This is a genomic window from Labilithrix sp., from assembly GCA_019637155.1.
In the GTDB taxonomy this organism is placed as follows: domain Bacteria; phylum Myxococcota_A; class Polyangia; order Polyangiales; family Polyangiaceae; genus Labilithrix.
Map to the genome: position 1 here is coordinate 1 of JAHBWE010000002.1, position 115,343 is coordinate 115,343.

General features: G+C 70.9%; 74 protein-coding genes and 1 CRISPR repeat array (1 of these 75 running past the window's edge). Of the genes, 38 read left to right on the forward strand and 36 right to left on the reverse strand.

Translation table 11 applies throughout. The features are described 5' to 3' along the window. Positions 1-358 (forward strand): MYXO-CTERM sorting domain-containing protein (locus KF837_03900; protein ID MBX3226425.1); only part of this gene is annotated, 358 nt, incomplete at its 5' end. Positions 359-429: 71 nt separating this feature from the next. Here the strand turns inward: KF837_03900 and KF837_03905 are convergent. The 5 genes from KF837_03905 to KF837_03925 form a co-directional block, all read right to left on the reverse strand. Continuing rightward, positions 430-2,232 (reverse strand): adenylate/guanylate cyclase domain-containing protein, encoded by a 1,803-nt coding sequence (locus KF837_03905; GenBank protein MBX3226426.1) that lies wholly within the window; start codon positions 2,230-2,232, stop codon positions 430-432. Then, positions 2,210-3,565 carry a protein kinase gene (locus KF837_03910; GenBank protein ID MBX3226427.1) on the reverse strand — a complete coding sequence of 452 codons (1,356 nt, stop codon included), beginning with the start codon at positions 3,563-3,565 and terminating at the stop codon, positions 2,210-2,212. The genes KF837_03905 and KF837_03910 overlap by 23 nt, the downstream gene beginning before the upstream one ends. 54 nt (positions 3,566-3,619) lie before the next feature. Further along, positions 3,620-4,690 carry a hypothetical protein gene (locus KF837_03915; protein MBX3226428.1) on the reverse strand — a complete coding sequence of 357 codons (1,071 nt, stop codon included), beginning with the start codon at positions 4,688-4,690 and terminating at the stop codon, positions 3,620-3,622. Continuing rightward, positions 4,690-5,505 (reverse strand): tetratricopeptide repeat protein, encoded by an 816-nt coding sequence (locus KF837_03920; protein ID MBX3226429.1) that lies wholly within the window; start codon positions 5,503-5,505, stop codon positions 4,690-4,692. The genes KF837_03915 and KF837_03920 overlap by 1 nt, the downstream gene beginning before the upstream one ends. 155 nt (positions 5,506-5,660) lie before the next feature. Continuing rightward, a complete protein-coding gene (locus KF837_03925) occupies positions 5,661-7,877 on the reverse strand; it encodes a M3 family metallopeptidase (GenBank protein ID MBX3226430.1) in 2,217 nt (738 codons plus the stop codon). 54 nt (positions 7,878-7,931) lie between these two features. On the opposite strand from KF837_03925, the gene KF837_03930 reads away from it, so the two are divergent. Genes KF837_03930 through KF837_03940 form a run of 3 tightly spaced genes read left to right on the forward strand, consistent with a single transcriptional unit; the run spans position 7,932 to position 13,431 of the window. Continuing rightward, complete coding sequence (locus tag KF837_03930) at positions 7,932-8,906, forward strand: hypothetical protein (protein MBX3226431.1); 975 nt, start codon at positions 7,932-7,934, stop codon at positions 8,904-8,906. A gap of 37 nt (positions 8,907-8,943) precedes the next feature. Then, complete coding sequence (locus tag KF837_03935; protein MBX3226432.1) at positions 8,944-12,249, forward strand: serine/threonine protein kinase; 3,306 nt, start codon at positions 8,944-8,946, stop codon at positions 12,247-12,249. 30 nt (positions 12,250-12,279) lie between these two features. Then, positions 12,280-13,431, forward strand: a complete 1,152-nt coding sequence (locus KF837_03940; protein ID MBX3226433.1) for an MFS transporter — start codon at positions 12,280-12,282, stop codon at positions 13,429-13,431. Position 13,432: 1 nt separating this feature from the next. On the opposite strand, the gene KF837_03945 is transcribed toward KF837_03940, so the two are convergent. Beyond that, positions 13,433-14,152, reverse strand: coding sequence for a hypothetical protein (locus KF837_03945; GenBank protein MBX3226434.1), 720 nt, complete (start codon positions 14,150-14,152; stop codon positions 13,433-13,435). 17 nt (positions 14,153-14,169) lie between these two features. Further along, entirely contained in the window at positions 14,170-14,667 is a 498-nt protein-coding gene (locus tag KF837_03950; GenBank protein ID MBX3226435.1) for a hypothetical protein, read from the reverse strand. 160 nt (positions 14,668-14,827) lie between these two features. Between KF837_03950 and KF837_03955 the strand changes: the two genes are divergently transcribed. Next, the gene (locus KF837_03955; protein ID MBX3226436.1) at positions 14,828-16,249 is read left to right on the forward strand and encodes an RNB domain-containing ribonuclease; all 1,422 of its coding nucleotides are present in this window, start codon (positions 14,828-14,830) and stop codon (positions 16,247-16,249) included. On the opposite strand, the gene KF837_03960 is transcribed toward KF837_03955, so the two are convergent. Together KF837_03960 and KF837_03965 are read right to left on the reverse strand one after the other, a co-directional pair. Further along, complete coding sequence (locus KF837_03960; protein MBX3226437.1) at positions 16,246-16,815, reverse strand: hypothetical protein; 570 nt, start codon at positions 16,813-16,815, stop codon at positions 16,246-16,248. The two genes, KF837_03955 and KF837_03960, sit on opposite strands and share 4 nt — an antisense overlap. A gap of 142 nt (positions 16,816-16,957) precedes the next feature. Further along, positions 16,958-17,290, reverse strand: a complete 333-nt coding sequence (locus KF837_03965; protein MBX3226438.1) for a hypothetical protein — start codon at positions 17,288-17,290, stop codon at positions 16,958-16,960. Positions 17,291-17,402: 112 nt separating this feature from the next. On the opposite strand from KF837_03965, the gene KF837_03970 reads away from it, so the two are divergent. The 3 genes from KF837_03970 (at position 17,403) to KF837_03980 (ending at position 19,844) form a co-directional block, all read left to right on the forward strand. Next, positions 17,403-18,299 (forward strand): LysR family transcriptional regulator, encoded by an 897-nt coding sequence (locus tag KF837_03970; GenBank protein MBX3226439.1) that lies wholly within the window; start codon positions 17,403-17,405, stop codon positions 18,297-18,299. A gap of 42 nt (positions 18,300-18,341) precedes the next feature. Continuing rightward, positions 18,342-19,373, forward strand: coding sequence for a 23S rRNA (adenine(2503)-C(2))-methyltransferase RlmN (locus tag KF837_03975; GenBank protein ID MBX3226440.1), 1,032 nt, complete (start codon positions 18,342-18,344; stop codon positions 19,371-19,373). Between the two features lie 129 nt (positions 19,374-19,502). Beyond that, entirely contained in the window at positions 19,503-19,844 is a 342-nt protein-coding gene (locus KF837_03980) for a hypothetical protein (protein MBX3226441.1), read from the forward strand. Here the strand turns inward: KF837_03980 and KF837_03985 are convergent. Then, complete coding sequence (locus KF837_03985) at positions 19,841-20,794, reverse strand: TerB family tellurite resistance protein (protein ID MBX3226442.1); 954 nt, start codon at positions 20,792-20,794, stop codon at positions 19,841-19,843. The two genes, KF837_03980 and KF837_03985, sit on opposite strands and share 4 nt — an antisense overlap. A gap of 244 nt (positions 20,795-21,038) precedes the next feature. Here KF837_03985 and KF837_03990 point away from each other — a divergent pair, with 244 nt between their 5' ends. Further along, positions 21,039-23,033: a DUF4394 domain-containing protein gene (locus tag KF837_03990; protein ID MBX3226443.1), complete on the forward strand. Its 1,995-nt coding sequence runs from the start codon at positions 21,039-21,041 to the stop codon at positions 23,031-23,033. Between the two features lie 474 nt (positions 23,034-23,507). Here the strand turns inward: KF837_03990 and KF837_03995 are convergent, their stop codons facing one another. Beyond that, positions 23,508-24,482 carry a hypothetical protein gene (locus KF837_03995; GenBank protein ID MBX3226444.1) on the reverse strand — a complete coding sequence of 325 codons (975 nt, stop codon included), beginning with the start codon at positions 24,480-24,482 and terminating at the stop codon, positions 23,508-23,510. A 190-nt stretch (positions 24,483-24,672) separates the two neighbouring features. Between KF837_03995 and KF837_04000 the strand changes: the two genes are divergently transcribed. The 3 genes from KF837_04000 (at position 24,673) to KF837_04010 (ending at position 30,034) form a co-directional block, all read left to right on the forward strand. Continuing rightward, positions 24,673-27,168: an AAA family ATPase gene (locus KF837_04000; GenBank protein ID MBX3226445.1), complete on the forward strand. Its 2,496-nt coding sequence runs from the start codon at positions 24,673-24,675 to the stop codon at positions 27,166-27,168. A gap of 4 nt (positions 27,169-27,172) precedes the next feature. Continuing rightward, on the forward strand, positions 27,173-29,611 hold the full coding sequence (locus KF837_04005) for a VWA domain-containing protein (GenBank protein ID MBX3226446.1): 2,439 nt from the start codon (positions 27,173-27,175) through the stop codon (positions 29,609-29,611). 105 nt (positions 29,612-29,716) lie between these two features. Further along, complete coding sequence (locus KF837_04010) at positions 29,717-30,034, forward strand: hypothetical protein (GenBank protein MBX3226447.1); 318 nt, start codon at positions 29,717-29,719, stop codon at positions 30,032-30,034. Between the two features lie 3 nt (positions 30,035-30,037). On the opposite strand, the gene KF837_04015 is transcribed toward KF837_04010, so the two are convergent. Then, positions 30,038-31,105, reverse strand: coding sequence for a putative zinc-binding peptidase (locus KF837_04015; GenBank protein ID MBX3226448.1), 1,068 nt, complete (start codon positions 31,103-31,105; stop codon positions 30,038-30,040). A gap of 34 nt (positions 31,106-31,139) precedes the next feature. Here KF837_04015 and KF837_04020 point away from each other — a divergent pair, with 34 nt between their 5' ends. Genes KF837_04020 through KF837_04030 form a run of 3 tightly spaced genes read left to right on the forward strand, consistent with a single transcriptional unit; the run spans position 31,140 to position 38,366 of the window. Further along, positions 31,140-34,478, forward strand: a complete 3,339-nt coding sequence (locus KF837_04020) for a transglutaminase family protein (GenBank protein ID MBX3226449.1) — start codon at positions 31,140-31,142, stop codon at positions 34,476-34,478. 22 nt (positions 34,479-34,500) lie between these two features. Continuing rightward, complete coding sequence (locus tag KF837_04025) at positions 34,501-37,026, forward strand: circularly permuted type 2 ATP-grasp protein (protein MBX3226450.1); 2,526 nt, start codon at positions 34,501-34,503, stop codon at positions 37,024-37,026. Then, positions 37,023-38,366 carry a transglutaminase family protein gene (locus KF837_04030; protein MBX3226451.1) on the forward strand — a complete coding sequence of 448 codons (1,344 nt, stop codon included), beginning with the start codon at positions 37,023-37,025 and terminating at the stop codon, positions 38,364-38,366. Before KF837_04025 ends, KF837_04030 begins: the two co-directional genes overlap by 4 nt. Positions 38,367-38,386: 20 nt before the next feature. Here KF837_04030 and KF837_04035 read toward each other — a convergent pair whose 3' ends face one another. From KF837_04035 to KF837_04060, 6 genes are all read right to left on the reverse strand, one after another. Continuing rightward, complete coding sequence (locus KF837_04035) at positions 38,387-39,082, reverse strand: hypothetical protein (GenBank protein ID MBX3226452.1); 696 nt, start codon at positions 39,080-39,082, stop codon at positions 38,387-38,389. 196 nt (positions 39,083-39,278) lie between these two features. After that, positions 39,279-40,127 carry a thioredoxin family protein gene (locus KF837_04040; protein MBX3226453.1) on the reverse strand — a complete coding sequence of 283 codons (849 nt, stop codon included), beginning with the start codon at positions 40,125-40,127 and terminating at the stop codon, positions 39,279-39,281. Then, positions 40,124-40,915: a thioredoxin family protein gene (locus KF837_04045; GenBank protein ID MBX3226454.1), complete on the reverse strand. Its 792-nt coding sequence runs from the start codon at positions 40,913-40,915 to the stop codon at positions 40,124-40,126. The genes KF837_04040 and KF837_04045 overlap by 4 nt, the downstream gene beginning before the upstream one ends. Positions 40,916-40,951: 36 nt before the next feature. Beyond that, positions 40,952-41,359 carry a GFA family protein gene (locus tag KF837_04050; protein MBX3226455.1) on the reverse strand — a complete coding sequence of 136 codons (408 nt, stop codon included), beginning with the start codon at positions 41,357-41,359 and terminating at the stop codon, positions 40,952-40,954. Then, entirely contained in the window at positions 41,356-41,883 is a 528-nt protein-coding gene (locus KF837_04055; GenBank protein MBX3226456.1) for a hypothetical protein, read from the reverse strand. The genes KF837_04050 and KF837_04055 overlap by 4 nt, the downstream gene beginning before the upstream one ends. 34 nt (positions 41,884-41,917) lie before the next feature. Then, on the reverse strand, positions 41,918-42,448 hold the full coding sequence (locus KF837_04060) for a hypothetical protein (protein ID MBX3226457.1): 531 nt from the start codon (positions 42,446-42,448) through the stop codon (positions 41,918-41,920). 385 nt (positions 42,449-42,833) lie between these two features. On the opposite strand from KF837_04060, the gene KF837_04065 reads away from it, so the two are divergent. Together KF837_04065 and KF837_04070 are read left to right on the forward strand one after the other, a co-directional pair. After that, positions 42,834-44,639 carry an ABC transporter ATP-binding protein gene (locus KF837_04065; protein ID MBX3226458.1) on the forward strand — a complete coding sequence of 602 codons (1,806 nt, stop codon included), beginning with the start codon at positions 42,834-42,836 and terminating at the stop codon, positions 44,637-44,639. Positions 44,640-44,657: 18 nt separating this feature from the next. After that, positions 44,658-46,388: a TIGR02996 domain-containing protein gene (locus KF837_04070; protein MBX3226459.1), complete on the forward strand. Its 1,731-nt coding sequence runs from the start codon at positions 44,658-44,660 to the stop codon at positions 46,386-46,388. Here the strand turns inward: KF837_04070 and KF837_04075 are convergent. The 3 genes from KF837_04075 to KF837_04085 are packed head-to-tail and all read right to left on the reverse strand — an operon-like array spanning position 46,383 to position 49,235. Further along, positions 46,383-47,324: a hypothetical protein gene (locus KF837_04075; protein MBX3226460.1), complete on the reverse strand. Its 942-nt coding sequence runs from the start codon at positions 47,322-47,324 to the stop codon at positions 46,383-46,385. The genes KF837_04070 and KF837_04075 overlap by 6 nt on opposite strands. Positions 47,325-47,327: 3 nt before the next feature. Further along, positions 47,328-48,407 carry a hypothetical protein gene (locus tag KF837_04080; GenBank protein MBX3226461.1) on the reverse strand — a complete coding sequence of 360 codons (1,080 nt, stop codon included), beginning with the start codon at positions 48,405-48,407 and terminating at the stop codon, positions 47,328-47,330. A 9-nt stretch (positions 48,408-48,416) separates the two neighbouring features. Further along, complete coding sequence (locus KF837_04085; GenBank protein ID MBX3226462.1) at positions 48,417-49,235, reverse strand: NAD-dependent protein deacetylase; 819 nt, start codon at positions 49,233-49,235, stop codon at positions 48,417-48,419. 37 nt (positions 49,236-49,272) lie between these two features. Here KF837_04085 and KF837_04090 point away from each other — a divergent pair, with 37 nt between their 5' ends. Beyond that, the gene (locus KF837_04090; GenBank protein ID MBX3226463.1) at positions 49,273-52,539 is read left to right on the forward strand and encodes a hypothetical protein; all 3,267 of its coding nucleotides are present in this window, start codon (positions 49,273-49,275) and stop codon (positions 52,537-52,539) included. Between the two features lie 36 nt (positions 52,540-52,575). Beyond that, positions 52,576-54,357 carry a hypothetical protein gene (locus KF837_04095; protein MBX3226464.1) on the forward strand — a complete coding sequence of 594 codons (1,782 nt, stop codon included), beginning with the start codon at positions 52,576-52,578 and terminating at the stop codon, positions 54,355-54,357. Between the two features lie 26 nt (positions 54,358-54,383). Here KF837_04095 and KF837_04100 read toward each other — a convergent pair whose 3' ends face one another. Next, positions 54,384-54,812, reverse strand: coding sequence for a hypothetical protein (locus KF837_04100; protein ID MBX3226465.1), 429 nt, complete (start codon positions 54,810-54,812; stop codon positions 54,384-54,386). A 62-nt stretch (positions 54,813-54,874) separates the two neighbouring features. Here KF837_04100 and KF837_04105 point away from each other — a divergent pair, with 62 nt between their 5' ends. After that, the gene (locus KF837_04105) at positions 54,875-57,337 is read left to right on the forward strand and encodes a GcvT family protein (GenBank protein ID MBX3226466.1); all 2,463 of its coding nucleotides are present in this window, start codon (positions 54,875-54,877) and stop codon (positions 57,335-57,337) included. A 211-nt stretch (positions 57,338-57,548) separates the two neighbouring features. Here the strand turns inward: KF837_04105 and KF837_04110 are convergent, their stop codons facing one another. The 3 genes from KF837_04110 to KF837_04120 are packed head-to-tail and all read right to left on the reverse strand — an operon-like array spanning position 57,549 to position 61,537. Further along, positions 57,549-58,490 (reverse strand): hypothetical protein, encoded by a 942-nt coding sequence (locus KF837_04110; GenBank protein MBX3226467.1) that lies wholly within the window; start codon positions 58,488-58,490, stop codon positions 57,549-57,551. Continuing rightward, positions 58,477-60,267, reverse strand: coding sequence for a protein kinase (locus tag KF837_04115; protein ID MBX3226468.1), 1,791 nt, complete (start codon positions 60,265-60,267; stop codon positions 58,477-58,479). The genes KF837_04110 and KF837_04115 overlap by 14 nt, the downstream gene beginning before the upstream one ends. A gap of 46 nt (positions 60,268-60,313) precedes the next feature. Then, positions 60,314-61,537, reverse strand: a complete 1,224-nt coding sequence (locus tag KF837_04120) for a DTW domain-containing protein (GenBank protein ID MBX3226469.1) — start codon at positions 61,535-61,537, stop codon at positions 60,314-60,316. Positions 61,538-61,563: 26 nt separating this feature from the next. Here KF837_04120 and KF837_04125 point away from each other — a divergent pair, with 26 nt between their 5' ends. Then, the gene (locus KF837_04125) at positions 61,564-62,352 is read left to right on the forward strand and encodes a hypothetical protein (GenBank protein MBX3226470.1); all 789 of its coding nucleotides are present in this window, start codon (positions 61,564-61,566) and stop codon (positions 62,350-62,352) included. Here KF837_04125 and KF837_04130 read toward each other — a convergent pair. Beyond that, a complete protein-coding gene (locus KF837_04130; protein ID MBX3226471.1) occupies positions 62,342-63,760 on the reverse strand; it encodes a response regulator in 1,419 nt (472 codons plus the stop codon). The two genes, KF837_04125 and KF837_04130, sit on opposite strands and share 11 nt — an antisense overlap. Before the next feature lie 387 nt (positions 63,761-64,147). Here KF837_04130 and KF837_04135 point away from each other — a divergent pair, with 387 nt between their 5' ends. From KF837_04135 to KF837_04145, 3 genes are all read left to right on the forward strand, one after another. After that, positions 64,148-64,933, forward strand: coding sequence for a hypothetical protein (locus tag KF837_04135; GenBank protein MBX3226472.1), 786 nt, complete (start codon positions 64,148-64,150; stop codon positions 64,931-64,933). 112 nt (positions 64,934-65,045) lie between these two features. Beyond that, the gene (locus KF837_04140) at positions 65,046-65,828 is read left to right on the forward strand and encodes a hypothetical protein (protein MBX3226473.1); all 783 of its coding nucleotides are present in this window, start codon (positions 65,046-65,048) and stop codon (positions 65,826-65,828) included. A gap of 4 nt (positions 65,829-65,832) precedes the next feature. Further along, the gene (locus KF837_04145; protein ID MBX3226474.1) at positions 65,833-66,945 is read left to right on the forward strand and encodes a hypothetical protein; all 1,113 of its coding nucleotides are present in this window, start codon (positions 65,833-65,835) and stop codon (positions 66,943-66,945) included. Between the two features lie 9 nt (positions 66,946-66,954). Here KF837_04145 and KF837_04150 read toward each other — a convergent pair whose 3' ends face one another. Beyond that, on the reverse strand, positions 66,955-67,974 hold the full coding sequence (locus KF837_04150; GenBank protein MBX3226475.1) for a pirin family protein: 1,020 nt from the start codon (positions 67,972-67,974) through the stop codon (positions 66,955-66,957). A 61-nt stretch (positions 67,975-68,035) separates the two neighbouring features. Here KF837_04150 and KF837_04155 point away from each other — a divergent pair, with 61 nt between their 5' ends. Beyond that, a complete protein-coding gene (locus KF837_04155) occupies positions 68,036-68,659 on the forward strand; it encodes a hypothetical protein (protein ID MBX3226476.1) in 624 nt (207 codons plus the stop codon). Here KF837_04155 and KF837_04160 read toward each other — a convergent pair. Genes KF837_04160 through KF837_04170 form a run of 3 tightly spaced genes read right to left on the reverse strand, consistent with a single transcriptional unit; the run spans position 68,638 to position 71,186 of the window. Continuing rightward, positions 68,638-69,249 carry a hypothetical protein gene (locus KF837_04160; GenBank protein ID MBX3226477.1) on the reverse strand — a complete coding sequence of 204 codons (612 nt, stop codon included), beginning with the start codon at positions 69,247-69,249 and terminating at the stop codon, positions 68,638-68,640. The two genes, KF837_04155 and KF837_04160, sit on opposite strands and share 22 nt — an antisense overlap. After that, on the reverse strand, positions 69,246-69,953 hold the full coding sequence (locus KF837_04165; protein ID MBX3226478.1) for a hypothetical protein: 708 nt from the start codon (positions 69,951-69,953) through the stop codon (positions 69,246-69,248). The genes KF837_04160 and KF837_04165 overlap by 4 nt, the downstream gene beginning before the upstream one ends. Positions 69,954-69,971: 18 nt before the next feature. Beyond that, positions 69,972-71,186 carry an FHA domain-containing protein gene (locus tag KF837_04170; protein ID MBX3226479.1) on the reverse strand — a complete coding sequence of 405 codons (1,215 nt, stop codon included), beginning with the start codon at positions 71,184-71,186 and terminating at the stop codon, positions 69,972-69,974. Between the two features lie 166 nt (positions 71,187-71,352). On the opposite strand from KF837_04170, the gene KF837_04175 reads away from it, so the two are divergent. The 3 genes from KF837_04175 (at position 71,353) to KF837_04185 (ending at position 76,173) form a co-directional block, all read left to right on the forward strand. Beyond that, complete coding sequence (locus tag KF837_04175) at positions 71,353-74,148, forward strand: HEAT repeat domain-containing protein (protein ID MBX3226480.1); 2,796 nt, start codon at positions 71,353-71,355, stop codon at positions 74,146-74,148. A gap of 122 nt (positions 74,149-74,270) precedes the next feature. Then, positions 74,271-74,525, forward strand: coding sequence for a hypothetical protein (locus tag KF837_04180; protein ID MBX3226481.1), 255 nt, complete (start codon positions 74,271-74,273; stop codon positions 74,523-74,525). Between the two features lie 169 nt (positions 74,526-74,694). After that, positions 74,695-76,173: an ATP-binding protein gene (locus KF837_04185; protein MBX3226482.1), complete on the forward strand. Its 1,479-nt coding sequence runs from the start codon at positions 74,695-74,697 to the stop codon at positions 76,171-76,173. Between the two features lie 7 nt (positions 76,174-76,180). Here the strand turns inward: KF837_04185 and KF837_04190 are convergent, their stop codons facing one another. The 3 genes from KF837_04190 to KF837_04200 form a co-directional block, all read right to left on the reverse strand. Further along, entirely contained in the window at positions 76,181-76,483 is a 303-nt protein-coding gene (locus KF837_04190) for a DUF2325 domain-containing protein (GenBank protein MBX3226483.1), read from the reverse strand. Positions 76,484-76,633: 150 nt separating this feature from the next. Continuing rightward, complete coding sequence (locus KF837_04195; GenBank protein ID MBX3226484.1) at positions 76,634-77,860, reverse strand: hypothetical protein; 1,227 nt, start codon at positions 77,858-77,860, stop codon at positions 76,634-76,636. A gap of 150 nt (positions 77,861-78,010) precedes the next feature. Continuing rightward, the gene (locus tag KF837_04200) at positions 78,011-78,337 is read right to left on the reverse strand and encodes a DUF962 domain-containing protein (GenBank protein MBX3226485.1); all 327 of its coding nucleotides are present in this window, start codon (positions 78,335-78,337) and stop codon (positions 78,011-78,013) included. A gap of 84 nt (positions 78,338-78,421) precedes the next feature. Between KF837_04200 and KF837_04205 the strand changes: the two genes are divergently transcribed. From KF837_04205 to KF837_04220, 4 genes are all read left to right on the forward strand, one after another. Then, positions 78,422-79,966: a Re/Si-specific NAD(P)(+) transhydrogenase subunit alpha gene (locus KF837_04205; GenBank protein MBX3226486.1), complete on the forward strand. Its 1,545-nt coding sequence runs from the start codon at positions 78,422-78,424 to the stop codon at positions 79,964-79,966. A gap of 4 nt (positions 79,967-79,970) precedes the next feature. After that, on the forward strand, positions 79,971-81,431 hold the full coding sequence (locus KF837_04210) for an NAD(P)(+) transhydrogenase (Re/Si-specific) subunit beta (GenBank protein ID MBX3226487.1): 1,461 nt from the start codon (positions 79,971-79,973) through the stop codon (positions 81,429-81,431). A 170-nt stretch (positions 81,432-81,601) separates the two neighbouring features. Next, a complete protein-coding gene (locus tag KF837_04215) occupies positions 81,602-82,786 on the forward strand; it encodes a hypothetical protein (GenBank protein ID MBX3226488.1) in 1,185 nt (394 codons plus the stop codon). Positions 82,787-82,981: 195 nt separating this feature from the next. Further along, positions 82,982-83,524 (forward strand): hypothetical protein, encoded by a 543-nt coding sequence (locus tag KF837_04220; protein ID MBX3226489.1) that lies wholly within the window; start codon positions 82,982-82,984, stop codon positions 83,522-83,524. Between the two features lie 94 nt (positions 83,525-83,618). After that, positions 83,619-100,501: a CRISPR direct-repeat array (repeat unit 36 nt; unit sequence GCTTCAATGGAGCCGCCGATTGGTATCGGCGGAGAG). Between the two features lie 296 nt (positions 100,502-100,797). Here the strand turns inward: KF837_04220 and KF837_04225 are convergent. Together KF837_04225 and KF837_04230 are read right to left on the reverse strand one after the other, a co-directional pair. Continuing rightward, complete coding sequence (locus KF837_04225) at positions 100,798-101,964, reverse strand: DUF790 family protein (GenBank protein MBX3226490.1); 1,167 nt, start codon at positions 101,962-101,964, stop codon at positions 100,798-100,800. Continuing rightward, positions 101,936-103,300: a DEAD/DEAH box helicase family protein gene (locus KF837_04230; protein ID MBX3226491.1), complete on the reverse strand. Its 1,365-nt coding sequence runs from the start codon at positions 103,298-103,300 to the stop codon at positions 101,936-101,938. The genes KF837_04225 and KF837_04230 overlap by 29 nt, the downstream gene beginning before the upstream one ends. 181 nt (positions 103,301-103,481) lie before the next feature. On the opposite strand from KF837_04230, the gene KF837_04235 reads away from it, so the two are divergent. From KF837_04235 to cas2, 4 genes are all read left to right on the forward strand, one after another. After that, positions 103,482-106,232 (forward strand): PD-(D/E)XK nuclease family protein, encoded by a 2,751-nt coding sequence (locus KF837_04235; GenBank protein MBX3226492.1) that lies wholly within the window; start codon positions 103,482-103,484, stop codon positions 106,230-106,232. Then, a complete protein-coding gene (locus KF837_04240; protein MBX3226493.1) occupies positions 106,229-109,531 on the forward strand; it encodes a UvrD-helicase domain-containing protein in 3,303 nt (1,100 codons plus the stop codon). The genes KF837_04235 and KF837_04240 overlap by 4 nt, the downstream gene beginning before the upstream one ends. A gap of 80 nt (positions 109,532-109,611) precedes the next feature. Next, on the forward strand, positions 109,612-111,465 hold the full coding sequence (gene cas1 / locus KF837_04245; GenBank protein ID MBX3226494.1) for a CRISPR-associated endonuclease Cas1: 1,854 nt from the start codon (positions 109,612-109,614) through the stop codon (positions 111,463-111,465). Positions 111,466-111,471: 6 nt separating this feature from the next. Beyond that, positions 111,472-111,762, forward strand: a complete 291-nt coding sequence (gene cas2 / locus KF837_04250; GenBank protein MBX3226495.1) for a CRISPR-associated endonuclease Cas2 — start codon at positions 111,472-111,474, stop codon at positions 111,760-111,762. Between the two features lie 6 nt (positions 111,763-111,768). On the opposite strand, the gene KF837_04255 is transcribed toward cas2, so the two are convergent. Next, on the reverse strand, positions 111,769-113,442 hold the full coding sequence (locus tag KF837_04255; GenBank protein ID MBX3226496.1) for an NERD domain-containing protein: 1,674 nt from the start codon (positions 113,440-113,442) through the stop codon (positions 111,769-111,771). 823 nt (positions 113,443-114,265) lie between these two features. Between KF837_04255 and KF837_04260 the strand changes: the two genes are divergently transcribed. Both KF837_04260 and KF837_04265 read left to right on the forward strand, forming a co-directional pair. After that, positions 114,266-114,586, forward strand: a complete 321-nt coding sequence (locus KF837_04260; GenBank protein ID MBX3226497.1) for a DUF559 domain-containing protein — start codon at positions 114,266-114,268, stop codon at positions 114,584-114,586. 71 nt (positions 114,587-114,657) lie between these two features. Further along, positions 114,658-115,343 carry the 5' portion of a hypothetical protein gene (locus KF837_04265; GenBank protein MBX3226498.1) on the forward strand. 175 nt of this gene lie beyond the right edge of the window, so only the first 686 of its 861 coding nucleotides appear in the window; the start codon lies at positions 114,658-114,660; its stop codon lies beyond the right edge, outside the window.

Sequence of the window (115,343 nt, forward strand, 5' to 3'; positions counted from 1 at the left end):
TCCGCCTCCGCCGCCGCCGGAGGACGCCGGCTCGCCGCCTCCGCCGCCGCCTCCTCCGGCGGATGCGGGGTCGGGCGCTGACGCGGGCTCCGGACCGAACAGCGGTGGTGAAGGCCCCGGCACCGAGGAGCCGCCGCCGGAGGAGCCTTCGGGCAAGAAGCCGAAGAAGCCGACGACCAAGCCGTCGGGCACCTCGAGCGGATCGGTCACGATCACGCCGAAGCCGCAGCCGACGCAGGAGACCGAGGAAGGCTGCGCGATGACGCCGGGCTCGCACGGCTCCTCGACGCCGACCTCCGCCGCCCTCGGCCTCGTGGTCGCCGCGACCCTCCTCGCGCGCCGCCGCCGCCGGGACTGAAAAGAGGGCTCGTGGTGGCGGCGCCGCGCCTCGCGTGTCGCCGCCGCCGAGCGTGAGGAGGAGCGCCCTCGCTACGGCACGACGATGCGGCTCGCGTCGACGGCGCCGAGGCCCTTCAGGTCGAAGGAGGCGTCGGCTGCGTCGTCGGCGCCGGCGGCCCAGGCGGTGCGGCGGGCGCAGATGACCTGGCCTGGGTCGGCCTGCGCCTGGAGGCGGGCGGCGAGGTTCGTCGTCGCGCCGATCGCCGCGAACTCCGTCTTGAAGAGGGAGCCGAGCGAGCCGAGGACGACCGTGCCGGACGCGACGCCGGCGCGGAGCTCGAGCGGCAGGCCCGAGTCGAGCGCGTGCCGCACACGCGTGATGCGGTTGCAGCGCGCGACCAGCTCGCGCGCGAAGGCGAGGCCGCGCTTCTCGTGCTCGTCGCCCTGCGCGATCGCGAGGAGGCCGTCGCCCATGTACGTGAGCGGCTGCACCTTGTGCTTCGCGAGGAGCGGGACGCCGAGCTCGAAGAGCCCTCGCACCGTGTCCATCACCTCCTCGGGCGTCAGCAGCAACGAGCGCGGCGTGAAGCCGACGAGATCGGCGAAGATGATCGTCGCGTCCGCGCGCGTCGTGCGCGCGAGCTCGGCGAGGCGGCGGCCCGAGTAGCGCAGCGCGAGCCGCTCGGAGCGGAGCGCGGGCTCGAGCTCCGCCGCCGCCTCGTCGACGAGGCGCATCCACACCGCGTTGTTCGACTCCATCGCCCGCGCGTACGCGCGCTCGAGCCGCTCGCGCCGATCGTCCGGGTCCTTCGCCGCCCGCGCGTGGAGGATGCGCGACTCGATCTCCGCCTCGCTCACGAAGTCCACCTGCGCCCAGAGCTTCTGCTGCTCCGCGAGCCAGTCGGGCTGATCGAGGACGCTCGGATCGATCTTCGCCTCGTGGAATCGGAGGAGCGAGACGTGGACCGGGAGCGTGAACTGGCGCGTGGAGTCGGAGTCGAGCCAGGCGCGCGCGCGCTCGCGATCGCCGAGCGCCGCGAACGCGCGCGCGAGGGTGAGGCCCGCGTAGCCGCGGAGGTAGTGCGTGTCCTCCGTCACGCCGCGCGCGAGCTCCTCGAGCTTCGCCGCCGCGGGCGCGAGGCGCGGATCGACCGGCACGATCTCCACGAGCGCGGTCGCGAGGAGCGTCTGCATCCGGAGGCGCGTCAGGAGCGGGACGTCGGCCGCGCGATCGAGGACCGCGAGCACCTCCTCCGCGAGCGCGGCGCCCTCCGCCGCCGCGCCGAGCTGCACGTCGAGGCGCACGAGGTGCCCCGCCGAGATCGCGACCCCGATCGGATCGTTCATCGCGCGGCGGCGCGCGACGAGGGCGGTGAGCGTGCGCTTCGCCTCGACCCACGCCCCTTGCCCGATGAGCACCTGGCCGAGCGTGTCCGCGCTGCGGACGAGCGCGACCTCGCCGTCGATCGTGACGAGCGCCTCGCCGATCGCCTCCTCCGCCGGCTCGAGCCGGCCGAGCCGGATGTACGCGGTCGCGAGGAGCTGCTGCGCGCGGGCGTACGTCGCGCGCTCCTCCGCCGGCAACGCCGCGAGCAGCGCGCGCACGCCGCGCACCGCGTCCTCGAGGCCCTCCGGCTTCGCCTCGCGCACGGCGACGCGGAGGCGGAGCAGCTCCGCGACGCGCGCGAACGGGCCGGCCGGCACCTCGCTCGCGAACGCGTCGAGCGCCGCGCGCGCGCCCTTCGGATCGAACGCGAGCTCGCGCGCGTGGGCGGCCGCGAGCGCGCTCTGCCAGTCCGTCGCCGCGGGCGGAGCGGAGGCGGCCTCCTGCTCGCGGAAGAAGCGAGCCTCGGGTCGCTCCACCGCCGCGTCAGGGGCCGCGGCGGATGCCACTCGTGCGGACCATCTGCTCGAGGTCGGCGAAGCGCTGCGCGAGCGCGCGGACGAGCGCGCCCGTCCAGCCGGAGAGGCCGAGGCCCTCGCTCATCGTCGCCTGATCGAGGACGAGCACGGTGACGTCGTCGACCGCCGCCACCGTCGCCGCGCGCGGCTCGTAGAGGATGAGCGCCATCTCGCCGAACGCGTCGCCCGGCTCCATGATCGCGAGCGTCTCCTCCGTCCCGTCCACCGTTCGGTACGCGCGGCAGCGGCCCGCGACGATCATGTACGCGGCGTCGCCCTTGTCGCCTTCGTGGAAGATGATCTCTCCCGCGCGGAACGCCCGGCGCGGGAGGTGGAGGCCGCCGTGGAGGAAGGCGCGCATCGCCTCCTGGAACTCCGCGACCGTCTGGTAGCGCTTCGCGGGCTCGGCCTGCGTCGCCTTCTCCGCGACCATGCGGATGCGGCGCGAGATGCCGATGTTCGAGCAAGCCTCGTCGATCGAGACGATCTCGCCGTTCGCGGCGCGCTTGATGAGCGTGTTCGGGTGCGCGTTCGCGCCGTAGGGGCCGTGCCCGCAGAGGATCTCGAACAGCATCGCGCCGAGGCCGAAGACGTCGGAGCGCTCGTCGACGTCCTTCGGGTTGCCGCGCGCCTGCTCCGGCGCCATGTACTCCGGCGTGCCGACCGGGCCCGGCGCGTTCATGAGCGCGTTGCGACCGGACGCGGGCTCGTTCTTGATCAGCTTCGCGAGGCCCCAGTCCATCAGGTAGACCTGCCCGAAGTCGCCGACCATGATGTTCGCGGGCTTGAGGTCGCGATGCGCGACGCCGCGGTGGTGCGCGTACGCGACCGCGTCGCAGACCTTGAGCAGGATCTCGATCGCGCCCTCGATGCGCTGCACCTCCCCGGGGCGGTACTGCGCGAGCCACTTGTCGAACGAGCGGCCCTGCACGAGCTTCATCGTGAAGTAGGGGATGCCGTTCGGATCGATCGAGAGCTCGTGGACCGGCACGATGTTGGGGTGCTCGAGCTGCCCCGTCATCTGCGCCTCCGCGATGAACGCGTCGCGGTAGAACGCCTTCGTCGCGTAGTCCTTGTCGATGCGCTTCAGCGCGACCTGGCGGAGGAGGTTCCGATCGGTCGCGGGGTGCACGTGGCCCATCGCGCCGCGCGCGAGGGCGCGGTTCAGGACCAGATGAGGAGGGGAGGGGATCTTCTCGGCCGCGATCGCCTGCGGGGAGAGATCGGTCGAGCCCGCGACCGGGATCTGCTCGATGACGCGCACGTAGCTTTCGGCGGCGGTGAAGGCGCCGCTCGGTCGATTCGGCAAGAACGGATTCGTCACGGCAGGGGCTCCTTCCGAGGGATGGCGCATCCTAGCCGGGATCCCCGGCGGGCGTCACTGCGAGCAGACGTTGCCGGCCGGGCGCTTCAAGGTCGCGAAGAGATGGTCGCGGTCGCAGCGCTCGACCTCCCTTCCGCTCGGGCAGCTGCTGACCGTCTTGCACTCGCACTCGATCCCGAACGACGTCTCGGTGAGACAGCACTTATCGTCCGGGGTGAGGTCGAAGACCTCGAGCTCCTCCCAGTTGCACCTCTCGGCGTTGGGTCCGCCTTCGGCGTCGTTGTCGAACGTGCACTTGCACGTGGGGTTGGGGAAGGTCCGCTTGTACGTGCAGGCGAAGTGACCGCAGAGGCAGCCGCCGTCGGCGGTCTCGAAGCAGGAGCCGCCGTCGGTGCTCACCGGCGAGCACTCGCCGCCCCCGCTGGCCGCCGACGCGGAGCAGGTGCAATACCTGCCGCCCTTCGTCAGCGCGCACGTGCGATGCTCGGCGCGATCGCCGAGGCACGCCTCTTCGCACGCATCGTCGATGCACCGCCGGAGCGCGCCGGCGCTGCCGTTCGGCGACCCCGTGCGGACGCGGTTCGCGCAGGCCCTCTCGTCGCCGGCCATGCATTCGGCCACGTCGCGCGCGGCGTTGACGTAGCCGTCCTGGCATCCGCTCGCCTCCGCGCAGCACGCGGTGAGCCGGTCTCCGCAGCTGCCGTAGATGCACTTCGCGCAGTCCGTCGTCTGCGTGCGCGGCGCGTCGCACGAGAACTGCGCCGCGAGCACGCCCGGCGCGCACTCCGTCCGGCACTTCGACTCGATGCACGTCCGGACCTCGTCGCCCTCGGTCGTCTTCCGCGCGCCGCCGAGGAGGGACGAGCAGCGCGTCGAGCCGTTCCCGCACTCGTCGACCGCGCCCATCGTCGTGCCGGTGGTGCTGTAGAACGTCCCGTAGCCCGCCTCGCGGCACGTCTCGACCCCGCAGCACGCGTCGATCTTCGGCTGACACTCCGCGCGCATGCACTTCGCGCACTCGGTCTCGCCGGCGAAGGTGCAGTGCGCGCCGGGCTCGTAGTCGGGCACGAGCAAGACGCAGCCGGCGAGCGGGCCGAGGAAGAGGAGCGACGCGAGCGCGCGCATCAGAAGCGGACCCCGACGCCGCGGTCTCCGACCACGACGCTCTTCTTGCTCGGCACGACGAGCGCGACGATGAGGCCCACCGTCCCGACCCCGAAGGAGATCGTGCTCACCCAGCCGAAGGTGCGCGCGTTCGAGAGCGAGTCGCGGGCCTCGAAGCCGTGACAGTAGCTCCGCTCCTCGATGCAGCCGTCGCCGGCGTCGAGCGCGTTCGTGAGGGTGAGGGCGCCCGTGACGGCGGAGAGCACGAGGCCGCCGAGGCCGACGCCGAGCGCGGCCCAGAAGACGGGGTTCGGCCTCGTCGCGGCGCGCGGGTCGGCGGCGGCGCGCGGCGCGTCGGGCGCGGCGCCGGGCGACTTCTCCCGCGCGAGCGAGGGCGAGAGCGCGGGGACCTCGATGACCTTGCGCTCGCCGGTGCGCACGTCGGCGTGGACGGTGGCCGTCGCGTGGTCCGGCGCGCTCGCGGTGACGACGTGCGCGCCGGGATCGACCGCGGTCGCGACGCCCCACGCCGCGGAGGGGAGCGTGGTCGTGTCGAGCTTCACCTCGATGCCGGTGACGGGATGCGGGACGAGGACGGTGACGCGCGGGACGTCCTTCTCGAGCGCGCCGATGTTCGTCCGCGCGATCTGCTCGCGGTCCTTGCGGTTGTCGCGGAGCGCCATCGCGAGCGCCTCGCGGTACTCGTCGAGCGCGCTCGCGATCTTGCCCTCGCTCGCGTGGCACGACGCGAGGTTCAGGAGCGTGCCGCCGCCGGGATCGAGCCGCTGGCTCTCCTTCAGCTTCGGACACGCCTCCGCGAACCGCTTCTGCTCCATGAGCGCCCGCCCCTCGTCGAAGAGCGCCTGCGCGAGCCGAGCGTCTTGGTCGGAGAAGGCAGGACCCGCGGCGAGCGTGAGCGCGACGCCAAGTGCGGACGCCAGGAAGCGCGCTGGACCCGGGGTGCAGGGGCGAAGCCCCTGCGTTGAAACCTTCACTTCTTCGTGGGAGCCGGCTTCTTGGTCGGGAAGCCGCGCTTCTTCATGAGGGCGTTGGTGTCGACGTCGCGGCCGCGGAAGGCGCGGAAGCCGTCGGCGGGGTCGATCGTGTCGCCGACGCTGAAGACGTTCTTGCGGAGGCGCTCGGCGACGGACTTGTCGTAGGCGCCCTTGCCCTCGGTGAACGCGCCCCACGCGTCGGCGGTGAGCGTGTCGGACCAGAGGTAGCTGTAGTAGCCCGCCGAGTAGCCGTCGCTCGAGAAGACGTGCCCGAACTGCGGCGTGCGGTGGCGCATCACGATCTCGGGCGGCATGTTCATCGCCTTCAGCGTGTCGCGCTCGAACGCCTTCGGGTCGATCGTCTGCTCGCCGGCGAGGTGGAGCTTCATGTCGATGAGCGCGGCGGAGAGGTACTCGACCGTGCCGAAGCCCTGGTTGAAGGTCGACGCCTTCTCGATCTTCGCCGCGAGCTCCTTCGGCATTGGTTTGCCGGTCTTCACGTGGAGCGCGTACGTATTGAGCACTTCGGGGGTGGAGACCCAGTGCTCGAGGAGCTGGGACGGGAACTCGACGTAGTCGCGCGCGACGTGGGTGCCGGCGAGGGTCGGGTAATTCACGTTGGAGGAGAGGCCGTGGAGGGCGTGCCCGAACTCGTGGAAGAGGGTGCGCGCGTCGCTCCAGGAGATGAGGACCGGCTCGCCCTCTTTGCCTTTTACGAAGTTCGAATTGTTGCTGACGATGGTGGTGACCTCGCCCTTGAATTTCTCCTGCGGGCGATAGGCGTTCATCCACGCCCCGGAGCGCTTCCCGGCGCGGGCGTAGGGGTCGAAATACCAGAGTCCGATTTGTTTGTTCGAGGTCTTGTCCGCGACCTCGAAGACGCGGACGTCCGGGTGATGGACCGGCACGTCGGTGACCTGCGTGAACTTGAAATTGAACAGCTCGCCCGCGACCCAGAACATCCCCTCGCGGAGCTTCTCGAGCTGGAGGTAGCTCTTCACCTCGTTCTCGTCGAGGTCGTATTGGGCTTTACGGACCTTCTCCGCGTAAAAGCGATAATCCCACGGCTGGATCTTCGCCTTCGGCTTCTTCGCCGCGGCCATGTCCTTGTCCTTGATCGCCTGCATGTCGGCGACCTCTTTCTTCACCCGGTCCACCGCCGCCGGCCACACGTCCTCCATCAGCTGCATCGCGCGCTCCGGCGTCTTCGCCATCGCGTTCTCGAGGCGCCAGTGCGCGTGGGTCGGGTAGCCGAGGAGCTTCGCGCGCTCGACGCGGAGCTTCAGGACCTGGGTGATGATCTTGTTGTTGTCGTGCGCGTCGCCGTTGTCGCCGCGGTTGACGTAGCTCGTCCACACCTTCTCGCGGAGGTCCTCGCGCGTCGAGTAGGTGAGGAACGGCTCCATCGCCGAGCGCGTGTTGGTGATCGCCCACTTGCCCTTCTGGCCCTTCGCCTCCGCGGCGGCGGCGGCGCCCGCCTTCACCGAGTCCGGCAGCCCCGCGAGGTCCTCCGGCTTCTCGAGGATCAGCGCGTAGCCCTCCTCGTCGGCGAGGACGTTCTGGCTGAAGCTCGTGAAGAGCGACGCGAGCTCCTGGTTGATCGCGGTGAGCCGCGCCTTCGCGGTCTTGTCGAGCTTCGCGCCCGCGCGCACGAGCGAGGTGTAGCGGCGCCAGACGAGGCGCTGCTCCTCCGCCGTGAGCTTGCCCTTCTCCGGCGACTCGTAGACCGCCTCCACGCGCTTGAAGAGCTTCTCGTTCTGCGGGAGCTCGTCGCGGAAGGCGGCGAGCTTCGGCGCCATCTCCTTCTCGATCGCCTTGAACTCGGGGCCGTTCATCGTCGACGCCCAGACGTCGTAGACCGTCTCGACGCGGTCCATCGCGCGGCCGGAGTCCTCGAGCGCGGCGATCGTGTTCGCGAAGGTCGGCGCGCTCGCGTCGTTCGCGATCGCCTCGATCTCCTTCCGCGCCTCGTCCATCGCCGTCTCGAGCGCGGGCTTGAATTCGTCGACCTTCACCTTGTCGAACGCCGGGACGCCGCCGTGCGGACCGCCCCACTTCGCGAGGAGGATGCTGTTGGACTTCGGCATGGCGGTCGGGGGCGGAGGGGTGACGGCGGTGCTCGGGGGAGGAGGCGGCGGCGCGGGGGCCTTGGGCTCCGGGTTGCCGCAGGCGGCGACGAGGACGAGGGCGCCGAGGACGAGGGCGTTACGCATGGCGACGCAGTAGCCCAACTCCGGGCCGGGCCCAAGCTGGTAGGCTGCGGGAAAATGCGTCGCGCCGTCCTTCTCTTCGCCCTCGGATCCGGGGGTTGCGCGGCCGGGCAGGCCGAGGAGCCGCTCCGGATCGTCGTGCCGCCCCAGCCGCCGCCTCCGCCGCCCGCGCCCGTCGCCCTCGCCCCGGTGCCGTCCGCGGTCGTGCCGGTCCCGGTGCAGCCGCTGACGTGCGAGCAAGGGACCGCGTTCCAGGCGAACGACCTCGCGTACTGCGCGTACGCGCAGGCCGACACGTGGGAGGACGCCGAGGAGCGCTGCGTGAAGACGGGCGGCCACCTCGCGTCGATCCCGACGCGCGAGGTGAACGACGCGCTCCATCTCGTGCTCGGCTCGCCGGTGCGCGCCGGACGCGCCGCCTGGATCGGGCTCGAGTCGCCGACGAAATCGAAGGCGGGCTGGAGGTGGAACACCGGCGAGGCGGTGACGGCCGCGAGCTGGAACGCGTCGGAGCCGAACAACTGGGACGGCAACGAGGCGTGCGCGGAGTGGCTCTTCGCGAACGGTCGCTGGAACGACACGCGCTGCAACCTGCAGCAGCCGTTCATCTGCGAGTCGAGCGGTGACAAACCGCTCGCCTGCACCGGCCATCCGGTGACGGGGCTCGGCAGGAGCTACTGCTACGTCGGCCGCGAGGTGACGCACGCCGAGGCGAAGGCGCAGTGCAAGCAGATGGGCGGCCGCCTCGCGACGCCGAAGATCGCGGCCGAGAACGAGGCGCTCAAGAAGGGGATGGCGCAGCGCTTCGAGGTGACGCGCATGTGGATCGGGCTGAACGATCGCGAGACGCGGGGCTCCTGGGAGTGGTCGACCAAGACGCGCGCGCGCTTCACCGCCTGGGAGCCGGGGGAGCCGAACGCGTTCGGCCGCGAGGCGTGCGTCGAGCTCTTCGCCGATCGCTGGACCTGGAACGACCTCGACTGCGAGGTGAAGCTGCCGAGCGTCTGCGAGGGCCCCGCGAAGCAGCCGTGACCCCCACCGCAGGATTGCGGTAACCTCGATCGCTCCGATGCCGCTCGACGACGTTCAACGCGCGCTCTCGACGCTCCTCGATCCGTTCGCGGATCCGGAGGTCGCGAAGGCCGTCCGCGCGCGCTGGCGCGAGGGCGGCAAGCGCGCGGAGGCCACCCAGCTCTCGCCCGAGATCCGCGAGGCGGCCGACGCGCTCGCGGCCGCGCTGCCGGGGCTCACCCACACGGGCGAGGTCGCGGAGCTCGGCGAGATGTTCTCGGAGCCCTCCGCCGAGGTGCTCTTCGCGTGGGTGACCGAGAGCACGTGGCGGCGCGACGCGCTCCTCGCGCAGCTCCTCGACGAGGCCGCCGTGCGCGCCGCGTTCCGCGATCGCGTCCCCGACGTCGCGCGCCGTCGCGTGGTCGAAGGTCCGCTCGCCGACGCGCTCCGCGCCGCGCCGCTCCTCGGCGACGGCGCCATCCTCGCGCTCCCCGAGAACGCGGAGGCCCGCGCGCGCCTCGAGATCCTCTTCTGGGAGGCCGGCGCGAGCGCGTTCGAGGTGCCCGAGCTCGCGAAGTGGCTCTGGGGCTCGCACGAGACGTTCGAGATCATGATCCGCGGCCCCGCGCGCGGCGCGCTCCGCGGTCGCGTCCTCGCCGCGCGCACCCTCGAGGTCAGCGTGCGCGGCCTCTCGCCCGCCACCGATCAGGAGCTGATCGGCAAGACGCTCCAGGTCTTGCAGCCGCTCTTGCTCCATCCCGAGCCGCTCGTGTGGGTCCACGCCGCGCGCGCGCTCGGCCGGATGATCGGGCCGCTCGAGCAGCTCCAGGGCACGATCCTCGACTGGGTCCTCGGCCCGTCGCAGCTGCTCCGCCAGCGCGCGATGACCGCGCTGGCGGCCCTCCCGCGAGAGCGCTTCAACCTCCTCGCCGGCCAGCTCATCACGATCATGGACTCGCCGCAGGAGGACGCGTGGGTCCTCGCCGCGATCGCGGCCGCGACGCCGTACCTCTTCTTCGAGCGCCGCGACCTCTGGGATCGCCTCGCGGTGCGGATCCTCCGCGGCGACGGCGGCGCGATCGGCGCGCGCGCGCTCGCGCGCGGCCTCGCGACGATCTGGCGCCGCGGCACCCATCGCCGCGAGATCGAGGAGCCGCTCCTCGCGCTCCGCGAGCAGGCCCGCTCCGTGCGCGCGGCCGACGTCGACGAGGCGCGCCGCTGGATCGAGGTCATCGCCGTCACCGACGTCGTCGACGGCGCGGAGCGCGATCCGCTCGACCTCGAGCTCGGGCTCGAGAACCTCGTCCGCCTCGCGGCGCAGTACGACGACGAAGAGGCCGACGCGCGCGCCTCGCGCTTCGCGGTCTCGCTCGCGCCGACCTTCGGCGAAGCGCGCCGCATCGCGCTCGGCACCGGCTCGCTCCGCCATCGCTCCGCGGCGGTGAACGCGGTCGAAGGCTGCGCGCGCGCGTTCGCGCTCCGGCTCTGGGGTCCGCTCCTCGCGACGAGCCCGGGCGGCGGCGATCCGATCGAGGCGCCCGATCTCGAGGAGACATGGAAGACGATCGCGCGCGCGCCGGCGGAGATCCTCGATCTGATCAAGGAGCGGCGCGCGGGCGGCGACGGCGACACCGTCCCGCTCGAGGTCCTCGCGATCCGGCTCGGCGGTTACGCGCTCGACGCCTGCGGCGAGGACACCGACTTGGGGCCCGGCCGCGGCCCGACCGCGCACGACACGTGTCAGTGGCTCCGCAAGATCGACGGCCTCGCCGACGGCACGCGCGAGCTCCCGAAGCCGCTCCGGAGCGCGCTCTCTTCTTTGTTCTGGCGCCTCGTCGACACGACGCGCGGCACCGCGCTCGGCGAGGTCGACGACGTGCACTGGCTCGGTCCGTTCGCGGCGTGGTGGGCGCTCGTCATCGATCGCCCCGCGATGCTGCTCCAGCTCGCGACCGCCCTCCCGATGATGGACGTCGGCGCGCTCCAGCGCTGCTGCGACCACGCCGACGCGCTCCGCACCGCGGTCTCCTCCGGCGAGGAGTTCGGGCAGTGGGGCCACAAGGCCGCGCCCAGCCTCGAGGAGCTCCACGCCGTCGACACCGAGCTCACGCACGCGCTCGCGGGCCTCTCGCGCGCGCTCGCGGCGTTCGCGCCCGCGTCGGGCAAGAACGAGAACCTCGAGGCGATGTGCCTCGACCTCGTCCTCGCCGCCGATCGCCTGCAGTCCGCGCTCGCGGATCCGGTGCGCGCGCTCCACCCCGCGACCGCGGACGGCGGCGACGACACGCTCCGCCGCGGGCAGACCGAGAACGCGCCGCGCGTCGCGGGCCTCGTCGCCCGCGCGATCCGCGCGCGCGAGCTTTCGATGCTCGACGTGTGGTTCGCGTCGCTCGGCCCCGTCACCTCCGCGCTCCTCGAGCAGGCCGTGCGCGGCGCGATCGGCCGCACGCCGCCGCCGCCGCCCGCGCCGAAGAAGGCGGAGGCGCAGATCATCGCGGGCTACGAGCTCGTGAAGAACCTCGGCGAAGGCGGCATCGGGACGGTGTGGCTCGTGCGCAAGCCGGGCGCCGATCGCTTCTTCGTCCTCAAGATCCCGAAGGCGGAGGCGCTCCAGAACGCGACCGAGACCGAGCGCGCCGGCATCCTCGCGTCGTTCCAGGAGGAGGCGAAGGCGCTCGCCGGCCTCTACCACCCGAACGTCGCGAACATCATCGATCGCGGCGTCATCGAGAACGTGCCGTACCTCGTCCTCGAGTACCTCATCGGCGCGGACCTGAAGCAGTACTCGGGCGCGCGGCTGATGACGCTCTTCGAGCTCCGCCAGGTCGTGCTCGAGACGTGCGCCGGCCTCGCCGCGCTCCACGCCGCCGGCCTCGTCCATCGCGACATCAAGCCGGCGAACCTCTGGCTCCGCCTCCCGCTCCAGGGCGGCGAGCGCTTCGAGGCCGACAAGCACCGCGACCCCGCGCACGCGACGCCGCTCGCCACCGTCGTCATCGACTTCGGCATGGTGCGCGCGATCCGCGTGCCGGCCGAGGTCGGCGGCCGCTTCGTCGCCGGCACCGCGGGCTACATCGCGCCGGAGCAGGTGCTCGATCCGGTGGAGCTCGATCCGCGCTCGGACGTCTACGCCCTCGCCGGCACGATCTACAACGTGACGACGGGCAAGGCGTTCTTCGACGACGTCGAGAACCCGCGCGACCGCATCATCGCCCACATGCGCCGCGATCCCTTCGAGGAGAGCGAGCGGCTCAAGTCGTACCCGGCCGCGGTCGCCAAGCTCCTCCGCGCCGCGGTCGCGAAGGAGCCGAAGGACCGCCCGCACCCGCTCGAGTTCGGCCGCGAGTTCGTCGCCGCGCTCTGAGCCGCCGCGCGCGGGATCGCGACCACGCCCATGTCGTCCGCTGCGCCGCCGCGATCGGTCGTGACGATGCTCGCGGTCGGCGCCGGGCTCGCCGCGGCGTCGCTCTACTACAACCAGCCGATGCTCGCCGCGCTCGCGCGCGACCTCGGCGCGACGCCTTCGCTCATCGGCCTCGTGCCGACGCTCACGCAGCTCGGCTACGCGACGGGGATCCTCGCCTTCGCGCCGCTCGGCGATCGGCTCGATCGCCGGCGCGTCATCCTCGTGAAGTGCGTCGCGCTCGCGGCCGTCCTCGCCGTCGCCGCGCTCGCGCCGAACGCGCCGGTGATGATCGCGGCGAGCTTCGCGCTCGGCCTCGCCGCGACGACCGCGCAGGACCTCGTCCCGGCCGCGGCCGCGATCGCGCCGGCGGAGTCGCGCGGCCGCGTCGTCGGCATGGTGATGACGGGGCTCTTGCTCGGCATCCTCCTCTCGCGCGTCGTGAGCGGCGCGGTGAGCCAATACGCGTCGTGGCGCGCCGTCTTCGGCGGCGCGGCGGGGGCGGTGGTGCTCCTCTTCGCGCTGCTCGCGTGGCGCCTGCCGTCGTTCCCCCCCGCGACCGATCGCTCGTACGTCGCGCTCCTCGCCTCGATCGGCGCGCTCGTTCGTGACCTGGCGCCGCTCCGCCGCGCCGCGCTCGCGCAGGCGCTCCTCAGCTTCGCGTTCAGCGGCTTCTGGTCGACCCTCGCGCTCGGCCTCGACGCGGCGCCGTTCCACCTCTCGAGCACGGTCGCGGGCGCGTTCGGGATCGCGGGCGCGGCGGGCGCGCTCGCCGCTCCGCTCGCGGGCGCCGCGAGCGACAAGCGCGGTCCGGAGTCGGTCGCGCGCGCCGGCGCGCTCGTGTGCCTCGCGTCGTTCGGCGCGATGGCCGCGCTCGCCGAGTCGCTCGTGGCGCTCGCGGTCGGCACGGTGGCGTTCGACGCGGGCGCGCAGTCGAGCCTCATCGCGCATCAGACGATCATCTACGCGCAAGATCCCGCCGCGCGGAGCCGCCTCAACGCGGTGCTCGTGAGCGGCATGTTCGTGGGGATGGCGAGCGGCGCCTTCACCGCGTCGCGCGTCTTCGCGGCGTGGGGGCTCCGCGGCGTGCTCGTGCTGTGCGCGGGCGCGTCGGGCGTCGCGCTGCTGGTGCGGAGGCGTTGAGTCAGGGCGCGCCCGCGTCGTCGCAGTGGCACTTCGGTCCGGGCCCGGCGTCGGCGCTCCGCACGAAGCTCACGCCGCAGTGGGGATCGCACAGCTTGCGGACGAGGCGGAACGTGTAGACGTACTGGAGCGAGCACTTCGATGGAACCTTGCGGTTGCACGTCGAGCCGTCGCCGTAGTCGCGAAGGTAGGAGATCCTCACCCGGTCGCTCGTGCGCTCGATCACGTGGTGCTGCGTCCTCGTCTCGTAGGTCGGGCACTGCGAGCCGAGGCCCTGGATCGAGAACGCCGACGACTTCGGCTCGGGCGGCGGGGCGAGCACGATGTCGGAGCGCGCGCCGCCGAAGCCGCCCTTCTTCGGGAGCGGGAGCGGGAAGTTGCCGGTGACGCGCTCGGCGCCGGACTTGTCGCGCCAGATCTTCATCGGCACGAACATCGTCACCGTCGCCGGCGCGAGGGGAGCCCCGCCGTCGGGCGCGGTGCACGTGTCGCGGAGCACCTCGGTCGTGACCTCGTAGTCGCCCGAAGGCAGCGGCGGCGCGGCGACCTCGGCGATCTCCGCCGCGGCGTCGGGGCCGGCCTCGGCGACGTCGGCGGGCGGCGCCGCGTCGATGACGACGACGACGGGCGCGACGGCGGGCTTCGGGTCGTGACCGCCGCACGCGACGAACCCGGCGGCCGGGCCGAGCGCGACGGCGGCGGCGAGGACGGCGCGGGCCATCCGTGCAGCGTACATGCTCAGCGGAGCGGGAACGGCGTGAGCACGAAGTCCTTGCCGCCGGCGTGGCAGCCCGCGCAGAGCGGCTTGCCCTGGCCCTCGATCGAGTGGCGGCCGGGCGTCACGTCGAAGGTCTCGTACCAGTACCAGCCGCCGCCGCCTTCGCTCGCCGGCTTCGTCTTCACGTAGGCCGCCCAGCCCGTCACCTCGCCGTCGCGGAGGAACTCCTTCACCGCCGCCGATCCCTCCGGGTGCTCCGCCGCGCCCGCCTCGAGCGACGCCTCGAGCGTGGGGTTCACGAACGTGAGCACCGACGACGCGTGCGGCCCGGTCGAGGGATGGGCGGCGGACTCCTTCGGCCACGAGGCGTAGGCCTTCGTGTGGAGCCACGCGTTCATGCCGGCCGCGTCGCCGGGGACCTCGGTCGTCGTGCTCGTCTCGGGCGGCGGCGTCGCGGCATCGTCGTCACCGGTGCACGCGGCGAGGAGGACGGCGGCGAAGGCGGAACGGAGGTGCATGGATCGATCTACGCCGTATACCGGTCGCGGTTTCGCCGGTCACCGCCGTTTGACAGGTCGTTCGGCCGGTGTCAGTTAAATCGGGCGCGCTTCGAGGGCTCCCCGAGCCCGAGCCGATGCGCGGGTTGACGGCGCGCCGTCGGGGGCGCGATCGTGGCGCATGCAATTCGATCTCGTCGCGATCGCGCGCGACGTCGCCGAGCGCGAAGGGTTCGTCGTGAAGTTCCCGCCGGGCGCGGAGGCGCTCCGCGAGCCGTACGACGGCGGCGACGCGTCGATCGTCGACGAGCGAGCGCTGCTCTGGTCGTCGATCGACAACCGTGAGTCCACCGACCTCGATCAGATCGAGGTCGCGGAGCGGCTCGAGGGCGGCGTCATCCGCGTGAAGCTCGGCATCGCGGACGTCGACGCCTTCGTGCCGCGCGGCGCGGCGCTCGACCTCCACGCCGGGCAGAACACGACCTCGCTCTACGCCGGCATCGCGACGTTCCCGATGTTGCCCGACGACCTGTCGAGCGGCGCGTCCTCGCTCCTCGAAGATCAGGAGCGGCTCGCGGTCGTCACGCAGATCGACGTCGCCGCCGACGGGCAGGTCGTCGGGGCGAAGATCTACCGCGCGAGGGTCAAGAACCACGCGAAGCTCGTCTACGACGACGTCGGCGCGTGGCTCGAGGAGCGCGGGCCCGGCCCGAAGGACGAGCGCATCGCGGCGCAGGTGAAGCTCCACGACGAGGCGGCGCAGCGGCTCCGGAGGCGGCGCATCGATCACGGCGCGCTCCAGCTCGAGACGACGGAGGCGCGCGCGGTCGCGAAGGACGGCGAGGTCGTCGACCTCAAGCTGACGCTGAAGAGCCGCGCGCGCGAGCTGGTCGAGGACCTGATGATCGCGGCGAACGGCGCGACCGCGCGCTGGCTCGAGGAGCACAAGTTCGCCTCGATCCGGCGCATCGTCCGGAAGCCGCGGCGCTGGGACCGCATCGTCAGCCTCGCCGCCGGCTTCGACGTGAAGCTGCCGGAGGAGGCGAACGCGCTCGCGCTCGCGGAGTTCCTCGCCGATCGCCGCGCGAAGGACCCGAAGCGCTTCGCCGACGTGTCGCTCTCGGTCGTGAAGCTGATGGGCCCCGGCGAATACGCGGTCGCCGATCCCGACTCGCCCGAGAGCCACTTCGGCCTCGCGGTCGACGACTACGCGCACTCGACCGCGCCGAACCGCCGCTACGGCGACCTCGTCACGCAGCGGCTCTTGAAGGTGTGCGCGCGCGGAGACGCGCCCCCCTACTCCGCGAAGGAGCTCCTCCCGATCGCGGAGCGATGCAGCGAGCGCGAGGACCACGCCCGGAAGTTCGAGCGCACGATGCGGAAGGTCGGCGCCGCGCTGTTCCTGTCGCGCCGCATCGGCGGGACGTTCGACGCCGTCGTCACCGGCGTGAACAAGAACGGCACCTTCGTGCGCCTCCTCGATCCGCCGGCGGAGGGACGCGTCGTCGCGGGCGAGGCCGGGCTCGACGTCGGCGATCGGACGCGGGTGAAGCTCGTCGCGACCGAGCCGAAGCGCGGCTTCATCGACTTCGTGCGCGTCTAACGGAGCTTCGTCGGCGTGACGGTGAGCTCGTAGCGGCGCTTGTCGTCGTCGACGCTCACGACGAGGGTGGCCTTGCCGAGCGGCGCGAGCGCGGTGCCGTGCGTCGTCAGCTTGCGGATCGCGCTCCCCTCCATCGTGCTCATCTCGAGCTCGACGTCGACGAGCACGTCCTCGGTGCCGGCGAGCCCCTGCGGGTGCGCCTTCACCTTGAGGCCGACGTCCTGCCGCGGCGGCGTCGCGGGGGCGGGGCCCGACGGCGGGACGAGCGGCACGTTCCGGCCCACCGTCACCTCGCCGGTGTGGTTCGATGTAATGTTCACGGAAAAACTGGTAGGCCCGACAATGGCGTCTTTCGGATCTTTCGGTGTAAGGACGAAGTCGTAGCGGTGGACGTGGAGCGTCTCGTCGCCGTGCCAGCGCGGGCCGGCGGGCGAGGGCGGCGGCACCGGCGCGCTCGTGAGCGTGGGCGGCGTGCTCGCGACGGCGCGGGGCGGGGGAGGCGATGCCTGCTGGCATCCGAGGGAGAGCGAGGTGACGAAGAGGGACGTGATCAGACCGAGCTTCATGGCGCCGCGCCCATGCAACGACGGGGCCGCGGCGAAGTGGACGAAGAGCCGCGTGCTGTCGGCTCGTCTCGCCGCGTGTCTCTCGGCGCGGCGTGCCAATCTGACGGAGCGCGCCTTCGCGCGTGCAATTTCGTCAGGTGGCTCAGGACGTCGGCGGATCTCGTCGGTCCGCTTCGCCTTGGATGCATGCAAGACCCTCGGCTTCGTGCCGGCTGAGCACGAGGTTCTCCAGGTCGATGAACGTCCAGTCGAGGGCGTTCAACTTGGCGTTGAGCGCCTGAATCTCCGCGTCGCGCGCGCGGAGCTCCTCGTCCTGGGCCTCCACCTTGGCCCTGAGCGTGGAGACGATCTCCACCATCGCTTCGAGGGTGGAGAGGACGCGTTCACTCCGGCGAAACAGCTCGCGTTCGGCCTCCGCCTTCGCGCTGAGGACGGCGATGGCATCCAACACATCCTGAATCGTCGGCTCGCTCATGGCTCTAAGAGTATGCCGCAACGCGGCGCCGAGATCCAAGAAGCGGCCGCGAGCGAAGGAGCGGGCCTTCGCGCGTGCAATTTCGGCAGGCGACTCGGTAGAGTCGCGGGCGATGGAGACCCAGCGCTTGCGTCAGCTCTGTCTCGTCGTCGAGACGGGCGGGCTGCGCGAGGCGGCGCGGCTCCTCGGCATCTCGCACAGCGGGCTCTCGAAGAGCATCAAGGCGCTCGAGGACGAGCTCGGCGTCGCGCTCTTCGCGCCGAGCGGGCGCGGCGTGGTGGTGACCGACACGGGGCGCCGCGTCTACGAGGCGGCGCGGCGCGTGCTCGCGCAGACGGACGACCTCGCGAGCGTGGCGCGCGGCGAGGCGCCGGCCGCGCGCCCGCTCCGCATCGCGACGTTCGAGGTGTTCTCGACCTACTTCGCGGGCGAGCTCGTCGCGCGCGCGTTCGGGGATCGTCCGATCGCGCTGCGCGAGCGGGTGCCGGGCGCGATCGAGGAGGCGCTCGCGGACGACGCCGCCGACGTCGGCATCACGTACGTGCCGATGCCGCGCGTCGAGATCGACTACCTGAAGGTGACGTCGATGGAGATGGGCATCTTCGGCCGCCCCGACTTCGCGTCCGTGCCGATCGCGAAGCTCCCGTTCTGCGCGCCGGCGATCCCGCTCACCGGCGTCGCGACCGCGATGCGCGGGCTCGACGGCTGGCCCGACGAGCGCGTGCCGCGCACGGTCCGCTACGCGCTCGACATGCTCGAGTCGGCGCTCGACCTGGCGCGGCGCGGCCTCGGCGTCCTCTACGCGCCGGCGTTCGTCGTCGCGCTCCACAACCGGACCGTGAACGCGCGCCACGCGCTCCACGCGCTGCCGCTGCCGAAGGGGATCGACGCGAGCGTGCGCCGCCGCGACGTCTTCGTCGTGAAGCGGCGGTCGACGGAGGAGAGCGCGGACATCAAGAAGATCGCGCGCGCGCTGCGCGAGGTCTGCTCGCTCGCGCCTTCTCCTTGAGCACGGTTGCCTTCGCGCCGCCGCGCCGCCAGACTTCGGGCGATGCCGTCGGCCTGGGACCAGACTCCGGAGGACCTGCGCGCGCTCGGCTACGAGCGGGACGCGGCGCACCTCTTCGGCCGGCTGCAGCGCATCGCGACGTGGGACGCGGCGGGCCCGGCGCTGGGGCGGCGCGGGCGCGACCTCGTCGAGCGCGCGGGGCTCGACCTCACGCTCCCGCGCATCGTGGAGGAGCGGCCCTCGGCGGACGGCGCGACCCGCATCGTCCTCGAGCTCGCGGACGGCGCGCGGATCGAGGCGGTGCACATGCCGCGCGCGGTGCGGCGGCCGCGCGTCACGATCTGCGTCTCGAGCCAGGTCGGCTGCGCGATGGGCTGCACCTTCTGCGCGACCGCGCGGATGGGCCTCGTGCGCAGCCTCACCCCCGCGGAGGTGGTGGCGCAGCTCCACGCGGTGATGCGTCGCTTCGGCCCGCGCTCGGTGGAGCAGCTCAACGTCGTCTTCATGGGGATGGGCGAGCCGCTCCACGACGTCGAGGTCCTCGTCCGCGCGCTCGAGGTCCTCTGCGATCCGGCCGGCCTCGGCCTCGCGCCCGGCCGCGTCACGGTGTCGACGGTGGGTCACGTCGCGAACCTCGATCGGCTCGCAGAGAGTCGCTGGCTCCCGCAGCTCGCGATCAGCGTGAACGCCGCGAGTGACGAGGTCCGCCGGAGCCTCATGCCGATCAACCGCAAGTGGCCGCTCGCCGAGCTCCGCGCGGCGCTCGATCGCTGGCCGCGCGATCGGAAGGTGACGCTCGAGTACGTCCTCCTCGCCGGCGTGAACGACGACGACGCGAGCGCGGATCGCCTCGCGCGCTGGGTCGGCGACCTCCGCCACGTCGTGAACGTGATCCCGTTCAACGCGTGGGAGGGCGCGCCTTACCGCGAGCCGAGCGAGGAGCGCATCGCCGCGTTCTGCGCGCGCCTCCACGCGGGAGGCTGCCTCGCGAAGGTCCGTCGCTCGCGCGGCCGCGACGCGCGCGCCGCGTGTGGGATGCTCGTCACAGGACGTGCTGCCACGCCGGCAGCGTGAGCATCGAGAGACCGCGCCCACGATCGCGCCGCAACGTCCCACCCGAGCGCGCCTGCGTCAACCATGGCCGCGGCCGCGCTCTCATGACGGCCTCGCGCTTGCATCTCGAGGGAGGGTGGAGACTCCGTGATGAAGCAGAAGCTGGCGGCCGTGCTCGCGGCGCTCGCGTGGTGCGGGCTGGTCGCGGCGTGCGACGACGACACGGGCACGGAGACCGGCACCGGCAACACGCGTTCGGTCGGGACGAACTGCCCGGTCGCAGGCGGCGGGACGAGCGGCACGGTGGTCGGCGGCGGCACCTCGACGAGCGGCGGCACGACGACCGGCGAGGGCACCGCGACGAACGAGGCCGTCGACGACGGCGACTGCACGACCGCCGGCAGCGGCACGAGCAGCGGCACCGGCACCACCACGAGCACGAGCGGCGGGCCCGAGGACCCGCCGCCCGGCGTCCCGTTCCCGACGCGTTAGCTCGCGGACGCTTGTCCGAGCAGCTCGTTGACCTTGCGCTCGTACTCCTCGGAGGTGATCTCCTTCGCGGCGAGGCGCTCCGCGAGGGCGGTGAGCTCGGCGCCGTGGGCGGCCTTCGCTTGCTCGACCTTCGCTTCGTTCGCGCCGTACTCCTTCCGGAGCTTCCCCTTCTCTTCGCTGAAGACCTTGCGCAGCTCGGCGGGCGTGGCCTTGCCGTCGGTCTCGTAGAAGTGGTTCACCGCGCGCCCGACCGCGCCGACGGCGACGTAGGAGACGACCGCGCCGCTGACCGCGCCCGCGAGCGTGCCCCAGCCCGGGATCATCTTCACGAGCGAGTGCGCCGCGCTCTGCGCCATCGCGATCGAGAGGATCGACGCGAAGCGCGTCCACTTCTCCTTGCCGGTGAGGGGCTGGCCCCACAAGATCGAGATCTCGTCGACGACCGCGCCGAGCTGCAAGAGCACGCCGACGTCGCCGACGAACGGTATCGGGAGCGCGCCGAGGATGGCGGCGTTCATCGTGCGCCGCGCGAGGACCGCCTTCACGCGCGCCTGGCGCTCGACCGGATCGAGCGCGGGCGAGACCGGCAGGTCGTAGGCGCGGCGCCGGAGGAAGTCGTCGAGCTGTCCGTCGCCGCTCTCGACCGAGAACGCGTTGCGGATCTTCTTCAGCACGTCGTTCTCGGACTGCACGGCGCCGTCGCTCGTCGCCATCGCGTACGCGACCTCGAAGACGGCGCGCCGCACGACGGGTGAGGTCACGGCGGCGAGATCGGCCTCGAGGTCCGACGGCTCGGTGAGGAGGTCTTCGAGCGACTTCCCCTCGACCACCGGCACGAGCTCCGCCACGGCCGATCGAAACAACTTGCGCTCCTCGTCGCTGATCTTCCCGTCCGCCCGCGCGACCGCCCCGATCACGCGCAGCGCCGCCGTTACCTCCGCTTGGCTCATGGTTCTCTCTCCCTTCGCCGCCCCCCATAGCACGACCGCGGCAGCGACCCGGATCCCGACCCTGCGTAAGAGCCCGCGCCGTCGGGGAACGCGATCGCGGCAGCGTGCATGCGCGTCGCAGCGCGTGCGACTCCCGCGCAGCAAATTCGCGGATCCTGCTCCGGCGCTTCGTCTCGTGCGTAGGCTGCGCGATTCTGCAGACTTGCGGCCCTCTCGGGCCGTTCTTGCCGAAGGAGCCTTTCCCATGATGAAGCGTTCAATCGCCCTTGGACTCGGTGTGCTTGCAGGAATGCTCGGAGCGCCGGTCGCGGCCCACGCCGAGCCGCTGGTCGCCTTGAAGGTGTCGACGTCCACGAGCGCCCTCGTCACGTTCGACAGCGCGACGCCGGGCACGGTCGATCCCGACAAGCCGATCGCGGGGCTCGACACGGGCGACGTCCTCGTCTCGATCGATCATCGCCCCGACACCGGGGTGCTCTACGGCATCGCGCAGTCCGGCAAGCTCTACACGCTCGCCATCGCCGGCAACGCGGTCACCGCGACGCGCGTCGGGACGAACGCGGTGACGCTGACGGGCCCGTCGTTCGGCATCGACTTCAACCCGTCCGTCGACCGCATCCGCGTCGTCAGCACCGCGCGCGAGAACCTGCGCCTCAACCCGGCCGACGCGACGCAGCTCCCGGCGGGCGCCTCGCCGGAGCTGAAGCTCCAGTACCCGGTCGCCGGCGTGTGCCCGACGCTCGACGCGCCGATCGAGCCCATCGACGGGCCGCTCGTGATCGGCGTCGCGTACCGGAACAACGTGGGCGGCGCGGCGGGCTTCACCGACGCGGACGGCTCGAACCAGGGGCTCCTCCAGTACGGCATCGACGCGCGGAGCTCGAGCCTCGTGCGGATGGGGAACGCGAACCTCAACGACGGCTGCGTCCAGACGGTGGGATCGCTCAACATCACGCTCGACGCCGACCCCGCGACGCACGGCGGCTTCGACATCTCGACCGCGACCGGCGTCGCGTACGCGTCGCTGTCCACCGGCGGCGGCGCCCCGACGCTCTACACGATCAACCTCGAGACCGGCGCGGCGACGTCGGTCGGCGCGCTCCCCGCCGACACGCGTGACGTCGTCGCGCTCGGTGCGCCGAAGGCGGCGCCGGTGTTCGCCGTCACGAAGAGCAACAAGCTCCTGAAGTTCGACGCGTCGGACCCGGGCGTCTTCACGCTGCAGCCCACCGCGATCACGGGGCTCGGCGCCGGCGAAGCGGTGCACGCGATCGACTTCCGCCCGAAGACGGGTCAGCTCTACGCGCTCGCGGTCGCGGGCACGGTCGCCAAGCTCTACACGGTCGACAAGACGACGGCGGCCGCCACGGTCGTGAACGCGGCCGGCTTCACGGTCGAGGGCGAGGCCTTCGGCATGGACTTCAACCCCGTCGCCGACGCGCTCCGCATCACGAGCAACACGGGGAAGAACTACCGCATCGCGATCGCGGACGGCGACGCCGGGACCGACACCGACCTCGAGGTGCAGGACGGACCAGACCCCGGCGCGAGCCCCTCCGGCGGCGCGGTCGCGTACACGAACAACGTCGCGGCGCCGACGGGCGGGACGCGGCTCCTCCTCCTCGACCCGGCTGCGCGCTCGCTCTTCTCGCAGGGCTCGCTCGCGGACGGCGGCGTCGTCGACGGAGGTCCGAACGGCGGCCAGCTCTTCTTCGTCGCGCGCGCCGGCGTCGGGAGCGCGGCGACCGGCGACGCCAGCATCGTCGGCTTCGACATCGCGCCCGACGGAACGGCGTACGCGTCGTTCAACGCGGGCGGGACGCCGACGTCGCGCTTCTACCAGATCGATCTCGGCGAGCAGCCGGCCGGCAACATCGCCGCGCGCTTCGGCCGCTTGATCGGCCCGCTCCCCGGGCTTCAGGGTGAGGACCTCGTCGCGGGTATCGCGGTCGAGGTCCCGGTCCCGTCGGATCCGGGCGACGCGGGCACGGAGCCCGACTCCGGCTCGACCTCGAGCAGCACGAGCAGCTCGAGCAGCACCGGCGGCACGAGCAGCACGAGCGGCGGTACCACGCCTCCGCCGGACGGCGGAACCTCGGTCCCCGGCGCAACGCCCGGCGGCGAGGACGACGACGGCTGCAACTGCCGCAGCGCCCCCACGATGGCCTCGGCCCCAAGCGCCCTCGGCCTCGCGCTCGCAACACTCTGGCTCGTCCGCCGCCGCCGCCAGTCACGCTAAGCCGATGCCGTTCCGCGGGCGCGCAAGAAGCGCGTCCGCGGACGCTCGCACCACGCTCGCACCCGCGGTCGCGCACGACCGCGCCCGTTGGACGCAAGCGTTCGCAGGCGTCGCCGTAGATGGTCGCGTTCGCAGGCGTCCGACCGCGCGTCGCGGACGGTCGCACTCGCATCCATTCGCGTTCACGCCCGCGCTCGCGGCGTCGTCGGCATCGCCGTGGATGTGCGCGCTCGCAGGCGTCCGCGGTATGCCCGACGGCGCGTCGTGGATGGTCGCGTTCGCACGCGTTCGTGCACGCGCTCGCGGCGTTACGACGGCGCGTCGTGGGTGATCGCGTTCGCGGGTGTTCACGACAGCGCGCCGTGGATGGGTCGCGTTCGCAGGTGTCCGCGGTATGCCCGACGGCGCGTCGTGGACGGGTCGTGTTCGCAGGTGTCCGTGGTGCGCGTCGTGGATGGGCGTGTCTTGTGGGCGTTACTTCGGGTGGCGGCGGCGGCGTGACACGCAGGTGATGGCGGCGAGGAGCCAGAGTGCGGTCGAAGGAGCGGGCGCGCCTGGGGCCGTGCTGCACCCCGCAGGCGGCGTCGCGGTGTACTTTCTCTTCCTCCTCTTCGGAGTGTCGTCGTCGTCCTCGTCGTCCGTCGACTTCGTTTTCTTCTTTGTCGTGCCGTCGTCGTCGATCGAATCGGATTGTGGCTTCGTCGTCGACGTGTCGTCGTCGGTCTCCGTCGACTGCGCTGGGGCGGGCTCCGGCGGTGGGGGGTACATCTGGACGAGCCCGGCGATGTCGCCGGGGCTCAGCGTCGTCGGGAACACGGTGAAGCGGTCCGGGTAGCAGTAGTTCATGATCGACATCAGGTCCCAAGCGCCGATCGCCTCGCCGTCTTGGAACGGGTCGCGATCTTCGCAGGACTGCGGCGTGTCGAGCCGCTCCTGCTCGTGGAGGAAGCCGAGCGCGTGGCCCATCTCGTGGATCGCGATCGACTTGATGCACCGCTCGCGCTTCGCCTCGTTCCCGCGGCAGATCGCGCCGAAGAACGGATCGTTCGCGAACGTGAAGTCGAGCACCATGCCGCCCGGCATACCGTCGAGCTCGTTGCCGAACGCCTCCACGCGCGGGCCGTCGCCGCCGCTCGCCACGCGGATGTGAATGCCGGGAGAGCTCGCGGTGCAGGCGCCGTAGCCGGTGAAGCGGACGGCGCGGTCGTTCTTCTCCCAGCTGTCGGTGAAGCTCTGCTTCGTCCACTCCTTCTCCTTCTCGAAGCCGGGCGTCTCCCAGCAGACAGGGATCTTCCCGGGCTCCTTCCAGAGCACCTCCCGCAAGACCTTGAGCTGCGAGCTCGTGGCGCCGAGCGCGATCTCCTTCTCGACCGGCTCGGCGCAGCCGGCGCCGGCGCCGGCTACGACGGAGAGGATGCTCGCGAACAGCGCCGCGCGGAGCTTCGTCATGCTCCACGAGAGAGCATCGTTCGTACCGTCCTCTCCCCGCGCAGCTTTCCAGCTACGTGCGATCTGCACGCAGTGACGACGCTCGTTCTCCAGCAAACGTGGAATCTGAAACCCACCCGCCGACCCCACCGAGGGCGACTCCCATCCCATGAGGCGCCAAGGTAGGTCCTGACGTAGGCTAGAGTCCGCGATGATGACGGCGAACCTCGCCATGATGAGCCCTGAGGTCGAAGCTGCGGCGGGGAGGTTTCGTGGGTTCTTTCAGGAGCTCGCGCGCACCTTCGTCGAGAGGGAGGACCTGCTCGCGCAGATCGCGCTCGCGCTCCTCGCGCGTGAGCACGTGCTGATGACCGGGCCGCCGGGGACGGCGAAGAGCGGGGTCGCGGCGGCGGTGCTCGGGCGCATCGTCGACGAGCGGACCGGGAAGCCGAGCGTCTTCGCGCGGCAGTTCACGGAGAGCACCGTGCAGACGGACCTCGTCGGTCCGATCGACTTCAAGACGCTCATGCAGTCCGGGCGGACGGAGCACTTCACCGACGAAGGCATGCTCGGCGCGGTGCACGCCTTCCTCGACGAGGTGCTCGACGGGCGCGACATGCTGCTCCGCACCACCCTCAACGTCCTGCAGGAGCGCGAGCTGAAGCAGGGCACGAAGACGACGGCGGGCCAGATCGAGTGCGCGTTGATGACGACGAACCGATACCTCGCGGAGGTGCTCGAGGGATCGCGCGAGACGCTGCTCGCCTTCGTCGATCGCATCGCGTTCGTGTCGTTCATCCCGAAGGGGTTCAGCGACGCAGAGAGCCTCGGCCGCGTCGTGCGCTCGCAGATCGGCGGCGCGCGGCGGCCGCTCACGTCGCTCCTGACGATCCAGGACCTCGACGTCCTCCAGGCGATCGCCGACCGCGTCGTCGTCGGCGACGAGCTGTGCGGGGCCCTCTGCACGCTGCTCGAGCACCTCGACGCCGACCTCGCCCAGGCCGCGAAGCACGATCCGACGTTCCTCGCGACGCGCTACCTCTCGACCCGCACCGCGGTGCGGCTCGGCCGCATCCTCCGCGCGATCTGCGTCTACGACGCGATCATGAACGGCGCGACGCGCACGCTCGAGGCCGAGCATCAGGACCTCGCGCTCCTCCGCCTCTCCGTCCTCCTCTCCGGTCCGAGCCACGGCTCGCTCGCGCGGCTGATCGAGCGGGAGTCCGATCCGCGCGAGCGGCGGCAGCTCTCGATCCTCCGCACCGAGCGCGAGATCTTCGATCGCGCCCTCGCGCGCTTGCCGAAGCCCGCCGCGAAGAAGAAGGAGCCGCGGAAGGAGAACAAGCTCGAGGCGAAGGTCGAGGAGGCGATCGCCGCGCCCGCGCCGGCGCCGCTGCTCGAGACCGCGGCCGAGCTCGCGAAGGTGAGCGACGCCGGCGGGCCCGGCGCGCAGCAGGCGCAGGCGCTCCTCGACACCACGCTCGGCCACCTCGCCGAGCGCGCGCTCCGCGCCGGCGCGACCGCGGGCGCGGGCCCGAGCAACGACGCGGGGGCGGTCGTGACGGAGCTCTCGACCCTCGCCGACGGGCTCGAGCAGGCGAGCGGCGCCACGCGTCCCGTCGCGCGCTGGCTCCGCGGCCGCGCGATCCGCATCCTCCTCGACAGCGCGTCGCTCATGGGCCACTCGCTCGATCGGCTCGAGGTGATCCTCGGGACGTGCGAGCGGCTCCGCGCGGCGGGCGCGGACCTCGACGCCGACCTCGCCGAGCGCGCGACGTCGCTCGCGGTCACGCGCGTCGAGGACGACCTCGTCGAGTCGTGTGACGCGGGCTTCCGCGACGCCGTCGCCGACTCCCTGAAGCGGGTGGGGGACGAGGACCTCGGCGTCCTCCTGAAGGCGCTCGCGCCGGCGCTCGCGCAGATCGACACGATCGGCGCGCGCCTCGTCGCGCTCGGCGGCAAGCCGGACTCGCTCAAGACCAAGGTCATCGGCGCCCGCATCGAGCCGCTCGTGAAGGCCGCCTTCGCGCGCGTGAACACGACCGACCGCGCCGCGCTCGTGGAGCAGGTCGGCCAGCTCGTCGACGCGCTGCACGCTTCGAACCTCCGCGCCGTCCTCCCGAAGACGACCGTGCTCCGCTTCGCGGTCGAGGCGCTCGTCCGCTCGGAGCAAGGGAAGGGGACCGTGCCGCCGTCGCCGGTGCGGGACTACGACGGCTACCGCGCGCTCCGCTCCTCCATGCAGCGCGTGTCGCTCGCGTTCACGACGACGGAGCTCGCGCTCCGCACGTCGCCGGAGAAGCCCGCCCTCGCGCACACGCCCGACGCGCTCGTCTCGAGCATGAGCGACGTGATCGCCGCGCTCCCGGAGACGCTGCGGCAGGAGGTGGTGACGCTCGACCTCGCGCGCATCGATCGCGCGGTCGCGTTCGTCGAGACGTGGTGGAGCCAGCTCTCCGCGCGGTCGGACCTCGCCGCGCTCGAGGCGAGCAAGTTCTTCGTCGTGACGCGCGAGGAGGGCGCGCTCCTCCGCTTCACGCTCGAGGCCCGCGTCATCGCCGACGTGTTCCCGGAGGCGGCCGAGCGGGTCGGCCCGATGCGCGCGCGGATCGAGGCCCTCGAGGCGGCGTCGAGCAAGGCGCTCGTCGATCTGCGCCGCGTCCGGGCCGACGCCGCGTGGGGCGAGATCCTGGGGCCGCGCTCCTGACGTCATGAACGAGACGGCCGACCGCCTCGATCGGATCCTCAAGGGCCCCGCCGCGATCGAGGCGCAGACGTTGTTCCGCATCGTGCGGCCCGTCCTCGCGTTGGCGGGATGGCGCGCGAAGCTCGAGAGCAAGGCGACGCTGGAGCTCGTGGCGCTCCTCCGCGACGAGACGCGAGACTGGAACGACATCGCGGCGAAGCTCCCCCACGCGGAGAAGGAGCTCGAGGCGAACGTGTCGATGCTCGAGCGCGTCACGATCGTCAAGAAGGAGGCGCCGATCGCGCACGTGCTCTGGCTCCGCCGCGTCGTCGGCGTGCTCGCCCTCACGCGCGAGGCGGTCACGGCGGAGGACCGCGACGCCGACGTCGTCTACGAGGCGCTGCGGACCGATCCGAGCGTGGTGCTCCCGCCGCTCGCGCCGCTCAGGATCGAGCGGCCCTCGAAGGAGGAGGACGGCGAGGACCACCGGCTCGTCGACCTCGAGCTCGCCACGATCGATCACCTCATGACCGCCGCCCGCGCGGAGAGCTTGATGCTGGGGCGGCGGCGGAGGCTCCTCGTCGCGGCGCGGCAGCGGCTCCTCGAGGCCGCGGCCGCGCTGCCGCTCGAGCGCGGCGGCGTCGGGATGCGCGCGCGCTGGCTCGCGCAGGAGATCACGCGGATCGATCGGCTCCAGGGCGCGGGCGTCGATCCCGAGGTCTCGCTCGTCCACCAGGCGCGGCAGGCGCTCACGCGGCGGAAGACGGATCTCCTCTACGGCTGCCTCGGCGCGCTGGAGGCGAACGGCGACCGCGAGCTCTCGATCCGCGCGGGGCGCGCGCTCCGCCGCATCGGCGGGGACGCGCACGCGGCCTCGGCGGAGCAGTCGACGAACGAGCTGCTCGGATCCACCGTCGCGCTCGTCGCGGAGGCGATCGCGGAGGCGCGCTCCGACGCCGAGACGACGATCGCGGTCGCGGAGGCGGAGTCCGATCGCGAGCAGGCGCGGTGGCTCCTCACCGCCATCCCCGCCGACGCCGGCGCCGCGATCGCGCGCGCGGCGATCGCGGCGGACGGCTTCTTCGAGGTCGGCGGCACGCTCGCGCCGGTGCGCGTCGTCGAAGAGACGACGGTGCCGCGCGTCGTGAAGCACCCGACGCGCGACATGATCCTGCAGACGGCGGAGGACGTGAACGACCTGCGGGACGCGCTCGTCGGCGATCCGCGCACGATCCTCCTCGACCTCGCGATCGGGCGCCTCTTCGCGCGCCGCTACGTGCGCGACGAGCCGGCGCGCCGCTCGCGGGTGGTGCTCCACGGCGAGGTCCGCGTCTACGTGCTCGACGGCTCGACCTCGATGTGGGGCACCCGCGCGCGCGTGCGGGACGCGATCCTCGTCGCGGAGCTCACCACCTTGATGCGGCGGCTCGAGACGCCGCGCAACGTGCGGTGCACGCTCTTTTATCGCTATTTCAACACGAAGCTCGGGCCGGTTCATCGGGTGCAGACGATCGCGGAGGCGAAAGATGCCATTCGCCAAGTGGTCAGCGCGAACCGCGAGGGCGGGACCAACATCCAACTAGCGCTCGCGTCGTCGATCGCGCAGATCGCGGAGGCGCGGGCGGGCGATCCGGACCTCGCGCGCGCCCAGATCGTCCTCATCACCGACGGCGAGGCGCCGGTCGACGAGGCCGCGCTCGTCGCCGCGCGCGACGCGATCGTGGGGCTGCCGATCGGCGTCAGCGTCATCGCGATCGGCGAGGAGAACCCGGCGCTGCGCGGCCTCGTCGCCCGGCAGCGCGCGAAGGGCGAGGCCGCCTTCTACCACTTCATCGAGCAGGCCGACTGCGAGGCGATCGTCGCGGGTGAGGTCCTCGGCGACGCGGTGCACGCGCCGGAGACGTGGGCGCGCCTCGCGGCGGATCCGCGCGCCCTCGACGACGAGCTCGGCGGCCTCGTCGAGGAGCTCGAGCAGATCGATCGGCGGCGCGATCACGAGGCGCTCGAGCGGCTCGACGAGGAGGCGCGGGCGCGCGTCGAGGTCGGGCTCGAGCACGAGGCCCTCTGCCAGGGCGAGCGCGCGCGGTTCGAGGCGCTGCGGAAGGACCGCGTCGCCCTCGAGGCCCGCTTCGCGCGATGGTTCCCGCCGCCGGCCCCCGGCACGCCCGCGCGCGTGGACGATCCCGCGCTGCCCGCGCCCGGGACGCCGGAGCGCGACGACATCGACGCGGTCGTCTGCGCGCTCGCCTCCGTCGCCGAGGTGGTGGCGCTGCTCGGCGGGAGCACCCTCACGCGGCGGGCCGACGCGATCGACCTCATCGAGCGCATCCTCCCCGACGCCCGCCTCACGCCGGCGTCGTACCGCGCGGTCCTCCGGAATTTTCCAGTGCCAATAACCTCGTCCTTACGCGCACTTCACGACGCGGTAGTGTCACCCGGCGATCCTCGCTTGGGGGATCGATGACCCTGTTGTGGGGCTCGCAACACGCGGTTTCTCGGAGTTTCAGACGGTGCGAGATGTGCGCTTTCGCCGATCCGCGTCGGCACACGGACTGCAACGTTGGTTGGTATGCGCCTCATCGTCCTCTCCCTCGCGGCGGCACTCGGGCTCGGCATCGGCAGCATCTCGGCCGTCGCTGCTGCAGGGCACCACAAGGCCGCGCCGCCGGTGAGCCAGTACGACGTCGCGTCCACGAACGTGGACCTCGCGCAGACGAAGCTCCGGAGCGGCGACGTCGCGAGCGCGCGCGTGCACCTCGAGGCGGCGAAGGCGAGCACCGCCGCGTGCGACGCCGACGCCACGTGCAAGGCCCGCGTCGATCACTTCAACCTCCACGCCCGCCTCGAGCAGACCGCCCGCCGCGTCGCGCTCTGGGAGAAGAAGTAACGCTCAGCCAGCCGCGAAGCGCGTCGAGCGCGCGGCGATCGTAGTGTGGACGAAGTGGAGCTTCTTCGTCGCGGTGTCCGACAGCACGAAGGGGTAGGCGTCGTCGTTGCCGAGGCCGCGGTTCAGGTTGTTGAGGACGTACGTGATCGTCGCCCAGCTCGAGATGAGCTTCTCGAAGCTCACGTCGGCGTCACCGACCGGGTTGGGCACCTCGAGGAGGGTGGGCTCGTCGTGGCGCGGCGGCTCGATCGAGACGCCGCACGCGGAGGCGGTCTCGAGCGTGTCGACCATGTGGAGGTAGTGGGCCCAGGTCTCGGCCCAGTCCTCCCACGGGTGCATCGCCGCGTACGAGCTCACGTACTCGTCTTGCCAATTCGGCGGCGGGCCCTGGCCGTAATTGCGTTTCAGCGCGTCCTGGTAGTCGGCGCGCTCGTCCCCGAAGAGCACGCGGAACGAGCCGATCGCGGGCGACGTGGAGATGAGGCGCTCCCAGTAATAATGGCCTGACTCGTGGCGGAAGTGCCCGAGCAAAGTCCGATAAGGCTCCTGCATTTCGATTCGCGTCTTCACGCGATGAGCGTCGTCGGCTTCTTGGATGTTCACGGTGATGACGCCCTCGGCGTGGCCCGTCAGCGCCTCTTCCATGAAATCGAACTGGAGCCCGTGCTCGGGGTCCTCGTGCCGGCCGCGGTAGGGGAGGCCGAGCCGATCGAACGTGTAGAGGAGCCGCCGCTTCGCGACCTCGAGCTTGTACCAGAGCCGATCGTTGCCGGCCTTGCCGAGGTTCGGGATCGTCTTCGTGAGCCGGCACGAACGGCAGAGCGCCTCCGGATCGTCCTCCCGCACGACCCAGTTGCAGACGTTGTACTTTACATAGTTATCGCAGAGGCGGTACGTCCGCCCCGTCCGCTCGGAGCGCCAGCGGTTCTGGCCCTCCGCGCCGGCGGGACGCTCGAGCGAGACGAGGAGCCCCTCCTCCGGCAGGTAGCCGAGCGCGCGCCCGCACGGGACGCAGACCGAGTTCTCGAAGAACAGGAGCTGCGCGCAGTGTGTGCAATGGAAGACCTTCATCGAGGGGAGAACCAAGGTAGCCTTGCGATGCTCGATGTCCATTCACGTCGCCCTGCATCATCGAACCTCGTATCGCTACGATCGATCGGTCTCCCTGGGGCCGCAGAGCGTGCGGCTTCGACCCGCACCCCATTGCCGGACGAAGGTCCTCGCGTACTCGCTGAAGGTCACGCCCGCGAAGCACTTCATCAACTGGCAGCAGGACCCGCAGTCGAACTACATCGCGCGCCTCGTCTTCCCCGAGAAGACGACCGCGCTCGAGATCGAGGTCGACCTCGTCGCCGAGATGGCGGCGTACAACCCGTTCGACTTCTTCGTCGAGCCCTACGCCGAGAAATGGCCGTTCGAGTACGACCCGCAGCTGAAGGTCGACCTCGCGCCGTACCTCCGCGTCGGCGAGAGCACGCCGCTCCTCGCCGAGCTCGTCGCGTCCGTGTCGCGCGAGCCGCGCACGCTCATCGACGTGCTCGTCGAGCTGAACCAGCGCCTCTGCAACACGATCAAATACCTCGTCCGCCTCGAGCCCGGCCTCCAGACGCCGGAGGAGACGCTCGCGAAGAGGTCGGGGAGCTGCCGCGACACGGGCTGGCTCCTCGTCCAGGTCTTCCGCCGCCTCGGCCTCGCCGCGCGCTTCGCCTCGGGCTACCTCATCCAGCTCGTCGCCGACACGAAGCCGCTCGAGGGGCCCGAAGGACCGAGCTCCGACTTCTGCGATCTCCACGCGTGGTGCGAGGTCTACGTCCCGGGCGCGGGTTGGATCGGGCTCGACCCGACCTCGGGCCTCCTCGCCGGCGAGGGTCACTTGCCGCTCGCGTGCAGCGCGGAGCCCTCGCTCGCGGCGCCGATCAGCGGCGCGCTCGAGGCGTGCGAGACGACCTTCACCCACGAGATGAGCGTCACGCGCGTGCGCGAGGAGCCGCGCGTCACGAAGCCGTACACGGAGGAGGCGTGGGGGGCGATCGCGGAGCTGGGGCGGAGCGTCGACGCCGCCCTCGGCGCCGGCGACGTCCGGCTCACGATGGGCGGCGAGCCCACGTTCGTGAGCGCCGACGACTTCGAGGGCGCGGAGTGGAACACCGCCGCGCTCGGGCCGACGAAGAAGAAGCTCGCGGCGGAGCTCTTTCATCGCCTCCGCGACGAATATGGGCCGAGCGGATTGGTCCATTTCGGACAAGGCAAATGGTATCCGGGCGAGCCGCTCCCGCGCTGGTCGCTCGACCTCTACTGGCGAAACGACGGAGAGCCGCTCTGGTCCGATCGCGCGCTCATCGCGGACGAGACGAAGCCGGACACCCAAGTGGCCAGTCCGGCCAACGCCGAAAAGCTCCTTCGCTCCGTCGCGAAGAACCTCGGGCTCGACCCCAAGTTCGTATTTCCCGCCTACGAAGACGCCTATTATTACGCGTGGCGCGAGCGCCGACTCCCGATCAACGTCGACCCCGCCGCCTCGAAGCTCACCGATCCGCTCGAGCGCGAGCGGCTGCGCCGCCTCTTCACCGAGGGGCTGGAGGAGGCGAGCGGGGCGGTGCTGCCGGTCGGCAAGGACCCGCTCGAGGCCGCCGCCGCGAAGGCCGCGCGCGCGAAGGGGGGGGCCGGCGAGGCCGCGCGCTGGCGCACCTCGCGCTGGCACTTCCGCGGCGAGCACTGCTTCCTCGCCCCGGGCGACTCGCCGCTCGGCCTCCGCCTCCCGCTCGACGCGACGCCCTGGATCGATCCGAAGGACCTCGTGCCGCCGAGCCCGAAGGATCCGAGCGACGAGGCGGAGCCGCTCGCCGAGCGCGCGAAGAAGCCCGGCGTGGCGGACGAGCGCGCGCCGGAGGCGGGCAAGTCGGCGCCGTGGGTCCTGAAGACCGCGATGTGCGTCGAGCCGCGCGACGGCGTCCTCCGCGTGTTCATGCCGCCGCTCGAGGCGCTCGACGACTGGGTCGAACTCGTCGGCGCGATCGAGGCCGCGGCGAAGGAGCACGCGCTGCCGATCCTCTTCGAGGGCTATCCGCCGCCGCGCGACGAGCGCCTCGGCCGGCTGAGCGTGACGCCGGACCCGGGCGTCATCGAGGTGAACATCCACCCCTCCGGCTCGTGGGACGAGCTCGTTCACCGCACGACGCACCTCTACGAGGCCGCGCGCCAGACGCGCCTCGCGGCGGAGAAGTTCATGATCGACGGGCGGCACGCCGGGACCGGGGGCGGCAACCACGTCGTCCTCGGCGGCGCGACGCCGAACGACTCCCCGTTCCTGCGGCGCCCCGATCTGCTTCGCAGCATGGTGGCTTATTTCCACCAGCACCCGTCGCTCTCGTTCCTCTTCAGCGGGATGTTCATCGGGCCGACGTCGCAGTCGCCGCGGATCGACGAGGCGCGGAACGACTCCCTCTTCGAAATCGAAATAGCTTTTGCGGAGCTCGACCGCCGCGCGGCGAAAGGCGAAGACGTCCCGCCCTGGCTCGTCGATCGCCTCTTCCGCGATCTCCTCGTCGACCTGACCGGCAACACCCATCGCGCCGAGTTCTGCATCGACAAGCTGTACTCCCCCGACGGCGCCACCGGGCGCCTCGGCCTCGTGGAGCTCCGCGCGCTCGAGATGCCCCCGCACCCGCGGATGAGCCTCGTCCAGCAGCTCCTCCTCCGCGCGCTCCTCGCCACGTTCTGGAAGGAGCCGTTCGCGCCCGCGCGCCTCACGCGCTGGGGCACCGAGCTCCACGATCGCTTCATGCTCCCGTTCTGGGTCTGGCAGGACTTCGAGGACGTCATCGCCGATCTCCGGCGCGCCGGCTTCGCCTTCGACGCGACCTGGTTCGCGCCGCACTTCGAGTTCCGCTTCCCGCTCATCGGCGCGATCGAGACGCGCGCGATGAAGCTCACGCTCCGCTCCGCGCTCGAGCCGTGGCACGTGATGGGGGAGGACGCGTCCGCCGGCGGCACCGCGCGCTACGTCGACTCGTCGCTCGAGCGGGTGGAGGCGCGCGTGACGGGGTGGAACCCGGAGCGCTTCGTGCTCACCTGCAACGGTGTGGAGGTCCCGCTTCAGCCGACGGGGAAGGCGGGCGACCTCGTCGCCGGCGTCCGCTTCCGCGCGTGGCAGCCGCCGCGCTGCCTCCATCCCCACATCGCCGTGCACGCGCCGCTCGTCTTCGACGTCGTCGATCGATGGAACGAGCGGAGCCTCGGCGGGTGCGAGTACCACGTCGCGCACCCCGGCGGCCGGAGCCACGAGACCCGCCCCGTCAACGCGCTCGAGGCCGAGGGCCGGCGGCGCGCGCGCTTCTTCGAGACCGGTCACACGCCGCGCCAGCGGATCGTGACGCAGGCCGCCCCGCCTTCTCCGGAGTTTCCCTTCACGCTGGATCTCCGCCGCGCGGCGCCGTCGAGGTAGTAGACTCGGCCTCTCTCCATCCGTGACGCAAGGGATCCTCTCGAGCTACGTGCCGCCGGCGTCTCGCTACGACGAGATGGTGGACGGCGGACTGCGCCCCCGCCCGCACTGGCAGGCGCTCCTCTCGCACCTCGGCGCGCTGCCGAGCGACACGCTCCAGGAGCGGAAGCAGTTCGTCCAGGACGCGATCGCCTCCGACGGCGTCAGCTACAACGTCTACGCCGATCCGAAGGGGGGCAGCCGGCCGTGGGAGCTCGATCTCCTGCCGCTCATCCTCCCGAGCGAGGAGTGGTCCGTCATCGCGACCGCGGTCGCGCAGCGCGCGCGGCTCCTCAACGCGGTCCTGAACGATCTCTACGGGCCGCAGACGCTCCTCGCCGACGGGCTCCTCCCGCCCGCGCTCGTCTTCGGGCAGCGCTCGTTCCTCTGGCCCGCCATCGGCATTGCGCCGAAGGACGGCGTCGCGATGCACCTCTACGCGGCCGATCTCGCGCGCGCGCCGGACGGCCGCTGGTGGATCCTCGCCGACCGAACGGGCGGCCCGTCCGGCGCCGGCTACGCGCTCCAGAACCGGATGACGATCTCGCGCGCGCTGCCGGACGCGTTCCGCGATCTCCACATCGAGCCGCTCGCGCCGTTCTTCAGCGCGCTGCAGGACACGTTGTACCGCGGCGCGCGGCAGGAGACGGGCGAGGCGCCGCTCGCGGTGCTGCTCACGCCGGGGCCCTTCAACGAGACCTATTTCGAGCATTCTTTCCTCGCGCGCTATTTGGGATTCCCGCTCGTCGAGGGGCAGGACCTCATCGTCCGCGGGGACATGGTCTATTTGAAGACGCTGCGCGGCCTGAAGCGCGTGCACGCCATCCTCCGCCGCCTCGACGGCGATTATTGCGATCCGGTCGAGCTCCGCCCCGACTCCGCGATCGGCATTCCGGGGTTGATGCACGTCATTCGCGCCGGCAACGTCCTCGTCGCCAATTCGCTCGGCGCGAACATCCTCGAGAGCGGCGCGCTCTCCGGCTTCTATCCCGCGATCAGCGAGCGGCTCTTCGGCGAGCGCCTCGCGATGCCGGGGATCGCGACGTGGTGGTGCGGAGAGGGGCCCGCGCTCGAATATGCGATCAAGAACCTCGAGCACCTCGTCATCAAACCCGCTTATCCGACGATCCGGATGGAGCCGATCTTCGGTCACACGCTCGACGCGGCCGCGCGGGAGCGCCTCGTCGATCGGATGCAGGGCCAGCCGCACGCCTACGTCGCGCAGGAGCACGTGCAGCTCTCGCACGCCCCGACGCTGGGGCGCACGCAGGCGGAGGCGGCCCTCGCGCGCCCGGCCTCGCTCCGCGTCTACGCCGTCGCGACCCCGAACGGGTACCTCGTGATGCCGGGGGCGCTCACGCGCGTCGCGCCGAGCGACGGCGGCGACGTCGTCTCGATGCAGTGGGGCGGCTCGAGCAAGGACACCTGGATCCTCGCCGACAAGCCGGTCGTGCGCGTGCCCCTCCGCCGCCCGCGGCTCGGCGCGGAGGACGTCGTCCAGTCGAGCGTCGACATCGCGTCGCGCGTCGGCGAAAACCTCTTCTGGATGGGGCGCTACGCCGAGCGCTGCGAGGCGGTCGCGCGCCTGCTCCGCGCCGCGCTCGTCCGCGTCGCGGACGCGTCCCCGCCGTCGCAGCCCGCGCTCCGCACGCTGGGGGCGACCGCGCTCCGGCTCGAGGTGCTGCCGGCGCCCGACTCCGGCGACGACGTGACCGCGCCGCCGTCGATCGACCTCGCGCGCGACTTCCTCGCCGCCGCGATCGACCCCAGCGTCCCGGGCGGGCTCGTCGCGAACGTCCTCCGCCTCCACGGGAGCGGCAACCAGGTGCGCGAGCGCATGTCGACGGACAACTGGCACGTGCTCTCGCGCTGCGTCGCCCGCCTCCCGAAGCGGGACGCGCCGCTCGGCGCCGCGCTCGACTCGCTCGACGAGGTCATGATGACGTGCGTGTCCCTCGCCGGCTTCGCGATGGACGACATGACGCGCGACGAGAGCTGGCAGTTCCTCCCGCTCGGACGGCGCCTCGAGCGGCTCGTGCACCTCTCGCGGATGATCGCGAGCGTGCTGAACCTCTCCGCGCAGGAGCGCGCCGACTCGCTCGAGTGGCTCCTCGAGGCCGCGAACTCGATCGTCACGTTCCGCGCCCGCTATCGCCGCGCGCCGGAGCTCCTCCCCGTCCTCCACCTGATCGTCCTCGACGAGACCAACCCGCACGCGATCGCGTTCCAGCTGCGCGACCTCGCGATCACGCTCGTGCGGACGCACGCGCAGCTCGGCGGCGACATGTCCGGCGACGACCTCGGCGGCCTCATCGCCGCGCTCCGCAACCTCCCGCTCAGCGGCTTCGAGCCGGAGAAGGGGGAGGAGCTCGAGAAGGCGTGCAAGCACCTCGCGTCGATCCTCGAGCGCGCGGAGCGGATGGCGTACGCGATATCGGACGCGCTCCAGCGCCGCTTCTTCTCGCACACGGGCACGCAGCCGATCGGCATCGGGGAGAAGGCGAAATGACGACGCGACCCCCGAACCGTGACCGCGACGAGCGCGACGAGGACGCGGGCGCGGAAGAAGATCCGATGACGATGCGCCCGCAGAGCTCGCCCCAGATCCTGGAGCGCACCGTGGTCGGGCCGCGGCCGCCGGACTCGCAGACGGCGCGCCCGCCGAGCACGTCCGCGTTCGGGATCCCGAGCTCCTTCGGCCCGGACGACGAGGAGGAGCACGCCTCCGACACCGAGGCGACGACGCCGCCCCCGCCGCACGCGAACGTGCAGGTCCACGCCACCGAGCCGCCGCCGACGCGGTTCGCGCACGGCACGCAAGAGGCCTCGAGCCGCTCGGATCCCTACGGCGGCGACGAGGAGCACACCGCCGCGTTCCTCCGCTCCCCCGTCGCCCCCGCCACGCGCGCGTACGCGGTGGTCCACGACACGATTTACACGTACGAGCACCCGGTCAGCCTCTCGCGCCAGATCGTCCACCTCGCGCCGCGGCCGCTCTCTTATCAAACTTGCCGCTCGCACGTCCTCAAGGTGACGCCCGAGCCGGAGATATTGGCCACTACCGAGGACGCCTTCGGTAATCCCATTACCTCTTTGTTCATCGAGCCGGAGCACACGTCGCTCAAGGTGCAAGCCGAGACCTGGGTCGACATCACCGCGCGCGAATACCCGGCCGACGACGACACGCCGCCGTGGGAGGAGGTCCGCGGCCGCCTCGCTTACCGCGCCGGGCGTCCGCCGCACCCGGCCGATCTCGAGGCGTCGCGCTTCCTCTTCGAGAGCGCCCGCGTCCGCAACAAGCGTGAGCTCGCGCAGTGGACGCTCGCCTGCTTCCCGCCGCGGGTCCCGATCCTCGCCGGGGTGCGGTCGCTCATGAACCGCATCCACGAGGAGCTCACCTTCGACCCGAAGGCGACGACGGTCTCGACGCCGGTGATGGCGGTGTTCGAGCTGAAGCGCGGCGTGTGCCAGGACTTCGCGCACCTCATGCTCTCGTGCCTCCGCAGCATCGGGCTCGCGGCGCGCTACGTGAGCGGCTACCTCCTCACGCATCCGCCGCCGGGCCGCCAGCGCCTCGTCGGCGCCGACGCGAGCCACGCCTGGATCAGCGTCTACGTCCCCGACGACGCGGGCGGGGTCTGGGTCGACGCCGACCCGACGAATGGTGTCTTCCCGAGCCTCGAGCACGTGACGCTGGGCTGGGGCCGCGACTACGACGACGTGATCCCGCTCCGCGGCGTCCTCCTCGGCGGCGGCGACCACGAGCTCGACATCGCGGTCACGGTCGCCCCCGAGGCCGACTACGAGAGCGTGTTCGGCGCGACGCGCTCGCCGCCGGCGGCGGTCTGATCGTTCCAGCGGTCCTACGCTCACTCCGCGAGTACGAGATCGTTGAGGTAGCGCGTGTTGCAGTGCGCGCCTTGATTGTCCTCGGCGCCGCAGCACTCGGGGCAGGAGAGGAGGACGTCATAACCGCGTTGCCAGATGAGCCATGCCCGTCGCGCGGTCTCGTCCTCCTCGTTGGCGGCGAGGGCGAAGCCGAGCGTGATCCCCGCAGCGAGCGAGTCCCGGGCGAGCAGCCGCGACGCGATACGCGCTTCGACATGGTACCCGGTGTCCGTGGTCCGGACGGCCCGCTCGAACCCGTCGTCCGGCTCCCTCGTGTCGGGCCGGTACGTGCGCGCCCGATTGTTCCAGTCGATGATCCACTGGTACTCCAGCGGGGAGTAACTCCCCGTGCGCGGTCCGTTGCCGAGGTAGATCTCGACGCCGTCGTTCTCCCAGAGGTAGTCATGGCCGTTCTTGCCGGGCGTCGGATCGGTGACGCGCGCCGCGACGTAGACGTGGTGCTCGTCCCACGCGACCGAGAAGGCGTACACGTTGGGGATGTCTCGGTGCCCGAGGATGTGCGTCGCGGTCACGCTGTCGAGGTTGAAGAACTGCGCGCAGGCCCAGTCCTCGAGCTCGCCGTCGATCGTGATGAGCCCCTTCGCGCGTGGCGCGGTGAACGTCTCGCCTTCCAGCGCCAAGGGCGCGGGGCACGAGGTGCCTGGCGGGATCGCCACGCCGCTGTCGCTCTTGGGCCTTCGCCCGCGTCGGGCAGGGACGGACCGGCGCCGGGCCTCGCGCCGACGATATCGAGCCCGCAGGCGGCGAGCATGCCGACGGCGACCGCACCTCTGATGCCCCAAGCCACTATCCTTCATCATGTCGTCCCAGTGTCGGGTCAACAAGCGTTTCCGCGCGCGTCGCTGCTCTCACTTACTCGGCGAGGTTGCCGGCGAGGACGTCGGCCGGCATGTAGGTGTTCCATTCGCGCGTGCGCGTGCCGTCCGATGCGAGGGTGAGGATGGTGGGGGTCCCCTTGATCGCGAGCTCGCGGCACCAGCGGTTCACGGTCGGCTTCTCGTCGTCGCTGATGTCGAGCGCGACGGCGATGAACGTGTCGGCGACGATCATCGCGACCTCGGGATCGGCGAAGCTCTCCTCCAGCTCCTTCGAGCCTTTGTCCCATTCGGCCCCCACGAAGACGAGGACCGGACGCTGCTCGCGGCGCGCTCGCGCGAGCGGCCGGTCGACGTCGTCGCGCACCCAGTCGATCCGGGGCCGCGGCGTCTTCGCGAGCGCCCTCGCGCGCCGAGCCTCCGCGCGCGCGAGCCGCGCGTCGTGGTGACGCTTCGCCTCCCGCAGCTTCGCGGCGAGCTCCCGCGGCGGCGGGAGCGACTCGGTCCGATACAGCTCGTTCGGGCTCGCATAGCGCGCCGCGTGCGGGACGTCGGCGAAGGTCCCGAGCGCCATCGTGGTGGACGTGGTGGACGTGCGCGGGGCGCCGAACCGCCAGTCGTAGCCGCGGTACGCGCTCTCCTCTCGATTCGTGACGACGCGCACCGCGATGAAGTCGGCGAGCGCCTCGCGGACCGGGAGCGTGTCGAACGCGCGATCGTCGGGCGCGCCGGTGGGCTGGAAGTGGAGCAAGAGGGGCTTCTTCTCCGTCTTCGCGAGCGCCTCGGCCTCGTCGAGCGTGTGCCACGCGACGGCCGGTCCGACGCGCGGGCTCTTCCCGCACGCGGCGGCGGCGAGGAGGAGCGCGAGGACGCGCGCGGTCGTCATCGGACCCGTTCTCGCGCGTGCTGCTCGAGCGCGGGCACCAGCGTCTCCACCGCGATCCCGCTCGGGAAGCGCTGGCGCTCTCCGCCGTGCGCGTCCTCGACGGCGAGGGCGGGCTGGTCGACCTCGAGGCGGACGACGACGAAGGAGCGCTCGAGGACCTCGCGCACGAGCGGGTGGGCGAGCGTGCTCCCTTCCATCCGCATCGACTCCTCCGTCCACGTGTGCGCGGAGACGACGAGGAGCGGTTTGTTCGCGGCGCGGGCGTCGCGGCGCGCGGCGGCGAGGTCCGTCTCCCACGCCGGCGCGTCGTCGCGCGGCTTCGCCGCCTTCATGCGCGCGCGCACGGCCGCCAGCGCCTCGTCATGCCGATCGGCCGCCGCGTCGAGCCGCGCCGCGAGCTCCGCGGGCTCGACGAAGGTGTGAATGCGCTCGAGGTCGCCGCGCGCGCCGTCGAGCGAGTCGAGCGCGAGGAGGGTGGGGAGGCCGACGAGGTCGAACCGTCGGCGCGCGGCCGCGGTCGCGGGGTCTTCGTCGTCGGTCGCGTCGACGCGCACGGTGACGAAGCGCTGGCTCGCGGCGCGGACGGCGGGGTGCGTGAACGCTTGGTCGTCGAGCTTCCTGCAGGCCACGCTCCACTCGGCGCACACGAAGACGAGGGCGGGCTTGCCGCTCTCTCTCGCATGGACCTCACCGGCGTCGAGCGGCTCCCACGGGATCTGCGGCGCGACGCGCTGCTTGCCGCAGCCGGCGAGGAGCGTGAGCAACACGACGATCCGGAGCGGCGCCACGAGGGGAGCTACACGCCGCGGCGCCGAATATTCCCGTCAGTCGCGGTCGATCCCGTCCGGGAGCGTGACCCACGCGTGTTTGCGGTTCTCGTAGACGGAGAAGCTCGGCGGAGGGAACGACGGATCGGCGAACGCGCCGAGCGCCACGGCGGTGAAGCCTGGCAGCGCGTCGAGCTCGTAGAACACGGTCGATCCGCAGACGCCGCAGAAGCGGAAGGTGATCGCGTTGCCGCTCTCCGCTCTTCGCGTCCACTGGCTCGCGTTGCCCTCGACGCGCACGGCGTCCTTCGGCCAGCGGGCCTGGGCTCCGAAGGCGCTGCCGGTCCGCTTCTGACACGCGAGGCAATGGCAGACGGAGACGCGAACGGGCTCGCCTTCGCACGTGGCGCGGAGCTGGCCGCAGCTGCAGGTCGCGATGCGTGAGGTGGTGCGCGTGGTGCTCATTCCGCGGAGCATACGAGACGCCAGGCCTCGCGCATCACGCCGATGCTCGGGTAGCGCGCGTCGCGGTCGCGCGCGAGCGCGGTGGCGACGAAGGACTCCACGAGCGGCGGAAAGGCGCGGCCCGCGATCTCTTCGAGGGTGGGCGCGGGTCGATCGAGCTTGAGCGCGATCCGCGTGAGCGCGTTGTGCCCGTCGAACGGCGTCTTGCCCGCGAGCGCCGAGAACGCGATCGCTCCGATCGCGTAGATGTCCGCGCGGCCGTCGACGTTCGCGGAGCCGCGGACCAGCTCCGGCGCCATGAAGGTGAAGGATCCGATGGTAACGTTGAAGGAATCTAAATCGTCCAATGCGGCCAGCTTCCGGTTCGGCTCTGGCACGAGCCGCGCGCGCCCCCCTTCGAGGACGACGCGGCTCGGCCGGAGACCGCGGTCGATCTCCCCGCGTGCGTGTGTGGCTGCGACCTCGTCGATCACGTCCGACAGGATCGGCCCGAGCTCGTCGAGCGTGAGAGGACCTGCCTTCATCCGCTCGGCGAGCATCCTTTGTTCTGGCCCGCCGTCAGGACGCGAGCAAGGCGGGCGCGGCGAAGAGGTCGTAGGTGAGGAGCATGAAGCGGCCGATCTCGCGGCGGAGGGCGGCGCGGCCCTCGGTCGTGAGGCGGAACTGGGCGCGGTCCGACGCGGGCAGCAGATCGAGGCGATCCGCGAGCGCGCAGGCCCAGGCCGCGCAGCGGACGCGGTCGTCGCGCGGAACGGAGCGCGGCCAGAGCTCGAGCCCGACGAGGTACCCGCGCGCGAACGACGCGCACGCGTCGGCGTCGGCGGGCGGCGGCGTGAACGGTCGCCGCCGGCTCGTCTCGACGTCGACGACCCGAAACGCGGCGCAGAGGAGGCGATCGAGCTCGTCGTGCGCGGCGTCGTCGGGTCGGACGACGCGCCGCCACGCGTCGAGCGCGATCGGCGCCGGCGAGCTCACGACCGCGTGCATGAAGCCCACGGCGCCTTGGAGGTCGAACGAGGAACGAGCGGCGAGGAGCTCGGCGAGCGCGCCTTCGTCTTCGGGAGTCAGCGTTTCGATTTCATCGTGCATGCCGATGGTTCGGCTCTCGCGCGCGCCGGTTGCGCCGGATCGTGCCGCTTTTTCCGCGCCCACGCTGGCACGGAACTCGCGGGTACGCACACCTGTATGGAGCTCAAAGCGCTCCGGCTGCGCGTCACTGGCATGCGAAAGAGCTCCCGATCCTCGAGGGCGGCGCGTGCTCCGTGGGTCGCGTCGATCGGGGGAGCGCTGAGCAAGAATCCCGTCGCGTCCGTGGGGTTGCCAGGGGGCGGTTCGTGCTTAGGTTCCGCTGCCCGCGTCGGTCGCCGCGGTCGCTTGCGCGCGGTGGGCGCGCTAAGGAGCTCTCGCTTTGCCTACGCGTCCATCCAACGAGCTTCGCGGCGACGCCGGACGGCTTCGGGCTGCGCTCGCGCTCGTGTTTCGGCGGTACGGGCGGCGGCTTCGCGCGCGGCCCTGGCTCGCGGCCGCCGCGCTGCTGCTGCCCGGCGTCGGGAACATCTTCGTGTTCTACGTGCCGCCGATCGCGGTCGCGCAGGTGCTCGATACGTTCGCGCGAAAGGAGCAGCCGGCCGCGGCCGAGCTCGTGGCGCCGGTGGTCCTCCTCTTCCTCGCGTGGCTCGCGGGTGAGGGGCTCTGGCGGCTCGCCGGTTGGGCGATCAGCGTCTTCGAGGCCCACGGCATCGGCGCGCTCTACGTCGAGGCGATGGACGAGCTCGCGAAGAAACACGTCGGCTTCTTCCAGGACAACTTCGCCGGCTCGCTGACGAAGAAGGCGCTCGGCTTCGCGCGGCGCTTCGAGGACGTGTTCGACGTCTTCTCGTTCTCGATCTTCGGCCAGCTGCTGCCGCTCGCGTTCGCGATCGCGGTGCTGTGGCGCTTCTCGCCGTGGCTCGTCGTCGTCCTCGTCGTCATGATCGCGATCGCGTTCGCGGTCGCGCGACCCCTCCTCGCCCGCCGCCACCGCTACGTGCAGCTCCGCGAGGAGGCGAGCAACGTCCTCGCCGGCCACGTCGCCGACACGATCGCGAACGCCGAGGCCGTCCGCGCGTTCGCGCGCGCGCCGGAGGAGGCGGCGATCCACGAGCGGAACGTCCGCGACTACATGTCGAAGGTGCGAAGGTCGTGGCTTTATCAGAATAACCGCATCGACCTCTTCATCTCACCCCTCTACGTATTGACCAATACGTTTGGGCTCGTCACCGCGCTCGCGCTCGGTCGCAGCAGCGGGATCGGGATCAAAGAGGTATTCCTCACGTTCAGCTACTTCGCGGCGGCGACGCGCGTGATGTGGGAGTTCAATCGCATTTACCGTAACCTCGAGTCGTCGCTCACCGACGCGGCGCAGTTCACGGAGCTGCTCCTCGAGCCGCCCGCGATCGTCGACGCCGAGGCGGCGCAGCCGTTCGAGCCGGTCGACTCCGGCGTCCGCTTCCGCGCCGTGCGCTTCGCCTACGGCTCACGCGCGCCGCTCTTCGACGGGTTCGACCTCCGCATCGCGCCGGGGGAGAAGGTCGGCCTCGTCGGCCGCTCCGGCGGCGGGAAGACCACGCTCACGCGCCTCCTCTTGCGCTTCGCCGACGTCCAGGCCGGCGCGATCGAGATCGGCGGGCAGGACATCGCGAAGGTCCCGCAGGCCCAGCTCCGCGAGCTCGTCGCGAGCGTCCCGCAGGACCCGGCGATGTTCCACCGCACCATCGCCGAGAACATCCGCTTCGGCCGCCCGAGCGCGACCGACGAGGAGGTCCGCCGCGCCGCGGAGCTCGCGTACGCGGCGACGTTCATCGAGGCGCTGCCGGACGGCTACGACACGCTCGTCGGCGAGCGCGGCGTGAAGCTCTCCGGCGGGCAGCGGCAGCGCATCGCGATCGCGCGCGCGATCCTCAAGGACGCGCCGCTCCTCGTCCTCGACGAGGCGACGAGCGCGCTCGACTCCGAGAGCGAGAAGCACATCCAGCAGGCGCTCTGGGCGCTGATGAAGGACCGCACCGCGATCGTCATCGCGCACCGCCTCTCCACCGTGCGGCGGATGGACCGCCTCATCGTCCTCGAGGCTGGCCGCGTGGTCGAGGAGGGCTCGCACGACGAGCTCCTCGCCCGGCGCGGCGTCTACGCGAAGCTCTGGGATCATCAGTCGGGCGGCTTCCTCCCCGAGCGCGACGAGCGCGACGAGCGCGACGAACCCGACGAGCGCGATGACGTCGAGGTGCGCGCGAGCGCGTGAGCGGTAGGATGCGGGGCCATGTCCGCACCGAGCTTCGAGGACGCCCTCGCGCGGTGGCGCGCCACGCGGCACCCGCGCTTCGCCGCGATCGTCCTCGCGATCGCGGCGCGGGAGCCTGCGCGCGCCGGCGAGCCGCCGCTCGGCGCGAGCGGCAAGGCGGTCGACGTCGCGAAGTGGAACGCGGTCGAAGAGGCGCGCGACTGGCGCGACCTCCCCCGGCTCCTCGCGCTCGTCGCGGCGGGCAGGTCGGCGCTCGCGCTCGAGCGCGTGGAGCGCCTCGCGACGTGGGACGATCCCCGCGTCGTGACCGCCCTCCTCGAGCTGCTCGAGGACCCGCCGTTCACCGCCGGCAGCACGCGGAAGCTCTGGCAAGCGGTCGTCGCCGCGCTCGAAGGGTCCGGCGACGTGCGCGCCCGCGACGGGATGGCGTCGCTCTCGCTCCGCTACAAGACGATCAACGATACGGACCTCGGCGCCTGGCTCGCCGGCGCGATGAGCCGCGCCGCCGCGAAGATGAACGAGCCGCCGCCGCTCACGGCCGCCGACGAGGCGCAGCTCGCCGAGCACGAGCGCGCCCTCTTCGGCGAGGTGCGCGCGGAGCCGGCGCCCGCGCCCCCGGCGCGAGACGACCTGTTCCGCGAGATCGTCGAGAGCCCCGACGACGACGCGGCGCGGCTCGTGTACGCCGACGCCGCGAGCGAGCGCGGCGATCCGCGCGGCGAATTCATCGTGCTCCAGGTCGAGCGCGCGGCCGGACGCGGCACGCCGGAGCGCGCCGACCTCGAGCGCCGGACCTTCGGCCGCGCGGAGCTCGCGGCGTGGAGCGCGCCGCTCGGCGTCGCCGCGAACACCGTCACCTTCGAGCGCGGGTTCCCTGCCGCGGTGCAGCTCGCGAACACCGGCCTCGCGCAGGTCGCGACCGCGCGCGAGTGGGGCACCGTCCGCCGCCTCACGCGGATGGAGCACGCGCCGGTGAAGGCGCTCCTCGAGCTGCTCGACGGCGAGCACGGGCGGAACCTACGCGACGTCGGCGTCGTGAAGCCGTCGCTCCTCGCGAAGCTCCGGACGCGCGAGCTCCCGTGGACGCACGTGACGACGCGGGGCGACAAGCTCGCGCCCGAGCACCTCGAGCGCCTCCCCGGCCTCGTCCACCTCGCGATCGACGGGCCGGGCGCGTTCACGCGCGCGCTCTTCGCCGCCGCGCCGCGCCTCGAGTCCGTCTGCCTCACCGCGCCGTTCGAGGGCGACGGCCGGAGCGTCTTCGGCGCGATCCCGACGCTCCGCCGGATCGAGCTGCGCACGCCGGGCATGACGCGATCGGAGCCCCGCTACCTCGCGGGCGTGTCGGTCCGCGAGCTCTTCGTCGACGCGAGCCTCCGCGACGCCGCGGCATGGCTCGACGCGGTCCCCACCGTCACCGCGCTCGATCTCGATCTCGACGACACACATTGGGACCTCCTGCGCCCGCTCTTCGACGCGCGCCCCGAGCTCGCGACGATCACGCTCGCGCGTCGCCGCGGCGACCTCGTGCTCTCGCGCGACGGGACGATCACGGCGCTGCTCGGCCCACGCTGGCCTCGCTTCTACGACGAGCTCGCCGCCGCGGCGCCGGTCCTCGCGAGCGCCGGCTTCGCGCGCCTCGTCGTCGAGCCCGAGGCGCCGCGCCACCAGAAGGAGGGGATCCCCGAAGCCACGCTCGCTCCGCTCCGCGCGGCCTGGCCCGATCTCGAGCTCGGCGAGCGACTATAGGACCACGTCCTCGAGCGGTACGACGCCGAGGCGCGCCTGCACCTCCGCGAGCGGCTTCTCCCAGTCCTCTTCGAAGCGCCACTCGGTGGAGAGATCGATCTTCACGAGCGCGCCGCGCTTGTGATGCAAGACGAAGCGGCGCGGATCGATCTGGTCGGGCACGCCCGGCGCGAACGGCGAGATGACGACGCCGACCTGGAACTGGAGCGCGACGGTGAAGAGCCAGAAGAACGGGTCCTCCTTGCGGAACCCCGCCATGAAGGCGACCACCTCCGCCTCGCCGATCGGATCGACCGGGTAGCCGCCCGCGACGTGCAACATGTCGTGCCACATCCCGCGCTCGCCGAGTCCGTCCGGCTCGCCCGGGAACGAGAGATCGTTCTTGGTGATCAGGTCGAAGTACGCGCGCCCCACCGTCCCGGCCGGGTACTCCCCCAACGCGATGTACTTCCGCGCGAGCTCGGGATCGCCGGCGAGGCCGAGGATCGGGCCGAACGTGCGGTACACGCCGGCGAGGCCCTCCTCCTTCGCCGTGCGCGCCAGCTCGTCCTTCGCGTAGCCCTTGCGCGTGAGGTCGAAGCGCATCCACTTCACGCGCCCCTCCGCGAGGTGACGGAGGTTCGCGACGCGCGCGTCGTCCACCTTCGCGCGGTCCGCGACGGCCTTCACGAGCGCGGCCTCCTCCGGCGCGGCGGCGCCGTCCATGATCGCCATGAGGATCATCGCCTGCACGATGCGCTCGCCGCCTTCGCCCTCGGCCTCGGCGAGATCGAGCGGCGCGAGGTCGGCGAGCTGGACGTCGAGGCGGAGCGCGTCGCGGGAGACCTCGAGCAGCGCGCGTTCCTTCGGCGTGATCGCGCCGTCGGCCTGCGCGACCGCGTGCATCGCGCGGAGCATCGTGAGCTTTCGATCCTCGTCGACGTCGAAGAGGAACACCGCTCAGCTCCCTGCCGTCCGCGAGAAGGTGATCTCCGAGCCGTCGAAGGCGGGCACGGACTCGCGGAACGCCTTCTCGTGGCAGCTCGGCGAGGCGGGGTGCTTCGGGCGCGTCGTCGCGCCCGTCATCGAGCCGTCGGGTTGAACGCGGATCGACACGTTCGCCTTCGGGCACGGGCTCGCCGCCTTCATCGCGCGCGCGATCGCGGCGTTGATCGCCGCGCCGTCGGGGGCGCGATACGGCTTCTCCACGAGGAGCGGCTCGTACGCGGCGAGGAGCTTCTGCAGCCCCTCGGCGAACGTATCCATCGTCCCGTCGAGCGAGCGGCGGATCCAGAAGCCGATCACCGTCTTCGTCACGTTGCCGTTGATGCCGCCGTCGAAGCCGTTGTCGGAGAAATACGAAGAGCCTTGATCGGCGCCGAGACCCGATTTCGCTTTTTCGCAGAAGAAGGGATTCATGAAATAGAACCAGCGCTCGTAGTAGCCGGCCGGGAGCCGCTTCTTCGCGAGGAGATCGGAATAGAGCTTCTTCTCGCTCGCGAAGCACTCCGGCGACGTCTTCGCCTTTTGCAGCGTGTAATGGAATATCTCGGCGAGCGGCTTGAGGTGATGGTCATAGGCGCTCTGTGTCGCCGCGCGGGCCGTGCTGCCCCTCTCGCTCGGCGCGCCTTTGTCGACGAGCCACCGCACGAAGTCGGGATTGTAGTGGCCAAAGTCGTTCGCCGACGCGAGGTCGAGGTCGTTCTTGTGCGGCCCCGACGTGAAGACCGGCGCTCCGGTCGTCGACTCGACGAACGAGAGCGTGAGGCGGGCAGGGCGGTGGCACCAGAAGCTCTGGAGCCCGCCATTCGGGTGGTAGTCGTACGCGTCGCACGACGTCGCCGACGTCCACTCGCGGAGGAGCTGCTCGGTCGGCGACGGCGGCGGCGCCGGCGGCTCCGGGGGAGGGGGCGGCTCGGGAGGAGGCGGCGGCGGCGCGGGGCCGACGTCCACGATCGGCGGCACGGGCACGGCCGGCGGCGGCTCCGAGGGCCCGCACGCGGCGAGGGCGACGACGAAGGGGACGAGGGGGCGCGCCATGAAGCCGGATCATACCCGCGCGATGGCGTGCGCGAGGGCCGAGAGCGCCTCGCCCGCCGGCGCGTCGAGCTTCGCGTGCGCGCGCTCCTCGCCGCGCACGGGGCCACGGTTCACGATCGCGATCGGCATCCCGCGCTCCGCCGCGCGCACGAGGAAGCGGTAGCCGGAGAACACCGCGAGCGACGTCCCCGCGACGAGGAGCGCCTCCGCCTCGTCGAGCAGCGCGAAGGCGCGGTCCACGACCGGCTTCGCCACGTTGTGCCCGAAGAACACGACGTCCGGCTTGAGCGCGCCGCCGCAGACGTGGCACGCCGGCGGGACGAAGCGCTCCACGAGCGCGTCGGGGAGCTCGGCGTCGCCGTCGGGCGCGAGCGGGACCGGGCCGTCGATCCAGCCCGGGTTCTCGGACCGCATCCGCGCCTGCACGTCGTCGCGCTCCTCGGTGCGCCCGCACTCGAGGCAGACGACGTCGGCGAGCGCGCCGTGGAGCTCGACCACCTTGCGGCTCCCGGCCTTGTGGTGGAGGCGGTCGACGTTCTGCGTGATGAGGCCGACGACGGCGCCGCTCCGCTCGAGCGTCGCGAGGGCGTGGTGCGAGTCGTTCGGCTCGGCGGCGCGGAACCGCGTCCACCCCACCATCGCGCGCGCCCAGTAGCGGCGGCGCAGCGCGGCGCTCCGCACGAACTCGGGCCCTTGGATCGGCCGCCGCGGGCGCGCGAGCGCGGCGGGGCTGCGGTAGTCGGGGATCCCGGACTCCGTGCTCACGCCCGCGCCGGTCAACGCGACGACGCGTTTGCCGCGCAGGAGCGAAACGAGCGCTTCGGTCACCTCCTCATCTTAGTACCCCGCTACAATCCGCGCCCGCATGCCGGTGACCGAGGCCGAAGTGAAGCGGCTCCTCGCCGACGCGGTGGGCAAGCGCCTCCACGCGACGCGCCTCGCGAGCCTCGAGAAGCTGCGCGGTCACCTCGCGAAGCCGCTGAAGGCCGGGGCGGTGACGGCCGCGATCGACGGGCTCCTCGCGATCGCGGTCGACACGAAGCAGCCGCGCGACGTGCGGCTCCGCGCGGCGGACGTGCTCGGCGGCGCGATCGCGATCGAGGCGCTGCGCGATCGCTTCCACGCGTGGTCGCCGGAGTGGACGCCGCGGCTCCGCGCGATCGGCCGCGACGTCGAGGCGCCGGAGGCGGCGCGGCTCCTCGCGCTCCGCGCGGTCGAGGCGCGGGTGCTGGAGGAGGAGGGCCTCGCCGACGCCGCGACCGATCTGTTCATCGAGGTGCTCTCGCGCGCGACCGATCCGGTGAGCCTCCGTCACGTCGCGCTCGTCGCGCTCTCCGAGATCCACCGCGGGACGCCGTCCTTCTTCGCCGACGAGCGCCGCATCGGCGGGCTCGCGACCGCGCCGCTCCCGCGGTGGGAGGAGTGGGAGGCGCTCTCGCCGGCGGAGCGCGACCTCGCCGCCGCGCTCGCGGATCCGGCCGCGCTCGCCGTCGCGCTCGACGCGTCGCCCGCGGCGCTCGAGGCGGTGGAGCTCCACGTCGGGCGCGATCCGAGCTCGGCGCGGATGCTCGTCGAGCAGCTGCGGCCGCTCGTCGGGCGACCCGACGGCGCGATCGTCGAGCCGGTCCACGCGCGCCTCCTCCGCGCGGCGGTGGACTTCGACCGCGCGCACGCCGATCTTTCGCTCGAGTGGGTCGCGCCCGCGATCGCCCTTGCCGCCGCCCTCGCCGGACGCCGCGCGCTCGCGATCGCCGGCGACGCGTCGTTCGAGGAGCACGTCCGGCTGTGGAGCGATCTCTTCCGCGACGGCGGCCGTGGCCTCGCCGATCGGCTCTTCGAGAAGCTCCGCGTCGCGCGCGCGCTCGACGACGACGTCGCGGCGGCGTGGGTCGCGCTCCACGCGCTCGGGGACGACCGCGCCTCGGCGCGCGGCCTCGCGCTCGCGAGGAAGAAGCGCGATCCGAAGCTCGCGCTCGGGTTCGACGCGCTCGTCGCGGCGGTCGCGCCGGAGGTCGTCCTCGATCTGCAAGAAGAAGGGCTCCTCACCGCGGTCGACGTCCCGACCGAGGACGAGCGGGCGCGGCTCTACCGCGACGACACGGGCCAGCTCGCGCGCCGCGTCCGCCTCGCGCACGTCGCCGGCGTGCTGGCGAGCGAGGACGCCGCCCGCATCGGCGTCGTGCTCGATCTGCTGCCCGCCGTCGTCCGCTGGCTCCCGCCGGAGCTGGCGCGTTTCGAGCCGCTGCTCCGCGCGCTCTTCGCGCAGAAGCGGCGCGCGCGTCCTGCGTTCGAGGCGCTCGTCCGCGTCCTCGAAGAGCTCGCGGGCGTCGCGCCGGGGCGGCGGAGGAGCGCGCTCGCCTACCTCGCGGGCGCGGCGGTCGAGATCGCGCGGCAGGTGAGCGCGCACGGTCTCGGCGCGGCGCCCTTCGCGCGATCGCTCGGGAGGCTCCTCGGCGACGCGCCCGCCGCGCGTGCGTTCTGGCTCGCGCTCGTGACGCGGCGCGACCTCGCGGTCGAGGTGCGCCTCGACGCGTGGCGCGCGATCGACGCGCTCACGTGGGACGCGAAGGACGAGGAGCTCGGTGAGCTGCTCGAGGACCTCCTCACGCGCGCGGACGAGCCGGAGATCGGCGCGTTCCTCGTGGAGCCGTTCCGCCGGCGCTGGCCGGTCCGCTTCGCGACGGTGGCGACGCGCCTCCGCGTGCCGGTGCCCCCGATCGAGCGCGTGTCGCCGGAGACGCGCGAGGCGCTCGCCGCGGCGGTGCCGGCGGACGACGTCATCGCGCGGATCGAGGGCGGCGCGCCGCTGCCGGAGCTCCTCGGCGCGATGCTCCTCGTGCGCGGCGTCGTCGCGCGCCGCCCCGACCTCCGCCCCCGCGCCCGCGCCGCGCTCGCGAAGCGCATCGACGACACGCGCGTGTATGATGCAAGTATTCCGACGGCGGACGGCGCGCCCGCGCCGGGCACGCTCTCGATCGCGGCGGTCGCGTTCGGGGAGCACCTCGCGCTCGGGAGCGGCGACGATCCGAGCGACGCGGCGAAGACGCTCGCGCGTGTCCTCGCCGCGCTGGAGGCGCCCGCCGACGAGGAGCTCGCGCGCGCGACGGAGCTCGCGCGGCGCTTCGCGGCCTCCGCCACGTCGCCGATGCTCGCCGCGGCGGTGACGGAGCTCGAGCGCGACCTCGCGGCGCGGCTCGCGCGCCCGACCGCGGACATCGACGCGCTCGAGGCGATCGCGGGCGCGTACTGCGAGGCGATCGCGCTCCTCGGCGACGCGCGCGGCCTCACCGCGCGGCTCGAGCGCACGATGCGCGATCGGACCGCGAACGCCGGCGCGCGTTACGCCGCGTTCGCGGTGCTCTCCGCGGCGAAGGACGTCGATCGCGACGCGGTCACGGACGACGCGGTCGCGCGTTTCCTCGATCGCGGGGAGGACCCGGCCCTCCGCGCGCTCCTCGGCGGCGTCGTCACGATCGCGCGTCCGTCGGCCTTCGCGAGCATCGTCGACATGAACCTCCAGCCCTGGAGCGTGCTCCGCCCCGACGACGCGGCGCTCCCCGCGAACAGCCTCCCCGCGAACATGCCGATGACGTGGCTCGTCGCGACGCTCACCTGCGCGGCGCACGTCGCGCCGGTGCGCCGCGCGGCGGCGGAGATCGCGACGCGCCTCGCGCCGGCGAACCGCGCCTTGTCGCCGTGGGAGTGGACGAAGGTCCGCGCGTTCTGGATGAACCTGGTGAAGGGCGGCGAGGCCGACGCGCGGCGCGGCCTGCGCGTGGCGGCGGCGACGGACGTGAACGCGGCGTCGCTCCTCGCGCTCTTCGGCGAGGAGGAGGACGCGGAGCTCCTCGCGCGCGCGGTGGGCCTCGCGTGGACGGAGCAGCCGCTCGCGGACACCGTGTTCTGGCGCCCCGCCGGCAAGGCGCCGGCGTTCGGGCGCTACAGCCAACTCGAGCCGTGGCTCGAAGCGTCGTTCGGCACGCCGGGCCGCTACCGCATCCTGAGCGACGCGTACGTCCACGAGGCCGAGCGCGCGGAGGGCGGCGACGCCTCCCGCTACGCCTACGAGGCCTTCCTCCTCGCCCCCGACAACCCGCGCGCGACCGAGGCGATGACGCGCTTCGGCGGCTGAAGCGGCGGCCCGCGCGTTGCGCTACCATCGGCCACGATGAGGCACTCCGCGCTCTTCCTGGTCCCGCTCCTTCTCCTGCCGCTCGCGCACTGCAGCTCGGAGACGGCCGACTCGCCGAAGGCGGCGCCGGCCGCCGACGGCGGCGACGAAGACGTGGCCGAGAACGACGACGGCGGGCCGAGGCTCGATCCGCTCCCGAGCGGCGCGAAGGTCGACGTCCTCTTCGTCGTCGACAACTCCGCGTCGATGGGCGACAAGCAGGACCTCATGGCCGCGTCGCTGACGCGCGTGTTCGCCACGTTCGCGTCGGCCGACGTCCACGTCGGCGTCATCTCGTCGTCGCTCCACGATGGTGGCGACGTGTGCTCGCGCGACAACCCGCGCGCGAACGACCGCGCGCGCCTCCTCAACAAGGACAAGGCGGGCGCCGTCGTCGCCGGCGCGGAGAGCGGCTTCCTCTCGTTCGGGCCCGGCGGCGCGGTCCCCGACGTCGCGACGCTGCAGCAGCGCGCGGCCGAGATCATCCGCGGCGTGGGCGAGACCGGCTGCGGGCTCGAGGCCCAGCTCGAGGCGATGTACCGCTTCGTCGCGCACCCGGAGCCGCCGGCCGAGATCCGCCTCGACGATTTCCGGCAGGCCGAGCCGAGCGGCGTCGACTGGGAGCTCCTCGCGCAGCGGAAGGCGTTCTTCCGCCCCGACTCCGCCGTCGCGATCGTGATGCTGACGGACGAAGAGGACGCCTCGATCGATCCGCTCGCGATCGGCGGCTTCGGCTACGCGTTCTCGGCGCGCTCGTTCCCAGGCTCCAGCGTGAACCGCGGGACGTCGGCGCAGGGCACGACCGCGCCGCGCGGGACGTCGATCTGCGCCACCGACCCGACGAACGAGGCCTGCATCTCCTGCGGCTTCTCGACGACGTGCGACCCGAACCTCCCGGCCTGCCAGGCGATCCGGAACGATGCAAACTGCAAGGAGTCGCCGGTCCAGGCGCAGTCGGGCCCCGGCTTCGACGGCTTCTACGGCCCGACCGACGACGACCTGAACGTCCGCATGCACGACATGAAGCGGCGCTACGGCGTCGAGCCGCGCTACCCGATCGGCCGCTACGTCGCGGCGCTCTCGGGCCGCAAGCTGCCCGACCTCGCGGCCGAGCACCCGATCATCACGGCCGCCGGCAGCGGGCAGCGCGTCATCGGCGAGTACGTCCAGGCGGAGACCTGCTCCAACCCGCTCTTCAGCACGGACCTCCCGCAGAAGGAGGGCGACGAACGGTGCAGCCTCCCGCCGAGCGGCCGCGATCCGAGGAAGGTCGTCTTCGCGCTCATCGGCGGCGTCCCGTCGACGCTCCTCGGCGCGGCGCCGGACTGGACTAAGATCCTGGGCCGCGATCCGGGCCGCTACGACACGACCGGGATCGACCCGCACATGCTGCTCTCCGTCACGCCGCGCGCGCCGCTGAGCGGAGCGGACGCGCCGAAGGGCGACAACGGCGCCGACCCGATCCACGGCCGCGAGTGGACCACGGGGAAGAAGGACTTGCAGTATGCATGCACCTTCGCGCTGCCGGCGCCGTTCGAGTGCGTCGGCTTCGAGCGCGCCTGCGACTGCGACGCGGAGAGCACGGCGAACCCGCCGCTCTGCAGCGGGACGACGCAGGTCCGCGCGAAGGCGTACCCCACCGCGCGCGAGCTCTGGCTCGCGAAGGAGCTCGGCGGCCAGGCGGTCGTCGGATCGCTCTGCGACCTCGGCACGACCGGCTCGTACACCGCGTTCTTCGACGACGTGGCGCGCAAGCTCGGCGGCGCCTTCTCGCAATAGACGCGGCGCTCCCGGCGTCGGGCGCGCTACTCCTTCGCGACGGCGGTGCTGCGCAGGGTCGCGGCGCGGAGGCGGTCGTGCATCAGGTCGATGCGGGTGTCGAGGAGCTGGAGGCGGCTCATGACCTCGTCGAGGTTGTCGCTGTTCGCGTCTTCGATCCGGCCCGTGAGGGCGTCGAGCTCGTCCTCGATCTCGCGCGCCTCCGCGCTCGCGCGCTCGCGGCCGCGCGCGTCGGGGAGCTCCACGATCATCGCGCGGTTCTTCGTCATCTGCGCGCGCGCCTCGCCGACGAGCCGGCGCACGACCTTCGGCGTCTCCGGGTTCTCGTCCTGCGAGGGCGCGACCACGAGCGGGTTCTCGCTCGGCGGGTCCGGCGCGATCGGCGGCGGTACGGCGTCGTAGCAAGCGGTCCCGAGCGCGGCGAGGGCGATGGATAGGACGAGAAGGTGACGCATCGTTCGCTGGATCAACGCGCGACCAGATTCCACCTTACAGCGCGCCGGTGTATGTGCGGGCCATGTCTCCCGCGCTCCCGAAGCAGGCACGTGTGGTCGTCATCGGCGGCGGAATCATTGGCTGTTCCGTCGCGTACCACCTCGCCCACATGGGTTGCAAAGACGTCGTGCTGCTCGAGCGCGATCGCCTCACCTCGGGCACGACGTGGCACGCCGCGGGCCTGATGGTGACCTTCGGCTCGCTCTCCGAGACCCAGACGGAGATGCGGAAGTACACGCAGAAGCTCTACGCGCGGCTCGAGGCCGAGACCGGGCTCGCGACCGGCTTCGCCCCCGTCGGCTTCATCGAAGCGGCCGCGGACGAGGACCGCCTCATCGAGTACCGCCGCGTCGCCGCGTTCAACCGCTACTGCGGGGTCGACGTGCACGAGATCTCGCCGCGCGAGATCAAGGAGCTCTTCCCGCTCGCGAAGGTCGACGACCTCAAGGCCGGCTTCTACGTGAAGGAGGACGGCAAGGCGAACCCCGTCGACGTGACGATGTCCCTCGCGAAGGGCGCGCGCATGAAGGGCGCGACGATCCTGGAGGGCGTCGCGGTGACCGGCGTGACCACGAAGCGCGGCCTCTTCGGAGAGGAGGTGACCGGCGTCGACACGACCGCGGGCCACGTCGACTGCGAGGTCGTCGTCAACTGCGCCGGGATGTGGGCGCGGCAGCTCGGGGCGAAGAACGGCGTCACGATCCCGCTCCAGTCGGCGGAGCACTACTACCTCATCACCGATCGCATCCCCGGCATCGGCGACTGGCCCGTCCTCGAAGACCCCGCCGCGCACGGCTACTTCCGCGAGGAGGTCGGCGGCCTCATGGTCGGTCTCTTCGAGCCGATCTGCGCGCCGTGGAAGGTCGAAGGCGTGCCGGAGGACTTCTCCTTCGGAGAGCTCGCCCCCGACTGGGATCGCATGGGCCCCTACGTCGAGCGCGCGATGAGCCGCGTGCCCGCAACGATGGAGGTCGGCATCCGCAAGTTCTTCTGCGGCCCCGAGAGCTTCACGCCCGACCTCAGCCCGTGCGTCGGCGAGGTGCCCGAGATCAAGAATTACTTCGTCGCGGCCGGCCTCAACTCGATCGGCATCCTCACCGGCGGCGGCCTCGGCCGCGTCCTCGCGCACTGGATCCTGAACGGCCGCCCCGACGTCGACGTCACCGGCTTCGACGTCGCGCGCCTCCAGCCGTACCAGACCACGCCCGAGTATCGCCGCACGCGCACGGTCGAGTCGCTCGGCATGGTCTACCTCTGTCACTACCCGACGCGATCGATGCAGACTGCACGCGACGCGAAGCGGTCCGCGCTCCACGACCGGCTCGCCGGAGAGGGCGCCTACTTCCGCGACGTGAGCGGCTGGGAGGGCGCGGACTGGTACGCGGGCGAGGGCGGCGCGCCGAACCCGGGGCCGCTCACGTGGGGCCGCCCGGCGTGGTTCGATCGCTGGAAGAGCGAGCACGACGCGGCGCGAAACGGCGTCATCGTGATGGACATGTCCTTCATGTCGAAGTTCGCGGTCCGCGGCCGCGACGCCGGCAAGGTGCTCGACTGGCTCTCCGGCGGCGCGGTCGACGGCGCGCCGGGACGTGTAACCTACACGCAATGGCTCGACGAGGCGGGGAAGCTGCAGGCCGACCTCACCGTGACGAAGCTCGGCGACGGCGACTACTTCGTCGTCGCGTCGGACACGGTCCATCGCCACGTCGATTGGTGGATGAACCGGCACATCGGCGACAAACACTGCTTCGTCGCCGATCAGACCTCGGCCTTCGCGCAGATCAACGTGCAGGGTCCGCGCTCGCGCGAGCTCCTGCAGGCGATCACGCAGCACGACATGTCGAACGAGGCGTTCGCGTTCCGCGACGCGAAGAAGATCGAGATCGGCTTCGCGCGCGTCCTCTGTCTCCGCATCACGTACCTCGGCGAGCTCGGCTACGAGCTCTACGTCCCGACCGAGCAGGCGGTCCACGTCTACGACCGCATCGTGGCGGTGGGCAAGGCGCTCGGTCTCCGCCACGCGGGCCTCAAGGCGCTCGCGAGCCTCCGGATGGAGAAGGGCTACCGCGACTACGGTCACGACATCGACAACACCGACTCCGTGCTCGAGGCCGGCCTCGGCTTCGCGGTCGACCTCGAGAAGCCGGGCGGATTCCTCGGCAAGGAGGCCGTCCTCGCGAAGAAGGCGGAGGGCCCGCTGAAGCGCCGCATGGTGCAGGTGCTGCTCACCGATCCGGAGCCGCTCATGTTCCACGGCGAGCTCGTGCACCGGAGCGGCAAGCCCGTCGGCTACGTGCGCGCAGCGTCGTACGGCCACACCCTCGGCGGCGCAGTCGCCCTCGCGATGATCGAGGCCGACGACCCCATCACTCAAAAATGGCTCGACGCCGGCACCTGGGAGGTCGACGTCGCCGGCAAAAAGCACCCCGCCCGCGCATCCATCCGCCCGCTCTTCGATCCGAGCAACGAGAAAATCAAAGCCTGAGACGCGCCGCTCCCAGCCCGATCGGCCGCTCGAGCCGGCGCCCGAAAGGCCCTCTGGCGACCCTCTCGGGTGGTCAGTGGGCGGCGCATGCATGCGGTCCGGAGGGAGCAGCCCGGCCCCTCTCGGGGGGTCTGGGGGCGGCGGAGCGCGCGCGCAACGCGTGCGAAGCGACCCCCAGCGGGAGAGCTCGAGAGGGCAGAGCCCTCTCGAACTAGAACACCGCGCGCATGCGCGTGAAGTCGAGGCGTACGTTGCCGACCTTCGTCTCGGTCTTGGGCTGACCGACGAAGAGGCCGACGACGCCGACCGCGACGCCGACGCCGGCGACGATGAAGCCGATCGTCGAGATCGTCGCCTTCGTCTTCGCGCTGTCGAGGTCGGGCTCGACGTCGCGCCCGCAGCGGGTGCCCTGACAGCGGTCCGCGATGTCGCTCTCGTCGCCGATCGCCATCAGGCCCGTCACGGTGCCGACCGCGAGGCCCGCCGCGCCGACGCCGAAGCCGATCCACGACAGCGTCGGGATCGCGAGCTTCTTCTCCGCCGTCGTCGCCGGCGGCGCGGCGGCGACGTGGTTCTTCTCGATCCGGAGCTCGACGTCCTTCGTCTGGCCTGCGGCGACGGTGATCTCCTCGCGCGCTTCGCCGTCGTCGGTGCGGCCGACGACGACGTGTTTGCCCGGGTTCACGCGCGCGGGCGCGTCGAGCGAGGCGAGGGGCGCGTCGTCGATCGTCACCGTGGCCGCCTTGCCCTCGCTCTTCACCGCGATCTTGAGCTGCGGGATCTGCCTGTCGAGCTCCTTCGCGAGCGCCTCCGCCTTCGCGCGGGCCTCGGTGAAGGGCGCGGGATCGGTCGGGCTCGCGGGGAGCTTCGCGATCGCGTCGACGGTGGCGCGCGCCTCGACGAGCTGCCCGAGCATCTGCTGCGTGCGCGCGACCTCGTAGCCCGTCGTCGGCACGTGCATGATCGCGTCGGCCTGCTTGAAGCTGTCGAGCGCGCCGGCGAGATCGTTCCTGTCGCGGCGGTCGCGCCCCTCCGCCATGAGGTCGCGCGCGTGCTCCTTCTCCTGCGCGGTCGGCTCCGCGCTCGCGACGGAGGAACAGAGCGAGATGCCTGCGGCGACGAGCGCCGCGACCACGTGCTTAGAAACCGTCATCGATCCTCGGCTTCTTCTTGCCCGAGCCGGTCGGCGCCGTCACGGGTCGAACGATCGTCGGCGCCGCGACCGCGGGCTTCGCCGACGGCTCGGGCTCATCCTCGGGCTTCGGAGGCTCGGGGCTCGGCGATGCCGATGCCGATGCCGATGCCGATGGCGGCGGTGATGACGGCAGCGATGCCGACGGCGGCGATGCCGGCGGCGCGAGCGTGGCGGTCGAAGCGGGCGGCAGCGGCGTCTCGAACTGCGGCTCGAACTCGCGCGTCGTGCGACTGCGGACGCCGAGGCCGACGACGACCGCGAGCACCGTCGACGCCACCGACACGCCGCCGATCGCGAGCCACGGCACGGCGCGCGCGGGGCGCGTGTTGACCGACGCGCTGATCGACGCGAGCCCGAGCGAGCCGCCGGGGTGCGTGTTGTCGGCGCCCGTCTCGAGCGCCTCCGGCGACGGCAGCGGCTCGGTCGAGCCCGGCGGGACCACGTTCGCGAACGTCTGCGCGGGATGGCTCAACGGCGGCGCCGCCACGAAGGACGGAGAGCTCGCCGCCCGGAGCCGCGGGTCCGACGGCGGCGCGCCCGCGAGGATCGGCGTCGACGACGGGTACGCCGGGAACGCCTGCGGCGTCGGCGGACCGATGCGCGGCTCGCTCGGCGGCGGCATGCGGCCCATCGGCGGCGTGAGCGGCGTGCTCGTCGGGCTGAAGCGCGGCAGATCGTTCGGATCGATCCGCTGCGTCGACGCGGCGGCGCCCGAGCCCTGCGCCATCGTCGCGGCGGCCGCGCGCTGCTCCGCGGCCTGGAGCGCGCCCGCGATCGCCTGGCGCCGCCGCTCGGCGAGGTCGCCGAGGTGCTGCTGCACGAACGCCCCCACCTCCTCGATCGACGCGGCGAGGCCGGTCTTCTCGATCGCCTGGCGCATCTCGAGCGCGGTCTGGAAGCGCTGGGCCTGGTTGTGCGTGAGCGCGCGGCGGACGACGTCGGCGACCGGCGTGGGGACCGTGATCGGGAGCGGCGTCGGCGGGCGCCCGCGCTGGAGGAGGTTCAGGAGCGCGAGCTGGTTGTCGGCCTCGAAGGGCGGTCGCCCCGCGACGAGGTGATAGACGACCGCGCCGACGGCCCACACGTCGGCGCGGCGATCGACGTTCCTCCCGAGCGCTTGCTCGGGCGCCATGTACTGGACCTTGCCTTTGACGTAGCCGGTGTGGGTCTCCTCCGTGAGGCGGCCCGCGGCCTTCGCGACGCCGAAGTCGATCAGCTTCGACACGCCTTCGGTCGTGATGAGCACGTTCTGGGGCGAGACGTCACGATGCACGACGCCGAGCGGCCGCCCGTCGACGCCCTTCAGCTCGTGCGCGGCGTGGAGGCCCGAGCAGACGTCGGCCATGATGCGGAGCGCGACGCCGATCGGGAAGGGGAGCTGCTTCTTGACGAGCACCTTGCGGAGGCGCGTGAGCGCGTCGCCGTCGACGTACTCCATCACGAGGTAGAGGATGCCCTCCTCCTCGTTCTCGCCGAGGTCGTGGATGTGCGCGACGTTCGCGTGATCGATGCGCGACGCGATCCGCGCCTCGTCGAGGAACATCGTCTGGAACGCCTCGTCCGACGCGAACTTCGGGAGGATGGTCTTGATCGCGACGAGCTTCTCGAACCCGTGCTTGCGAAGGAGGCGCGCGACCCAGACGCTCGCCATCCCTCCTTCGCCGATGGGCCACAAGAGCTCGTAGCCGTCGAGGCGGTGCCCCGGCGCGAGCGGCTGTTCCTTCGCCGAGGCCATCGCCCTGATCTTCGCGCCATTTCGGGCGCATTTCCAGCTCGCGTCTTCATCGTGCGCCCGGACTGACCGCGACGAGCGCCGCGACGACGTCGACGAGCGCGGCGAGCTTCTTGCCCGCGCGGCCCGGGACGAGGGCGCCGCCGACGAGGACCGCGCCGTCGACGCCGGTCGGGAACGAGCGGAGCGAGTGGACGTTGCCTTGCGTGACCTCGCGCGTGACCTGGCGCAGGTCGACGGGGCCCGGCGGGAGGAAGCCGCCGTCGTTCGTGAAGAGCGACGTCTCCCATTTCCCCCACGAGCACACGACGTCGGTGTCGCGCACGAACGCGCGCCACCGCGCGTGGAGCTCGGCGTGGGTGCCGCCGGTCGCGAGGAGCGCCTCGTCGAGGCCGGTGTGCTTCGGCGTCCCCGGCGACAGCGCGCGCGTCGGCTTCACGAGGAACGACATCGTCTCGCCGGTCGAAGGGCGATGCGCCGCCCAGTGGATCAGCTCGTCGGCGAGGCGCGGGTCCTTCGCGCGATCGGCGTACGCCCACGAGCTCGCCTCGCCGACCGCGATGACGATGTCCTCGTAGCGTCCGTCGAACGCGCGCGGCACGCGCCGGCGTCGCTCGCGCGCGCGGAACTTCGCGTGGCGCACGCGCGCGCCGCGGATGCGCTCCTGGCACTCGATCTGGTAGTCGATCATCGCGCGGAAGGGCGCGAGGAGCGCGGTGAAGCGCGCGGGGTCCTCCTCCAGCGCCGAGAGCGTGTGCACGAGCGCCTCGATCGTCGAGACCGACTCGAGGTCGGGCTCCTTGCGGATGCGGTACTCGCTCGGGTTCGGGGGAACGAACGCGTAGCGCGGCAGCGCGGCGAGGACCGGGTTCGTCTTCACGACCTTGCGCGTCTGCGACCACGTCCCGTCGACGACGACGAGCGTGACCGGCCCCGGCGGCGGGTGCTTCACGATGTCGATCGCGTCCTCGCCCGGATAGAGCAGGATCGGCGGGCGCTCCGGATCGGAGAGGGCGCGCGCGAGCGAGGCGGAGCGGCTCCAGTCGACGCCGACGTGGAGCTCGGAGCCCTCGAGGCAGAGGCTCGCCATCCGCGCGGTCCCTATCTTCACGTCGCGTTCGCGCGGATGCTGGAGGATGACGAGGCGCGTCCGCGTCTTCAGCGGCACGACGTGCGCGCAGTAGCAGGCCGGCCGCGGCCGCGCGCAGCGCGCGCAGGTGTCGCGGCCGGAGTGGCTCCGGTTCCGCGCTCGGTTCTCTTCCACACGGCTCAACGAAGTCGTGGCACGTTAGCACGGACATGCCGGAGCTCCCCGAGGTCGAGCACACCCGTAGGAACCTCGTCCGCTGGATGAAGGGCGCGCGCATCGCGGAGGTGACCGCGACCGACGCGCGGATCGCCAAGCCGTCGCCGCGCGCGTTCGTGAAGGCGCTGACCGGTCGCGTCGTCACCGCGATCGATCGCAAGGGCAAGTGGCTGCGCCTCCTCCTCGACGACGGCACGCGCGTCTTCGGCCACCTCGGCATGACGGGATGGTTCGAGCAAGCCGGGCCCGAGCCGCTCCGCTTCGAGCGGGTCGGGTTCGTCCTCGCGAAGAAGAAGAAGCGCGTCGCCTACGTCGACTCGCGGCGCTGGGGTCGCCTCGAGATCGCGCGCGCCGACGTCGCGGGGTGGACCGCGCTCGGCCCCGATCCGCTCGCCGACGGGATCGACCGCGCCCTCCTCGCGACGAAGCTCGCGCGGCGCAAGAAGACCTCGGTCAAGGAGGCGCTGATGGACCAGAAGGTCCTCGCCGGCGTCGGGAACATCCAGGCGATCGAGGCGCTCTGGAAGGCGAAGATCGATCCCCGCTCGCGCGCCGGCGCGATGACGGCGAAGGACGTCGCCGCGATCGCGGAGGCGCTGAAATGGACGATCGCGCGCACGCTCGCCGACCTCGCGAAGGGCGACGCGGGCGCGGAGAACCCGTTCGTGATCTACGGGCGGAAGGGCACCCCGTGCCGCCGCTGCAAGACGCTGCTCGTCCGCGCCGACCTCGGCGGGCGCACCACGACGTGGTGTCCCGGGTGTCAGGCGCTCAAGCGCTAGAGCGGATGCGCGAGCTGCGCCGCACCGACGTCGGCGGGTCGCGATCGACGAGCGTGTCGCGGCCGAGCGCGGTGGTGTCGGGCTCCGTCGGCGCGAGGCCGCGGAGGCGCGGCGACTTCGGGATCGGCGCGCCGCTCGCGGAGATGGCGGGGACGTCGGCGCACGCGGCGCGGAACGTCGACGCGAGCTCCTGCGGCGTCGAGAAGCGATCGGCCGGGTTCTTCGCGCACGCCTTCGCGAACCACGCGTCGATCGCCGGCGTGAGCGCGGGGTTGCGCGTCGACGGCACCGGCGGCGGCGCGACGCAGACCTGCTTCATGATGTCGGCGAGCGAGTCGCCGTCGAACGGGAGCGAGCCGGTGAGCGCGGTGAACGCGGTCGCGGCGAGCGCCCAGAGATCGAGCGCGACGTTCGGCGGCGCCTGCGCGCGCAGGTGCTCGGGGGACATGTAGCTCGGGGTGCCGGAGATGAGCCCGCCGTCGGTCGTCTCGAGCGTCTTCGGCTTCGCGAGCCCGAAGTCGACGAGCTTCGCGAGGCCGTGCGGGCGATCGGCGGCCTCCATCAGGATGATGTTCTCCGGCTTCACGTCGCGATGGATGATGAGCCGGTTGTGCGCCTCGACGAGCGCCTTCGCGGTCTGGTCGACGATCTCGGCGACCTCGATCGGCGCGAGCGGCCCGCAGCGATCGATGCGGTCGCCGAGCGACTCGCCGGCGAGGTACTCCATCACGAGGTAGGGGACGCCGTCGGCGGTGATGCCGTGATCGTAGATGTGGACGATGTGCTCGTTGCGGAGCTGCGCGGCGGCGCGGGCCTCGCGCTCGAAGCTCGCGTAGTCGGGCTCCTCGGCGAGCCCCGGCTTCATGAACTTGATCGCGACGTTGATCCCGAGCGCGAGGTGTGAGCCGAGCCAGATGCTCGCCATCCCGCCCTCCGCGATCTTCTTCTCTATGCGGTACTTGCCGCCGAGGATCGACGCGCTCGGCGGCGCTCGACCGGTGAGGCTGTTGCGCTTCACGCCCTGGCGCGCGGCGATCGACTTGCGGAACGCGACCGCCTTCGTGAGGCGCAGCTGCAGCTCGCGCGAGTTGAACGGCTTCGTGAGGAAGTCGTCGGCGCCTGCCTCGAGCGCTTCGACGAGGTCCTCCTTGTCCATGCGCCCGGTGAGCATGAGGATGTAGACCTCTTCGCCGTGCTCCGCCGCCCGCAGGAGCCGCACGACCTCGATCCCCTTCAGGCCCGGCATGTCCCAGTCGATGATGACGACGCGCGGAGAGTCCCAGCGCTTGAGCACGCGCCACGCGGCGGCGCCGTCTTCGGCGGTCGTCACTTCGTAACCCCAGCTCTTCAAGCAACGCTCGAGGACGTTGCGGATGCCTTGGTCATCGTCGGCGGCGAGCACGCGCATATGGAAATAGTACGCCGAGAAGCCTCGTATCCCAATGAGTATCTCGACTCACAATCGCCGTTTCACCCGGATTCGCTGCGAATCGGGACGACATCTGCCGACAGAGCTCCACGGCGGCGGGCACGCCGACTGCGACGGCGTCGTCCATGCCGCGGCGCCCGCTGGGTCGCACCGGCTAGCGGCGAAGGCCGACGCCCATCGAGTGCTTGCACTATGCAATGAACCTCCCGACCTCGGTCGTCATCACCGGCTGCGACGAGCAACACCCGGAGTGCGTGACGCGGATCGTCTGCGAGCCGGCGAAAGCGCGGGAATTAGCGCGGGTTGCGCAAAATGACGCAGGGCGTTGCTCGTCCAATTTCAGATGCTACACAGCGCCCTGTAGCCATGAATGCCACCTTTGCTTACCTCGGTCGCGCCCTCGTCCTCTCCACCGTCGCCGCGCTCGCCGGCTGCTCCACCGGGAGCGACGCCGAGGACGACGTGGTCGTCGAGAACAGCGAGGCGGCGGTCGTCTCCTGCGGCGCCGCGAAGTACAACGAGGCGCTCGCGCACTACAAGAACGCGGTCGCGTGGTCGAAGGACCGCCTCGCGCGCGGGGTCTGCGAGAGCGAGCACGGGTACCAGTGGAGCATCGCCGACGAAGCGTCGCGCGCGGTCATGACCTGCGGCGCGTTCCGCGAGACGATCAAGTCGAGCCCCTGGGCGCCGGCGCTCCGCACCGTCCTCGCCGACTCGCTCACGCTGCGCTCCCTCACCGGCGAGCTCCTCGTGATCAAGGACTCGCAGTGGCAGAACTGGACCGGCACCGAGGCGCTCCTCGCGCGCGGCGTGAAGTTCTGGGCGCAGTCGAACGGCGCGGTCGGCTCGCGCTCGCAGCTGATCCTCGGCGCGAACGGGAAGGGCACCTTCCAGTACGTCGACACCGAGTCGAACGACTGGCGCCGCCGCACCGAGCCGGCGACCTTCACCGTCGAGAAGCCGAACGGCGAGAAGGGCAAGCGCCGCATCGTCGTGAAGCACGGCAACCTCACCGAGGCGTTCCTCCTCTCGGTCGAGCCCGGCTGGCAGTACGACGACGCCCCGATCTTCACGCTGACCCCGGAGCGCCCGCTCGGCCTCATCGACTCGGCGGAGAAGATGTACAGCCTCGTCAGCGAGTGCGACGCGTGAGGTAGATGCCGATGAGGCGCGCGCTCTGCGCCTCGTCGCTCCGCCCGAAGCCGGAATTCTGAAGTCGGGTTGCCAGGGTAAGGTGAGCTGCTACACCAGAGTGACTGTAGCCATGAAACTCACCTTGTCGCACATCGCTTCCGCCCTTTTCCTCTCTACTTTCGCCGTCGCGGGCTGCTCGTCCGAGACGGGGGACGCGAGCGAGCCTGTCGCCGGCGACGAAGCCGCCGTCATCTCGTGCGGCGCGGACAAGTACAACGAGGCGCTCGCGCACTACAAGAACGCCGTCGACTGGTCGAAGGAGCGGCTCGCGAAGGGCGTCTGCGAGAGCGACAACGGCTACCAGTGGGAGATCGCCGACGAGGCGTCGCGCGCGGTCATGACCTGCGGCGCGTTCCGCGAGACGATCAAGTCGAGCCCGTGGGCGCAGCCGATCCGCACCGTCCTCGCCGACTCGCTCACGCTGAAGAGCCTCACCGGCGAGCTCCTCGTCATCAAGGACTCGGAGTGGCAGAACTGGACCGGCGTCGACGCGATGCTCGAGGGCCAGCAGTTCTGGGCGCCGGCGATGGGCGCCTACGGTTCGTGGTCGCAGATCGTCTTCGGCGAGAACGGCAAGGCGACCTACAAGTTCCTCAAGTACCACGACAACACGGGCGACATCACGCCGGAGCAGGAGCCCGCGACGTTCACGATCGAGAAGCCCAACGGCGAGAAGGGCAAGCGCACGATCGTGCTCTCGCACGGCGGCGTGACCGAGCGGTACACGCTCGGCGTCGACGCCGGCTACCGCTACGACGACGCGCCGCTCTTCACGCTCACGCCCGAGGGCGTCGACGTCGAGAACGAGCCGTCGCGGAAGCTCTTCAGCCTCGTCAGCGAGTGCGACGCCTGAGTCGATGATGCGCGCGTGGGTCGTCGCCGCGTCGCTCGTCGCGACGACCGCGTGCGCGGACATCAAAGAGGCGCCGTCCCCGCCGCCGGCGGCCGGCGTCCTCGAGGAGGACGACGGCCCCGCGACGACGTCGGCGCCGGGCGAGAAGGGATCGAGCAAGGAGGTCCCGCGCAAGAGCGCCCCTGCCAGCGACGTCCCGGGCGACGAAGCCGGCTGGACGCCGCTCCTCGTCGATCGCGACACGCTCGGCGCGCGTGCCCCCGGCGCGCCCGATCGCGCGTGGCGCGGCGGCCTCGCGGCGAAGGACGGCCGGCTCTACTGGCTCGAGAACGGCGGCGCGCCCGGCCTCTACACCGCGCCGGCGTCGTGCCGCGCGGCCGGCTGCGTCGAGCGCATCGCCGGCGTCAACGCCGGCGTGTTCGCCGCCTCGCGCGACGTCCTCTACTTCGACGACGTCGCCGCGCGCGAGCTCAAGTCGTACCGCTTCGAGGAGGGCGCCGCGATCACCAGCGTCGCCGGCGTCTCCGCCTCCGGCATCGACGCGGTCGCCGTCGACGGTACGGACGCGATCTGGATCAACGGCTCGGCCCTCAAACGCACGACCGCCGCGGGACGGACGACCGTGCTCGCGAACCTCGCGGTCGCGCCCATCGACGTCGGCGCTACGAACGGCTCCGTCTTCTGGGCGGAGCGCAAGGGCCCCACGTTGAGCTGCTTCCTCGACGGCAACGTCGGCCCGTCGACCTGCGCGAGCTGGAAGGGAGAGCTCGGCGCCGTCCGCGGCTACGCCGGATACATGTATATTGCATCGAGCGGCGGCGTGTACCGTCGCACGACGGAGACGTTGGGGAAGACGGTGGTGGTCGGGACGCGGGGCGCCACCGACTTCGCGTTCGACGCGACGTACGCGTACTGGACCGAGCCCGGCGACGCGCCCGACTTCGCGAACGGCCGCCTCCGTCGCGTCGCGCACGACGGCGACACGGTCGAGGAGATCGCGCGCGGACTGCCTCGTCCGGTCGCGCTCGCGATCGACGGTGGTGACGTCTACGTCGCGTGCGCGGGGACGAAGGCGAAGGACTGGAGCGACGGCGCGATCGTGCGCGTGGCGCGCTGACGGACGTGCTCAGCCGATCCGCTCGACGCGGCCGTCGGCGTGCTTCGCGAACCGCTTTTCCGCGCGCGGGTGCACCGGATCGTCGCTCGCCCACGGCCAGCCGCCGTACTGCGTGCGGCGGTAGTCGGCGATCGCCTGCTGGATCTCCGCCGGCGTGTTCATCACGAACGGCCCGTGCTGCACGACCGGCTGCCCGATCGGGCGGCCCTGGAGCATGAGGACGTCGACGCGCTCGGGGCCCGCCGCGAGGACGATCGGCTCGTCGTTCTTCAGCACCATCGCCGCGTGGGCGGCGACCTCCTGCCCGCCGACGGTCAGCGAGGCGCCGCGGAAGAAGTAGATCGTCCGCGTGACGCGCGGATCCTCCGCCGGCGGCAGCGTCCACGTCGCCCCCGCCTCGAGGACGACCGACCAGATCGCGACGCCGGTGTCCTTCCGCGCAGCCCACGACTTCGGCGGCGGCGCGCCGGGCACGGCGTCGCCGAGCTTGCCCGCGATGACGGTGACCTCGGTCTTCTTTCCGGCCGCGTCCGCGGAGGTGACGCGCGGGATCGTCTCGTTCCAGAGCATCGAGAAGTGCGGCGCGACGAGCTTGTCCTCGGCGGGGAGGTTCAGCCAGATCTGGAACAGCTCGACCGGGTTCGGCTCGTGCTCGGAGAGGAGCGGGAACATCTCGCAGTGCACGATGCCCTCGCCCGCGGTGAGCCACTGCACGTCGCCGGCGCCGAAGCGCGCCGTCGCCCCGAGCGAGTCGGAGTGATCGATGTAGCCGCGCCGCATGATCGTCACCGTCTCGAAGCCACGGTGCGGGTGCTGCGGAAAGCCGGGGACGACCTCGCCGTGGTACATGCGCCAGCCGTCCTTGCCCTCGAAGTCCATCCCGAGGCGGCGGCCGGCGAGGGAGGCCTTCGGCCCGAGCTCGTCGTTCCCTTCGGGATAGGCGTCGTCGTGGTGCACACAGAAGAGGAAGGGGTCGGCCGTCACCCAGGGAAAACCGAGCGGCAGCGTCTCGAGGATGGGGGAGCTCACGGGTCGGACCTTAGCGCGATGTCAGTTGGCGGCGAAGCCGAGCCGCAGTACTAGGCCGCCCATGCAAGCAGCAGCGGAGACCAGGTACGCCGAGCCGACTTCGCTGGGGCTCTTCGGCCTCGCGATTGGATGCGCGTCGCTCCTCCCCGTTGCGTTCGGGATGAAGGAGGCGTTCACGCCGGAGGCGCTCCGCACCACCGCGCTCTTCTGTCTGCTCTTCGGCGGCGGCTGCCAGCTCCTCGCGGGGCTCATGAGCTTCGCGAACAAGAACATGCTCGGCGGCACGCTCCTCACCACGTTCTCGTTCAACTGGGTCATCAACGCGTGGTCGATGAGGGAGCTCGCGGAGGGCCGCGTCCCGAGCAGCACGGTGCTCTTGTCGATCGACTTCTGCTTCATCGTCATCTTCGTCGTGATGACGTACGCGTTCGGCTTCTTCTCGCGGCTGCTCCTCGTGTTCCTCCTCGACATCGACCTCCTCTACGTCTTCCGCATCGCGAAGGAGCTCCTCCACATGCCCGCGCTCGCGACGCCGATCGCGTTCGCGACGGTGGTGCTCATGCTCCTCTCGCTCTACATCGCGTTCGCGCTCGTGCTCGCCAACGCGTCGGGCCGCCAGATCCTGCCGATCGGCGCGCCGCTCTTCGCCGCGACGCCGCCCGCTCAGCCGTCGTCGTCTTCCTGACCCGCGCGCTCGTCGGCCGGGACCCAGCCCTGCTTGCGCAGGAACGAGCGGATCTTCCCGACCCACTCGACCGAGTCCATGTGCGCGAGGAACTGCTCGGTGAGGAGCACCGGCGCGCGATCGTTGTCGAGGACGATGACGATGCGCGCGACGTCGACCTTCGGCGCGATGTTCGTGTTGATGAAGCGCACCCCCGGCACCGCGTTGTCGCCAGGGACGACGCGCTCGACCTCCTTCGTGTCGAGCCGCACGTCGAGGACGTCGTGGAGGCGCGCCTGCACGATGACCTTGCGCGCCGCCTTCTGCGTCACGACGAGCTCGCCGCTGTCGACGGTGAAGAGCACGCCGCCGACCTCGGGCGAGCGGGCCCGGCGCCAGATCGCGGCGGCGGCCGACACGACGACGACGCCCGCGGCCGCCGGCGGATAGCCCAGCCCCGCGATGACGACGGCGACGACGCCGCCGACGAGCCCGAGCTGGAGCGCGGCGCGCGTCGGCGTGACGTCGCGGTTGAGGTCGCCGGAGCGGTAGAGGAGCTCCGCGCGCTCGGGTCGTTCGGTCGCGAGCTCCGAACGGTACGGCGTGCTCAAGGTTTGTGCGCCAGGCGCTTCTTCGATTGATCGGGCAGCTCGACCTCGATCCAGGTCTCGCCCACGCTCGTGACGACGATCTCGCCGAACTTCTTGTGCGTGATGCGCTGGCCGAGCTCGAAGTGCGAGTCCGCGTTGTAGGGCACGGGGCCCTTCGGGAGCGACGCCGGCGCCGGCGCCGCCTTCTCCTCCGGCGGGAGCACGTGCTTCTTCAGCACGTCGGCGATGGCGCGGCGCATCTCCGGGCCGCGGTGGTACTCGGACATGAGCGCGATGCGCGCGAGGAGCTCCTCCTCCACGCTCTGGATCGCCTCGAAGAGGCCGGACGCGTCGTCGTTGCCGGCCGTCCACGCGACGTGACGCGCCGCCTGCGGGACGCGGTGCCCGTCGCCGAAGGTGTCGTTGCGCGCGGCGGTGCACTCCTTCGCCGCCGCCTTCACCGCCTTCAAGTTGTCGGCGGTCGGGCCGGCGAGCCACGCCTCCGTCGCCTCGAGCGCGACCTGCGGGCGCTTGTCGTCCTTCCGGCGATCGGCCCACTCCTCGAGGATGAGCGACCGCACCATGTCGATGAGGGCGCGCATCATCGTCTCGCGCGGCACCTCCTCGAGCGCGGACTGCCACTCCGTCGCGGGCAGTCCCTTCACGGGGTCACCGCGGAGAGCGAGGAGACGATCGAACTTTGCAGCGAGCGCGGCGCGATCCACGTGCCGAAGGTATCACGCTCACGCGGACTTGCGACGGGACTTCAGGACCTGGAAATACCGGTGTGCAATCCCGCTGTTCGCTGCGGCACGGGCGACGTTGTGGTTCGCGCGCCGGAGCGCCCGGTCGACGTAGCGCCGCTCGAACTCGGCGATGACCTCCTCGCGCGCGCGGGTGAAGGGCAGCTCGCACTCGAGCACGCGGCTCAGCGCGTCCACGTCCACGCTCGGGCGATGGCCGCTCGTGACGATCTCGTGGACGTCGGAGGCGAGCGGCTCGTTCCCGTGGCGGACGCGATCGTAGACCGCGATGCGGAGCTCGCGGACGTTGCCCGGCCAGCGGTGCTCCTCCCAGCGCGCGACGAAGTCGTCGGGGAGCGCGCCGGCCCCGCCGAGGTCGGTCCAGAACATCCGCGCGAGCGCGGCGACGTCGCCCTCGCGCTCGCGGAGCGGCGGCAGCACCACGCGCTCGCCGAGCTCGGCCGGGAGCGTCTTGCCTCCGTCTTCCGAGCCGCGGGTCGCGACGATGACGCGGGCGCCGGCGGCGTTCGCGAGGACGTGGAGCGCCGCGCGGTCGAGGAGCGCGCCCTCCTCGACGTAGAGCGTGCCGCCGTGCGCGGCGAGGAGGCGCGCCGTCAGCGGGACCGTGTCGTGGCGCGACGCGACCACGAACGGGCCGTCCTTCGCGGGCCCGTGCGCGTGCAGCTCCTCGGCGAGGAGGCGCTTGCCCGCGCCGCGCTCGCCCTCGATCACGAGGAGGCCGCGGCGCTCGGCGAGGATCGGGAAAAGGGGGAAAATCGCGAGCATCTCCGGGCTCTCCCCGCGGACGCGCCCGAACGACCGCAGCTCCGAGCGCTCGAGCGACGTGCCGTCGGCGCGGCGCACCGCGATCGCGGTCGTCCCGAAGCGCACGACCTCGCCGCCGGAGAGGTAGGCCTCGTGCGCGAGCACGCCGTTCACGCGCGTGGTCCGCTCCGGCGAGAGGTCGACGAGGCAGAGGCGGCCCTCGCGGAGCTCGATCGAGCAGTGCCGCGGCGCGGCGGCCTCGTCGGAGAGACGGAGGGCGCAGAGCGGGCTGCTCCCGACGAAGAAGGTGCCGCGCGCGGGATCGATCGCGTGCACCGCGCCGGCGTCCGGGCCCTCGACGACGCGGAGCTCGAAGGCGGGGGGATTCGCCGTGGCGGGGCGGATCCGGCGAACGATGCGAACGGTGCCTTCCGAGGTCCAGTCGGTCATGAAACCACGGCATTGCACGGATGATGCCGTGTAATTTTCCGCCGCTAGTGTACGTCGATCCGCGGAATTCCCGTGGATTTCACCCAGGTGTGGGGGACGAGGAGGCCATGATCGCGCCGATCCTCTCGAGGATCGAATCGATCCCCTCGTAAGCTCGCGGGGGCCCATGGACGAGATGCGGAAGCTGGAACGGGCGCTCGAGGACGGCACGCTCACGCCCGGCGCCGCGCTCGATCCGCTCGTCCGTGCGGCGCACGAGGCGATGTCGTTCGCGTTGCGCAGCGCGGCCGCGCGCGTCCTCGGCTCCATCGCCGGCCGCGCGTACGACGCGACGTGGGAGGTGGCGGAGCGGGCCGCGTTCGCGCTCTTGGAGGTCGCGCGGGACGCGGACGCGCCGGCCGAGCGCGTCGTCCTCCTCCACGCGATCGGCCGCGGTTTCCGCAACGCGTGGCTCATGCCCTACGTCCACTCGCGCCTCTTCGACGAGGACGGCGCGGTGGTGGAGGCGGCGATCTCGGCCGCGGGCGGCCTCGCGTTTCCGGCGCTCGAGGAGACGATCGCGTCGACGTTCCTGAACGACGAGGCCGCGCCGCCGCTCCGGCGCGCGGCGATCGCGGCGCTGGGCCGGATGGGCGCCGACAGCGCCGCCGCCCTGCTCGCGGAGCGCGTCGACGTCACGAAGGACGCGATCGAGTGCGCCGCCGCGCTCACCGCGCTCACGGAGATCCGCTCGGACGCGGCGCGCGATCGGACCCACGTGCTCCTCGAGCGCGAGCTCCCGCGCGACGTCCTCCTCGCCGCGGTGCGTTACCTCGCCGAGATCGGGGACGAGGCTGCGCTGATCGCGATCCGGTCGCTGTCTCGGAACGGAGACGCCGCGCTGCGGCTCGCCGCCAACCAGGCCGGCCGCGCGCTCGACGCCGAGCAGAAGCGCGATCCCGACGAGCGCATCCTCGCCGCGCTCACGGAGCGGGACCGCGCGGTGCGGGCGATCCTCGCGCGCCGCCTCCGCACGCTGCCCGCCGCCGACGTCCTCGCCCGCGCCGAGGTCCTCCTCTCCGACGATCCGCGCGGCGTCATCCAGGTCATCGCGGAGGTCCGCCGGCCCGAGGTCACGCGTTTCCTCGTCGCGATCGCGGCCGACGAGAGCGCCGACGTGCTCGTGCGCTCGCGCGCGGCGGGCTCGATCGAGGCGGACGAGCCGTGGGAGCGCGACGCGCTCGTCGACCTCGTGCGCACGGTGAAGGAGGCGCCGGTGCGGGTCGCGGCGGCGCAGACGCTCGGCGCGTTCGCGCCGCCGGGCTTCGTGCTCGATCGCCTCTCGTCGCTCGCCGACGACCCCGCGCCGAGCGTGCGCGGCGCGCTCTTGTGGGCGCTGCAGCTCGCCGCGCGGCCGCGGGAGCTCGTGGGGAAGGAGCGCGCGCGGGCGGAGGCGGTGCTGCGACGCGCGCTCACCGACGACGACCCGAACGTCCGCCGCCGCGCCGCGTACGTGGGCGGCAACCTCGACGCGGCCGCGCTCGTGCCGGACCTCGTCGAGCTCGCGCGGCGCGAGACCGAGCGGGTGGAGCTGCGCATCGCCGCGTTCTCCGCGCTCGGCGACATCGGCGCGTCCTCCCGCGTCGCCGACCTCGTGCATCTCTGGAACAAGGAGGACGATCCGCGCGCGCTGTGGGCCGCGTCGCGCGCGCTCGAGCGCGCCCTCGTCGTCGTCGAGACGGGCGAGGACGGCGCGCCGCCGTCAATGCCGTCGTCGATGCAGCCGCGCTCGGCGCCGCCGTCGATCGCGCGCGTGAACGAGCGGCTCACGAAGCTCCTCGGCGCGGTCGATCCGCGCGTGCGCGCCGCGGCGGTGCGGGTGGCGGGCCTCGCTCCCGGCGTCCTGCCGGCCGCGCAGATCGTCGGGCTCGCGCAGGACGAGTCGCCGCGCGTCCGCGAGAAGGCGATCGCCGCGCTCGGCCGCGCGCTCGGGGCGGAGGCGGAGGACGTGCTCGCCCTCGCGCTCTCGGACGCGGAGCCCGCGGTGCGGGAGCGCGCGGCGGAGGCGCTCGTCGCGATCGACTCCGCGGCGGCGTTCGCGCGCGTCGTCGTGCTCGTCGCGACGATGCCGGATCGCGCCGTCGCGCTCCGGCTCGCGCGTCTCCTCCGCGCGCGCTCGGACGAGGAGGCGATCGCGGCGCTCTCCGGCGCCGTCGCGCGCGTCGGCCCCGACGATCCGATCTACGAGCACCTCCTCGCGCTCAAGCTCGCCGCGATCGAGACGGGCCGTCCGCTCGCGCCGGCGAGCGCGCGGCCGGTCGACCAGGCGATCGGCGAGCACTTCCCGGCGTGGGCCCGGCTCCGCGACGTGCGCGGCTTCGCCCCGCTCGCGAAGAGCCTCCGCACTGCGGAGATGCTCTACGCGGCGCGCGCGCACGGCGCCGGCGCGGACGCCGATCAGTCGGCCGCGATCGTGCTCTGGATGAAGTGCCTCGAGGGCTACATGCACGCGTGGCTCGCGCCGCGGCTGCGCTCGCTGCACGAGCGCCCGGCGTCGGTCTGGGAGCTCGCCGATCGCCTCCTCGGCGGCGGGTGGAACACGTACCAGCGCTGGCTCGGCGAGCGCTGGCAAGACCCGGTGAAGGTCGGCGCGATCGAGGTCGAGGTCCCGCTCCGATCGTCGGTGAACGCGCTCCGCGATCTGCAGGAGCGCCGCGCGCGCCCGCTCGACTCGCCGCTCAGCGTGACGGAGTGGTCGCGCCTGATGCTCTTCTTGGCGGTCGAGCACGCATCCGGCCCGAAGAACCTCCTCGGCGTGAAGTCCCGCGATCCCGACCGCGTCGCGCGCCTCGCGCATAGGCTCCAGGTCCTCGCCCAGATCCGCAACGTCGTCACCCACCGCTCCACCGCCGACACCCCCACCCTCGACGCCTTCCGCGGCCGCTACTACACCGCCTTCGAGGAACTGACGGGCCTCGCGTAGCCAAGGCCAGCCAAGGCCACGTTCCTCCCGCGGTACTAGGCTTCGCACTCGGAGATGTACGCGTTGAACGTGTCGGACTCCGCGTCGCCGATCGGGGAGAGCTCGAAGTCGGGGACGTCGTAGTGCGTGAAGGCCCGGAGGTCGTAGTCCCCTCGAGCCCCGCGAACGTCGTCGTGTCGAGCGCGCCGGTGAGCTGCGCGAGGACGAGGTTGCCGGCGAGCTCCTGGCGGATCGGCGCCGCCCACGGGCTCGTCTTGATCACGTCCTTGAAGGCGCCGCAGGCCGCCGTCGCCGCCGCCGCTTCCTTCGTGATGACCATCAGGTCCGAGTCGTCGCTCATGCACGCGTCGATGGCGTGGCGCTTCGCCGCCTTATAGCGGACGAGGCCCTCGTGGTAGGCCGCCGGCGAGCAGCGAAAAATGGCCCATCGGCGATCCATCACCCGTGCGCCGCGCCGGCGACAAAAGATTCCGCCACATTAACCGCCCCGAATACGGCGGAATTTCATAGACGACCAAAGATTCCGCCGCATATCGTCTCCCAAACATGGCGGAATCTGTCGTCGGACGAGAGGTCGAACGCGCGTTGCTCGACGCGATGCTCGCCTCGAAGGAAGCCGAGCTCATCGCGATCTACGGGCGGCGCCGGGTCGGCAAGACGTTCCTGATCCGCGAATGGGTCGAGCCGAAGGCCGACGTGTTCCTGACCGTCACGGGCTTGAAGGACGCTCCCGCCGCCGAGCAGCTCCTGCTCTTCCAACGCGAGGTCGAACGCGTGCTCTTCGACAACGCGCCCTTGCCTCCATTTCCGAGCTGGAAGGTCGCGTTCGAGACGATGGCGGCGGGGCTCGAGCGCGCGGCAAAGGACAAGAAGAACCGGAAGCTCGTCGTCTTCCTCGACGAGCTTCCATGGCTCGCGACGCGCCGCTCGCGGCTTGTGCAGGCGCTCGATCACACCTGGAACACGCGCCTCTCGCGGATCCCGTCCCTGCGGATGATCCTCTGCGGGAGCGCGGCGGCGTGGATGGTGAACGAGCTCGTTCACGCCAAAGGGGGACTCTACAACCGCATCACCCGACGCATCCATCTGCAGCCGTTCACGCTCCGCGAGACGAAGGCGTTCCTGGTGTCGCGCGGGCTGCGGCCCAAGCCGCTCGACGTGGTCGACCTCTACATGGCGGTGGGCGGCGTCCCGCACTACCTGAAACAAATGGAGCCGGGGCGCTCGGCCCAGGAGAACGTGGCGTATGCATGCTTCTCGGAGCATGGCTTGCTGCGTGACGAGTACCAGCGCCTGTTCGCCTCCCTCTTCGACGAGCCGGAGGAGCACGAGGCCATCGTTCGCGCGGTGGCCAAGCGCCGCGCAGGCGTCACCCGGATCGAGATCCTCGAATCGACCGGCCTCTCCTCGGGCGGACGGTTCGCGTCGCGCCTCGCGGAGCTGGAGCAGGCGGGGTTCCTCTCGTCGCTCCGCCCTTACCAGGCCAGGACGAAGAACACGCTCTACCGACTGACGGACGAGTATTGCTGGTTTTATCTGACGTGGATCGAGGCGGCGCCGAAGGGCGCGTTCGCGCGCGGCGGGCGGGACTACTGGCTCACCAAGAGCCGGAGCCGCGGCTTCGAGAGCTGGGCGGGCTATGCGTTCGAAGGGATCGTCCTCAAGCACGCCGCCGAGCTGCGGCGCGCCCTCGGCATCGACGCGGTGCCGTGCGAGATCGCGTCCTTCCGCCACGTCCCCAAGAGCCGCTCGGCGGCGACCGAAGGGGCGCAGATCGACGTCCTGTTCGACCGCGCCGACGACAGCATCAACGTCTGCGAGCTGAAGTACGGACGCGAGCCGTACGTCGTCACGAAGGCGTACGCCCGCGAGCTGCAGACGAAGCTCGAGGTCTTCGAGCGCGTGACGAAGACGCGCAAGAAGATCATCCTCACCCTCGTTTCGCCGCGCGGGCTGGTCGACAACGCCTGGTCGCGAGGCCTCGTCGAGCGCGTCGTGACGATCGATCCGTTGATGGGGCTCTGACGAGGGCTCAGGCCTCGAGCGACGCGACCGCGCCGCGGAGCGCGGAGACGGACGCCGACTTCAGGTACACGACGGGCGCGTCGTGGGGGACGAGCGCCTTCGCTTGATCGCGGAGCGAGTGGGAGACCATTCCGACCATGACGATCACCGCCGCGACCTTGCCGAGGATGCGGCGCGTCCCGCTCGGGACGCGGTTCTCGAAGTGACGCAGCTCGAGCCCGCGCTCCTCGACGACCTCGCGGTAGCGCTCCGACATGCCGCCGCTCCCGCCGACGACGATCACCGCTCCCTTCGCCTCGCTCTTCGCCATGCTCCGCCTTCGAGCAAGACCAGGACCACCGCGCGGCAGCCCGTGATCGTCGCGGAATCGACGGTGGAGCAGGGATATTCCCGCTATTTTGGCGACGCGGCCGACGGATCGATGCTGCCGATCCGACAAAGTGTCCGGCTGCCGACAGCCTCAGGGCGCGACGTTGGTGCAGTGCGCGTCCTTCCAGGGGAGGACCCAAGGCGTCACGGTGATGTCGATGTCGATCTCGACCTGCGGCGGGGTGGGCGCGACGACCCAGGCCCATCCCGTGGTCATCGGGCCGCTGAACTGCGCCTTGAAGTGACCGGGGGTCTTGCTCCCGGCCGCGATGTCGGAGGGGAGGGCGTCGACGGTGAGGCCGCAATCGGCGGTCGCGCTGGCGAAGTGCCAGTCGCCGGTGAGCCAGTTGCCGCGCTCCTTGAGCGTGCCGGTGAGGCCGCGCGCGTTCGAGCAGCCCGTGCCGGTCGCCGACGCGTGGATGTGGATGTTCGATTCGACGCCGGCCTTGTCGCGGAAATCCACCCGGAGCGCGACGTAGTCGGGATCGAGCGCGTGCCGGTCGTGGATCCCGTCATCGCAGTAGAGGGTCTTGCGAGCGATGGGGGTGACGGAGGCGATCTCCATCTCCTCGCCGTCGATCTTCACCCGAACGGTGCCGGTGCGCTCTTGCTCTTGCGCGCTCGGCGCGGGAGCGGGCGAAGGAGCCGGCGTCGCGTCGGGCGTCGAGGGCGTCGAGGGCGTCGAGCCGACGAGGGCTTCGCCGAAGCACTTCACGGCCGCCGGATCGACGTCGGAGACGAGCTTCGCCAGCGCCGTCTGGGCGCACACCGCGAAGGTCGCGCCGCAGGCGGGCGTGCCGGTGCAGGAGGACTCGAGCGCGCGAGCGAAGTCGTCGCCGAGCGGGAGGACGAGGTTCGCGAGCGGGCTCGACGCGCCGAAGAGCTCCGACTCGCAGACGGCGCCGGAGACCGGGCTGCAGCTCGAGCAGTAGGCCTTGGCGAGCGAGCGCTGCGCGTCGCTGGGCTCGAGCTTCGAGAGGTTCTCGCCGAGGCACGCGAAGGGCGACGCCGTGCACGACGGCGCATCGGAACAAGAGGAGAGGGCCTTCGCCGCGGCGGGGCTGAGGATCTTGTCGAACGCCCCGCACGCCGACGCGAGCGCGCCGTCGCAGGTGGAGGCCGTGGAAGTGGACGTGCACGCGGAGCGCCGCGCCTCGAGCGCGCCGCAGACGCCTTCCTTCGCGCCGCTCTCGTTCGCGGCGCCCGAGTTGTCGGCGGCGACGGGCGACTCGGCGCTCACGATCGGATCGGCGGAGCACGCGACGACGACGGGAGCAGCGATCAGAAGGGAGAGCCAAAAGCCCACTTGGCGACGCATGCCCTACATGTGAGCAAGGCGCATGCCGCGCGAGTGAACTTACGGATTATCCTGAAATTTCAACGAATAGCCGGCTTTTGGGTCGGGTCGCCGGCACCCCGATCATGGTCTGGTCCATTTCGAGATGAGCAACGCGGCGCCCGCCGGTGATCAGGCCGTCATCTGCTCGGGCGCGTCGCCGGTCAGCTCGATGTTGGCGCCGGTCTTCTTGAGCCACCACAGGAGGCCGACGAGGAGCATGCGGCGGTCGTCGACGAAGGAGGGCTTCTTGCCCTCGAAGTAGTGGCCGACGAACTGGAAGGTCCAGCCGACCGAGAACATGCCGGCCGCGAGCGGGAGCCCGACGACGGTCGCGCCGATCGGGATGCTCGCCGCGATGAGCGGGATCCCCACCTTGTGACACGCCTGGTTCAGCGGGTCCGTGTGGTCTGCCTCGTAGCCCTTCATCAACTGCGACCATTCCGAGCCGAGCTTCATCCTCCGAGCATAGCGCGGAAATCCCCTCGAAGCGCTTAGGGCGCGATTTCATGACGAAATGCTGTATCGTCGGTGCCCCAACCAATGCGTCTCGGCGTGCCGAAGGAGAGCCTGGAGGGCGAGCGTCGCGTCGCCGCGACCCCGGAGTCGGTCAAGAAGCTGCTCGGGATGGGGCTCGAGGTCGTCGTCGAGCGCGGCGCGGGCGCGGCCTCCGGCATCGCCGACGACGCGTACGTCGCGGCCGGCGCGACGATCGCGGACGACGCCTGGAGCAGCGACCTCGTCGTCAAGGTGCGCCCGCCGACGGAGGCCGAGGTCGCGAAGCTCGCGGAGGGCGCGTGCCTCGTGTCGCTCCTCCAGCCCGAGCGCCACGAGGCGCTCCCGGGCCTCCTCGCCGCGCGGAAGGTGTCGGCGATCGCGCTCGAGCGCATCCCGCGCGTGACGCGCGCGCAGAAGATGGACGTCCTCTCCTCGATGGCGAACCTCGTCGGCTACCGCGCGGTCGTCGAGGCGGCGCAGCACTACCAGGGCTTCTTCGGGCCGCAGGTCACCGCCGCGGGCACGATGCCGCCGGCGCGTGTCCTCGTCATCGGCGCGGGCGTCGCCGGCCTCGCCGCGGTCGCGGCCGCGCGCGCGCTCGGCGCCGAGGTCCGCGCCTTCGACACGCGCAAGGCGACGAAGGAGCAGGTCGAGAGCCTCGGCGCCGCGTTCCTCACCGTCGAGATCGAGGAAGAAGGGGAGGGCGGCGGCGGCTACGCGAAGGAGATGAGCCCCGCGTTCATCGCCGCGGAGATGGCGCTCTTCAAGAAGCAGGCGGCCGAGTGCGACGTCATCGTCACGACCGCGCTCATCCCCGGCAAGGCCGCCCCCGTCCTCGTGAAGAAGGAGGCCGTCGACGTGATGAAGCGCGGCTCCGTCGTCGTCGACCTCGCCGCGGAGCAGGGCGGCAACTGCGAGCTGACGGTCCCCAACGAGGTCATCAAATCCGACAATGGCGTCACAATCGTCGGACTCACCGATCTCGCGTCGCGCATGGGCGCGTCGGCGTCGCGCCTCTTCGCGAACAACGTCGTCCACCTGCTGAACGAGATCGTCGACGGCGCGAAGCTCCACCTCGATCTCGAGGACGACGTCATCCGCCCCGCCCTCGTCACCCACGGCGGCGAGGTGCTCCCGCGCCCCGCGCCGAAGGCCGCCGCCCCGCCGCCGCGTCCCTCCGTTCGCCCGCGCCCGCCGCCCGCCGCGGAGGCGAAGCCCGCCCAGACGCAGATCCGCTCGCCCACCCGCCGCGCGTGGGGCACCACCTTCGGCGGCCTCGTCGTCATCGTGCTCCTCTTCTTCGCCGGCCGCTTCGCGCCGCCGGACCTGCTCCAGCACTCGACCGTGTTCATCCTCGCGTGTTTCGTCGGCTGGCAGGTCATCTGGAGCGTCACCGCCGCGCTGCACACGCCGCTGATGAGCGTCACGAACGCGATCAGCGGCATCATCATCATCGGCGGCATGCTCCAGATCAGCTCGTCGCTCGACGCCGCCTCCGTCCTCGGCGCGCTCGCCGCGCTCTTCGCCGCGATCAACATCTGCGGTGGCTTCCTCGTGACCGAGCGCATGCTCCGGATGTTCAAGCGGTGACGTCGTGAGCGGATCGTTCTTCGGTGATTCGGGCGGGATCGCCAGCGTCGCGTACCTCGTCGCGGGCGTGCTCTTCATCCGCAGCCTCGGCGGCCTCTCGAAGCAGGAGACCGCGCGGCGCGGGAACTTCTCCGGCATCCTCGGGATGGCGATCGCGGTCATGATCACGGCCGCGGCGTGGGCGAGCCACCCCGGGCGCGACCTCGGGAGCGACCTCGGCGCGATCGGGATGCTCGGCGCGGCGCTCGTCGTCGGCGGCGCGATCGGCGGCGTCCTCGCGCGGCGCGTCGAGATGACGGGGATGCCCGAGCTCGTCGCGGTGCTCCACAGCTTCGTCGGCCTCGCGGCGGTCCTCGTCGGCTTCGCGTCGTACCTCTCGCCGAGCGCGGCGGCGATGCACCCCGGCGTCGAGCGCACGGTCCACCTCGTCGAGATCGGGATCGGCATCGCCGTCGGCGCGCTCACGTTCACGGGCTCCGTCATCGCGTGGGCGAAGCTCCGCGGCAGCCTCTCCGGCAAGCCGCTCCTGCTCCCCGGCCGCCACGCGCTGAACGCCGTCGTCGCCGCCGCGGTGCTGGGGCTCACGGTGCCGATCGTGCTCGCGGAGGGCAGCGCGGGCCTGCCGTACCTCGGCGCGATCGCGGTCCTCGCGGGCGCGCTCGGCGTCCACCTCGTCATGGCGATCGGCGGCGCCGACATGCCCGTCGTCGTGTCGCTCCTCAACAGCTACTCGGGCTGGGCCGCGGCCGCGGCGGGCTTCGTGCTCGCGAACGATCTCCTCATCGTCACCGGCGCGCTCGTCGGATCGAGCGGCGCGATCCTCTCGATCATCATGTGCCGCGCGATGAACCGATCGATCGCGAACGTCATCTTCGGCGGCTTCGGCACCGCCGACGCGAAGGCCCCCGCCGCCGGCGCCGCCGCCGCCCCGGCGGGCGCGGTGATCGAGATCTCGCTCGCGGACACCGCCGCGATGCTGCGCGACGCGAAGAGCGTCGTCATCGTGCCGGGCTACGGCATGGCGGTCGCGCGCGCGCAGTCGGCGGTGCACGACCTCACGCGCGTGCTGCAGGAGCGCGGCACGACGGTGCGCTTCGCGATCCATCCCGTCGCGGGCCGCCTCCCCGGGCACATGAACGTGCTCCTCGCGGAGGCGGGCGTGCCTTACGACATCGTCCTCGAGATGGAGGACATCAACCACGACTTCCCGAAGACGGACGCGGTCCTCGTCATCGGCGCGAACGACATCGTGAACCCGGGCGCGCTCGACGACGCGTCGAGCCCGATTTACGGCATGCCCGTCCTCGAGGTCTGGAAGGCGAAGACGACGGTGGTGCTGAAGCGCGGCATGGCGGCGGGCTACGCCGGCGTCGAGAACCCGCTCTTCCACCTCGAGAACACGCGCATGCTCTTCGGCGACGCGAAGAAGAGCATGGACGGTCTCGTCACCGCGCTCCGGACCTGAAAATCCGTCAAATCACCGAAGCGTCTCCGCGTTCGTTTTGCGGGAAGATTCCACAAAATGCGCGGGATCCCGCGCGATCCAGAGTGGCGGCTCGGCGCCGGCTAATTCCGCGAAAAAAGAAGCGTTGTTCGTGCTTGCCGATCCAGGTGCCGTTGCTATGAAGGCGCACGATGCGTCGCCTTGCAACAGGTCTGGTCTGCGCTTCTGCGCTCGGAGTCCTCGCAGTGTTCGGCGCGGCGTGTGCAGCCGGCGGCACGCTGGACAACGAACCGCCGCCGGACGTCGCGGTCGCGCCGACCGAGCCGGGCGTGAAGCTCCCGCCGAAGTCGAGCTCGTCGTCGAGCGGCGAGCCGGGCGGCGAAGACGACGACGACGACCTCGGCGGTCCCACGGGCGACGGCGGACCGACGTCGAAGCCCGACGGCGGCGGCACGAACCCCGGACTGGACGCGGGCCCGCCTCCTCCGCCGGCCCCGGTCGCGGGCGATCCGTGCCCGACGCTCGACGAGCTGCGGAGCGCCTCGTGCGGGTTCTGCGGCACGAAGAAGACGATCTGCGAGAAGACGCGCGACGGCTCGCTCAAGTGGGCGCCGTACTCGGCGTGCGAGGGCCAGCCGGCGGACGCGGTCTGCGCGGCGGGCAGCGTGGAGCCGGAGCCCTGCGGCAACTGCGGAACGCGCGTGCGCACGTGCTCGAACGCCTGCAAGTGGGTGGTCGGCGCCTGCACGGTGCCGCCGGCGGCGGAGTGCGCGCCGGCGACGCTCGACCTCACGAACGCGGGCTGCCCCGAGGACCAGTACGGCAAGTACGTCTATCGCGTGCGCTCTTGCCGGAGCGACTGCTCCTTCAACCCGTACTCGTCGTGCATCTCGCCGCCGGCGGCGCTCGAGATCGGGCAGACGCTCAACACGGTCAGCTCCACGGTCGCGATCCTCGCGGGCAGCCTCGCGCGCGCCAGCGGCACCACCTGCCCCCTCACCGCCGCGTTCGGCGAGGGCCGCGCCTACGCGTACACGCAGATCCGCAACCCGCTGAGCATGGACGCCACGGTCAGCATCTACAACTCCGAGGCTCCCGGCGGCGCGAAGATCAAGACGAACCTCGTCGCGTACGAAGGCGACGAAGCGCCCTCGACGGCCGACGCGCGCAAGCAGTGCGTCCGCGCGTCGACGAGCTTCAACCAGAGCATCACCGGCGGTCCGGGCTTCGCGATCATGGAGACCACGAGGCGGGTCACGATCAAGGCGGGCGGGAGCATCATGCTCTACACGTCGGCCGTCGACGCGAACGTGAGCGGCTCGGTCAAGGTCAACGTGAAGACGGAGATCCTCGCCGTCCCGGCCTCGACGCCCTAGCCCTAGCTCCTCGCACATCACGCTCCGTGGTCCCTGATTCGGAGGGGCGGGGCATGGACGATCCGGTGGACCAGGGGATCGTCTCAACAGCGTTGCGGAACTTTTCCACCGCCGCGTTTTTCCGGGCGATCACGCATGAAAACCGAGCCTTCGGCGCGGGTGTGACCTGGTCACCGTCTTGCTAGAGAGCAAGACATGGACACGCGAGACTCGGGCGTCATCGACCTCTTCGCGATTCACAAGGAAGAGGAGCGCCGCATCTCGGAGGCTCCGCCGGCGAGCACGGGTGCGCTTCCGCCGGTGTCGTTCGACACCCACGTGACGCCCGGCGGCGACGCCGACATCGACGCGCTCGCCTTCGCGCAGCAGAAGTCTCGCCAGCGGGCGAAGATCATCGGCGGCGTCATCGGTGGCCTGGCCGTCATCGGCATCCTCGTCGCCGCCATCGCGAGCGGCGGCAAGGAGGAGCCCGCAAAGGACGCCACCGCCGCCGCGCCTCCCGCCGCGACCGAAACCATCCCCGCCGCCGCGCCGGAGCCGCCCCCGGTCGCCGAGGCCCCCAAGCCCGCCGCCACGCCGGAGCCCGCCCCCCCTTCCACCGCCAAGTCCGACGGTGCCTACAGCCGCAAAGACGCCGTCGCAGCCTACAAGAAGTCCCAAGGCAAAGGCTCCCGCAAGACCAAGCCCATCGGCACCGGCATCAAGCTCCAAAAAATCCAAAGCTCCGGCACAAACTGACGGGCCCGCGGTGAGCACACGCCGCGGAACCGACGGGCGCCGCTGAAGCGCCCTGAGGCTCGCCACCGATAGGTATCGGCGGCGAGTACCGCGCTCGCCAATGGCTCCACCGATAGGTATCGGCGGAGCCCGGACGCTCCTCCCACGCACCGATGTGCGTCTCACTTCAATGGAGCCGCCGATTGGTATCGGCGGAGAGGGCTCGAGAAGCTCGGCTGCACCTTCACCCTTCGGATCGCTTCAATGGAGCCGCCGATTGGTATCGGCGGAGAGTCGACGGGCAGGCTCAGCGACGCCGCCGCGAGCTCGTAGCTTCAATGGAGCCGCCGATTGGTATCGGCGGAGAGCGATCGGCGTCGACGGCGAGCCGGTCTCCGCGGACTGGCTTCAATGGAGCCGCCGATTGGTATCGGCGGAGAGTCAACGCCTGGTGGATCACGCCGGGCGACGCCGGCGAGCTTCAATGGAGCCGCCGATTGGTATCGGCGGAGAGACGACGGGTCGCGATGGGTGTGTCATGCCGTGTCCGGAGTGCTTCAATGGAGCCGCCGATTGGTATCGGCGGAGAGAGTGGCGCGCGATCGTGACCATCCGGAGAGGAGACGTTGCTTCAATGGAGCCGCCGATTGGTATCGGCGGAGAGCGCTCGCCAAGATGGCGCTCCGCGACATGCTCGGAGCGCTTCAATGGAGCCGCCGATTGGTATCGGCGGAGAGTGAGCAGCCTCCCGACGAGCTCGATCTCTTTCGGCGCGCTTCAATGGAGCCGCCGATTGGTATCGGCGGAGAGATCCAATCGCCCGCGCGCAGCGCCGCGGCGAGCCGCGGCTTCAATGGAGCCGCCGATTGGTATCGGCGGAGAGGACACCACGGCGGGCGGAGACGGCATCGGCGGAGCGGGCTTCAATGGAGCCGCCGATTGGTATCGGCGGAGAGGCGGCGATGAAGGACGTTCACTTATGACTCGACTCGACGCTTCAATGGAGCCGCCGATTGGTATCGGCGGAGAGCCGTCGACGAGCCGGTCTGCCAGATGCGCACGATCTCGCTTCAATGGAGCCGCCGATTGGTATCGGCGGAGAGGCGAGATACCAGTAGGCGGAGCCGCCATTCAGCGTCTGCTTCAATGGAGCCGCCGATTGGTATCGGCGGAGAGCGCGGCAACTTCGGCGCGTCGCTTTCGTCGACCGTGCCGCTTCAATGGAGCCGCCGATTGGTATCGGCGGAGAGCCAAGGGCGACCGCTGGGGTGAGATCGGTGCGCGCCGCGCTTCAATGGAGCCGCCGATTGGTATCGGCGGAGAGGTGGCGAGCGCGGACGTCTCGCGCGTTGCGCGATCGAGGCTTCAATGGAGCCGCCGATTGGTATCGGCGGAGAGGAGCGCGCACTCCTGCACTCGCTCGGAATCGAAGTATGAGAGCTTCAATGGAGCCGCCGATTGGTATCGGCGGAGAGCTCGATCTTCTCTCGTCCGCCGGATTCGCTCTCGACGGCTTCAATGGAGCCGCCGATTGGTATCGGCGGAGAGCGATCTTCTTCGCGCGCTTCCCCGCGTCGCTCTTCTCGAGCTTCAATGGAGCCGCCGATTGGTATCGGCGGAGAGGCCCCAAAGCGTCCTCGCCGGCGCCGTTCGGTACGTGGCTTCAATGGAGCCGCCGATTGGTATCGGCGGAGAGTCGCGTCGCTGTGGTGGCGCGTCGTCGTGATGTCGGCGCTTCAATGGAGCCGCCGATTGGTATCGGCGGAGAGGCGGCGGCTTGCGCGGCCTGCGCGATCGCGTCCTCGTAGCTTCAATGGAGCCGCCGATTGGTATCGGCGGAGAGATACACAATGAATAGCGCTGATTTGGTGCTGTTTGCTGCTTCAATGGAGCCGCCGATTGGTATCGGCGGAGAGTGTCGGTGACACGCTAGCAAAGCGTGGTGATATCGTAGCTTCAATGGAGCCGCCGATTGGTATCGGCGGAGAGGAGGCGGCCGACGCGCTCGGAGACGTCGCCGACGCGGCGCTTCAATGGAGCCGCCGATTGGTATCGGCGGAGAGCCCGCGGCGTCGACGTCCTCGTAGATCGCGAGGTACCGGCTTCAATGGAGCCGCCGATTGGTATCGGCGGAGAGGGGATTGGGACACGGTCTCGCATCCGGAGCGGAGCGACGCTTCAATGGAGCCGCCGATTGGTATCGGCGGAGAGCTCGTACGCGCGGCAGAACGTGGCGTCGCGCACGCGTACGCTTCAATGGAGCCGCCGATTGGTATCGGCGGAGAGTCAACGGGGAGCGCCGCGCCGTCCGGCGGGCTCCCGGGCTTCAATGGAGCCGCCGATTGGTATCGGCGGAGAGCGCGGGCCGCTGGCTCCTCACGCATCAGGGGCTGGCCTTGCTTCAATGGAGCCGCCGATTGGTATCGGCGGAGAGAGATCGCGCGCTGCAGCGGCGTCGCGGTCGTGAGGCCGCTTCAATGGAGCCGCCGATTGGTATCGGCGGAGAGAACGACGTCGGCTGGATCGGCGGCGGCGGCGGCAGCGGCTTCAATGGAGCCGCCGATTGGTATCGGCGGAGAGGCTGCGGCGGAGGCCCGGCATGTCGAGGCGCGGCGGGCCGCTTCAATGGAGCCGCCGATTGGTATCGGCGGAGAGCGAAGTGGTACTCGACCCCTGTGACGAAGCGCGGGAAGCTTCAATGGAGCCGCCGATTGGTATCGGCGGAGAGTCCTCCGCGTCCTCGCGGACCAGCCGGGCTACGGCCTGCTTCAATGGAGCCGCCGATTGGTATCGGCGGAGAGGGCGCCGACGCCTTGTCGAGGACGGAGATGACGAGCCCGCTTCAATGGAGCCGCCGATTGGTATCGGCGGAGAGTGGCGAAGGCCTGGACGTCTCCCATCGCCGCGCGCTTGCTTCAATGGAGCCGCCGATTGGTATCGGCGGAGAGGGTCCCATCGATCGCCCTCGAGCGTCGTGTAGAGGAGGCTTCAATGGAGCCGCCGATTGGTATCGGCGGAGAGGCCGAGCCGCAGCGGCTTCGCCTGGTCGCAGATCGATCCGCTTCAATGGAGCCGCCGATTGGTATCGGCGGAGAGCACGCGCTCGCGTATCGGCCGGACTGCTTCGTCGCCACGCTTCAATGGAGCCGCCGATTGGTATCGGCGGAGAGGCCGCCGGCGACGTGACGACGACGCGGAAGACCTCCGGGCTTCAATGGAGCCGCCGATTGGTATCGGCGGAGAGGCGTCCTTCGCTGGGCCGACGATCGACAGGTCGCAGGGCTTCAATGGAGCCGCCGATTGGTATCGGCGGAGAGGCGTGTCTCGGCAACGAGGGAACCAACGGCTTCGCGCCGCTTCAATGGAGCCGCCGATTGGTATCGGCGGAGAGCATGGCGTGTCACGATACGACCCCCGGCGTCCAGATAGCTTCAATGGAGCCGCCGATTGGTATCGGCGGAGAGCCGCGTCCGCCACGGCGAAGAAGCGCGCGAGTGCGCCGCTTCAATGGAGCCGCCGATTGGTATCGGCGGAGAGGGAGCGCCCACGCAGCATCGGTTCGAGCGCGTCACGTGCTTCAATGGAGCCGCCGATTGGTATCGGCGGAGAGTCGTCATCACGCGGAAGGGACGTCGTCACGATGAGCCGCTTCAATGGAGCCGCCGATTGGTATCGGCGGAGAGTTGAACTCCGCCTCGACGTGCTCAAGCGTCACCCGGTAGCTTCAATGGAGCCGCCGATTGGTATCGGCGGAGAGGACGAGCACGCCCCGAGCGTGGCTGCGGCAAGCGCGAGCTTCAATGGAGCCGCCGATTGGTATCGGCGGAGAGGCGACGAGAGCGCCGCCGAAGACGACAAGACCAAGGCGCTTCAATGGAGCCGCCGATTGGTATCGGCGGAGAGTGCCGGGACGGCCACGCCAAGACCAGGATGCGGCGTTGCTTCAATGGAGCCGCCGATTGGTATCGGCGGAGAGACACCGACGATTTGCCGGAGATGGCGGCCGCGGTCGCGCTTCAATGGAGCCGCCGATTGGTATCGGCGGAGAGGGACAACTTCCACCGACTCGAGGACGCGCCCGGCTCGCTTCAATGGAGCCGCCGATTGGTATCGGCGGAGAGTCGAGCGACGGCTCGCGACGGCCGCGCGAGAGAAGATGCTTCAATGGAGCCGCCGATTGGTATCGGCGGAGAGCGGCCTCTCCGATTCGGTCCGCTCCCTCCGTTCCCAGCTTCAATGGAGCCGCCGATTGGTATCGGCGGAGAGCGATGAGGAAGGCTGGCGATCTGTTCGCGCCGCTCACGCTTCAATGGAGCCGCCGATTGGTATCGGCGGAGAGGTGATCGCGTTCGCGGTGCCGAGCGCTTGGACGGGACCGCTTCAATGGAGCCGCCGATTGGTATCGGCGGAGAGTCGTCGTCCGTCCCACGCGAGCCACACGGACCACGCCTGCTTCAATGGAGCCGCCGATTGGTATCGGCGGAGAGGGCAGCGCCGCGAGCGCCGCCGCGAGTTCGCTCGTCATCGGCTTCAATGGAGCCGCCGATTGGTATCGGCGGAGAGGCAGGGGCGCCGTGGCTTTGTCGATCGCCGATAGAACGCTTCAATGGAGCCGCCGATTGGTATCGGCGGAGAGGCGAGGATCGCCTCGAGGCCCGCGCGCGCACGGCCGGTGCTTCAATGGAGCCGCCGATTGGTATCGGCGGAGAGGACCGGCACCGTGAACCTCAGCGCCGCGTTCGCGGCGCTTCAATGGAGCCGCCGATTGGTATCGGCGGAGAGACCCGCGCGGGTCCGTGGCGCTCGTCCTCCGTCACCTCCCAGAAGCTTCAATGGAGCCGCCGATTGGTATCGGCGGAGAGAGTGGTCGAGATCCTCGGCCATGGGTCGCACGTCCCAGCTTCAATGGAGCCGCCGATTGGTATCGGCGGAGAGGGACGATCGAGCGGTCGAAGAGGTCGCCCGGCTTCTTGCTTCAATGGAGCCGCCGATTGGTATCGGCGGAGAGATGACGATCACCGGGGACATCTACGTCCACGATGACCCGCTTCAATGGAGCCGCCGATTGGTATCGGCGGAGAGGATGATGGGCCTCATCGTGGAGGGCGAGGCGGGAAAAGCTTCAATGGAGCCGCCGATTGGTATCGGCGGAGAGGACGCTCGAAGGTGATCGGCTTGCCGCACGCGTCGCAGCTTCAATGGAGCCGCCGATTGGTATCGGCGGAGAGGCGTACGCGGCTGGGACGTCCCCGCCGCGAGAGCCTGCTTCAATGGAGCCGCCGATTGGTATCGGCGGAGAGCTCCGGCCGAGCCCGCGGCGGCGGAGCCTCCGCCCGCCGCTTCAATGGAGCCGCCGATTGGTATCGGCGGAGAGTCGCCTCACCGCCGCCGAGGTCGCGCGGCGGTGCGGCTTCAATGGAGCCGCCGATTGGTATCGGCGGAGAGGGTCCTCTGGAAAGACGCGCCCCGCTTCCAATTCCACGCTTCAATGGAGCCGCCGATTGGTATCGGCGGAGAGTCCGCCCCGGCGGTGCCGTCGTAGACGCAAATGAACGGCTTCAATGGAGCCGCCGATTGGTATCGGCGGAGAGGAAGGGACGCTGCGTCGGTGGTCGCGCGTCGTCACGCCGCTTCAATGGAGCCGCCGATTGGTATCGGCGGAGAGTTCGCGCATCGCGTCCGGCACCGCTTCGCCCGCGCCGGGCTTCAATGGAGCCGCCGATTGGTATCGGCGGAGAGGCGAACGTGAGGCTGGTCAAGTGAGCAAAGGCAAGGACGCTTCAATGGAGCCGCCGATTGGTATCGGCGGAGAGGGCGTGGACCGCATCCGGACGAGCATATCTCCTCGGCTGCTTCAATGGAGCCGCCGATTGGTATCGGCGGAGAGCGATGCGGCGCGCGTTGCTGCCATCGCGGACTACTTCGCTTCAATGGAGCCGCCGATTGGTATCGGCGGAGAGATCGACCGTTAGGATTCCGCCGGCCAGTGTGTTGCTCGCTTCAATGGAGCCGCCGATTGGTATCGGCGGAGAGCCAGACGATCGGACCGAACGGCGAGCGGTACATCGACGCTTCAATGGAGCCGCCGATTGGTATCGGCGGAGAGCGCGCGGGCACTGGTCGTCCCGCGCGCGCCGCACGAAGCTTCAATGGAGCCGCCGATTGGTATCGGCGGAGAGGCCCTATGATTTCGTGCACACTGCAATAGTTGAGGTCTGCTTCAATGGAGCCGCCGATTGGTATCGGCGGAGAGACGTTGCGGCTGCTCGAGCGGCGATCGAAGCCGTCGCGCTTCAATGGAGCCGCCGATTGGTATCGGCGGAGAGCCCGGGCTCTCGTGGCCGACCGGCGCGGGCTCGCCGCGGCTTCAATGGAGCCGCCGATTGGTATCGGCGGAGAGGCGATCTCCCGATGAGCGGCAGCGCCGTCGGCGTGCCGCTTCAATGGAGCCGCCGATTGGTATCGGCGGAGAGGCCCCTTCATCGCGCGGCCGGTCGACGTGCTCTGATCGCTTCAATGGAGCCGCCGATTGGTATCGGCGGAGAGTGTCCGCCGCGTGGATCGCAACCTCGAGGTCCTCGAGGCTTCAATGGAGCCGCCGATTGGTATCGGCGGAGAGCACCGTTGATCGTGACGTACTTGCCCGCCTGGCCGACGCTTCAATGGAGCCGCCGATTGGTATCGGCGGAGAGTCTGGAGCACGATGTCGCCGCCGACGCCGTCGACGTCGCTTCAATGGAGCCGCCGATTGGTATCGGCGGAGAGGAGCGGGGAGGCCGCAAACATCGAAGTGGCGACGCTGGCTTCAATGGAGCCGCCGATTGGTATCGGCGGAGAGCCCGATGAGCGGCAGCGCCGTCGGCGTGCCGAATCCGGGGCTTCAATGGAGCCGCCGATTGGTATCGGCGGAGAGGCGCGCGGGCACTGGTCGTCCCGCGCGCGCCGCACGAAGCTTCAATGGAGCCGCCGATTGGTATCGGCGGAGAGGTGCAGGCCTTCGAACTGGCGATGCAGGCCGCCAAGCCGCTTCAATGGAGCCGCCGATTGGTATCGGCGGAGAGTGTCCGCCGCGTGGATCGCAACCTCGAGGTCCTCGAGGCTTCAATGGAGCCGCCGATTGGTATCGGCGGAGAGGGATGCGTGAGCCGGAGCTCCGTGCGGAGCTCGACGCCGCTTCAATGGAGCCGCCGATTGGTATCGGCGGAGAGAAGCGCGGCAAGCTCGTTCGGCGGACAGAGCTGATCGCTTCAATGGAGCCGCCGATTGGTATCGGCGGAGAGTCGACGGCGGCGCCGATCGCGTCGCGGCCGCCGTCGCGCTTCAATGGAGCCGCCGATTGGTATCGGCGGAGAGTCGAGCTTGCTCTTGAGGATCTTGAGACCCTTGCCGGCGCTTCAATGGAGCCGCCGATTGGTATCGGCGGAGAGATGTCGATGCCGGTGCCCTGGAGCTCCTGCCAGCCGATGCTTCAATGGAGCCGCCGATTGGTATCGGCGGAGAGGCGCGTTGATCTGGGTGGCGAGGCCGACCTCGACGTCGCTTCAATGGAGCCGCCGATTGGTATCGGCGGAGAGGTCAGCGAGTTCGGCAACGGCATCGTGAGGGCGATCGAGCTTCAATGGAGCCGCCGATTGGTATCGGCGGAGAGCTCGCGAGCTCGAGCCGCTTCTCCCGCGGGAGCGCCGCGCTTCAATGGAGCCGCCGATTGGTATCGGCGGAGAGTCTCGGTGATGACCATCATCCGAGACTCGAGGTCCATGCTTCAATGGAGCCGCCGATTGGTATCGGCGGAGAGTCTTCCGCGTGCGCGTGCGCGGCGAATTCGTCGAAAAGGCTTCAATGGAGCCGCCGATTGGTATCGGCGGAGAGCTCCACGAGGACCTCCGCGCAGGCCTCGACCGTGACGCGCTTCAATGGAGCCGCCGATTGGTATCGGCGGAGAGCTTGCAGGTAAGTGATCCTCTCCGACAACTTCGAGTCGCTTCAATGGAGCCGCCGATTGGTATCGGCGGAGAGTTCCGATCGGGCACGGCGCGAAGAGGCGCGCGCCGTGACGCTTCAATGGAGCCGCCGATTGGTATCGGCGGAGAGCGGGATACACCATGATGCTGGGGCGCAACGTCCTGGAGCTTCAATGGAGCCGCCGATTGGTATCGGCGGAGAGTCCGCGGCCCTCGCACGGCCTACCAGTGGGCGATCCGCGCTTCAATGGAGCCGCCGATTGGTATCGGCGGAGAGGCCCGACGACGGCTTGCGATCGCCGCTCGCCCACATCCGCTTCAATGGAGCCGCCGATTGGTATCGGCGGAGAGCGCCGAAGCCGGCGAGGAAGGACCCCGCGGCCGCCGCGCTTCAATGGAGCCGCCGATTGGTATCGGCGGAGAGCTCACGTTGCTCACGTCCACCCAGCCGGACGCGGGCAGCTTCAATGGAGCCGCCGATTGGTATCGGCGGAGAGCGGGCGCCATCGTCCCCGCGGCGAACGCGGGGAGCGCGCTTCAATGGAGCCGCCGATTGGTATCGGCGGAGAGTGGCGCGCGATCGTGACAATCCGGAGCGGAGACGTCGCTTCAATGGAGCCGCCGATTGGTATCGGCGGAGAGCGGGCGCCATCGTCCCCGCGGCGAACGCGGGGAGCGCGCTTCAATGGAGCCGCCGATTGGTATCGGCGGAGAGCTTCGGAGCTGTGAGGGAGGAAGTCAACATGGAAGAGAAGCTTCAATGGAGCCGCCGATTGGTATCGGCGGAGAGCGCTCGCCACGCTGCCAGTGCACGCCGAGCGCGATCGCCGCTTCAATGGAGCCGCCGATTGGTATCGGCGGAGAGCTGCCCGGGCGTGTGCTCGTAGCCCTGGACGAGGTCGGCGCTTCAATGGAGCCGCCGATTGGTATCGGCGGAGAGCGGGTTCGTGCGCTCTCTCGCTGCGCCATCGTTCGAGTCGCTTCAATGGAGCCGCCGATTGGTATCGGCGGAGAGCGGCGCGAACCGCGTCGTGTTCGCGCCGTTCGTGCCGCTTCAATGGAGCCGCCGATTGGTATCGGCGGAGAGGATCCAGCTCTCCGATTCGCGAAATCCGGCTTTTTCGGCTTCAATGGAGCCGCCGATTGGTATCGGCGGAGAGTTGATGCGCCGATGGCGGCGCGAGCACGTCCCGCTCGCGCTTCAATGGAGCCGCCGATTGGTATCGGCGGAGAGGGCGCGCTCCGCCGGAGCAGGAGTGCTTTCCGTTCGCGCTTCAATGGAGCCGCCGATTGGTATCGGCGGAGAGCTCGAGGACATCGACGGCAACGGCGTCGCGATCGCGGCGCTTCAATGGAGCCGCCGATTGGTATCGGCGGAGAGAACTCACCGCTCCGTCGTGGGAGCAGCTCGTCAACGGGCTTCAATGGAGCCGCCGATTGGTATCGGCGGAGAGGCGGCCGACGTCGACGCGGCACCTGGCTCAACCGCCTCGCTTCAATGGAGCCGCCGATTGGTATCGGCGGAGAGTCCTCGCCGTCGGATGCGCGAAGCCTCCCGTGAGCCCGCTTCAATGGAGCCGCCGATTGGTATCGGCGGAGAGTCCGATCGGGCACGGCGCGAAGAGGCGCGCGCCGTGACGCTTCAATGGAGCCGCCGATTGGTATCGGCGGAGAGGCGCCGCAAGAGGTCGCGTACCCGGACTTCGAGCTGACGCTTCAATGGAGCCGCCGATTGGTATCGGCGGAGAGCGCCGAACGCGACGGCCGCGGTCACGCCGTGCGCGACGCTTCAATGGAGCCGCCGATTGGTATCGGCGGAGAGACTCGAGGTCATGACCGCTGACGAGGCGCGCGCGCACGCGCTTCAATGGAGCCGCCGATTGGTATCGGCGGAGAGCCTGGGACGATCGTCCATGTGCAGTTCGTGCGCGCGGCGCTTCAATGGAGCCGCCGATTGGTATCGGCGGAGAGGCTCGTCCACGTTCAGCGGCGCCGCACTCATCAATGTGCTTCAATGGAGCCGCCGATTGGTATCGGCGGAGAGTACGACGATGAGCGTGAGCTCTAACGAGGTCGGGCCCCGCTTCAATGGAGCCGCCGATTGGTATCGGCGGAGAGCGATCGCCGAGGACGCGCTCCCCGCCGTCCTCGAGGAGGCGCTTCAATGGAGCCGCCGATTGGTATCGGCGGAGAGCGCGCGCTGAAAGGCGAGCTCGAGATCGAGTCGCCGTCGCTTCAATGGAGCCGCCGATTGGTATCGGCGGAGAGCCGGAGCTCGGTGCGTCGCAGCGGAGCGAGGTTGCCGCCGCTTCAATGGAGCCGCCGATTGGTATCGGCGGAGAGGGGGTGGAACGGCGGATGGGGCGGCGGGTGCGGCGGGTGGCTTCAATGGAGCCGCCGATTGGTATCGGCGGAGAGGCCCAAGCTCGTCCTCGACTGCGCCGCCCCGTTCACGATGCTTCAATGGAGCCGCCGATTGGTATCGGCGGAGAGGCGCCGCCGCGCTCGGAGCAGGGCTCTACACGCTCTCGCTTCAATGGAGCCGCCGATTGGTATCGGCGGAGAGGGGAGCAGGAGTGCGTCGCCTCTTCCTCGCAAAAGACTGGCTTCAATGGAGCCGCCGATTGGTATCGGCGGAGAGCGATGGCGCACAAGGTTCGTCAGGATATCGCTGGGTAGCTTCAATGGAGCCGCCGATTGGTATCGGCGGAGAGTTGGTTACATGTTCTCGTACGACGTGACGAAGATCATCGCTTCAATGGAGCCGCCGATTGGTATCGGCGGAGAGTATGGCATCTACGGCGGCAACAGCCGCGCGGCGCGCGAGCTTCAATGGAGCCGCCGATTGGTATCGGCGGAGAGGGGCGCAGGTTCGTGCGCTGGCAGGGCGCCGAGCAGGCGCTTCAATGGAGCCGCCGATTGGTATCGGCGGAGAGGCCATGCTCGTGGTCGCTCTCCTCGCGCTTCGATCGGCTTCAATGGAGCCGCCGATTGGTATCGGCGGAGAGGGCGCAGGTTCGTGCGCTGGCAGGGCGCCGAGCAGGCGCTTCAATGGAGCCGCCGATTGGTATCGGCGGAGAGCCGACGTAGGCCTCCGCCGCGTCGTGCAGGAGCCCCTCGCTTCAATGGAGCCGCCGATTGGTATCGGCGGAGAGTCCAACGAAGCGCGCCGGCGAGCGTGTCGAGCTTCCGCTGCTTCAATGGAGCCGCCGATTGGTATCGGCGGAGAGTGCGCGATCCCGACGTGCAGCGCCTTGCCGCCCGCCGAGCTTCAATGGAGCCGCCGATTGGTATCGGCGGAGAGTGAAATCGTCAACGTTGCCGGGCCAGTTGATGGAGACGCTTCAATGGAGCCGCCGATTGGTATCGGCGGAGAGCCGCGGCTCCTCGTTCTTCGACTCGGGCGACGACTGGCGCTTCAATGGAGCCGCCGATTGGTATCGGCGGAGAGACGCGTACGCGGCTGGGACGTCCCCGCCGCGAGATCCTGCTTCAATGGAGCCGCCGATTGGTATCGGCGGAGAGGTCACGCCGTCGGGCGCGACGTGCCAGTCGAATCCGTCGCTTCAATGGAGCCGCCGATTGGTATCGGCGGAGAGCGTACTGAGTGCTACAGCAATCGTGCATGGTTCCTCCGCTTCAATGGAGCCGCCGATTGGTATCGGCGGAGAGAACACGAGTTCGACGACGTCCTGATTCGAGTCGCCGGGGTGGCTTCAATGGAGCCGCCGATTGGTATCGGCGGAGAGTCGTGAAGAACCTGGACATCGCCGAGCTGGCGTCCGTGCTTCAATGGAGCCGCCGATTGGTATCGGCGGAGAGTCGTCGCGTCGACGAAGATCATGTCAGCGGCGGCGCTGCTTCAATGGAGCCGCCGATTGGTATCGGCGGAGAGCGAAGCGCCATTCGCCGTTGCAGCTCCACGACCCATCGCTTCAATGGAGCCGCCGATTGGTATCGGCGGAGAGGTCACGGCAGCACCATCGGGACGAAGTAGATGAGGCGGCTTCAATGGAGCCGCCGATTGGTATCGGCGGAGAGCCGGTGACGCTCTGCCCTCCGGGGGACGCCGCGCCCCAGCTTCAATGGAGCCGCCGATTGGTATCGGCGGAGAGGCCCGGCGCGATCGCCTTCGCCGTCTGCGACTCGTAGCTTCAATGGAGCCGCCGATTGGTATCGGCGGAGAGGGCGCGCCGGAGGTCGCCGATGTCCGCCGCGTGGATCGGCTTCAATGGAGCCGCCGATTGGTATCGGCGGAGAGGCGGGTCAGAGCAGGTGCCGCATCCTCGAGCCACACCCGCTTCAATGGAGCCGCCGATTGGTATCGGCGGAGAGGCCTCGTGGTCCTCCCGCCGGACCCGGTGGTAGTCCGCGCTTCAATGGAGCCGCCGATTGGTATCGGCGGAGAGACGTCGGCGCCCTTGATCGCCCAGCGCCCGAGCGCGAAGCTTCAATGGAGCCGCCGATTGGTATCGGCGGAGAGCCGTCCGTGGGTACCGCGCTCAACGGCTACGCGCCAGCGCTTCAATGGAGCCGCCGATTGGTATCGGCGGAGAGGCCGACCAGTTCCAGTTCCCGGCGCTCGCGATCTACCGGCTTCAATGGAGCCGCCGATTGGTATCGGCGGAGAGTGGTCGACGTACATGACGTCCGCCATCGACAGGATGAAGCTTCAATGGAGCCGCCGATTGGTATCGGCGGAGAGCGCGGGCGGCCCCGGAACTCGGTACGCGCTCTTCGTCGCTTCAATGGAGCCGCCGATTGGTATCGGCGGAGAGCCACGAGCGCGCAGCACGTGAGCGGCGTGCGAACGTCAGGCTTCAATGGAGCCGCCGATTGGTATCGGCGGAGAGCTCCGCGCGCTCGGTCTCGATCTTCTCGCGCTCCGCTCGCTTCAATGGAGCCGCCGATTGGTATCGGCGGAGAGGCGCCGCGCGCCGCCCAAGTCGACGACACCGGCGGGGCGCTTCAATGGAGCCGCCGATTGGTATCGGCGGAGAGTCGCCGGCTTCTTCACCACGACGAATGCGTCACCGACGCTTCAATGGAGCCGCCGATTGGTATCGGCGGAGAGCGAGGGCGGCATCGGCTCGCGCGTCGCCGCGAAGCTCGCTTCAATGGAGCCGCCGATTGGTATCGGCGGAGAGGATCCGCGAGCTCGGCGAGATCGTCATGGCGAAGACGCTTCAATGGAGCCGCCGATTGGTATCGGCGGAGAGCGAGGAGGGTCAGCCCGTCCTTCGTCGCAGTCTCGAGGCTTCAATGGAGCCGCCGATTGGTATCGGCGGAGAGATTGCACGCCCTCCATCCGTACGTTCGCCGTGATGTTGCTTCAATGGAGCCGCCGATTGGTATCGGCGGAGAGGGCGATCTGCGCGCGGAGCCCGCCCATGATCAACGTACGCTTCAATGGAGCCGCCGATTGGTATCGGCGGAGAGGCTCGGCGGGCTCGACGCGCTTCTTGGTCGGGATGGCGCTTCAATGGAGCCGCCGATTGGTATCGGCGGAGAGGGCGAGAGCAGCTTCGCGTTCGTGACGTAGACGCCCTCGCTTCAATGGAGCCGCCGATTGGTATCGGCGGAGAGCCCAATGCGGGGCATCCCGCCGTGCACGCTCAACGCAGCGCTTCAATGGAGCCGCCGATTGGTATCGGCGGAGAGAGCCTGGCCCGACACCTTCGACGTCGACGGCACGGGCGCTTCAATGGAGCCGCCGATTGGTATCGGCGGAGAGTCGCCGAAGCGAACCTCGGCGGTGACCCCGTTCGCGACGCTTCAATGGAGCCGCCGATTGGTATCGGCGGAGAGGGCCCGGGGTCGGGTTGGCCGCGTTGGTGGGCGTGTAGCTTCAATGGAGCCGCCGATTGGTATCGGCGGAGAGGGACCCCCATGCGTACCCACACGACAACGGCTCGCCCGCTTCAATGGAGCCGCCGATTGGTATCGGCGGAGAGGGATGCTCATTCTCGGATGGCTCGCGAAACACGGAATCGCTTCAATGGAGCCGCCGATTGGTATCGGCGGAGAGCGGCAAGGCGAGAGAGGTCGAGATGCGTCTCTCGACGCTTCAATGGAGCCGCCGATTGGTATCGGCGGAGAGAGTACACGATCCAGCCGCTCTACATCATCGAGGACGGGCTTCAATGGAGCCGCCGATTGGTATCGGCGGAGAGCCGCGGCACCAAGCGGCGCGTTCGGCGAGAGCTGGCCGCTTCAATGGAGCCGCCGATTGGTATCGGCGGAGAGGCGCGCCGCCAGAAGGATCAGTGGTGGCGGCGTCTCGTGCTTCAATGGAGCCGCCGATTGGTATCGGCGGAGAGACGGGTGCGCAACGCTCTCGATCGTTGCGGATGCGTGAGCTTCAATGGAGCCGCCGATTGGTATCGGCGGAGAGCCCCACTGAGGATCGGGAATGGTCCCTCGACGCGAAGCCGCTTCAATGGAGCCGCCGATTGGTATCGGCGGAGAGACGCGCAAGGCGGCGGTGAGCGCGTTGCGCGCCGCTCGGCTTCAATGGAGCCGCCGATTGGTATCGGCGGAGAGGTCATCATGCCGGTGAGGCTCTGATGGCCGCCCGCCAGCTTCAATGGAGCCGCCGATTGGTATCGGCGGAGAGGAGACGATCGCGCTTGTCGTACGTCGCGAACCAGTCCGCTTCAATGGAGCCGCCGATTGGTATCGGCGGAGAGGCGACGACCTTGTGGTCGTCGGAGAGACCGACCTTCACGCTTCAATGGAGCCGCCGATTGGTATCGGCGGAGAGCGGCAGACCGCGCCTTCGTCCAACAGGTCCAGGCGACAGCTTCAATGGAGCCGCCGATTGGTATCGGCGGAGAGGACACCTCTACGCCTTCTCGCCTTGAGGTAAGCCCCGCTTCAATGGAGCCGCCGATTGGTATCGGCGGAGAGCGGTCGGCCACGAGAGCCCGGGCGGACGCTTGCCGTCGCTTCAATGGAGCCGCCGATTGGTATCGGCGGAGAGGATCAGGTCGTCCCGCACCCCGAGACCGGCGAGCTCGCGCTTCAATGGAGCCGCCGATTGGTATCGGCGGAGAGAGGCGTTCAAGGCCCGGTGCTTGGAGCGACTCGACGAGCTTCAATGGAGCCGCCGATTGGTATCGGCGGAGAGCCGCGATCCAGCGCAAGGATCGCGTGACGGTCCACCTCGCTTCAATGGAGCCGCCGATTGGTATCGGCGGAGAGTCAAGTGTCCAGACTCGATCGCCCAAAAGCTCTTGGCCGCTTCAATGGAGCCGCCGATTGGTATCGGCGGAGAGCAACCGAAGAAAGAGGAGTCATGGCAGCGAAAAAGACGCTTCAATGGAGCCGCCGATTGGTATCGGCGGAGAGGCAAAGCGTCGCGCTCCGACTTCTTTCGCGACGCGGAGCTTCAATGGAGCCGCCGATTGGTATCGGCGGAGAGACGTGGAGACGAAGCTCGAGTGGAACGCGAGCGACGCGCTTCAATGGAGCCGCCGATTGGTATCGGCGGAGAGCCGACCGCGCCGCACGCGTCCGTGACGTAGTCCCAGACGCTTCAATGGAGCCGCCGATTGGTATCGGCGGAGAGCACTCGAGGATCAGCCTCCGCTCGGCGTCGTCGTCGCTTCAATGGAGCCGCCGATTGGTATCGGCGGAGAGACGCCGTCTGCGCGAGGACGTAGCGCCGCCCGCTCTCGCTTCAATGGAGCCGCCGATTGGTATCGGCGGAGAGGCTCGGGAAGAAGGTCCCGACGTCGACCGAGGCGTTGTCGCTTCAATGGAGCCGCCGATTGGTATCGGCGGAGAGACATCACCATCGGTGGCAACGCGCTGTCCGGCTCGGTGCTTCAATGGAGCCGCCGATTGGTATCGGCGGAGAGGCGTCTTGGCGCGCTGACCACGTGCGATGTTGCACGTGCTTCAATGGAGCCGCCGATTGGTATCGGCGGAGAGGTCGGCCCGATTCCGATGGTCCTGCATTGCCCGGAGTGGCTTCAATGGAGCCGCCGATTGGTATCGGCGGAGAGTTCAAGCAGATCGCGCTCTGGCAGTACTCGGGGAACACGCTTCAATGGAGCCGCCGATTGGTATCGGCGGAGAGCTTCCGCCGACCGTCCTTGCCGTCCTCGACTGGCACGTGCTTCAATGGAGCCGCCGATTGGTATCGGCGGAGAGGCGGACAGACCACGACGCTCGGCGGCGCCGACCAGTGGCTTCAATGGAGCCGCCGATTGGTATCGGCGGAGAGTCGCGATGATGTCGCCGACGCTTCCGGCGGCGCCCTGGCTTCAATGGAGCCGCCGATTGGTATCGGCGGAGAGCGATGATGGCCTGCCACGAGACAGACGTGGGCGCGGAGCTTCAATGGAGCCGCCGATTGGTATCGGCGGAGAGCGTGAGTTCCTACGACGTCCTTCGGGCATGCGTGATCGCTTCAATGGAGCCGCCGATTGGTATCGGCGGAGAGGCCGCTCGCGGGTGGCGCCGTCTGCCCGGACCACGGGCTTCAATGGAGCCGCCGATTGGTATCGGCGGAGAGCGAGCGACCAGCTCGGCGACACGACCTCCGCGAGGTCGCTTCAATGGAGCCGCCGATTGGTATCGGCGGAGAGGCGAGCGAGTCGAGCTGCAACAAGAAGCCGTCGAAGAAGCTTCAATGGAGCCGCCGATTGGTATCGGCGGAGAGGAACGACGCGCAGGGCCGCTGCCACCCGCACGTCCAGCTTCAATGGAGCCGCCGATTGGTATCGGCGGAGAGCCGGATGTCGTGGGGCCGAACCTGACCTGGCTCATGCTGCTTCAATGGAGCCGCCGATTGGTATCGGCGGAGAGCCGCGCCTCGCGGCGCAGCTCCCCCTCCCGTGCGCTGGGCTTCAATGGAGCCGCCGATTGGTATCGGCGGAGAGGATCGAGCTCCGCGAGGACCGCGTCGCGCGTCCCCTCGGGCTTCAATGGAGCCGCCGATTGGTATCGGCGGAGAGCAGGTGCGAGCACGGTGATGCCGTTGCCCAGCAAAGGGGCTTCAATGGAGCCGCCGATTGGTATCGGCGGAGAGCTGTCTAGCACGCTTGGAGTTGTTACGAGGGGTTGGGGGTTGGGTTGCGAGGGGCGGGTTGGAGGGGGGCTTGGTGGCGGGGGTGCGGGTGATGAGGTGCGGGGGGTGGGCTGGCGATTCTAAGATTTTCAAGGAGCTGGGGGGATTGCGAGTGGGCCGCGGTGTGAGGGCGTCACTTCGGTGCTCGCGCTCTCGGAGAGCATCATGAAGGCGGGGCGTGTGGTCGTCCAGGACTCTCGGACGGTGCGTCTTTGCACGTGACAAGTGGTGTCGCTTGTCGGGCGCGCGCGTCCGGCTCAGGTGTGTAGTAGGCGCTCGCACGTGAGGAGGAGGGCGGCGGCGTCGACGCGCCTCGAAAAGAGGAGGACGCGTGGGTCGGAGCGGAACGGCTCGTGCACGTGACGCTGGTCGATGCAGAGCACGATGGGAGCACGCGCCGAGTCGAGGAGCGCTAGCTTGCTCGCCAGGTAGTCGGGGGTCCAGTAGCCGACGACCTCGACGAGCACACGTCCTCGGTCCGACGTCAGCGCGAAGTCTGGGAAAAGAAGGCGGCCTCCGTTCGCGCGGATGACCGCTGGCTCGCGCTCGATGCGCCACGGCGAGTCGAGTCGGCGTAGGTCCTTGTCCAGGTTCGCCTCCAGCTTGCTGTCATGCTCCCTCGGCATCGCGTACGTGCGCGGGATGGGAGCGCCTGCGTCGAGATCGAAGCGCAGCCCGTCGCCGCCGACGAGGACGCGGGCGGTCATCGACCATCCCTGCGTCGCGACCAAGGCGGGCAACCAGCGGGCGAGCGCCCGGCCATACTTCACAGTGTCGTGGAAGAGCGCGAGCGGCCCGGACAAGGTCATCTCCACGCCGCCGTTGGTACTCGGGCCCTCCTCGAACGAGAGCATGAGGCCGATGAGCTTCGCGTAGCTGACGACTCGCCGGACGTTCGAACGCACGGATGCGCGTAGGTTCGTCGCGCGACAGAGAAGCGATTGAACGACGGCCAGGTTGTATCGCTCGGCGAGGTCCGCCGTCGTCGGCGGCGTGGCGGGGGCGACCAAGAGGCGCGCGCGCGGGCGATCGGCGAAGAGCCACTCCTCGATGCGGCCTGCCTCGATTCCGAGCTCCGACGCGGTCGTCGCGAGCGCCTCCTCCCGATCGCGCTCGGCCGCGAGTGGGAAGAGGGATCGACGAATGACCGCCGGCGCGACCGGCGCGTCGACGCGCGTCTTCCAGCGACTGCGCTCGACGGCCCACGCTGCAGCAGCGAGCTTGCGGCTCGCGCCGTGTCGTCGCGCGACCGCGGCGACGACCTCGATGATGCGCTCGTCGACGTGGGCGACGCTGCGGTCGTGCGCGGCTCGCATCTCTGCGACGAGCTCACGCAGCCACGGCTCGTCACGCGACGTGAGCCATCGCGGAACGACGCGGCCGTCGGGAGTTCGATCAACCTCGAGGAGACGGAGGGGGAGCATGTTTCGCTCGCAGGCGCGACTGGCGCGCGTCGGTGGTGTCGGTGGTGATCAGCTCATAGACGACGGCGTGCTTGTCCGGAGCCGGCCTGAGCACTCGCCCGATTCGCTGTACGTACTCGCGAGCTCCGAGGGCGCCGGCGACGAGGATGGCGACCCGCGCATCCGGTACGTCGACGCCTTCGTTCAGGACGCGCGCGGACGCGATGGCGCGCAGCTTTCCTTCGCGGAAAGCTTGGAGGACCTCCCGCCGCTCGGGAGCGGCCGTCTCGCCGGTGATGACCGGGATCAGGTTGTCGCGCGCGGCGGTGTAGGCGTTCTCGGCGAGCGCCATGAACACGATCGTCCGGTCCGCGGCGTGACGCTTCAACAACGTGCGGACGAGCGCGCGCTTCGCCCGAGGGAAGGACGCGATCGCGACCGCACGGGCGCGGTCACGCAGGGCGCGAAGGCCCTCCGGCGATCGCGCGAGGCCGCGCAGGAGCGTCGCGATGTCCGCGCCTGGGTAGAGGCGCACGAACGTCCGCCGCATCTCCGAGAAGGCGCGGGTGCGCGCGTCGTACTCGGCGCGCTCGTCGGCGTCGAGGCGCACCGGGATCCGCACGACCGTGACGGGCGCGAGGTGCGTGCCGACGAGGTCCGCGTAGCCGATCTCGTAGACGACGGGGCCGACGAGGGATCGAAGGCGAGCCTCGCCGTCCGAGGTCGGATCGGGAGCGGTGGCGGTGAGCCCGAGGCGCGCGACCGCCGCCGAGGACTCGAGCGCCTCGACGCGGGCACCACCGGCGAAATGGTGGACCTCGTCGACGACGAGGAGCCCGAATCGATCGCCCAACACGTCCATATGGCGAAATGCGCTTTCGAAGGTCAGCACCGTCGTCCGCTCGATCCGACGGCGGCCGTCGCCGACGATGCCGATACGCTCTCCGGCGAATCGACTCTCCAACTCCGTGAGCCACGCATTCGCGAGCACCCTCGTCGGACACAGCACCGCGGTGGGGAGGCCGGTCTCGAACATCGCCGCGACGGCGACGCGGGTCTTCCCTCCGCCGGTCGGTAATACGACGACTCCGCGTCTTCCGGCGGCATTCCAGCAGGCGAGCGCTTGGGCCTGGTAGTGCCGGAGCTCGAGCGAGCTCACGTCGCGTGGCCGCCGCTCCCACTCCGTGCGGAGATCTCGCTCGAGCGTGATTCCTGCTGCGTCGGCGTGCGCCGCGATCTCCGCGAAATGCAGCGCGGCCGTTCGGTGGGAATCGGAGCGAGAGTCCCATACGCCGGTCGGGAGCCCTTCGGCGTCGCCGAGATCCAGCGTCCCTCTGTCGAAACGCAGCCGCCTCATGCCGGCGTGTCGAGCACACGTCGTGCCTGCACGTGGCGCCAACGATCCTCGGCAGTTGGCGGTCGTGACCCTATGGCCGGGCCAGGCCGGGGCCAGGCCAGGGGCCAGCTCTGCGACGCCGGATGTCGCGTACGCCCTAGGGGTGATGTTGCTGGGGGTGAGGGCGTGCTCTGCTGGGGGCGTGCGTCCGGTGGTCGGGCTCTCGCTTGGTGGGCCGGTCGTCGTGGCCGGAACGGGGCCGCGGCTCGGTGCTCCGGCGTGGGGGCCGCCGGCGTTGCTGCGTGACCTCGAGCTTCGGCTCGGAATCGCACCACTAGAAGAGGAGGCGAGCGTTCGCATTCCTGCTTGGGTCGCGCGTGTTCGGTCGCTCGCCGACGGCGATGCGTTCTATGCGCGATCGTTCGCGCTCGATGAGCTGGGGACCGCGGCGCGTCTCCTCGAATGGCGCGACGACCTCGTGGAAGCCGGATGGAACGGCGAGGCCATCCCCGGCGGTGGGCCTCGCCTCGACGCGCTCGCGGCGCTGGAGCGGCACGCGGAGCAGCCTCATCGGGTCGCCGAGGTCGAACGCGCGCTCGCGCAGCAACCAGACACGATCTACGAGTCGCTCTCGCTCCTCGAGCCGGCGTCGCTGTGGCCGGGCCGATGGCGGAGGATCTTCGAGCTCCTCGAGCGACGCGGGACGCGCGTCGCGACGGAGGCGCCGTCGTTCGGCGCGAGGGCGGCGCGCGACACGGACCTCGGGCGATTGCAGCGGAGCCTCGCCGGCGAGGCGGTCGAGCAGGCGCGGGGCGATGGCTCCGTCCTCGTGTTGCGCGGCGACACGCTCGCGGACCTCGCCGAGATCACGGCGATGCTCGTCGCGTCCGACGCGAGGCCCGCCGTCGTCGTCCGGTGCTGCGAAGGAGAGACCCTCGACGTCGCGCTCCGCGCGCACGGCTCGCCGGCGCAAGGGAAGATGCGCGAGAGCGTGTGGCGGCCTGCGCTGCAGGTGCTCGCGCTCGCCCTCGAGATCGCGTTCGAGCCGCGGGATCCGTACCGCGTCCTCGAGCTCCTGACGCTCCCGCTCGGTCCCTTCCGCGGTCTGCTCGGCGCTCGGCTCGCGCGCGCGGTCGCACGTCAGCCCGGCACCGGAGGCAAGGAGTGGCTCCGCCAGAAGCGGGAGGCCGCGCGGCACCTCCATGAGGAGCACGCGCGCCGCGAGCGCGAGACCGGACGCGGCGACGACGAGGTGGAGCGGCTCGCGCGGGAACGCGTCGATGAGCGCTTGCGCCAGGTGGCGGAGTGGCTCGAGACGCCGGGCGCGCCCCCGACCGGCATTCCACGCGAGCAGCTCCTCGCCGTGATCGAGCGCGTGCGACGCTGGCATCGGAGCCGCGTCCAGGCCGGCGCCGGGGACGCCTTCCTCCTCGCGCACGCGCAGGCGACGACGTTCGCCGCGGCGGTGGCCGCCGATCCGCGGCCGGCGTTCACGCGCGAGCACGTGCGGCAGCTCTTCGATCGCTTCGGACGGATCGAGCAGCAGCACGAGCTGTCGATCGAGGACGCCGGACGCGTCGCGCACGTCATCCATCCGGGATCGATCCTCGGCGAGCGCGATCGCGTGATCCTCTGGGGCTTCGTCGGCGGCGTCGAGCGGAGGCCTCCGCGATGTCCGTGGACGCACGAAGAGCAAGCCGCCATCGCCGCCGCGGGCGTCGAGATCGTCGATCCCGCCGCGCTCCTCGAGGCAGAGGCCGGCGCCTGGCGCGGCGCGGTCCTCGCCGCGCGGGAGAGCCTCGTGCTCGTCGTGCCGCGATCGATTCGCGGCACCGCGACGACGACACATCCACTGTGGGACGAGATCCGCGCGCGGCTCTCGCTCGACGAGGGATCCGCGGCGCGCTTGACGCGGGAGGCGACCGACATCCGCGAGCGCGGGATGCCGCGCGTCGAGGTGAGGGCGATCGCGCCGCTCGCGCTCCCGCCCGGACGTGCAGCGTGGCGCCTCCCGCCCGAGGTGCTGCGCGCGCCCACCTCCGCGCCGCCGGCCACCGCGTCGCCGGCCTCCGTCTCCGTCACCGCGCTCGAGCGCATCGCGACATGTCCGCTCGCGTGGGTCCTCGAGCAGCGCGCCGGCCTCCGGTCGGGCGCGATGTCCAAGGTCGCGCGCGGCAGCCTCCTGAACGGCGGACTCGCGCATCGCCTCGTCGAAGAGCTGCACCTCGAGGGCGCCTTCACCTGCGACGAGGCGACCTTCCTCGCGCGCGCGAGGGAGCGGTTCGAGCGGCTCGTCGCGGCGGAGGGGGCGACGTTGCTCTTGCCGGGCGCGGCGATCGAACGACTCCAGCTCACGCGACAGATCCTCGAGTCGGTGCGCGCGCTCCATCGTTACCTGGCGCAGAGCGGCCTCCTCATCGCCGCGGTGGAGGAGGAGATCGCGACCGCGTCCGCGATCGGGCCGCTCCACGGACGCCTCGATCTGAGGCTCGTCGACGCGGAGGGGACGGCGGTCGTCCTCGACGTGAAGTGGGGCGCGAGCGCGTACCGTGACGCCCTCGAGAAGGGCCACGCCGTGCAGCTCGCCGTCTACGCGCGGGCGGTGGCGGAGACGAGCCCGGCGTCGCGCGGACCGGCTCCGGCCGGGTATTTCGCGTGCGCGTCGGGCGCCGTCCTGACGACCGATCCGCGCATGCACGCGCCGCGGTTGCTCGCGGGGCCTTCGCTGGACGAGACCTGGCGCCGCGTCGAGGCGACGGCGCGCGCGGTGCTGGACGCGCACGCCGGCGGCGTCGTCCACGTGCCCGCGGCGAAGACGAAGCGGCCGCTCCTCGACGCGCTCGGGATCCAGGAGGGGGAGCGCGCGCGGCACCTCGACGCGGCGCCGGACGCGGCGTGCGGCTATTGCGATTACGACGCCATCTGCGGGCGAAAATGGAGCGCCTTCGAATGAGGGCCGAAGGGATCGCCATCGTCGGCGCGAGCGCCGGTAGTGGCAAGACATTTAGACTCACGCAAGAAGTTATAAACGCTGTTTCCAATAATAGCGTCAATCGTATTGACGTCGAGTCGCTCGTCGCCGTCACCTTCACGCGGAAGGCGCACTCCGAGCTCGAGGCGCGCATCCGGCACGCCCTCGCGCGCGGGAACGCCCACGCCGAGGCGCTGCGGCTCCCGCTCGCGTACCTCGGGACGGTGCACGCCGTCGCCCTCCGCCTCCTGCAGGAGTTCGCGATCGACGCGGGGCTCTCGCCCAACGTCGACGTCGTCGCCGGACACGAGACGAAGCTCCTCCGCCAGGCGTTCGAGCGGACGCTGGACGAGTCGCGACGGCAGCACCTCGACGAGCTCGCCGCGCGGCTCGAGCTCGGCGTCGACCACCGCGCGCGCCGCACGGACTGGGTCTCGCCGTGCGCCGACATCATGGACCTCGCGCGCGCGAACCGGATCCACCCCGACGCGCTCCCCGAGATGGCGGAGCGATCGATCGCGAGCTTGTTCGCGATCATGCCTCCGCCGGTCGCCGACGGCGCCGTCCTCGACGCCGCGCTGGCGCGGGAGCTGGAGGTGAGCGGGCAGGCGCTCCGGCGGAGCGACGACGGTCGATCGAACACGGCCACCGCGATGCAGCTCGTCGAGGACGCGCAGACGCGGCTCCGCGACGGTACGCTCCGCTGGTCGGTCTGGGCGAAGCTGGCGACGATCGCGCCGTCGAAGAAGTGCGACGTCCACGTCGCCGATCTCCGGCTCGCCGCCGAGCGCTACATGGAGCACCCGCGCCTCCACGACGATCTCCGCGCGATGACGCGCGCCATCTTCGAGGCGGCGCGGGCGGGGCTCGTCGCGTACCAGGACTGGAAGCGGGAGCGGCGCGTCGTCGACTACGTCGACATGCTCGACGGCGCGCTGACGCTGGTCGAAGAGCCGCGCGTGGAGGCGGAGCTCGCGCGGCGCCTCCGCCTCGTCGTCGTGGACGAGTTCCAGGACACGAGCCCGATCCAGCTCGCCTTGTTCCTGCGCCTCCACGCCCTCGCGCGGCGCTCGGTCTGGGTCGGCGATCGCAAGCAGTGCATCTTCGAATATGCGGGCGCCGATCCGGTGCTCATGGACGCCGTCGCGGCGTGGGTCGAGGAGACCGGCGGCGCGCGGGACCGGCTGATCCACAACTACCGATCGCGTCCGGAGCTCGTCGTGCTCTCCTCCGAGCTCTTCTGCGCGGCGCTCGCTCCGCACGGCTTCGCCCGCCCGGACGTGGCGGCGACGGCGAAGCGGGAGCGGCGCCCGGAGCACGACCGGCTTCCCCCGCTCGGCCTCTGGCGGCTCGAGACGAGCAACACCGCGGAGGACGCGGAGGCGGTGGCCGAAGGCGTGCGTCGTCTGCTCGACGCGCCGCACGAGACGCCGGTCCTCGATCGCGCGACCAACACGATGCGCCCGCTCCGCGCCGGCGACGTCGCGGTCCTCGCGGCGACCAACGACTGGTCGCGCATGCTCGCCGACGCGCTCCACGCCCGCGGCATCCGCGCCGCGATCGCGCGGGCGGGGCTCTTCGACACACCGGAGGGCACGCTCCTCGACGCGGCGCTGCGCTGGCTGCTCGATCGCCACGACGAGCTCGCGGCCGCGGTCCTCGACGCGCTCACGGGATGGGCGGGCGCCGATCCGGACGCGTGGCTCACCGCGCGACTTCGTCGGGTCGACCCCGTCGGCCCCGGAGACCCCGGCGAGGAAGGCTGGCGCGCCGCGATCGAGCCGTTGCGCGAGCGGCTCGCCGTCCTCGCTCCGGTCGAGGCCGTCGACGCGGCGATCGGAGCGCTCGACCTCGTCCGGCTCTGCGCGCGGTGGCCCGATCCGACCCAGCGGATCGCGAACATCGACGCCCTCCGCGCGATCGCCGAAGACTACGAGGAGCGCTGCGCGCAGGAGCGCGAGGCCGCGACCGTCGCCGGCCTCCTGCGCTACTTCGACGACGTCCGAACGCCGACGCTGCAGCGCGACGAGGTCCTCCCCTCCGACGATCAGCACGTGCCCGGCGACGACGGCGCGATCGTCGTGTGCACGTACCACAAGTCGAAGGGGCTCGAGTGGCCCGTCGTCGTCCTCGCGAACCTCGATCGCGCGGAGCGACGCGACGCCTTCGAGGTGACGCCGGAGGCGGCCGGAGCGGGCTTCGATCCGGAGCGTCCGCTCGCGAACCGATCGATCCGGTACTGGCCGTGGCCGCTCGGCGCGACGAAGAACGCTCCGCTCGCCGATCGCGCCGAGGCGTCACCCGAAGGCCAAGCGGTGTCGCTCCGTGAGCGCAAGGAGCGCGCGCGCCTCCTCTACGTCGGCTTCACGCGGGCGCGCGATCACCTCGTCCTCGCCGCGCGCGTCTCGAAGCACAAGGCGAAGACGGCGTGGCTCGACGTCCTCGCGGACGAGGAGGGAGACGCGCTCCTCGACTTGCCGTTCGAGGCCGCCGACGGCGCGACCGCCACGACGGCGGTGCGCGGGACGGAGGTGCGGGTCGACACGCGCGTCCTCGGGCTCGGCCCGCGCCGCGATCCGCGCGATCGCCCGGAGCCGCCCGCGCCGCGCTGGTTCGCGCGACCGCTCGGCGGCGCGACCACCGCGCGTCCCGGATATCGCATCACGCCCTCCGCCGAGGTCACCGGCTGGCCCGCGCACGCGACGCTCGTCGGCGCGGCGCGCATCGGAGCGATTGACCACTTCGCGCGGGGGATCCCGCTCGACGCACCGACGAGGGACTACGACGTCCTCGGCCAGGCCGTGCACGGTTTCCTCGCGACCGACGTCCCGGGCCTCGCTCCGGCGGAGCGGCTCACGCGCGCGGCGCGGCTCCTCGACGGTTGGCGGATGGCGGCGCATCTCCGCGCGGAGTCGCTCCTCGTCGCGGGCGACGCGCTGCGGGCGTGGGTCGATCGAAGGTGGCCCGGCGCGCGGTGGCGGCGCGAGCTCCCGATCGAGGGACCGGTCCCGAGCGAGCACGGAGAGCGCTGGCTGAGCGGGATCATCGATCTCTTGCTGGAGACGGAGGAGGGCTACGTGCTCGTCGATCACAAGTCGTTCCCCGCGCCGCACGAGGCCGCCTGGCGCGCGAAGTGCGTCGCCTTCGTTCCGCAGCTCGCCGCCTACTCGTTGCTCCTGGCCGGCACCGGAAGGCCCGTGCTCTCGACGTGGATCCACCTCCCCGTCGGCGGCGGCGCGGTGGAGATCACGTTCCCGCGGACGAGCGCGCCACGCGAGTAGCGAAAATCGTCGGAACTGCATGAAGCGTGTAGATCTGATAGAGGTAGCGACTCGGTTTGTCGCAGGCGAGGGGAACGACGATGGGTGAGAGCGAGCAAGAGCAGGTCTCCGGACGTTCCGACGAAGCGCCCGAGGTCCGCGCGAAGCCGCTCCCTCGCCGGCTGCCGGTGATCGTCGAGGCGCCGGCGCTCGTCCCCGCGAGGATGGTGAACGAGGCGCTCTACTGCGAGCGGCTCATGTACCTCGAGTGGTCGCAGGGGGAGTTCGTCGACAACGCGTTTACCGTCGACGGGCGCTCGGTCCATCGCCGCGCCGATCGACCCGGCGGCGCGCTCCCTCCGCCGCCGAAGCGCGACGAGACGGACGACGAAGACGAGCCCGAGGAGCCGGCTCCCTACGAGGCGCGCGCGCTCTGGCTCTCCTCCGAGGAGCTGGGGCTGACCGCGAAGATCGACGTCGTCGAGGCGGACGCGTCGTCCGTCGTCCCGATCGAGTACAAGCGCGGAGCGGCGCCGGACGTCCCGGAGGGCGCGCACTTGCCGGAGCGCGCGCAGGTCTGCGTGCAGGTCCTCTTGCTGCGTGAGCACGGGTACCGATGCGACCACGGCGAGATCTACTTCGCGCGCACGCGGCGGCGCGTGCGGATCGAGATCGACGACGCGCTGATCGCGACGACGATGGAGGCCGCTCGGCGCGCGCGCGAGCTGGCGGCGGGCGGGGTCATCCCACCGCCGCTCGTCGACAGCAGTCGCTGCGAAGGCTGCTCGCTCGTCGGCGTCTGCCTCCCCGACGAGACGAACCTGCTCCGCGGCCTCGAGCCCGCGCCGCCGGCGCCGCCGGCCGAAGCCGAGGCGATGGAGGAGTTCTGGCCGGCGGACGAAGCGCCCGAAGCGGACGACGCGCCCGTCGAGCTGCGGCGGCTCCAGCCGGCCCGCGACGACGAGCTTCCGCTCTACGTCCAGGAGCAAGGGGCGAAGATCGGTATTTCGGGGGAAGAGCTGGTCATCAAGGGAAAGAAGGGAGACGTCCGCGCGCGGCTCCCGAACGTCTCGCAGGTCAGCCTCTTCGGAAACGTGCAGATCAGCACGCAGGCGCTGCGCGCCATCCTCGAGCGCGGGCTCTCGATCTCGTTCCTCTCGACCGGCGGCTGGTTCTACGGCCGCGCGACGGGGGTGGAGTCGAAGAACGTCGAATTGCGTATGGCGCAACACCGCGCGATGGCGGAGCCGGACACGTGCCTCCGCCTCGCGCGCGGCGTGATCGCCTCGAAGATCCGGAACTCCAGGACGATGTTGCGGCGCAACAACGCCGCCGTCTCGGAGGTGGTGCTCTGGGAGCTCGAGCAGCTCGCGAAGAAGGCGGAGCGATGCGAGGCGCTCGAGTCCTTGCTCGGGATCGAGGGCACCGCGGCGAGGAGCTATTTCGGCGCCTTCTCCGGAATGCTGAAGGGAGAGGGCGCCGCCGCCTTCGACCTCGACGGGCGCAACCGGCGGCCTCCGCGCGATCCCGTCAACGCGCTCCTGTCGCTCTCGTATGCGCTCTTGACGAAGGAGCTCGCCCACGTCTGCGCGTCGGCCGGCCTCGATCCGCTCCTCGGGTTCTATCACCAGCCGCGCTTCGGCCGGCCCGCCCTCGCCCTCGACCTGATGGAGGAGTTTCGGCCGATCCTGAGCGACTCGATCGTCATCTCCGCGATCAACACCGGCGTGATCACCGAGAGCGACTTCATCTCGCATACCACCGGCGTGGCGCTGCGCCCGCACGGCCGGCGCCGCTTCCTCGGCGCCTACGAGCGGCGGATGGACCAGCTCGTGACACATCCGGTATTCGGTTATCGCGTGAGCTACCGGCGCGTCCTCGAGGTGCAGGCGCGGCTCCTCGGCCGCTTCTTGTTAGGCGAGATATCCGCTTATCCGCAGTTCCGGACCCGCTGAGGAGCCATGCGCCAGACGTTCGTCGTGAGCTACGACATCTCGTGCCCGAAGCGCTTGCGCCGCGTGTATCGGCTGATGCGCGGCTGGGGCGACCATATCCAGCTCTCGGTGTTTCGCTGCGAGCTGAATCCCCGCGAGCTCGTCGAGCTGCGCTCCCGGCTCGTGGAGATCATCCACAACGTCGAAGATCAGGTCCTCTTCGTCGACGTCGGCCCGGTGGAGGGACGCGGCGGCACCTCGATTCGCGCGATCGGGAAGGTCTATACCGCGCCGGAGCGACAGGCGATCATCGTCTGACGGCGCTTACGGAGAGAGCCACTCGCCCTTCGCGTAGACGTGGAGCGCGAGCTTCGCGCGGCTCGCGGCGACGTAGCGCGCGCGGCGGTCGCAGCGGGTGTCGGCGGGATCGATGTCGACGAGGATGACGACGTCCGACTCGAGGCCCTTGAAGGCGCCGATGGTCGTGTGGAGCACCTTCCCGTCGCGCGCTTGCGGCTCCTCGGCCAGCGCCACGCCGCCGAGCTCCGTCGCGCCCTTGAGGCTGGAGTTGTCGCGCCGGTGCGGCGTCAGCACCGTGATCTGCTCCGCGGTGACGCCGTTCTTCTCGATGAGCCGCCGCACGAGGTCGTCGACCTGCGCGCGCGTCTTGGCCGGCCCCGCGTGCGCGTGCACCGTCGGCGGCTCGCCCTCCGGCGCGCGCGGGTGGGGCTCCATCTCGACGCCGCCGAGCTCCTTCACGACGTTCACGATGCCGCGCGCGTTCCGGAAGTTCACCGTGAGCGACCACGTCTGCGGGATGTCGGAGAGCCCGGATTTCCGGTCGAAGATGCGCTGCCCGGGATCGTAGAACACGATGAGCGAGCCCTTCTCGCGGTCCTTCAGCGTGTCCTCGAGGACGGAGGTCCAGTCCGACCGGAAGTCCTGCGCCTCGTCGACGACGATCGCGTCGTAGCGAGGGAGCGCCTCCGCCGCGAGCGCCTCGAGCAGCGTCTCCGGAGCCTCCTCCTCCCAGAACTTGCGCGCGCGTTCGGCGTCGGTCTCGTTCGGCGGCTCGTAGACGACGCCGAGCGCGTCGAACGCGCGCCGGCAGAGCGCGTGGAACGTCGTGACGTCGACCTTCCCGCCGATGTCGCCCCAGCCTCCGACCGTCATCGCGAGGTGCGCCGCGAGCATGCGGTTGTAGCAAATGAGCAGCACGGACTGCCCCGGCTCGCGCGCGTACCGCCGCGCGGCCTCCAGCGCGAGCGCCGTCTTGCCCGAGCCCGCGCCGCCGGCGACGCGGAGCCTCCGGCACTCGAGGCAGCCCTTCAGCACGAGGAGCTGCTCGTCGGTGAGCCGCTCGATCGCCGCGCTCTCGACCTTCAGCCGCGCGCCGAGCGTCTCGATGAGGCGCAGCTCGGGGTGGAGGTGCTGGCGGCGGAAGCGATTGAACTCGGCCGGCGACATCGCGGGCGGCGCCGTGCGCGCGGCGGCGCGCCAGAACGTCAGCGCGCGCTCGACCCAGCGGCCGATCGCGCCGAGATCGTCCGCCGTGAGGACGATCTCCGTGCGCGCGTCGAGCGGGAGCGGGAAGTCTCGCGCGCGCGCGAACGGGAACGCCACCGCGTAGCCGTGGACGAGCGGGAAGCGCGCGCGCATGCGGTCGCCGAGCTCGCGCACGAGCGTGTGCATCTGCTTCTGCGCCTGCTCGAACGGGCTGTGCATCGGCGTCTCGCGTCCTTGATGGACGCGGACCCAGCGGCCGTTCGGGCGGAGCTCCACCCCGCCGCCCTTGCACTCGAGGACGAGCATGCCGCGCTCTCGATGCACGATGAGGAAGTCGACCTCGCCTTGGTTCGCGCGGTCGCCGAGGTAGTGGAGGCTGTAGTAGACGATGTAGTCGCTCGGCAACCCGTCGCGCAGCGCCTCGAAGAGGGCGCGCTCGGCGCGGAGCCCGGTCTGCGCGGAAGGCGGGTCCGCGGGGATCATCTGCGCCATCGTTTGTCCGTACGTGACGTTCGGCGAAGTGTCGAGTGATGAACGGGCGAGCAGCGCTGCGACACGGCTCGTCGCAGCTGATCGTCGAAAGAGACGAGAGTGACGGAACCGCCGGAGCCGCGATCGAGTACTCTCGCCGGTCATGCTCGGGGGCGCTTCGCTCGATCGGACCTTCGCGCGACACGCGGCGCGGCGTGCTGCGGGGATGCCCGTCCCCGCCGTGCTCGTGGGCGAAGCGGTGACGCGCGCGTGGGAGGCGAGCTGGATCGACCGCACCGTCGTCCGATCGGCGGCGCCGGCGGCGGAGGACGCCGCGCGGGAGTACCTCGCCTCGTCCGTCGTGCGCGCGCCGCTCGAGGCCGCGCTCGGCGCGCGTATCTCGGCGCCCACGAGGGCGCGGACGCCCTTCGAGCGGGGCGTCTGGCTCGCCGCGAGCCGCGACGCGCTGATCGCGGCGGGCGATCTCGACGCGCAGCTCTTGCTCGGCGCCGTGTTCGCGAGCGAGCGCCCCGCCGACGCGCTGCGCGCGCTCGGCGCCGCCGGCCGGGTGCTCGGGCGCGGTGCGCCGCCCCTCCTCGTGCTCGGCGGCGACGACGTCGACGTCGCGATCCGCGCCGTGATCGCGATCGCCGAGGCGGCGACGGCGATCCCGCTCGCCGTCACGACGACGGCGGCGCGCTGGCGAGGATGGCTCGCGTCGAGCGGGCGCGAGCACGCGAAGGCGATGGTCCGTCCGTTCGCGGTCGAGGCGGTCGAAGCGGGGGCCCTCGCCGAGCGCGCGCGGGAGGAGGACGACGACGAGGCGCGGAGCGCGGCGGAGCGGATGCTCTTCGAGGCGCTCGAGGCCGACGAGCGGTCGCGCGGCCTCTTCGAGCTGAATCGGTGCCTCGATGTGAAGTTCGGGGCGCGCGCGCTCGAGATCGATCTCGCGTGTCCGTCGCGCCGGCTCGCGGTGGAGATCGACGGCTATTTCCACTTTCGCGAGCTCGACGGCTATCGCCGCGATCGGCGAAAGGACGTCGTCCTGCAGAGAGAGAGGTATTTCGTCATGCGGTTCCTCGCCGACGACGTCGTGACGCGCCTCGACGAGGTGGTGGCGGAGATCCACCGCGCGCTCGTATTCCTCGAGAGAGAGAAGACATGAACCCGATCGAAACAGCCATCTTGGCGCGGCTGCTCGTGCCGGCGCGGAGACCTCCGTCCGAGCGCGACGTAATGAAGAGTCTGCGTCCCTTGTTCGGCAATACGTCCGACGTCGAAGCGCGCCTGCGCGAAGGGCTCGCGCGCCTCGCCGCGGAGGGCCTCTGCGCCGCGGGCGAGATGCGGTTGACGGCGACGGGGGAGCGGAAGGCGGCCGCGCTCCTCGGCGTCAAGGCCGGCGCGAAGCCGACGTGGGCGCGCCTCAAGGCGTCGCTCGTCGAGCTGGCCCTCGGCCGGTCGCCGTCCGAGCGCCCGCTCGGCGCGGGGGCGATCCGCGCCGTCGCGCTCGCGTCGAAGCTCGGGCTCGAGACGAAGTCGACCCGGCAGGCCGACGTCCTCGACGCGTGGGCGGCGCGGGAGCTCGGGATGGCGGGGCAGCGGCTGACGATCGCGAACGTGCGCGCGTTCGCGCTGTCGCGGGCGCTCGGGATCGAGTCGCTCCGCGATCCGAAGCGGATCGGCGCGGTGGCGACCGCGCACGTGCTCGGCGTCCCGCGGACGGACGCGGGCCTCGTGCGTGACGCCGTCCTCCGCGACTGGCTCGAGAAGCCGGCGGCGGCGGCGCCCGAGGGCGACGAGCTTCACTCGTTCGCGAGCGCGGTGAAGGAGATCGCGCGCGCGACCGAGGACGACGGGCGCTTCGGCCGGCACAAGGTGTTCATCGCTCCGATCTGGAGGCGCGCCCGCGCGAGCTTCCGGTC

Bases quoted from the DNA above. Each gene is read 5' to 3' on its own strand.
- KF837_04000 (MBX3226445.1), top strand. From the start codon at position 24,673: ATGATGACGGCGAACCTCGCCATGATGAGCCCTGAGGTCGAAGCTGCG.
- cas2 (MBX3226495.1), top strand. From the start codon at position 111,472: ATGCGCCAGACGTTCGTCGTGAGCTACGACATCTCGTGCCCGAAGCGC.
- KF837_04020 (MBX3226449.1), top strand. From the start codon at position 31,140: ATGTCCATTCACGTCGCCCTGCATCATCGAACCTCGTATCGCTACGAT.
- KF837_03985 (MBX3226442.1), bottom strand. From the start codon at position 20,794: ATGAGCCAAGCGGAGGTAACGGCGGCGCTGCGCGTGATCGGGGCGGTC.
- KF837_03935 (MBX3226432.1), top strand. From the start codon at position 8,944: ATGCCGCTCGACGACGTTCAACGCGCGCTCTCGACGCTCCTCGATCCG.
- KF837_04255 (MBX3226496.1), bottom strand. From the start codon at position 113,442: ATGGCGCAGATGATCCCCGCGGACCCGCCTTCCGCGCAGACCGGGCTC.
- KF837_04005 (MBX3226446.1), top strand. From the start codon at position 27,173: ATGAACGAGACGGCCGACCGCCTCGATCGGATCCTCAAGGGCCCCGCC.
- KF837_03960 (MBX3226437.1), bottom strand. From the start codon at position 16,815: ATGAAGCTCGGTCTGATCACGTCCCTCTTCGTCACCTCGCTCTCCCTC.
- KF837_04090 (MBX3226463.1), top strand. From the start codon at position 49,273: ATGCCGGTGACCGAGGCCGAAGTGAAGCGGCTCCTCGCCGACGCGGTG.
- KF837_04010 (MBX3226447.1), top strand. From the start codon at position 29,717: ATGCGCCTCATCGTCCTCTCCCTCGCGGCGGCACTCGGGCTCGGCATC.
- KF837_03925 (MBX3226430.1), bottom strand. From the start codon at position 7,877: ATGCGTAACGCCCTCGTCCTCGGCGCCCTCGTCCTCGTCGCCGCCTGC.
- KF837_03950 (MBX3226435.1), bottom strand. From the start codon at position 14,667: ATGCACCTCCGTTCCGCCTTCGCCGCCGTCCTCCTCGCCGCGTGCACC.
- KF837_04095 (MBX3226464.1), top strand. From the start codon at position 52,576: ATGAGGCACTCCGCGCTCTTCCTGGTCCCGCTCCTTCTCCTGCCGCTC.
- KF837_04125 (MBX3226470.1), top strand. From the start codon at position 61,564: ATGCCGGAGCTCCCCGAGGTCGAGCACACCCGTAGGAACCTCGTCCGC.
- KF837_03915 (MBX3226428.1), bottom strand. From the start codon at position 4,690: ATGCGCGCGCTCGCGTCGCTCCTCTTCCTCGGCCCGCTCGCCGGCTGC.
- KF837_03970 (MBX3226439.1), top strand. From the start codon at position 17,403: ATGGAGACCCAGCGCTTGCGTCAGCTCTGTCTCGTCGTCGAGACGGGC.
- KF837_04240 (MBX3226493.1), top strand. From the start codon at position 106,229: ATGAGGGCCGAAGGGATCGCCATCGTCGGCGCGAGCGCCGGTAGTGGC.
- KF837_03990 (MBX3226443.1), top strand. From the start codon at position 21,039: ATGATGAAGCGTTCAATCGCCCTTGGACTCGGTGTGCTTGCAGGAATG.
- KF837_04030 (MBX3226451.1), top strand. From the start codon at position 37,023: ATGACGACGCGACCCCCGAACCGTGACCGCGACGAGCGCGACGAGGAC.
- KF837_04110 (MBX3226467.1), bottom strand. From the start codon at position 58,490: ATGACGGTTTCTAAGCACGTGGTCGCGGCGCTCGTCGCCGCAGGCATC.
- KF837_04155 (MBX3226476.1), top strand. From the start codon at position 68,036: ATGCAAGCAGCAGCGGAGACCAGGTACGCCGAGCCGACTTCGCTGGGG.
- KF837_04040 (MBX3226453.1), bottom strand. From the start codon at position 40,127: ATGACGACCGCGCGCGTCCTCGCGCTCCTCCTCGCCGCCGCCGCGTGC.
- KF837_04200 (MBX3226485.1), bottom strand. From the start codon at position 78,337: ATGAAGCTCGGCTCGGAATGGTCGCAGTTGATGAAGGGCTACGAGGCA.
- KF837_04115 (MBX3226468.1), bottom strand. From the start codon at position 60,267: ATGGCCTCGGCGAAGGAACAGCCGCTCGCGCCGGGGCACCGCCTCGAC.
- KF837_03930 (MBX3226431.1), top strand. From the start codon at position 7,932: ATGCGTCGCGCCGTCCTTCTCTTCGCCCTCGGATCCGGGGGTTGCGCG.
- KF837_04205 (MBX3226486.1), top strand. From the start codon at position 78,422: ATGCGTCTCGGCGTGCCGAAGGAGAGCCTGGAGGGCGAGCGTCGCGTC.
- KF837_04185 (MBX3226482.1), top strand. From the start codon at position 74,695: ATGGCGGAATCTGTCGTCGGACGAGAGGTCGAACGCGCGTTGCTCGAC.
- KF837_03945 (MBX3226434.1), bottom strand. From the start codon at position 14,152: ATGGCCCGCGCCGTCCTCGCCGCCGCCGTCGCGCTCGGCCCGGCCGCC.
- KF837_04055 (MBX3226456.1), bottom strand. From the start codon at position 41,883: ATGAAGGCAGGTCCTCTCACGCTCGACGAGCTCGGGCCGATCCTGTCG.
- KF837_04100 (MBX3226465.1), bottom strand. From the start codon at position 54,812: ATGCGTCACCTTCTCGTCCTATCCATCGCCCTCGCCGCGCTCGGGACC.
- KF837_04230 (MBX3226491.1), bottom strand. From the start codon at position 103,300: ATGAGGCGGCTGCGTTTCGACAGAGGGACGCTGGATCTCGGCGACGCC.
- KF837_04130 (MBX3226471.1), bottom strand. From the start codon at position 63,760: ATGCGCGTGCTCGCCGCCGACGATGACCAAGGCATCCGCAACGTCCTC.
- KF837_04080 (MBX3226461.1), bottom strand. From the start codon at position 48,407: ATGGCGCGCCCCCTCGTCCCCTTCGTCGTCGCCCTCGCCGCGTGCGGG.
- KF837_04015 (MBX3226448.1), bottom strand. From the start codon at position 31,105: ATGAAGGTCTTCCATTGCACACACTGCGCGCAGCTCCTGTTCTTCGAG.
- KF837_03995 (MBX3226444.1), bottom strand. From the start codon at position 24,482: ATGACGAAGCTCCGCGCGGCGCTGTTCGCGAGCATCCTCTCCGTCGTA.
- KF837_04220 (MBX3226489.1), top strand. From the start codon at position 82,982: ATGGACACGCGAGACTCGGGCGTCATCGACCTCTTCGCGATTCACAAG.
- KF837_04050 (MBX3226455.1), bottom strand. From the start codon at position 41,359: ATGAGCACCACGCGCACCACCTCACGCATCGCGACCTGCAGCTGCGGC.
- KF837_03940 (MBX3226433.1), top strand. From the start codon at position 12,280: ATGTCGTCCGCTGCGCCGCCGCGATCGGTCGTGACGATGCTCGCGGTC.
- KF837_03975 (MBX3226440.1), top strand. From the start codon at position 18,342: ATGCCGTCGGCCTGGGACCAGACTCCGGAGGACCTGCGCGCGCTCGGC.
- cas1 (MBX3226494.1), top strand. From the start codon at position 109,612: ATGGGTGAGAGCGAGCAAGAGCAGGTCTCCGGACGTTCCGACGAAGCG.
- KF837_04195 (MBX3226484.1), bottom strand. From the start codon at position 77,860: ATGCGTCGCCAAGTGGGCTTTTGGCTCTCCCTTCTGATCGCTGCTCCC.
- KF837_04170 (MBX3226479.1), bottom strand. From the start codon at position 71,186: ATGACCGACTGGACCTCGGAAGGCACCGTTCGCATCGTTCGCCGGATC.
- KF837_04070 (MBX3226459.1), top strand. From the start codon at position 44,658: ATGTCCGCACCGAGCTTCGAGGACGCCCTCGCGCGGTGGCGCGCCACG.
- KF837_04140 (MBX3226473.1), top strand. From the start codon at position 65,046: ATGAAACTCACCTTGTCGCACATCGCTTCCGCCCTTTTCCTCTCTACT.
- KF837_03965 (MBX3226438.1), bottom strand. From the start codon at position 17,290: ATGAGCGAGCCGACGATTCAGGATGTGTTGGATGCCATCGCCGTCCTC.
- KF837_04105 (MBX3226466.1), top strand. From the start codon at position 54,875: ATGTCTCCCGCGCTCCCGAAGCAGGCACGTGTGGTCGTCATCGGCGGC.
- KF837_04175 (MBX3226480.1), top strand. From the start codon at position 71,353: ATGGACGAGATGCGGAAGCTGGAACGGGCGCTCGAGGACGGCACGCTC.
- KF837_04145 (MBX3226474.1), top strand. From the start codon at position 65,833: ATGATGCGCGCGTGGGTCGTCGCCGCGTCGCTCGTCGCGACGACCGCG.
- KF837_03955 (MBX3226436.1), top strand. From the start codon at position 14,828: ATGCAATTCGATCTCGTCGCGATCGCGCGCGACGTCGCCGAGCGCGAA.
- KF837_04060 (MBX3226457.1), bottom strand. From the start codon at position 42,448: ATGCACGATGAAATCGAAACGCTGACTCCCGAAGACGAAGGCGCGCTC.
- KF837_03920 (MBX3226429.1), bottom strand. From the start codon at position 5,505: ATGGAGCAGAAGCGGTTCGCGGAGGCGTGTCCGAAGCTGAAGGAGAGC.
- KF837_04260 (MBX3226497.1), top strand. From the start codon at position 114,266: ATGCTCTTCGAGGCGCTCGAGGCCGACGAGCGGTCGCGCGGCCTCTTC.
- KF837_03980 (MBX3226441.1), top strand. From the start codon at position 19,503: ATGAAGCAGAAGCTGGCGGCCGTGCTCGCGGCGCTCGCGTGGTGCGGG.
- KF837_04190 (MBX3226483.1), bottom strand. From the start codon at position 76,483: ATGGCGAAGAGCGAGGCGAAGGGAGCGGTGATCGTCGTCGGCGGGAGC.
- KF837_04215 (MBX3226488.1), top strand. From the start codon at position 81,602: ATGCGTCGCCTTGCAACAGGTCTGGTCTGCGCTTCTGCGCTCGGAGTC.
- KF837_04135 (MBX3226472.1), top strand. From the start codon at position 64,148: ATGAATGCCACCTTTGCTTACCTCGGTCGCGCCCTCGTCCTCTCCACC.
- KF837_04225 (MBX3226490.1), bottom strand. From the start codon at position 101,964: ATGCTCCCCCTCCGTCTCCTCGAGGTTGATCGAACTCCCGACGGCCGC.